The sequence below is a fragment of the Bacillus sp. 11C genome (genome assembly GCF_055486375.1).
Window position 1 is genome coordinate 1 of sequence record NZ_JBUPVZ010000006.1, and the last position, 115,343, is coordinate 115,343.

A 115,343-nucleotide genomic window follows, 5' to 3' on the forward strand; every position below is an offset into this window, starting at 1 on the left:
TCTAATGTCGGATAACAACGATCCGTTTTCAAACTTGAAGGTGTTTTTTATTTGTCTCATTTTATGGGGTCAGTCCCTCAATCTGGCGCTTTTTTTTTTTTTTTTGAAAAAACCCTTGAACATTGTTCTCACATGATGTAGGATAGCTTCATAGATCACTTTATCACTTAAAAGCGTTTGGGTAATAAAGAGGAATTTTTATAAAATTTTTTTTATTTCAGTATTTCCATTTGGAATTACTTATAGTAAGATGCATGATAACTACAAAATAAAAAATGAATGTGCAGGGAAAGGATGAAAAAAATGAGCAACACAGAGTTAGAGCTTTTAAGGCAGAAAGCAGACGAATTAAACCTACAAATTTTAAAATTAATCAACGAACGTGGAAATGTTGTAAAAGAGATCGGTAAAGCGAAGGAAGCACAGGGTGTAAATCGATTTGACCCTGTCAGAGAACGCACAATGTTAAACAATATCATTGAAAACAATGATGGTCCTTTCGAAAACTCCACCATCCAGCACATTTTTAAAGAGATATTCAAAGCCGGTTTAGAGCTCCAGGAAGAAGATCACAGCAAAGCGCTGCTTGTCTCGCGCAAGAAAAAACCTGAAGATACAATTGTAGATATCAAAGGTGAAAAAATCGGAGACGGCCAGCAAAGATTTATTGTCGGGCCATGTGCGGTAGAGAGCTACGAGCAGGTGGCTGAAGTGGCTGCAGCTGCGAAAAAACAAGGAATTAAAATTTTGCGCGGAGGAGCCTTTAAGCCTCGTACGAGCCCATACGATTTCCAAGGCCTTGGTGTTGAAGGCCTTCAAATTTTAAAACGTGTAGCGGACGAATTTGATCTGGCAGTGATCAGTGAAATCGTAACTCCGGCTCATATCGAAGAAGCGCTGGACTACATTGATGTGATTCAAATCGGAGCGCGCAACATGCAAAACTTTGAATTGCTGAAAGCGGCCGGAGCAGTGAAAAAGCCAGTGCTTCTGAAGCGCGGACTCGCTGCAACGATCTCTGAATTCATCAATGCCGCTGAATACATCATGTCACAAGGAAACGATCAAATCATTCTTTGTGAACGCGGTATCAGAACATATGAAACAGCAACGAGAAACACGCTGGATATTTCTGCTGTACCGATTTTGAAACAAGAAACGCATTTGCCTGTCTTTGTTGATGTGACGCATTCAACTGGCCGCCGCGACCTCTTGCTTCCGACAGCTAAAGCTGCTTTAGCGATCGGCGCAGACGGCGTAATGGCTGAGGTTCACCCTGATCCGTCAGTCGCACTTTCTGACTCTGCTCAGCAAATGGCGATTCCTGAATTCGAAAAATGGCTGAATGAACTGAAACCAATGGTGAAAGTCAACGCTTAGTAAACAATAAAAAGGCCGCGTCTGCGGCCTTTTTTTGTGTTTTCTCGTTTATTTAGTTATAAAATCCAAGTATACGTTTTCATCATCTATAAAAACGTGTATAATTTCATGAGAAGTATTTAAATTTGATGAATAATGAAAAATAATGTAAACTACTGACTTACGCTTACAAATCATAAACGACATAAATTTGGACATTATGACATTTCTCTACATAAAGTGTTTATGCTATAGATAAGGATAAGTGTATCCAGTAAAAGGAGTGGTTTTAGGATGAGCAATATTACGATCTACGACGTAGCAAGAGAAGCTAATGTAAGCATGGCAACTGTTTCCCGTGTCGTGAACGGCAACCCGAATGTAAAACCGACAACGCGGAAAAAAGTTTTGGAAGCCATTGACCGTCTCGGTTACCGTCCAAACGCGGTGGCAAGAGGACTGGCAAGCAAAAAAACAACAACAGTAGGAGTCATCATTCCCGATATCTCAAGCATTTTCTATTCAGAGCTTGCGCGCGGGATTGAAGATATCGCGACAATGTATAAGTACAACATCATTTTGAGCAACTCGGACCAAAACATGGAGAAAGAGCTGCACCTGTTAAACACAATGCTCGGCAAACAAGTGGACGGCATCGTGTTTATGGGCGGAAACATTACGGACGAGCATGTTGCGGAATTTAAGCGTTCCCCAGTGCCGATCGTACTTGCCGCTTCTGTAGAAGAGCAGGAGGAAACACCGTCAGTCGCGATCGATTACGAAGAGGCGATTTATGATGCAGTGAAGCTTTTGGTTGATAAAGGACATACAGACATCGCATTCGTTTCCGGACCAATGACAGAACCGATCAACCGCTCGAAAAAACTTCAAGGCTATAAACGTGCGCTTCAAGAAGCGAATCTTCCGTTTAATGAACAATTTGTTGCTGAAGGGGATTACACATACGATTCCGGACTTGAAGCGCTGCAGCATTTGATGAGCCTGGACAAAAAACCGACAGCCATTCTTTCTGCAACTGATGAAATGGCACTCGGCATTATCCATGCGGCTCAGGATCAAGGCTTATCCATTCCTGAGGATCTCGACATTATCGGCTTTGATAATACGAGATTAAGCCTAATGGTTCGTCCGCAGCTTTCAACAGTGGTTCAGCCGACATACGATATTGGCGCCGTTGCGATGAGACTGCTGACGAAGCTCATGAATAAAGAGCCGGTTGAAGAGCATATTGTCGAACTGCCGCACCGTATAGAGCTAAGGCAGTCAACCAAGTCATAAGAAAAACTAGAAAGCAAGCTTCACCTCTAAGGTGAATTCTTGCTTTTTTCATGGGGAGAAATGATGAAACGTTTTGATTATCTTACACCTGTTGGTTTTGTGTTAGGAACGATTATGATTGTGATCGGAATAATTTCGGGATCAGGAATAAGCGGTTTCCGCTCTTTTCTAGATCTGACCTCTTTCTTCATCGTTACAGGAGGGCTATGCGCCGCTGTTTTTATCAGTTTTCCGCCGAGAGAGCTGCGAAAAGCGCCCTCTGTGCTAAAGCAGGCATTTATCCGCCAGGAAGACAATGTGAAAGATCTCGTGAAAACCTTTGTCTCTCTTTCGGATCACGCGCGAAAACACGGGCTTTTATCATTGGATGATCAGGCCCGGGAAATCAAAGATCCATTCTTGAAAAAAGGGCTGCTTTTAGCAATTGATGGCTGGGATGAAGAAACGATTCGGCTCGTCATGGATTCAGAGATCGCGGCAATGGAGGAACGGCACCGCAAAGGACGGCGTGTTTTTGAAAAAGCGGGGGAATTCGCTCCGGCATGGGGAATGATCGGAACACTCGTCGGGCTCGTGCTGATGCTTAAAAACTTAAATGATCCGCACATGCTTGGACCGAATATGGCCGTTGCGCTTTTAACAACCTTATACGGTTCATTGCTGGCAAACATGGTGTTCAACCCGATTGCCGCCAAACTCGAAGAAAAAACAGAAAGTGAAATCTTCATCAAGCAAGTAATGGTGGAAGGCATTATCGGAATCCAATCCGGTAAAAACCCCCGTAATCTCGAAAGCCAGCTCGTCGTTTTCAGCTCCCGGGAAGAATGGCGGAAGCAGCCAAATCAAGTAAAAACAAAAAAGGGATCTATACATGAAGCTTAGAAGAGAACGGTTTGAAAGAAGGAAAGGAAGCGGGAAAAAAAGACAATCTTCATCCAGCTGGTTGGTCACCTTTTCGGATCTGATCACTTTGATCCTTGTGTTCTTTATTTTACTTTTTTCGATGTCCCAAATTGATCTGCAAAAATTTAAAGCGGCAGTCGAATCGATCCAAAAGGAAGGCGGCGGGATCCAGCCTGACCAAACGTCCATAGAAAAAAAGAACAGATCGCCAGCCAATGCAAAGAAGCAAAAGGATCAGCAGGATCAGCTTCTCAAGAAAGTAAATACATATATAAAAGACCATCACCTGAAGGCCCAAATGACAGCCAAACGGGATGAACGCGGTGTCGTGCTCGTTCTGCAGGAGTCTGTGCTGTTTGATTCAGGGGAGGCCAAGGTGCTGAAAAATGCTGAAACACTTCTTCACCAAATTGCCGTTCTTCTGAAAACCATTCCAAATGACATTCAGGTGGAGGGCCATACAGACAGCCGAAATATTGCGACATACCGATATCCGTCTAACTGGGAGCTGTCAGCAGCACGCGCAAGCGGAGTCATTCAATACTTCACATCAAAAGAGAAACTTCCCTCAACGCGCTTTATCGCTGTTGGTTATGCGGATACAAAACCTGTAAAGGATAACAAGACAAACGAACACATGAAGGAAAACCGGCGTGTGGAAATTGTTATCAAAAAATCAAAAACGACCTCTTCGTGAAGGTCGTTTTTTTACTTCGTTCTTTGCTGTTGCTCGGATCGTATTGCATATAATGCTTTGCTGACGGTTTGGGCATTTTTTTCTGTGATTTCAGGCTTGCGGGGAATCGGAGGATATAAATCGGCCGGATCGCTCCAACTGGACGGAAGGGTGACAGGGCAGTGTTTTTGCCATTTAGCGATCCATTCAGGAGGAATATCGTGTCCCGGATCAATGCCCTTCATTTCGAGCCATATTCTGGCCCAGGCGCGGGGCACTACACGCCATATATCATATCCTCCGCCTCCGACGGCAATCCATTTCCCTGCGCAATATTGATGCGCTAACGTGTGTGCAAGCCGCGGAATTTCTTCGTAGATGTTGATCGTTGCAGATAAATGCGTTAGCGGGTCATAGTAATGGGCATCGGCACCGTTTTGGCTGATAATCACATCCGGCTGAAAATAAGCGGCGACTTCGGAAGCTGCTGTCCGATAAGCTTCGAGAAAAGAATCATCCTCTGTGAAAGCGTCAAGCGGGATATTAAAGGAATAGCCATATCCCTTTCCGCTTCCTTTTTCCTGAATCTGGCCGGTTCCGGGGAATAAATACCTTCCTGTTTCATGGATAGACAGCGTGCATACGCCGGGGGTATCGTAAAACGTAAATTGCACACCGTCCCCGTGGTGGGCGTCCGTATCAATATAAAGCACTCTGGCTCTGTATTTTTTCTGGATATATTGAATCGCTACAGCACTGTCGTTGTAAATGCAAAATCCTGAAGCTCTTCCCCGAAATCCGTGATGAAGGCCTCCTCCAAGGTTGGCGGCATGCAGGGCTTGTCCTGACATCACCCAGTCTGCGGCCGTTAAGGTGCCGCCGACTAAGAGTGATGCCGCTTCGTGCATGCCGGCAAAGACAGGTGTATCTTCAGTGCCGAGCCCATAGCTTTCTCCTTCTTCAGCGGGAAGTTTACCGGCACCCGCAAGCTTTACCGCCTGAATGTAATCGTCCGTGTGGACAAGGGCAAGCTCCTCTTCTGTCGCGAGTCTTGGGCTGATAATGTCTCCATCATCAAAGGCATTGATCGTCTTGAGCAAATCATATGTTAACAGAACCCGCTGCTGATTAAATGGATGTTCCTGATGAAACATATAGGTTTGATAGGATGGAGAATAGATAAATACACTGTCTCTCATAGCAAATCCCTTTGCTCTGACGGCCAAACGACGTGGTGCCCATTTCTTTGTAATGCCTGCAAAAACGGCAGCGGATTCATCATTTTTACACGGAAGACAAGCACTTTCACACCGGAATCTTCATGCGGATAGACGAGCACACTCAATATTTTCACTTGGAGGTCTTGGCAAAGGCTGCTGATTTCCGCAAGACTTTTGGTGATGTCGTTTACTTTTATTTCAATTTGTGACCCCGGCTGGTCAGCGCCTGTCAATTTGACAAATGTCCGCAACAAATCGGTTTTTGTCAAAATGCCTATTAATTTTTGGTGCTGCACCACGGGCAGACAGCCGATGCCATGCTCGTAGAACACCGCAGAAATTTCTTCAACAAAATCAAGCGGGTGGGCGCACACGACATCTTTTTTCATAATTGAATCTACGCTTCGTGTGAGAAATCGGCTTCGTTTGCTTTCTTCAAAAATACTTGGGCTGGCCTGTTTCATGTCTCTGTCTGTAATCATGCCGATCACATGGCGGTCTTCATTTACAACAGGCAGATGCCTGATATGGAATTCCTTCAGTTTGCATATTGCTGTTTCAAGCGTATCCGTCTTCGTTAATGTAATGACATCCCTTTTCATGATCTGTTCAACAATCATTATTTTTTCCCCTTTGTCAGTGTCAGTTAATACATAAAGCGATGATAAAAACGGAGTCTGTCAAATTGTTCAATTGATTCTTGGCTGACGTTTTTTCCGATGCGTGCCATCAGACAATTTGCAGGGTGGGAGCTGATCTCTGGCTCATCCGTCGCAAACCAGGCCAATCCGCCTGCATTCATCATCTTCTCCATGAGCTTTCTGTATTCCCACACATCTTTTTTCATCCCTTTTAAATCCCAATGCCAGTAATATTCCGTCGTCATTACGATGTAGTTTTCCATTTGTTCATCCATCATACTGACGGTCAAAAGCGTCTTTCCGACAGAACATCCCCGATAGGCCGGCGCCACCTCGATGGCCCCGAGCTCAAGCAAATCCTCCATATTTCCTTCAGACCATCTTTCGAGAGGGTCAGGATATAAATACGTCACATAGCCGATAATGGTTCTGCCGTTTCTGGCAATGATAATACGCCCTTCGGGAAGGCCGGCAATGTCGACTAGCGCTTCATGCTGCTCGCGGGGCGGGCGAAATGCGGTTAAATCTGTATGAAACTCGTAACCTGCCAGATCCTCTGGAGAGACAGGCCCTTCTATCAGTAAGGAGCCGGTTGCTGTTTTGATGTTTGCTGAATGGTATGTTTTATGATGTTCCACTGATCCACCGTCCCATCAATTCTTATAAAAATACATGCTTCTTTAAGAATAACAAATTTTAAAGCGTTTTCAACATGGTTTATATTTTAAAAATTGAGAAGAATATGAATATATAATATAATAATTGTGACAACTTCAGCAAAGGGGGATGTTTGGGCATGAATTTGAAAGCGTTACCAGCAGTGGAAGGGGATTATCATTTAAAAAATTATGAAGAAACGTACCGGCATTTTGATTGGGCCGAGGCAGAGAAACATTTCTCCTGGCATGAGACAGGGAAACTGAATGCGGCGTATGAAGCGATTGACCGCCATGCCGAATCGTTTCGAAAAAACAAAGTAGCGCTTTATTATAAAGACGCAAACCGGGATGAAAAATACACATTTAAAGAAATGAAGGAAGAAACAAACAGGGCAGGGAATGTGCTGAAACGGCATGGAAATGTGGAAAAAGGGGACCGCGTTTTTATTTTTATGCCGAGATCACCCGAGCTATATTTTATTATGCTTGGCGCTATCAAAATTGGCGCCATCGCCGGGCCGCTGTTCGAAGCATTTATGGAGGGAGCGGTGAAAGACCGGCTTGAAAACAGCGAGGCGAAGGTAGTTGTCACGACGCCTGAGCTGCTGGAGAGAATACCGGCTGATACACTGCCTCACTTGCAGCATATATTCGTAGTCGGCGGAAAGGCTGAAAGCGGCGCAAACATCATCAATTACGATGAAGCAGCAAAACAGGAGGGCACAAGACTGGATATCGAATGGATGGACAAAAAAGACGGCTATCTGCTTCACTATACATCGGGTTCTACTGGAACGCCAAAGGGTGTGCTGCATGTCCATGAAGCGATGATTCAGCAATATCAGACAGGAAAGTGGGTCCTTGATTTAAAGGAGGAAGACATTTACTGGTGCACAGCAGATCCGGGCTGGGTGACAGGTACGGTATACGGCATTTTTGCACCATGGCTGAACGGAGCGACAAATGTCATCGTCGGCGGGCGTTTCAGCCCTGAAAGCTGGTATGGAACAATTGAACAGCTTGGCGTCAACGTCTGGTACAGCGCGCCGACCGCTTTTCGAATGCTGATGGGAGCGGGAGATGAGATGGCTGCGAAATATGATCTAACCTCACTCCGGCACGTGCTCAGTGTCGGTGAGCCGTTAAACCCGGAAGTCATCAGATGGGGGCATAAGGTTTTTAACAAACGAATCCATGATACATGGTGGATGACAGAAACGGGCAGCCAGCTCATCTGCAACTATCCTTGCATGGATATCAAACCGGGTTCAATGGGTAAGCCGATTCCCGGTGTGGAGGCGGCGATCGTTGACAATCAGGGCAATGAGCTTCCGCCGTACCGAATGGGCAATCTCGCCATTAAAAAGGGCTGGCCTTCCATGATGCATACCATTTGGAATAACCCTGAAAAGTACGAATCGTATTTCATGCCGGGCGGCTGGTATGTGTCCGGGGATTCTGCATACATGGATGATGAGGGATATTTCTGGTTCCAAGGAAGAGTCGATGACGTCATTATGACCTCTGGTGAGCGCGTCGGCCCATTTGAAGTGGAAAGCAAGCTTGTCGAACATCAGGCCATTGCAGAAGCAGGCGTGATCGGTAAGCCTGATCCGGTGCGGGGAGAAATCATTAAAGCCTTTATCGCACTCAGAGAAGGATATGAGCCGTCCGATAAACTGAAAGAAGAGATTCGCCTATTTGTAAAGCAGGGTCTTGCAGCCCATGCGGCTCCGCGTGAAATTGAATTTAAAGATAAGCTTCCGAAAACCCGAAGCGGAAAAATCATGAGACGGGTGCTGAAGGCATGGGAGCTTAACCTGCCGGCAGGAGATCTGTCAACGATGGAGGATTAAAAGGCGACGTTGACACGGGATTTTATTTATGTTAAAAATGATATAGCTTCATATGAAAAGGTAAAGATTGAGACAAGTAGACTATCCTTACGTTCCAGAGAGCTGATGGCCGGTGAAAATCAGCACAGACGGATATATCGAATACACTCATGAACCGCTTTTGCAAACAAAGCCGGCCAGGCTTTCAGTAGTGAAAGAACGGACCTGATCCGTTATCAGGCAAAGTGATAAGATGAATGTTTTGCGTTCTCTTATTAGTAGGGTGGTACCGCGATAATCAATCGTCCCTTCGTGTAAACGAAGGGGCGTTTTTTATTTTAATCAAAAAGGAGCTTTATCTTATGACAAACTTACTTGAAGACTTATCCTTCCGCGGATTGATTCAGCAAATGACGGATGAAGAAGGATTAAATAAACAGCTGAATGAAGAAAAAATCCGCCTGTACTCAGGCTTTGATCCGACAGCGGACAGCTTGCATATCGGACACTTGCTGCCTATTTTAACACTTCGCCGTTTTCAGCTTGAGGGCCATCATCCGATTGCACTTGTGGGCGGGGCGACGGGCCTCATCGGCGATCCGAGCGGAAAAAAAGCGGAGCGTACATTAAACACTGCTGACATCGTATCCGAATGGTCCCAAAGAATCAAAAACCAGCTGTCCAGATTTCTGGATTTTGATGCAGCAGAAAACCCTGCTGTCATCGCGAACAACTTTGACTGGATCGGCAAAATGAATGTGATCGACTTCCTTCGTGATGTCGGTAAAAACTTCGGTATCAATTACATGCTGGCAAAAGACACGGTCAGCTCAAGAATTGAATCCGGCATCTCATACACGGAATTCAGCTACATGATTCTTCAATCTTATGATTTCTTAAATCTGTACAGAGAGAAAAACTGTAAGCTGCAAATTGGCGGAAGCGATCAGTGGGGCAACATTACAGCGGGCCTTGAACTGATCAGAAAATCAGAAGAAGAAGGGGCAAAAGCGTTCGGCCTTACCATTCCGCTTGTCACAAAAGCAGACGGCACGAAGTTCGGAAAAACGGAAGGCGGCGCGATCTGGCTTGATAAGGAAAAGACATCGCCGTATGAATTTTATCAATTCTGGATCAACACAGATGACCGTGACGTTGTCAAATACTTAAAATACTTTACATTTCTATCAAAAGAAGAAATTGAAGCATACGCTGAGAAAACAGAAACAGCGCCAGAAAAGCGTGAAGCGCAAAAACGCCTCGCAGAAGAAGTGACAGCGCTCGTTCATGGACGTGAGGCGTTGGAGCAAGCCATCAACATATCCCAAGCGTTGTTCAGCGGCAATATTAAAGAGCTTTCTGCTCAGGACGTAAAAGTGGGCTTTAAGGATGTCCCGTCCATGGAAGCTGACAGCAGCCAAGAGCTTTCACTTGTAGATGTATTGGTGCAATCTACATTATCTCCTTCAAAACGCCAAGCCCGTGAAGACATTCAAAACGGAGCTGTTTACATTAACGGCGAACGCCAGACGGAAATCAATTATCTCTTATCTGCTGAAGACCGTATCGAAGGTCAATTTACTGTCCTGCGCCGTGGGAAGAAAAAATACTTTCTTGTGACGTATAAATAAAAAAAGGTCCTTTGCCGATATGGGCAAAGGATCTTTTTTTGGTTTATCGCATAGGAATGAAAGGAAAAGAGTATATTAGATAGGGCAAACACGACCAATCACCTCCCAAGCACCACCTTTTAAGAAAGGAGCGCTGACCATGAATCTCATGTGTACGATTGCAAAAGAAAGGCTCCAGCGGGATTATTGGGAGCATCAGACGCGAGATAGTGTTGGCCAGCAAGAGGCACCAGACGAAACAGACGATAAAAAAACCCCGACCGCATAGCGGCAGGGGTTTTTAAAACGATTAACGAGAGTAGAACTCAACGATAAGCGCTTCGTTAATTTCCGGAGCAAGTTCAGAACGCTCAGGAAGACGAGTGAATGTACCTTCAAGCTTTTCAGCGTCGAAAGTAAGGTATTCAGGAACGAAGTTGTTCACTTCTACAGATTCTTTGATGATAGAAAGGTTACTTGATTTTTCGCGAACACCGATTGTTTGACCAGGTTTTACTTGGTAAGACGGGATATCAACGCGGCTTCCGTCAACAAGAATATGACCATGGTTAACCAATTGGCGAGCTTGACGGCGAGTACGTGCTAAACCTAGCTTGTACACAACGTTATCAAGACGAGAATCTAAAAGAATCATGAAGTTTTCGCCGTGTTTACCAGTTAGTTTAGCAGCTTTGTCAAATAAAGTGCGGAATTGGCGTTCGTTTACACCGTACATGTGACGAAGCTTTTGCTTTTCTTGCAATTGCAAACCGTATTCTGATAATTTTTTACGTTGTCCTGGACCGTGTGGACCTGGAGCGTAAGGGCGTTTTTCTAATTCTTTTCCTGTACCGCTAAGAGAGATTCCTAGACGGCGGGACAGTTTCCAAGATGGACCTGTATAGCGAGCCATAATGTGACTCCTCCTTTGGTTTTATTTTTGTGGAAAATAAAAACCGTCTGCTCTATTCGACCATGTACATTTTGTTTTCATGTATCCTCGCTCCAGCAGCAGAGAGTTACACGATACACCTTATGAATAAGGAACAAAATGAAAACATAGAAGCTGAACAAAAAGGCTGCAATATTTCACACAAAGGTCATTATATAATTTATTTGATTTGAAGTCAACCATTCCTTCATTATTGCTTCGCCGTTTATGATATAATAAACAAAAATTAGTGGTAAACTTTCAGGTGATAAAAACATGGTAGAACAAACAAAAGAACAATTATCCGCCTTTCATTATCATATGCTCGATTTTTTATTAACCAAATCTGAAAAAGTCACTTTCACCGACTCTTTCATATGGCTGACTTCGGCTATTCAAACTTATTTTTCATCCCTATGTGTTTCGCTTACACCGACACCATCCGTCGGTTCTGCTTCAAAACAGGCGGATGATGAAGTTCGATTTTCCGCTTCGAAAATAAACGCCTCATCTTACCTGATTGAGGACACCGGCGGCAGGCGCTATCATCTGACATGCAGGCAGGATGTAGAGATACCTGAAGCGCTTCCCGACTTGGTTTCAACATTTTTAAACCAGTCAATGAAACAGGAAAAACTCTATATCAAAACGATCTATCAAAAAAAGATATACAAAATGACAGAGCTGTTCCATTCACTGCTTGATCAGACAGAAGTGCTGAAGCAGCTTTTAGAAAGCTTAACCGGCACGTTTTCTATGTTTGAGTTTTCTCTATATATATCGCACGATCAAGATCAATGTTTAGGTGTTCCTGCAAAAGAGCTGTATATGGAAGGGGAAAAATCCGATTCCTTTGCTCTCAAAGTGTATTTATCCGGGGATATTTTGCGGAAAAATGAATCTGCCGCTTATATTCCGATCAAAGGACAGCAGGGAACGTACGGGGTGTTGAAGGCTGAAGGAACGGGCGGCAGTTTTCTTAATGACGCCTATCTTGATGAAATGTCGCTGATAGCAAACGCGGCGGGAAAAGCGTTTGAAAACGCTCAGCTCTATGAGCAATCCAAAGCAAGCATCGCAAATTTGGAATTGATTAATGAAACGTCACGCCGCCTGAATCAGCGGCTGACACTGGCCGATACGATGAATGACCTGGCTGTGAGAATGGCAGAATCGTTTCAGGCGGAAGAAGTGGGTTTCTTTCATATAGACCATTTTGAAAACCTGACATTGCTCCCTGGCAGCACAGCGTTTTTTAAGGAAGCGAAGCCGTCTGAATTTTTTAATGAAATGAAAGAAAAGCTGTATGAAGGGGAAATAGGAGTTTTCATCGGAAATGGCCAGTCTGTTTTCGGAAAGGCCGGCTATGGCTCGCTGATGGCTGTTCCGATGATTGAGAATGACAGGCTTTTAGGTTTCGCGGTTTTATTGAAAGAGGAACTGTACGCTTTTACATTTGAAATGTACAAGCTGTTTCAGGCGCTGATTCGTCACGCAACTCTGGCTGTAACCAACTCAATGCTCCGCGACCGCCTTGAGCATCTCGTCAAAACAGATCAGCTGACTGAGCTGTATTCGAGGGTGTATTTAGATGAAAAAATTCAATACAGTATGAAGATCCACCAAAAGGGTGTTTTTATACTTGTTGATATTGATAATTTCAAGAATGTAAATGATACGTACGGCCATCAGACTGGGGACGAGATTTTAATTCAAGTCGCTTCGGTTATTAAAAACAACATCCGAAAGCATGATGTCGGCGCCCGCTGGGGAGGCGAGGAGCTGGCGATTTATTTGCCGAATGTGACGGTTGCGGCGGGAAAACGGATTACTGAGAGACTGGTTTATGCGGTCAGAAAAAACACGAAACCCGAGGTGACCATTTCATGCGGTATCTCCTGCTGGACGGCAAAAACAAGAAAGTCACTGAAAGAGCTTGTGCATGAGGCTGATGAAGCGCTCTACAGCGCGAAACGAAACGGAAAAAACCGTTTGATGATACATGAATCAATAAAATAACAAAAGCCCAAAACACTATTCGTTTTGGGCCTTTATATTACTGTGCTAACGCTTTTTCAAGCTTTTCGGCAAACTGTGATAAATACTTTTCGTCGATTTCGTCGAAACGGTTTTTCACTGGACTGTCGATGTCCAAGACGCCGACAACTTTTCCGCCTACATGAATCGGAAGCACAATTTCTGATTGAGACGCTGCATCGCAGGCGATATGTCCCGGAAACGCGTTTACATCCTCTATACGCTCCACTTTTCCGTTTGCATAGGCTGTGCCGCAAACGCCTCTGCCGAAAGGAATCCGAACACATGCCGGCAGACCTTGGAACGGTCCTAACACAAGCTGTCCATCCTCTTCTTTGGCAAAATAGAAACCCGCCCAGTTGACTTCAGGCAGCGAATGATACAGAAGCGCTGAGGCATTCGCATAGTTTGCGATTTGATCTGTTTCGTCTTCGGTCATGGCTTCGAGCTGTTTTAGCAGAAGCTGATAGTCTTTTTCTTTATCTCCAGATTGTTTTTCGACATGGAACATGGAAAACCCTCACTTTTTCTATAATATAAAACAAAGTTCCGGCTTTTCTGCCGGCATTTGTCGATAAGTTCTTACAGGAACAGCGGCCTTCTGCTTGAATTGTATCAAGAGGAAGGAGTGAGCCGAATGAAAGTAAGCACCAAAGACAAAATTATTGAATCTGCTGTCATGCTCTTTAACCAAAAAGGATTTTCTGGCACGTCTGTCCGAGAAATCGCAAAGTCAGCTGATGTAAATGTTGCGCACATCTCCTACTATTTTAAAGGCAAGGGAGGTTTGATGGAACACTTAGTTTCAGAGTTTTACGAAGGCTACAGTAAAACGCTTGAAACAGCGGCAGGCAATATCTCTTCTCAAAGCACGCAAGAACAGCTTCTTCAATTGGTTTTCGATATTTTATCCTATCAGCATAATCATCGTCAATTAACTCGTTTTGTCTACCGGGAAGTCACGATTGACTCCACGTTAATCAGAGAAATTATGTCGACATATTTAATGAAGGAAAAGTATATCTTCCAGCTGATCATTGAGGAAGGAGAAAAACAGCGTGAACATTTGACGCTGCCGCTGCCCCATTTTATTCTTCAATTAAAATCTCTCTTGATGATGCCCTATCTCCAGCCTCAATATATTTCAGAAGTGCTCTACATGCAGCCGCACGAGCCGTACTTTTATAAAATGTATTTTGAAGAAATCAAGATTTGGATCAGAAGCGTCTTCCGGACAGGGGACGTGGCGCTTATCAATTAGCCAGCTCCGCAAACGCTTCATATGCGTATCCGACATCTCCCGCTTGATGGGCATCAGACCCGAACACAAGCGGGATCTTCTTTTGCTTCGCTTCATTCATCATCCAATCCTCGAGATAAATGCCTCCTGCGTACGTTTTTCTTAAGCCGGAAGTATTGAAGTCGAGCTCCATTCCGTTTTCTGCAATGGCATCCAGACACTGAAAAACGATTCCGCGAATATGTTCAGACATGCTGTACGGAAACAGTTTGATGAATTTTTGGACGAGTGTGATGTGACCGACTCTTTTTGGCTTATAGCTGCCAAGAGATGATACAATGGAAGAATAGATGCTGCGGTAATACCGCTCGTATACAGCTTCGATGCTTCCGCAGGCTGAAATCAGCTCTTTAAAGGTATGCTCATCATAATCAAGGCACAGATAGGAAGAACCTGCGCGCAAAAAATGAACGGATATGATGCTGTCATCTAAATATGGCCCGTATGTGTCCAGTAATAATTTAATTTCATCTTCAAATTCAGCAATATAATCGACCTCAAGCCCTGTATGTATGGCAAGCTGCCCGCGATATTCTTTTTTTAATCCGGAAATGTCATCGATGTAGCGTTCCAAAGAGGCTTGCGCCATCGCGCTGTCTTTCTGGGGCGTCGGATCAGTAAAAGAGGGCGGCAATGGAGCGTGTTCGGTAAAAGTAATTGATTCAAAGCCTTTTTTTAAGGCTTCTTCTGCATATTGTCTGAGTGTGTCATTTGAGCCGTGAGGGCAAAATGGTGTGTGAATATGCCCGTCTCGCTTTTGCATTGGCGTCACCCCGTGAAAAAATAGTCAAATCCTGCCGATTTTGCACAAAAAGTTTTTGAATTCTGGTCAAAAAATGTTGGTTACATGGTATCATAATAACAATGAAAACGACAGTTTTTCTCAATACATATCCTGAAATCTTTCTGAATAAATAAAACACCCTGACAGATTAAGGTTAACAGCAAGGGGGCTCATTATGGAGTTTGTCATTGGATTATTAATTGTACTGCTTGCCCTGTTTGCGGCAGGCTACTTTTTCAGGAAAAAAATCTACGCTGATATTGACCGGCTGGAATCGTGGAAGATTGAAATTCTGAACCGGTCGATTGTGGAAGAAATGTCCAAAATTAAACATTTAAAAATGACGGGTCAGACAGAAGAGTTCTTTGAAAAGTGGCGTGAAGAATGGGATGAGATTGTCACAGCTCACATGCCGAAAGTTGAAGAGCTCCTTTATGATGCTGAGGAAAATGCAGACAAATACCGATTTAAAAAGGCCAATCAAGTGCTCGTTCATATCGACGACCTGCTGACCGCGGCGGAATCAAACATTGAAAAGATTCTGCGGGAAATCAGCGACCTTGTCACAAGTGAGGAAAAGAGCCGCGAAGAGATTGAACAGGTGAGAGAGCGCTACTCAAAATCGCGAAAAAACCTGCTGGCTTACAGCCACCTTTACGGGGAGCTTTATGACAGTCTTGAAAAGGATCTTGACGAAATTTGGAGCGGAATCAAACAATATGAAGAAGAAACAGAAGGCGGAAACTATATTACCGCACGAAAAGTGCTGCTTGAGCAGGACCGCAATCTTGAACGGCTTCAGTCATATATAGATGACGTGCCGAAGCTGCTGGCTGACTGCAAGCAGACGGTGCCCGGCCAGATTGCAAAGCTCAAGGACGGCTATCGCGAAATGAAAGAGAAAGGATATAAGCTTGAGCATATCCAGCTTGATAAGGAATTAGAAAATCTGTCAAATCAGTTGAAACGGGCGGAGCATGTCTTGATGACTGAGCTGGATATCGATGAAGCGTCCGCGATCCTGCAGCTCATAGACGAAAATATTCAATCTGTGTACCAGCAGCTGGAAGGTGAAGTCGAAGCCGGCCAATCTGTGCTAAGCAAAATGCCTGAATTGATCATTGCTTATGACAAGCTGAAAGAGGATGAAGAGCATACAAAGGCGGAAACTGAGCTGGTGAAGGAAAGCTACAGACTGACAGCCGGCGAGCTTGGCAAACAGCAGGCTTTTGAAAAGCGCCTTGATGAAATTGGCAAGCTGCTCTCCTCGGTTAAAGATAAGCTCGATGCAGAGCATGTCGCCTACTCACTCTTAGTAGAAGAAGTTGCTTCAATAGAGAAGCAGATTGAAGAAGTGAAAAAAGAGCATGCTGAATACCGTGAAAAGCTGCAAGCGCTGAGAAAAGAAGAGCTTCAAGCGAGAGAGACGCTCAGCAATTTGAAAAAAACAATTTCTGAGACAGCAAGACTGCTGAAGACAAGCAATATTCCAGGCATTCCGAGTCATATTCAAGAAATGCTGGAAAACGCGCATCATCACATTCAAGAAACAGTCAACCAACTAAACGATCTTCCATTAAATATGGAAGAAGCCGGAGCCCATTTGAAGCAAGCAGAAGAGATCGTCAACAGGGCAAGCCGGGATTCAGAGGAACTTGTCGAGCAGGTCATCCTCATTGAAAAAATCATTCAGTTTGGAAACCGGTTCAGGAGCCAGAATCATATTTTATCTGAACAGCTGAAAGAAGCGGAAAGACGTTTTTATGAATTTGATTACAGTGAAGCGTATGAAATTGCAGCATCCGCAGTTGAAAAAGCGGCTCCGGGTGCTGTTCAAAAAATAGAATCACAAAAGACTAAAGAGCATCAATATCAATAAAGTGTATACAAAAGGCCGAAGCATAAGTGCTTGGCCTTTTATATGTATTCAGAATATAAAAAAGCCTTTTTGGATTTAGATCCAAAAAGGCTTTTCGTTTTTACTAGTTGATATCAGCTGGTTTTTTATTCGAACTGATAAGAGAAATCAGATAACCGGCAATGCCTCCAATGATAGCAGGGATGACCCAGCCGAATCCTAAGCTGTAAAGCGGCAGCGTATTGCTGAGAACTTTATTTAAAGAACCGAGCGGAATGCTTGCGGCATTCAGGCCGTCGATAATACTGAAAATACCAGTGGCGATTAAACAAAGAGTATATACTTCACGTCTGCCTTTAAATAATTTTTCAATAAACGAAAGCAAAATGATAACAATTGCTAATGGATAAATAGCTGATAAAATAGGAACTGAGAATAAAATGATATTTGACAGCCCAAAGTTAGAAATAATAAAGCTGAACACAGTGACAATCGTTACAACGGTTTTATAAGATAATGAAGGAATCAGCTTTGAGAAATAATTTCCGCATGAAGAGACAAGGCCGATGCTTGTTGTCAAGCACGCGAATAGGATAGCGACACCTAAAATGATATTTCCCAAAGACCCGAACAGGTGCTGTGATGATGCTGATAAAATTTTGCTTCCCGCACCAAGCAGACCGATAGATTCTGTGCTTGTTGCCCCTAAATATGCGAGTGAAACGTAAACAAGACCGAGTCCTGCTGCTGCAACAAGTCCCGCTTTAATACATACGGAAGCAACTGATTTACGATTGGTGATGCCTCTGTCCTTAACGGCATTAACAACGACAATTCCGAACACGATAGAAGCAAGTGCATCCATTGTTTTATAGCCTTCTAAAAATCCTTTAAACAATGATCCGGAAACATACGCTTCATGCGGTGACTGAATGTCCCCCATCGGCGTCACGATGCTTTTGATGACTAAAATGGCGATAACAGCAAGTAAAATAGGTGTTAATACCTTGCCGATCCGGTCAACAAGCTTTGTAGGGTTTAAAGCTAGGTAGTACGTAATAGCAAAGAAAATGAGCGTAAACAGAAGAAGTGTGAGCCATGACGGCATGCCGTCTACAAAAGGTACAGCCGCAATTTCATAAGAAACAGTGCCCGTTCGCGGAATCGCAAAAAGCGGTCCGATTGTTAAATAAAGAACAACTGTAAAAATAGTTCCAAAGACCGGATGTGCTTTATCAGCAAGGCCTTTGGCATCCGTACCTGTTAATGCAACAGCGACAACACCTAAAAGCGGCAGGCCGACACCCGTCACGAGAAATCCTGCCATCGCTTTCCAAACATTTTCGCCGGCCGCTTGTCCAAGTTCCGGCGGAAATATCATATTTCCTGCGCCAAAGAACAAAGCAAAGAGCATAAGCCCGATGGCGATCGTTTCCTTGGCTGATAGTGTTGATTTCATAACGTATGAATCCTCCTAATTTCACTATGGTAGAATATTCTGTCAATTAATTGTCAGATAATATGACGAAAGTAACAAATTTAATTATAGGTGAATGTATGAAGAAGTCAATAGTAATTTTATTTACTTTTTCAGCACTAATTTGTTATGGTAACATATAAAATTAGTTTTGTATCGCTTTCATATTAAAGGAGTAAAAAGATGTTATATTTAGACAATAGTTCAACGACTAAACCTTACGATGAAGTCTTGAATACATATGAACAAACAAGCAGACGATATTTTGGAAATCCTTCATCTTTGCACCGGTATGGAGCTGAAACGGAACAGCTGCTTCAGGCAGCTAAACATCAGATAAAAAGGGCCTTAGGTCTAAAGAATTATGATATTGTATTTGCGTCAGGCGCTACAGAAGCTAATAATTTGGCTTTAAAAGGAGCCGCTTTGTCAAAAATAAAAGCAGGCAAACATATCATTGCCACTTCTATCGAGCATCCGTCTGTGGCGGAATCGTTAGAACAGCTGACAGAGTTATTCGGGTTTGACGTCACTTATCTTTCGGTGAATGAAGACGGATTTGTTTCAATTGAAGAACTGAAACAAGCCATCCGCCCGGATACCGTGCTTGTCAGCATGATGCATGTGAACAATGAAGTCGGTTCCGTGCAGCCGATTGAAGAAGCGGGGGAAGTGCTGAAAGAGCACCCGAACATTTTGTTCCACGTCGATTATGTGCAGGGCATCTATAAAGTACCTTTGGCCATTGAAAAGGCCGGCATTGATCTTTGTTCGATTTCCGGGCATAAATTTCACGGCCTGAAGGGGACAGGCGCGCTTATCGTAAAAGAAGGGACACGCCTTATTCCGCTGATAACGGGTGGCTCTCAGCAAAAAGGCATTCGGGCCGGGACGGAACATATTGCGGGTGCGGTTTCGCTTGCCAAAGCCATTAATCTTGCCGCTGCCGATTTTGAAACGCGGCTTGACACGATGACTGCCGCAAAAGAATGGTTTATGAAAAAGCTGAGTGAAACTGAAGGCGTCGTTGTCAACACGCCGCAAATAGATAGTGCGCCGCACATTATTAATTTCTCTGTTCCTGGGATTAAAGCAGAGGTGCTTTTACACATGCTCGAAGAACAGGATATATTCGTCTCAACAACATCGGCCTGCTCAGCAAAAGAACATAAGCCCAGCAAAGTTCTCTTACAGATGGGCAAGGGAGAGCAAATTGCCGGAAGCAGCATCAGAATCAGCTTAAACTACAGCCAGACAAGCGATGTGGCAGAACCGTTTATGAACGCGCTTCGTCCCGGCATCAAAAAATTAAAGAAAATGATGAGGTAGAACATGAATTACGATCATATATTAATTCGTTTTGGGGAAATATCAACCAAAGGCAAAAACAGAAAAAGCTTTATTGAGCGCTTAAAGCAAAACGTCAGACTCGTTCTGAAAGACTATCCGAACTTAAAATACTTTTCCAATCGTGACCGCATGACGATTACATTAAATGGAGAAGATCCGGAGGCTCTTTTTCCTCTTTTAAAGCAGGTGTTTGGCATTCAAAGCTTCAGCCTGGCGATTAAGTGTGACAGCCGCCTTGATGCTATTAAGGAAACTGCTCTCCATGCTATTAAGGATCAGTATCAGCCTGGTGATACGTTTAAAGTCGCAACGAAGAGAGCGTATAAACAATTTGAGTTAGATACAAACCAAATGAACGCTGAAATCGGCGGCCATATTTTGAGAAATACAGAAGGATTGACGGTCGATGTCCGCAACCCTGACATCCCGCTCAGAATCGAAATCAGGGAGGAAGCGACCTTTTTGACGATTCGCGATGAAAAAGGTGCAGGCGGCCTGCCAGTCGGTTCAGCAGGCAAAGCAATGCTGATGCTTTCCGGCGGTTTTGACAGCCCTGTGGCCGGTTTTTATGCGATGAAACGGGGACTGTCGGTAGAAGCTGTTCATTTCTTCAGCCCGCCATACACAAGCGAGCGCGCAAAACAAAAGGTAATGGATCTGGCAAAATGCCTGTCCCGTTTTGGAGGAAGCATGACGCTTCATATCGTTCCGTTTACAAAAACGCAAGAGCTCATCCAAAAACAAATTCCTGAGAACTACACAATGACGGCAACCCGCCGCCTCATGCTTCAAATTGCCGACAGAATTCGAGAAAAGAGAAACGGACTTGCCATCATTACAGGAGAAAGCCTCGGTCAGGTAGCGAGCCAAACGCTTGAAAGCATGTATGCGATAAACGCGGTGACGTCAACTCCGATTTTGCGTCCGTTGATCGGCATGGATAAAACAGACATCATCGAAAAGTCACGGGAAATCGGCACATATGAGACAAGCATTCAGCCGTTTGAAGACTGCTGCACGATCTTTACGCCGCCAAGCCCGAAAACACGTCCTAAAAAAGAAAAAATTGAACACTATGAAAGCTTTGTTGATTTTGAGCCGTATATCCAAGAAGCGGTTGAAAACATTGAGACAATGACGCTGTATAGCGAACAAGAAGCAAACGATAAATTCGCGGAACTCTTTTAAGCAGCCGCAGCTTCTGTCTGTAATTACCAAAGTTTTTCTGTATGAAGCCATGTGTTTTAACACATTCTATACTCACAAGGAGGTGAGACACATGGCACAAAACAGTCAAAACGGTAACAGCAGTAACCAACTCCTAGTACCAGGAGCTGCTCAAGCCATCGACCAAATGAAATTAGAAATCGCTTCTGAATTCGGTGTAAACCTTGGAGCAGACACAACTTCTCGCGCTAACGGTTCTGTTGGAGGAGAGATCACAAAACGTCTTGTTTCTTTTGCTCAACAAAACATGGGCGGAGGACAATTCTAATTTACAATTTCACATAATGGCTTAGGAGTGGGGTTTTCCCCCACTCTTTTTCGTTTTTATATATATAAAAGGACCAGCGACCTATAAAAACATATGTTTATCGAGCTGGTTTTTAGGCAAATCCTTACGGGAAGAGCCTGTATTTATGTATAATGGGAGGAGAAAGTGAGGAGTTGTTCGTGTTAAAACGAGAAGATTTAATTGCCCCTATGCAATATAATTTAGTGAATGAAATTGAAAAATTCAGTGCCGCTGGACAAAAAACCGCTCTTCTATGGGAGGATGAGTCTGGCAAGCAAGAATCTTGGTCATATGAAAAGCTGATGGAAGAAACAAATAAAATCGGAGCGGCTTTGGCTGACCTTGGATTTAAAAAAGGCGACAAGCTGATTGTAATGGTTCCGCGGGTGCTTGAAGCATATGCGGTTTATCTGGCTATCCTGAAATCAGGCATGGTTGTCATTCCGTGCTCCGAAATGCTTCGTGCGAAAGATCTTGAATACCGGATTGAACATGCAGAAGTGAAAGGCGCTATTGTCTATTCTGCGTTTATCGGCGCCTTCCGTGATGTCAGTACGGCTGACAAACTGATTAAGCTGTCTATTGGCGAAAACGAGGCCGGCTGGAAGAATCTCTTATCGATTGAAGCGGACGGAAGCCGATTCCAAACAGCTGACACAACAAGAGAAGATATGGCCTTCTTATCTTACACTTCCGGAACAACAGGTCAGCCTAAAGGTGTTGTACATACGCACGGTTGGGCATTTGCTCATTTAAAAACATCGGCCGGCGCTTGGCTTGATATTTCTGAAAAGGATACCGTCTGGGCAACTGCTGCACCAGGCTGGCAAAAGTGGGTATGGAGCCCGTTTTTAGCTGTGCTAGGCAGCGGAGCAACGGGTTTTGTGTACCAAGGCAGATTCAAAGCAGAAACATATCTAGAACTTTTAAGCCGCTACAAAATCAATGTCTTCTGCTGTACGCCGACGGAATACCGCTTAATGGCGAAGGTTGAAGGCTTGGACCGCTATGATCTTTCTGCCCTGCACAGTGCCGTTTCCGCAGGCGAACCGCTCAACCGTGAAGTCATTGATGTTTTTCAAAAGCACTTCGGCATTAAGGTGCGGGACGGATATGGCCAAACAGAAAGCACGCTTTTAGTCGGTGTCTTAAAAGACATGGATATTAAACCAGGAAGCATGGGAAAACCGACACCGGGAAATCAGGTGGAGATCATTAATGAAGCCGGTGAAATCTGTAAAACTGGTGAGGTTGGCGATATCGCTGTCCACCTCAGCACGCCGGCGCTCTTTAAAGAATATTACAAAGACCCGGAAAGAATGAAAACACAAATTCGCGGCGATTATTTCCTAACAGGAGACAGAGCAAAAAAAGATGAAGAAGGTTACTTTTGGTTTGAAAGCCGAAACGACGATATCATTATCAGCTCCGGCTACACGATCGGGCCCTTTGAAGTGGAAGACGCGCTCGTTAAGCACCCCGAAGTAAAAGAATGTGCTGTTGTGGCAAGCCCTGATGAAATCAGAGGTTCCATCGTTAAGGCGTATGTTGTCCTGCAGGATCACGAAAAACGCAGTGATGAGCTTGTCAAAATCCTGCAAAATCATGTGAAGACCATTACCGCTCCGTACAAATATCCTAGAGAAATTGAATTTGTGGAAAGCCTGCCGAAAACGGCTTCTGCAAAAATCAGACGAGTGGAATTAAGAAAACGTGAAGAACAGCTCAAAGCTAATAAAAAGGCGTAAAGAAAGAGAGTGGACGTGAAGTGAAGGCGATATGGCACGGCGGTTTCATTTATACGATGCTCGAAGAAGGCGACCGGACAGAGGCGGTTTATGTTGAGAATGGTGTCATAAAAGGCACCGGCAGCTTTGAGCGTCTGAAGAAAAAATACGGGTCCCCGGACACAGAAGAAATCAGCCTGAACGGGGCAGTGATGTTTCCCGGATTTGTCGACAGCCATTTACACTTGATCGGCCACGGCGAGAAACAGCTTCAGCTCGATCTGTCTGCGCTGACGTCGAAAGAAGCTGTTTTACAGGCTGTCAAGGAAAGAGAGCGGCAGTATCCTGAAGGCGATTGGCTCATTGGAGAAGGCTGGAATGAAAATCAATTTGAGACACCGGACTATATGACCAAGCATGATCTTGATCGTTTATTTCCGGACAGGCCCGTCTTGCTTAAGCGGGTATGCCGGCATGCGATAACTGTTAATTCTGCGGCTCTTCAAGCGGCGGGGATTTCAAGAAACACTTCTGACCCTGACGGCGGGGTCATCGTAAAAGATGCAAATGGAGAGCCGACCGGGCTTCTGTTTGATAAGGCGCAGGATCTGATTCTGAAGGCTGTCCCGCCAGTCTCCCAGCACTATGTTGATGAGGCGCTCACAGCTGCGATAGAGGATTGCTGGACAAAAGGCCTGACGGGCGGACATTCGGAAGACTTGTCCTATTATGGTGATGTTTCGGTGCCGATGAAAGCTTATGAGAAAACTGCCGCTAGCGGAAAGTATCCGTTTCGCTGTCATTTGCTCGTTCATCATGAAGCGGTCGATCGATGGGAGCAGCTGGAGAAGCCGTCGGGCCCGTATGTGGAATTCGGTGCCATGAAAATATTTGCTGACGGGGCGCTTGGCGGGAGAACGGCTTTATTAAAAGAACCATATCAGGACGATCCATCCACTAATGGTGTTCAGGTTCATGATGATGAAACCCTTGGCCGGCTTATTCGAAAAGCGAGAGAAAAAGGCATGGAGGTTGCCGTTCATGCGATCGGCGATCTTGCGTTTGAAAAAGTGTTGAACGCAATTGAAAAGCATCCGCCCCGAAACGGCCGGCATGATCGGCTGATTCATGCTCAAGTGCTCAATGACGAATTAATTGAAAAAGCGGCACGCATGCCGATCGCACTTGATATTCAGCCTCATTTCGTCACCAGTGATTTTCCTTGGGTCATTGACCGTCTCGGAAAAGGCAGGATGAAAAATGCCTTTGCATGGAAAACGCTGCTGTCCAAAGGCATTTTATGCGCGGGCGGCTCAGACGCCCCGATTGAGCCTGCTGACCCGCTTCTTGGCATCCAGTCCGCGGTGCTCCGAAAAAGCACCCATGAACAGAACGGGCCAAGCTATAATGAAAGCGAATGTTTGACGGTGTATGAAGCGATTGAGCTCTATACAGAAGGAAGCGCCGGGATCATTTATAAAGACAATTCACGCGGAAAAATTGCCGAGGGCTATGACGCGGATTTTACGGTTCTCAGCGATGATCCATTTGCAATTGACCCTGCACAGCTTCATCTTTTGGACATTAAAAAAACCGTGATCAACGGCCAGATTGTATATGAGAAGTCATAAAAGGACAGGCGGCAGCCTGTCCTTTTCATTTTCTATAAAAAAGTACGCTTCACTTTCTCCCAAAATGAATTGTCCTTTAGTTTGACTGTTTTGATTTTTTTGTCAGACAGTTTGATTTCGATCGTTTTCACGTTTCTCGTACTGAGTGCTTCATTGTCCAAACCGATGATCGGGTGCTCATTGCCGTCTTGCATTACACGAAGGGTCAGCTTTCGGTCAGAGCTGAGGACAAATGGCGAGCCGAGTGTCCGATAGGTGTTATTGTTAAGGGATGCAAGCTCAGATACCTGTATGCATGGAAGCAGCGGGTCAACAACTGCTCCTGCGACAGACTTGTTATATGCGGTGCTGCCTGTCGGCGTTGAGATGATCATTCCGTCTCCTCTAAACGTTTCAAAGTGCAGATCATCAATCAGCACGTCCATCACAAAGGTTTTAATAATGCTTGAACGGATGGAAACCTCGTTTAAGCAGTGAAAAGGCCTGGCGTTATCCACTGTCACTTCAATCAGCGGATATTTTCTGACTTCTATTTGTTCAAACGTCATTGCATCGACCATTTTCCCATGATCATCACTATGAAAGTCGCAATATAAATGAGCTTTCCCCTTTTTGGTAATGCCGACGTACAAGCAATCGTCACGGAAATTCGTTTTTCTGACTGCTTGCAAAAATGTGCCGTCCCCGCCAATGCTTGCGATAATATTGGCGTCTGAGGGCTGATTCACAACCGTAAATCCATGCTCTTCAGCCAATTGTGTTAACGTGCTGGCTTGTTCGTTTGTTTTCTGATCCTGTTTGTGAAAAAAATAAACATTACGGCGTTGATCGGTCATATCCCATTTCCCCTTTAGCTGTCATATTTAAGTTTTTCTGTCATTTAGTATTTGTGATAAAATACCTTTGGCCATAAGTGTACCATGTTTGGCGGCAGCCCGTTAAGCCAGAGCTTTCTCATTAATTGAAACATTTTTGATATTGAATCGTATTATGAGAGAGTTTGGGAAAAAGGAGGAGAAAAAAATGAATGCAAAAAGATGGATCGCATTAGTGATTGCCCTGGGGATTTTCGGCGTTTCCATCATCGTCAGTATCTCAATGAGTTTCTTTGAAAGCGTCAAAAGCGCTCAAACGGATCTCTCATCACTGACGGATGAATCGCAGGAAAAGACGCTGGAAAACGGCAGTCTCTCAAGTAAAATTGCCGTATTGGAGGTCAGCGGCACCATTCAGGATAATGGGGATTCAAGCAGTCTGCTCGGATCAGGTGGATATAACCACAGAACGTTCTTAAAAAACCTTGAGCGTGCAAAAGATGACCAGACAGTTAAAGGCATTGTTCTGAAAGTGAATTCTCCGGGCGGCGGAGTATATGAAAGTGCTGAAATACATAAGAAGCTGGAAGAGATCAAGAAAGAAACAAAAAAACCGATTTACGTGTCAATGGGATCGATGGCAGCATCCGGCGGCTATTACATCTCGACGGCGGCTGATAAGATTTTTGCGACCCCGGAAACCTTAACTGGGTCACTCGGCGTCATTATGGAAAGTGTTAATTATTCAAAGCTTGCTGATAAGCTCGGAATTTCTTTTGAAACGATTAAGAGCGGGGCCCATAAGGATATTATGTCTCCTTCCCGTGAGATGACGAAAGATGAAAAGAACATCATGCAATCTATGGTTGATAATTCTTATGAAGGATTTGTTGATGTCATTTCTGAAGGCCGCGGCATGTCGAAAGCGGAGGTAAAGAAAATTGCGGACGGACGTGTGTATGACGGACGGCAGGCGAAAAAACTGAAGCTCGTTGATGAACTTGGTTTTTATGACGATACCATTTCAGCGATGAAAAAGGAACATAAGGATTTAAAAAACGCCTCTGTCATTTCTTACGAGGAAAGCTTAGGATTAGGCTCGCTGTTTTCCATGGGCGCCAACAAAATGTTTAAGAGTGAAATCGATTTTCTTAATATGAGAGAAATTCTTTCACAATCCGGTTCGCCGAGAATGATGTATCTCTATGCGAAGTAGGAGGGATCAATAATGGATGTGACATATGAAGAGTTTGAGCGCAATGACATCAAAGGCCCGCAAGAAGCGGAGCAGCTGACACATGCTTATGCGGGCTTTTGGGTTCGTTTCTGGGCTTTCCTGCTTGATTGGCTCGTTGTATGGGGATTAAACCATTTACTTGTTTCTCCCCTCTTTACCGTATTGGATCTGCCGAAAACATCCGGCATGTTTACCTTTTCGGCCTACAGTGTGACTACGCTTGTAGTGTATCTTGCCTATTTTGCCCTGATGACAAAGTTCTTCAGGCAGACGCTTGGAAAAATGGTGTTCGGCCTCAAAGTGGTTTCTGTGAAGCCGGACCATAAGCTGACATGGAGTACAGTGATTTTTCGTGAAGTAGTCGGACGGTATATTGATAAGATTTGGATTTTATATATCGTCGTTGCTTTTTCACCTGCAAAACAGGGGATTCATGACTACATCGCGGACACGACTGTGGTGCATGAAAAACTATATCGCAAATAACCGATAAACCCGGACCTCGTCCGGGTTTATTTTTTTCTGAATTGGCGATAATGCTCCTAGAGGAAGTGAAGAATATGGTATATGTGCTGACAGCCATTCTTATTCTTATAGGTATCGTGCTGCTTCTCAGAATGAAAGTACATGTTGCGGTCGAGTATCTTCATGCCGAGGATAACGACAAACTGACCTTGAAGATTACAACGCTGTTTGGCCTGATCCGGGTCAAAAAATCAATCCCGTCCATTAAGGTGAACAAAGCTGACGGAACAGTTGATATCAAACAAAAATCAAAATCCAAAGTGAAAGAAAGCAGCAGCAAGCAAAAAATCACATTTGATGATGTGCAGCAAAGTATTCATAAAATCGAAATGCTTCTGCATCAGGTCAAAAATTTACGGAAAATCAACGCGACTTTTCTGGCTCATTTACATATCACAAAACTCGAATGGGTTACAATCGTCGGAATTCATGACGCAGCAGTAACAGGCGTGTTAACAGGCGCTGTATGGGGTGTGAAAGGCGGTATCGCTGCGATGCTGTATGAGCATCTGGATTTTGTGGAGAAACCCGTCTATGAAGTGATTCCGTCGTTTCAAGTCCCTGTCTCCAAGACCCATTTTCAGTGTATATTCTTTTTTCGCTTTGGACATGCTATGCTTGCAGCTTTCAAATTCGTCAAATACGGACGGGAGTTATCAGCATTAAAGAAGAATCCGTCGTCTCGAATGACTTCAAAGAATGATTCATCAGTTTAAGGAGGAAGCGTATATGGCAGACCATCCCATTCAAGGTTTAATGAAAACCGCAATGGAAAACTTGAAGGAAATGATTGATGTTAACACCATCATCGGAGACCCGGTGGAAACGCCGGATGGAAGCGTGATTTTAACGGTCTCTAAAGTTGGATTCGGATTCGCTGCAGGCGGAAGTGAGTTTGGCGGTAAGCCGGCAGAAAAGAAATCCGGAGACGATGAGACAAGAGAACAAAAACTCCCTTTCGGAGGCGGAAGCGGAGGCGGTGTGTCCATTACACCGATCGCGTTTTTAATTGTCGGATCGACCGGCATCAGAATGCTTCATTTAGATGAAAACACTCATTTGATCGAGAAAATTTTAGACGCAGCTCCTCAAACACTAGAGCGCATCCAGCAAATGTTTAAGAAAAACAACAAGAATCAAGGTCAAGGCCAAAATCAAAACCAAAACCAAAACCCAAATCAAATGAACAATATGAACTATTAAAGAAGGGTTAACTGCGGCCGCCGCAGTTAACTTTTTTTTTGGCATAAACTTTGCAGTTTGCAGGAAACTTTACTATGATAGAGACATACATACAAAAGGGAGGAATTATAATGGCTGAAATTACATTTAAAGGCGGTCCGGTTACACTTGTCGGACAAGAAGTGAAAGTAGGGGATCAAGCTCCTGATTTCACAGTGCTGACTAACAGCCTTGAAGAAAAATCGTTAGCTGATATGAAAGGAAAGGTAACGATTATTTCTGTTATCCCTTCAATTGACACAGGTGTTTGTGATGCGCAAACACGCCGTTTTAACGAAGAAGCAGCAAAGCTTGGAGATGTCAACGTCTACACAATTAGTGCAGACCTTCCATTTGCACAAGCTCGCTGGTGCGGCGCTAACGGAATTGACAAAGTAGAAACGCTGTCTGACCACAGAGACATGTCATTTGGCGAAGCGTTCGGTGTGTATATTAAAGAACTTCGTCTGCTTGCGCGTTCCGTATTTGTCCTTGATGAGAATGGAAAAGTCGTTTACGCAGAATATGTAAGTGAAGCAACAAACCACCCGAACTATGAAGAGCCAATCGAGGCTGCCAAGGCATTAGTGAAGTAAGCAGGGAAGAAGCTCCAGGCTGCCGCCGGAGCTTTTTTTATGGCAAGGAGGAACACATATGCAAAAAGACCATGTGGGCGCGGTGTACGAGCTGTTAGACGAAGCCGCGATCATCATAAAGAATGAATTGCAAATTTCATATATAGAGGCGCTGGCTGAAGCGGGGGAAATGTATTTTCTTGAAAAAACGGATCAGCTGAAACTGTCTGATGAGAAAACCGAACAGCTTCAGGTTCTGCTTGAAAAAGCGGAATTCGGCACATATGAGCACGAGTGGGTGCGCAAAGCTTTTCAGCTGTCTGTCCTGAAAGGCCTGAAAGATATCTCTCATCCGAACAGACAGATGACGCCGGACACGATCGGGCTTTTCATCAGTTATTTGGTGAATAAGTTTATGGCGGGTCAAAAGGAACTTACGGTCCTTGATCCGGCTGTCGGAACGGGAAACCTTCTGTTCACCGTGCTGAACCAGCTGTCTGAAAAAACGGCGAATAGCTTTGGCATTGAAATTGATGACGTACTGCTGAAGATCGCGTATGCCCAAGCGAACCTTTTGAAAAAAGAGCTTGAGCTGTTCCATCAGGACAGCCTTGAGCCGCTGTTTATCGATCCTGTTGACACGGTCATATGCGATCTGCCGGTCGGCTATTATCCGAATGACGAAGGAGCAGAAGCGTTTGAGCTCAAAGCGAACGAAGGCCATTCCTTCGCACATCATCTGTTTATAGAACAGAGCCTCAAACATACCAAACCGGGCGGCTATTTATTTTTTATGATCCCGAACCATTTGTTTGAGAGCTCCCAAAGCGACAAGCTGAAACAGTTTTTTAAAGAAAAGGTTCATATCAACGCCCTTTTGCAGCTGCCAAAGTCTATTTTTAAAGAAGAGGCTCATGCCAAAAGCATCCTTGTGCTCCAGAAAAAAGGAGAGGGGACGAAAACGCCGGGGCAAATTCTGCTTGCGAATCTTCCGTCTTTCTCCAATCAGAAGGCGATGCTTGATATGATGGCCCAAATAGATGCGTGGGTTGGAAAAGAAAAATAGATGTCGAATAGCAGCTTAGGCGGCCGTCATACGATGGATGCCTAAGCTGTTTTTATTGTGGCACTTGATGACCGGACGGGCGAATTGAATCAAGTTTTGAAACACAAAATATAGAAGGGAAAACCGCAATATGTAAGCGTTTGTCAATTCAAAACCTATAGGTGATATGTCTGAAAATAACGACTTCTCACTGTAAGCGTTATCAATATACAAGTTGACTTGAAATGCCGACATGACAATGTTTAAATGGAAAAGTCAGATATTTTTCGGAGAAGAAGATGATATTCACCGGGAAAAAAGTACGAAAAAAAGAAGTTGTTGATACAGAGTATAAAGGAGCGTCAATCATGTCCAAAATTATTGCAATTAACGCAGGAAGCTCGTCTTTGAAATTTCAGCTTTTCGAAATGCCTTCAGAAACGGTTTTAACGAAGGGTTTAGTTGAACGAATTGGTATCGCCGACAGCGTATTTACGATATCTGTAAACGGCGAAAAAAATACAGAAGTAACTGATATTCCGGATCATGCGGTAGCGGTTAAAATGCTGCTGAATAAGCTAACGGAATTCGGCATTATTAAAGATTTGAATGAAATTGACGGAATCGGCCACCGTGTCGTGCACGGCGGAGAAAAATTCAGCGATTCTGTCTTATTAAGTGATGAAACTATTCAGGAAATTGAAGATATTTCTGAATTGGCACCGCTTCACAACCCGGCGAATATCGTTGGAATTAAAGCGTTCAAAGAAGTGCTTCCAAATGTTCCTGCGGTTGCTGTTTTTGATACGGCATTCCACCAAACTATGCCTGAACAGTCTTACCTGTACAGCCTGCCTTATGAATACTATGAAAAATTCGGCATCCGTAAATACGGTTTCCATGGCACTTCACATAAATATGTGACTGAGCGTGCGGCAGAGCTTCTTGGCCGTCCGTTAAAAGACTTACGCCTGATTTCCTGCCACCTTGGAAACGGCGCTAGTATTGCTGCTGTTGAAGGCGGAAAATCAATTGATACATCTATGGGCTTTACGCCGCTTGCCGGTGTGGCAATGGGAACACGCTCTGGAAACATCGACCCTGCCCTGATCCCATACATCATGGAGAAAACAGGCCAGACAGCTGACGAAGTACTGAATACATTAAACAAAAAAAGCGGACTGCTCGGCATCTCCGGTTTCTCAAGCGATCTTCGTGACATCGTTGAAGCAACGAAAGAAGGAAATGAGCGTGCGGAAACGGCCCTTGAAGTCTTCGCGAGCAGAATCCACAAATACATCGGTTCTTACGCTGCAAGAATGAGCGGTGTGGATGCGATCATCTTTACTGCCGGTATCGGTGAAAACAGTGTGGAAGTCAGAGAGCGCGTTCTTCGCGGCTTAGAATTTATGGGCGTTTACTGGGATACTGCGCTTAATAACGTACGCGGCGAGGAAGCTTTCATTAGCTATCCGCATTCTCCAGTAAAAGTCATGATCATTCCGACTGATGAAGAAGTCATGATTGCGCGCGACGTTACTCGTTTAGCAAAATAAATCTTTTTTAAAGAGCACATTCACTTGAATGTGCTTTTTTGTTCATGCATGATAATGACAGAAAAAACAAAAGAGGTGAGCCGATGAGCGTTCAAGAGCATAAACAAGAAGCGCCTGATATTGTTCGGTGCAAAGTGATCACAGTCAGTGACACGAGGACGAAAGAAACGGATAAAAGCGGCAAGCTGATGATCTCATTTTTAGAAGAAGCCGGTCATCACATTGCTGCATATGAAATTGTAAAAGATGAAAAGGATGCTTTGCAGCGGGCTGTCCTTGCCAGCTGCATGGATGAACAGACAGACGCGGTACTCTTAAACGGAGGGACGGGCATAGCAAATCGGGACGTCACCATTGAAGCCATTTCGCCGCTGTTTTCAAAAGAACTGCCCGGCTTTGGAGAAATATTCAGAATGCTGAGCTATACAGAGGATATCGGCTCAGCCGCAATCCTGTCGAGAGCCACTGCCGGCGTTATCCAGCATACAGCTGTTTTCTCAACACCAGGCTCAAGCGGCGCGGTAAAGCTGGCAATGAATAAGCTGATTATTCCCGAACTTGCACATGTCGTCAGAGAAATCAGAAAAGACAAGTAAATGAATAAATAATAAGAAACTTCATCTGGAAATTCAGGTGAAGTTTTTTTAATAAAAGGCTTGAAAAAACGAAAAGTACTTGTTAAAGTGTATACATACAAAATGTATTTTTATTAAATATAATTTATTTTTATACAAAAACGAAACATGGCTGAGAGGGGATTTTTATCATGTCAGAACAGAAAAAAGTTGTATTAGCATACTCAGGAGGCCTTGATACCTCCGTTGCAATAAAATGGCTTCAGGAGCAAGGGTATAATGTGATCGCCTGCTGCCTGGACGTCGGTGAAGGCAAGGATTTGGCATTTGTTCAGCAGAAAGCGCTGGAAGTAGGCGCGACAAACTCCTACGTGATCGATGCAAAAGAAGAATTCGCACAGGACTACGCGCTTATCTCTTTGCAGGCTCATACGATGTATGAAGGAAAATATCCGCTCGTTTCCGCATTATCTCGACCGCTGATTGCGAAAAAACTGGTTGAGATCGCTGAAAAAGAAGATGCACAGGCAATTGCGCACGGATGCACAGGGAAAGGGAATGACCAGGTTCGTTTCGAGGTCTCTATTAAATCATTAAATCCTGATCTCGAAGTCATCGCGCCGGTTCGGGAATGGCAATGGTCACGTGAAGAAGAAATTGAATATGCGGCAAGCCGCGGCATTCCGATTCCGATCAATCTTGACAGCCCGTATTCTATCGACCAAAACCTATGGGGACGCGCAAACGAGTGCGGCATTTTAGAAGATCCATGGGCGGCTCCGCCTGAAGGTGCATACGATCTAACAGCTCCGCTGGAAAAAACGCCGGACACGCCGGAAGTGATTGAAATTGCGTTTGAGCAAGGCGTGCCTGTATCCATTGACGGCGTAGCCTACTCGCTTTCTGAACTGATTTTGAAGCTGAATGAAATGGCAGGCGCTCACGGTGTCGGACGTATCGACCACGTGGAAAACCGCCTTGTCGGCATTAAATCCCGTGAAGTATACGAATGCCCAGGTGCAATGACACTGATCAAAGCGCATAAAGAATTGGAAGATTTGACGCTGGTAAAAGAGGTAGCCCACTTTAAACCGATCATCGAGCAAAAAATGTCAGAAATCATTTACAACGGCTTATGGTTTTCTCCGTTAAAAGACGCGCTGCACGCTTTCTTAAAAGAAACGCAACAGCATGTCACAGGCATTGTCCGCGTCAAGCTGTTTAAAGGCCATGCGATTGTAGAAGGACGCAAATCAGAATACTCTCTATATGATGAAAAACTTGCAACATATACAAAAGACGATGCGTTTGATCACCATGCGGCAATCGGGTTTATCGAGCTTTGGGGACTTCCGACAAAAGTGAACAGCATCGTGAAAAAGAAGGAGCAGATGAAAGCATGAAAAAGCTTTGGGGAGGCCGATTCCAAAAAACACCGGAAAAATGGGTCGACGAGTTCGGCGCGTCCATATCATTTGACCAAAATTTAGTGACTGAAGACATTACTGGGTCTCTCGCACATGCTGCCATGCTGAAAAAATGCGGTATCCTTACAGCGGAAGAAGAGCTGAAAATCCGTGAGGGACTAAATACCCTTCTGCAAAAAGCAGAGGAGGGGGCATTGAAATTCTCAGTCGATTATGAGGACATTCATTTGAACATTGAGAAAATGCTTATTGACGAAATCGGCCCTCTCGGCGGCAAGCTGCATACCGGAAGAAGCCGGAATGATCAGGTGGCGACTGACATGCATTTATATTTGAAAAATCATGTCGATCACATCATTGAGCTGATTGAGGCGTTCCAAAACGCGCTGATCGAAAAGGCGGAAGCGAATGTCGAAACGATTCTGCCGGGCTACACACATTTGCAGCGCGCCCAGCCGATTTCATTCGCTCACCATTTGCTTGCGTATGTCTGGATGCTAGAGCGCGACAAGGAGCGCTTTCAGGATTCAATGAAGCGGATTAACAAATCTCCGCTTGGCTGCGGAGCGCTCGCGGGAACAACCTTCCCAATCGACCGTGACTATTCAGCAGAACTGCTCGGTTTTGATTCCATCTATGAAAACAGTCTGGACGGCGTCAGCGACAGAGATTTCATTTTGGAGTTTTTAAGCAACAGCAGTACGCTGATGATGCACCTATCCCGTTTCTCTGAAGAGATCATTCTCTGGTGCTCTCAGGAGTTTAAATTCATCGAGCTTGACGATACGTACGCAACGGGAAGCAGCATGATGCCGCAAAAGAAAAACCCTGATATGGCAGAGCTGATCCGCGGCAAAACGGGACGCGTATACGGCGATATGATGGGGCTGTTTACGATCATGAAAGGACTTCCGCTCGCTTACAACAAAGACCTACAGGAAGACAAAGAAGGCATGTTTGACACGGTGAAAACGGTCGAGGGCAGCCTGCAAATCTTCACTGGCATGATCGAAACAATGACTGTAAACAAAGAGAATATGAAGCAAGCGACAAAACAAGACTTTTCAAATGCGACAGAACTGGCCGATTATTTAGCGAAAAAAGGAATGCCGTTCAGAGAGGCGCATGAAGTGGTCGGGAAACTTGTGTACACATGCATCGAAAAAGGGATCTATTTAAGCAATATGCCGTTTTGCGATTTTCAGCAGGCGAGCCCGCTCTTTGAAGAAGATATTTACACTGTGTTAGACCCCTACCACGCAGTAGAAAAAAGAATGAGCGCCGGAGGCACCGGGTTCAAACAGGTAGAGCAGGCGCTTGAAAAAGCGAAAGCTTGCGTGGCAGCAGGCGTTTGTTAAAATTTCCTTCATAAAATCCCGTCATTATAGCCAACCTACTTCTATAATGATGGGAGGCAGGATGATGAAAAAAGAACCGGAACGCTATATTTATGATGATCAAGAAAGTCAGGAGACAACAAGGCTCATTTCAGAAGCATATCAAAGCGGTTATGTGGATATGTCTGATCAAGAACCTTCATCTTCTGAGGAATAAGCTGTCTGTACAGGCAGCTTTTTTTGTATGTCAAAGTGTAAAAAGTGATATTGAAGGCCTTTTATAGTAAAGTAGAAGAAGAAACACTTTATTGAAAGCGGCGACGTTGCTTTGGGAGGTATTCATGTGCGACATGCTTTAATTACTGCCGGTTCGAAGGGTTTAGGCCGCAAAGTGACTGAGACGTTGCTTGCAAAGGGGTATTCAGTAACAGTCAATTACAGGCGGGATGAGGAGGCTGTCAGCCGCCTGAAGGAAGCCTGTCCTGATTGTCTTGACCGGCTGCAATTTGTAAAAGGTGATGTCACCAAAAAAGAAGATCTGCGCCGTATTGCAGAGGCTGCCTTAAACCGCTTCGGAAGGATCGACTTTTTGATTAACAACGCGGGACCATACATATTTGAACGTAAAAAGTTAGCCGATTATACTGATAATGAATGGTACGGTATGCTGGAAGGGAATTTAAGCGCCGTCTTTCATTTATTCAAAGCGGTTATTCCGACCATGAGACAACAGCAGTTCGGACGCATCATCACGTACGGATTTCAAGGTGCGGCGCACGCGCCAGGCTGGCTTCACCGATCGGCATTTGGCGCTGCGAAAGTGGGTTTGGCTTCTTTAACGAAGACCATTGCCATTGAAGAAGCCGAATTCGGCATAACCGCCAACATGGTTTGCCCGGGAGATATTGTGGGCGATATGAAGGAAGCGTCAATAGAGGAAGCCAGAAAGCGAATTGGCAAAGAAAAAACGCCGATAGGAAGATCGGGCACAGGCGAGGATATCGCCCGGATTATCGCTTTCTTGTGTGAAGGGAACTCAGACCTTGTGACAGGGACTGTCATTGAAGCCACCGGAGGCCTCAATGTCATTAATAAGAATCAATCGACATAAGTTTTTCAGTTTCTTGAAAAGGGAAAATATAAAATCAACATAATGTGACGAGGTGAAAGAAATGAAAGTGACATATCACGGACATTCTGTTATCACAGTGGAAACGAAGGATCATCATATGATATTTGACCCGTTTTTGACAGGGAATTCGTTAACGGATCTAAAGCCGGAGGATGTAAAAGCAGACGTCATCTTATTGACGCACGGACACAATGATCATGTCGGCGACACAGAACAAATTGCCAAGCAAAACAACGCGCTGGTTGTAGCTCCGAACGAGCTCGCCGTGTACTTAGGCTGGAAAGGCTTGAATGTTCATCCAATGCACATCGGCGGATCCCGCCAGTTCGATTTTGGAAAAGTGAAGCTCACACAGGCTTTTCACGGATCAGCCATCACAGATGAAGAAAACAAAACGATCACTTACACAGGCATGCCAGCCGGTATTTTGCTGACTGTGGAAGATAAAACGATTTTCCACGCGGGCGATACGGCTCTTTTCTCTGATATGAAGCTGATTGGCGAATTGAATCATATTGACCTTGCCTTCCTTCCGATTGGCGATAACTTTACGATGGGGCCTGAAGACGCCAAGCTTGCCGCTGAATGGCTGCGGGCAAAACAGGTCGTGCCGGTTCATTACAATACATTCCCGGTCATCGAACAAGACCCTGAGGCATTCGCTGACAGCCTGCCGGGCGGAGTCGGTAAAGTCATGGCGGTCGGTGAGACGATCGAGCTTTAATCGGCTGAAAACATCTCCTGATTCATCAGGAGATGTTTTTTTATTTTTCCCGCTCATTGCGTACAAATCCTCCGAGCCCTTATAATAAAAGCAGAAGACTGTCCTTAGAGGTGAAAGGCTTGGCAACGAAGCATGAACAAATTTTAACGTATATTGATTCACTCCCTGTCGGTGAAAAAATTTCTGTGCGAAGAATTGCAAAGGAAATGAAAGTAAGCGAAGGGACCGCATACAGAGCGATCAAGGAAGCAGAGAATAAAGGGTTTGTCAGCACGATTGAACGTGTGGGCACAATCCGGATTGAGCAAAAGAAAAAAGAGAATATTGAAAAGCTTACCTATGCAGAGGTTGTAAATGTCATAGACGGACAGGTGCTCGGGGGCCGGGCCGGACTCCATAAGACATTAAATAAATTTGTCATCGGCGCGATGGAGCTGGACGCGATGATGCGATACACCGCAGCGGGGAATCTTCTGATTGTCGGAAACAGAATCAACGCGCACAGACAGGCGCTTGAAGCGGGCGCGGCTGTATTGGTGACAGGGGGCTTCAACACGGATGACAGTATTGTACAGCTGGCAGATGAGCTTGAGCTGCCGATTTTATCCACGAGCTATGACACCTTTACAGTAGCCGCAATGATTAACCGGGCGATTTATGACCAGCTGATCAAAAAAGAAATCGTTCTGGTGGAGGACATTCTAACGCCAGCTGACCGTACGGTATATCTTTCGCCTAAGGATAAACTTGAAAAATGGTATGAGAAAAACTTTGAAACGGGACACGGCCGGTTCCCAGTTGTCGACGATCAGATGAAAATCCACGGCATCTTGACATCGAAAGATATTGCCGGCCATGAGCGAAACGCATCCATCGAAAAGGTCATGACCAAAAATCCCGTCACGGTTATTGGAAAAACATCTGTCGCCTCGGCGGCGCAAATGATGGTATGGGAAGGGATTGAAGTGCTTCCCGTTACTGACGGCCACCAAAAACTGATCGGCATGATCAGCCGCCAAGACGTGTTAAAAGCCCTTCAAATGATTCAAAAGCAGCCGCAGGTCGGGGAAAAGCTTGATGATATCGTTTCAAGGGGATTTAAAGATGAGGATGATGATAAAGAGGGTCAAACGGTTTACGAGTATGAAGTCACGCCGCAGATGACAAACCAGCTCGGAACAATTTCTTATGGTGTGTTTACGACCATTTTGACGCAAGCGGCAAACCGGTTTTTGCGCTCGAAAAAACGCGGTGAACTCGTAATAGAAAGCATCACCATTTTCTTTTTGAAGCCTGTGCAGATGGAATCGGTCATCGAAGTCAAACCGCGCATTTTGGAGGCCGGCAGAAAGTTTGGAAAAATGGAAGTTGAAGTGCACAGCCAAGGCCATATCGTGTCTAAAGCGATGCTGATGGTTCAGCTGATGGAAAGAAGCTAAGGGACGTTCAGGCGCCCCTTACGCGTGATCTCTTTCAGCTTCTTTGGCGTGAAGGGGATTGTAATGCCTGTAGGCCTTATAACCTGCCCAAGCGCTTCCTGCTCCTATGACGATAAAGATACCGCCGATTACTAACGTTAATACTGAATGGAATAATATCATTTGGTTGAGCCCGTAGAACAGGACCAGTGACCCTAAGGCCATGCTTGATTTTGCCGAACAGATTTCTTTTTCCAAAGCTTGCTTTGTCCGTACGCCTTTTACTTTATAGTACACATAAAAGCAGGCTGAAAGCCCAATCAAAAAAACAAGAACCAGCATAAATGAAATCCTCCATCGTAAAAGTTTACAAACCCATTCTATACAAAAACGGGCTTGGTTTTGACGTTATTTTTCTTTTCCGTCGGCAGAGAATGTGATTTAATGAATAAAAACAATAAAGGAGTATCAAATGAAAACAGAATTAATCAGAACCATATCATTATATGACACGATTATCTTACATAGACATGTGCGTCCTGATCCGGATGCCTATGGATCTCAGTGCGGGCTTACGGAAATCCTGCGTGAAACGTATCCAGAAAAAAATATTTTCGCGGTCGGTACGCCTGAACCGTCCCTCTCTTTCCTATATTCCCTTGATGAGGTGGACAATGAAACATATGAAGGCGCACTGGTCATTGTCTGCGATACGGCAAATCAGGAAAGAGTCGACGATCAGCGTTATCCTTCAGGCGCCAAACTGATGAAAATCGACCATCATCCGAACGAAGATCCATACGGTGACCTTCTCTGGGTCGATACAAGCGCCAGCTCAGTAAGTGAAATGATTTACGAGCTGTATTTAGAAGGAAAAGAGCACGGCTGGAAGCTGAATACGAAAGCGGCAGAGCTGATCTATGCCGGCATAGTCGGAGATACCGGACGCTTCTTATTTCCGAATACAACGGAAAAAACATTAAAATATGCAGGCGAGCTCATTCAGTATCCATTCTCTTCCTCACAGTTGTTTAATCAATTGTATGAAACAAAACTGAATGTGGTGAAGCTTAACGGCTTTATCTTTCAAAATGTGTCATTGTCCGAAAACGGCGCCGCTTCTGTTTTCATCAAAAAGGATACGCTTGAAAAGTTCGGCACCACGGCTTCTGAAGCGTCACAGCTTGTCGGAACGCTCGGCAATATCTCAGGTATTCGCGCTTGGGTGTTTTTCGTAGAAGAAGATGATCAAATCAGAGTCAGATTCCGTTCGAAGGGTCCTGTCATTAACGGACTTGCCCGGAAGTATAACGGCGGAGGCCATCCGCTTGCTTCAGGCGCCTCTATTTACAGCTGGGATGAAGCTGATCGGATTTTAGCTGATCTGGAAACACTATGTAAAGAACACAAGTAGAGGGGAGACCCTCTCTCTTAGTGTTCATCTGTGACGGGGATGAACCAGCAGCCGAAATCAAAAGAACACAAGTAGAGGGGAGACCCTCTCTCTTAGTGTTCATCTGTGACGGGGATGAACCAGCAGCCGAAATCAGTAAGGTCCTCGTAGACTTGGAGATTGTGAAATTGAAGTTCTTTTTTTATGAGGGAAGCGAGTGAGTTTGTTTCGGCATATGCAGAAAAACCTTGTCTGAGCCGGGCTGCTTGATCTTTTGCTAACTGACGGTCACTGTAAACCTCCATTTCCCTTCCTCCTTCCTTTTGCCATTAAGCCTCTCACATATAGTTTATAAAAAAGAATGGGAAAAAGCGACAGAAGTTTAGAGAATTTAAAAAAAATCCATAATTACGCCGCAAATGATATTTCAAGTTCTACTGTCAGTCTCGTATAAATAATTAATTCTTTGACGGTTGCCTCGTATTTTTTTTCATTGATCATATAGACTTTATTTTCGATTGTCCGTTTTAAAAGATCCTTTGTTTGATAGACGCTCTCTATGTCTTTTGTAATCACCTCTGAAATATTATCCTTTACATGCTCCTCGAATTTCGTTTTATCCGGCTGTGATATTTTATATTTATCCCCATTCTGTAATTTAACGCTGACGCTTTGGATCAGCAGTTTTCTTTTATTATCTTCGTTCAGTTTATGGAGGTCTTCCTGATAGATTGAAATTTGATTGTTTAAGTCTTTGACATGCTCTTTTTGTTTTTCGATGAGGCTGACCTGCTCCTCTTGGAATGTACCGTAAGTAAACAGGAAAAAGAACCAGCTGATCACAGCTCCGCACATCATTCCCGCAAAAAAACGCTGCCACCCCGGTTTTTTGTAATGCTGTGGCACCCTCATGAAGAAATATGCTCCTGGGTCAGCCATGAAATAATAAGCCAGCCGCTTTGCGCCCCGCCCATGGCCGAGATAATGAGAAGAATCTGCTTGAATAAATCTCTCGTATTGCCTTCAAGAATGCCTCGTTCAAAGCTGTATACCGCATCGAATGTACCGCCGATAGCGGCGACCAGCGCCCATATTTTTAATCTGTTTGCAAGCTTTGTAATGACCGTAAGCGGGGCTTCGCCTGCCAAATATGCTCCGAGGCCTCCGATGAGTGCGCCTCCGATCAGCACCCCTAATGCGATAAAATAACTGTTGATGAAATTTACCATAAAACCAGCTTCCTGATCCATCTTGATCACCTCACCTTTTATATCATATTGAGCTTTCAGGACAAGTATGATGCCGACTCGAAAAAGAACATTTGTTTCTTTTGAAAACCCGACTTATAATGAAGAAAGAAACGGATCGTAATGGAGAAAGAGGTGATAGCATGTCTTTTGTTCACCTGCAAGTGCATAGCGGGTACAGCCTGCTAAACAGCGCCGCGGCTGTGGAAGAGCTCGTCAAGGAAGCTGACAGGCTCGGATATGCGTCTTTGGCGCTGACAGATGATCATGTCATGTACGGAGCTATTCAATTTTATAAAGCATGCAAGGCGAAAGGGATCAACCCGATAATCGGTTTGACGGCTTCTGTTTTTACAGATGATAACGAGCTTGAAGCCTACCCGCTTGTCCTGCTGGCCAAATCAAATACAGGCTATCAAAACCTGCTGAAAATCAGCAGTGTCCTGCAATCGAAATCAAAAGGCGGGCTAAAGCCGAAATGGCTTCACAGTTATCGGGAAGGCATTATCGCGATAACGCCCGGCGACAAAGGATATATTGAAACGCTGCTTGAAGGAGGGCTGTTTGAACAGGCCGCTCAAGCAGCACTTGAATTTCAGTCTATATTCGGAGAGGAGGCCTTTTATTTTTCCTATCAGCCTTTTAAAGAGAATCAGGTCTTATCTGAGCAGATTCTGCTGCTGTCTGAAGAAACAGGTATCCCTGTTACGGCGACAGGTGATGTGCATTACATAAGGAAAGAAGATAAGGCTGCCTACCGTTGTCTGAAAGCGATTAAAGCAGGTGAAAAACTGACGGATGTCCCCGCCGAAAATCTGCCTGATCTCGATTTGAAACCCATCGAAGAAATGCAAAGCATTTATCAAGAGCATCCCGAAGCACTGCAAGCTTCTGTTGAGATCGCGGAACAATGCCGGGTTGACGTCAGCCTCGGACAGACCCGTCTCCCGTCCTTCCCAACTCCAGACGGAACGTCCGCTGACGATTATTTAACGGACATCTGTATGGCAGGTCTTCGCAGCCGCTTTGGCACGCCTGATGAACGATACCTCCGCCGTCTTCAATATGAGCTTGATGTCATCAAACGGATGAAGTTCAGCGATTACTTTCTGATCGTATGGGATTTTATGAAGCACGCCCATGAAAAAGGGATCGTTACAGGACCGGGAAGAGGTTCTGCGGCAGGATCTCTTGTGGCTTATGTCCTGTATATCACAGATGTTGACCCGATTAAACATCACCTGCTGTTTGAACGCTTTTTAAACCCAGAACGTATCAGTATGCCGGATATTGATATTGACTTTCCGGATACAAGAAGGGATGAAGTTATTCAATACGTTCAGCAGAAATACGGTGCGATGCACGTCGCGCAGATTATTACCTTTGGAACACTTGCGGCAAAAGCGGCGCTTCGGGATGTCGGCAGAGTATTCGGTGTCAGCCCGAAGGAAGCAGATCAGGTTGCAAAACTCATTCCTTCAAGGCCGGGCTTGACGCTGGATGAAGCGAGACAGCAATCGCCGGAGCTGAATAAGCGGCTTCGGGAGTCAAGTCTGCTTCAGCAAGTCTTTACAATTGCCCGAAAAATAGAAGGGCTGCCAAGGCATACCTCGACCCATGCAGCCGGCGTTGTCCTGAGTGAAGAATCGTTAACAGATATTGTTCCGCTTCAGGAAGGGCATGAAGGGATATATTTGACGCAATACGCGATGGATCATCTTGAAGACTTGGGTCTATTAAAAATGGATTTCTTAGGCTTACGCAACCTGACGCTCATTGAGTCCATCACTTCAATGATTGAAAAAGAAGAAAACATCAAAATAGATCTTTCGAATATTTCCTACAGGGATGACAAAACGTTCTCCTTGCTGTCGAAAGGGGATACGACAGGGATTTTTCAGCTTGAATCTACAGGGATGAGAAGCGTCCTGAAGCGGCTTAAGCCTTCAGGCCTGGAGGATATTGTGGCGGTCAATGCGCTGTACCGGCCTGGTCCAATGGAAAATATTCCGTTATTTATCGACCGTAAACACGGCCAGGCGCCTGTTCACTATCCCCATGAAGATTTAAGGAGCATCTTGGAAGATACATATGGCGTCATTGTGTATCAGGAACAAATTATGATGATAGCTTCCCGTATGGCAGGGTTTTCTTTAGGAGAAGCGGACCTGCTGAGACGGGCGGTCAGCAAAAAGAAAAAAGAAATCCTGGATAGAGAGCGAAGCCATTTTGTTGAAGGGTGCTTAAAAAAGGAGTATTCTGTAGACACTGCAACTGAAGTCTACGATTTAATCGTCAAATTCGCAAACTATGGCTTTAACCGAAGCCACGCGGTGGCATACAGCATGATCGGCTGCCAGCTTGCGTATTTGAAAGCTCATTATCCGTTATATTTTATGTGCGGATTGCTGACAAGCGTCATTGGCAATGAGGATAAAATAGCTCAATATCTTCACGAAGCAAAGGGGAGCGGGATTCGTATCCTTCCTCCGTCAGTGAACAAAAGCAGTTTTCCGTTTAGAGTTGAAGACGGATCTGTCAGATACAGCCTTCGCGCGATAAAAAGTGTAGGCGTCTCAGCAGTCAAAGATATATATAAAGCGAGAAAAGAGAAACCATTTGAAGATCTTTTCGATTTCTGCTTTCGCGTGCCGTCAAAAAACGTAAATCGCAAAATGCTTGAAGCACTTATTTTTTCTGGTGCGATGGACGAATTCGGCCAAAACCGGGCGACGCTGCTCGCATCCATTGACGTTGCTTTGGAACATGCAGAGCTATTCGCCGCGGACGATGACCAAATGGGATTGTTTTTAGATGAATCGTTTTCGATTAAGCCGAAGTATGTGGAGACAGAGGAGCTTCCGCTTGTGGATTTACTTGCGTTCGAAAAAGAAACGCTCGGCATTTATTTTTCAAATCATCCGCTCTCTGCCTTTCGAAAACAGCTGGCTGTACACGGAGCAGCGACCATTCTGCAGGCCCAGCAGACGGTCAAAAGGCCGCTTTCTCTCGGAGTCCTGCTGTCGAAGATCAAAACGATTCGGACGAAAACAGGTCAAAACATGGCGTTTTTAACGCTCAGTGATGAAACCGGTGAAATAGAAGCCGTTGTTTTCCCTGAACAATTCAGACAGCTTTCTCCCGTTTTAAGAGAAGGCGCTCTTTTATTCACAGCAGGCAAATGTGAAGTAAGGCAGGATAAGGTCCAGTTCATCATGTCCCGGGCAGAATTATTAGAAAATATGGATGCGGAAAATGCGCCATCGGTGTATATAAAAATAGAAAGCAGTCAGCACAGCCAGGAGATCCTGGCAAAAATTAAGCGCATTTTGCTGGAGCATAAAGGGGAAACAGGTGTTTATCTTTATTATGAAAAGCAAAAACAGACGATTAAGCTTCCTGAGTCGTTTCATATCAATGCGGATTACCAGGTGTTATATCGCTTAAAAGAGCTGTTGGGTCAAAAAAACGTCGTTTTAAAACAGTGGTAACGATGCATTTTTTGTTATACAATTGGAGCAATTATGTCATCTTGTTTAAATATTCAGATAGATTAACTCCGCAGAATGCAGCAATCAACGCACCAGTATACGAATCAAAAATATCCATAAGGAGTGTTTAGGAGAATGTCATTAAGAGAAGAAGCATTACACCTGCATAAAGTCAATCAGGGGAAACTGGAGTCTAAATCGAAAGTAGAAGTCAGAAACGCGAAAGATTTAAGCCTTGCGTATTCTCCAGGTGTTGCAGAACCGTGTAAGGATATTCATGAAGACATTAACAAAGTATATGATTATACAATGAAGGGGAACATGGTAGCAGTTGTGACTGACGGTACAGCTGTTCTTGGCCTTGGAAATATCGGCCCTGAAGCCGCGCTTCCTGTTATGGAAGGGAAAGCTGTTCTATTCAAAAGCTTTGCAGGCGTAGACGCGTTCCCGATTGCTTTAAACACAAACGATGTTGATAAGATCGTGGAAACTGTTAAATTGCTTGAACCGACATTTGGCGGTGTCAACCTTGAAGATATCGCAGCGCCAAACTGCTTTATCATTGAAGAGCGCCTTAAAAAGGAAACAAACATCCCGGTTTTCCATGATGATCAGCACGGTACTGCCATTGTAACGGTAGCAGGTCTTGTAAACGCGCTGAAACTGTCTGGAAAATCAATGTCATCCATTAAAGTTGTCGCAAATGGCGCCGGTGCGGCTGGTATTGCGATTATCAAGCTCCTTCACCATTACGGCGTACGTGACATCGTGATGTGCGATTCAAAAGGAGCGATTTATGAAGGGCGTCCGGAAGGCATGAACGATGTCAAAAACGAAGTGGCGCAATTCACAAACCAAGACCGCAAAGACGGTTCTCTAAAAGATGTCATCGCTGATGCTGACGTATTTATCGGCGTATCTGTAGCAGGAGCGTTAACAAAAGAAATGGTGCAAAGCATGGCAAAAGATCCGATTATCTTTGCGATGGCAAATCCCAATCCGGAAATTATGCCGGAAGATGCGCGTGAAGCTGGCGCAAGCGTTATTGGAACGGGCCGTTCTGACTTCCCGAACCAAGTAAACAATGTTCTTGCATTCCCTGGTATTTTCCGCGGAGCGCTTGACGTTCGCGCCACTCACATTAACGAACAAATGAAAATCGCAGCTGTTGAAGCTATTGCATCATTGGTTTCAGAAGATGAGCTTAGCGCAGACTACGTTATCCCTGCCCCGTTTGATAAACGTGTTGCACCTGCTGTTGCGAAGGCTGTCGCTAAAGCGGCGATGGAAACAGGTGTCGCAAGAATCACTGTTGACCCTGAGGAAGTTGCTGAAAAAACGAGAAAACTTACGATTATTGGTGAATAATTTTAATTCATTCAAAAATGGCAGCGCGTTGGACGATACCGGCGCGCTGTTCTCAAGTTAAACTGGCGGCTGAAATTTTTTTAGGGGCTGGACTTAAAAAAATTTCATCCGGGTTTAACATTATTTTTGAATGCGTTACCAACCTTGTCAGTTCAACGTCTTATCTGATCTCATACGAGTCGTCCCGACTGCGTCATTGAATAAAAAGTTGTCGAATTGAGGATGACAGCGTTTGACAAAAAAAGTACAATAGTTTCGGTAAAGTTATTAGCAAGTCTATCTGTTTGATGACATGCGGTGAAGAGAACCCTTCACAAAAGGGAGGTAATCATGTGTTAAAGGATATATTCACGAAAAAGAAAAAGTATGCTTCTGTACCGTCTGAGCAAGCGAAGCACGACGTTCCGGAAGGCATTATGACAAAATGTCCTAAGTGTAAAAAAATCATGCTCACTAAAGAGTTGGATAAAAATAAGCGGGTATGCATGAACTGCGATTATCATTTCCCGATGAACGCAAAACAGCGTGTCGAAAGCTTGATGGATGAACAATCCTTTGAGGAATTTAACCAGGGAATGTTATCAGAAAACCCGCTAGGTTTCCCGGGATATCTGGAAAAGCTTGAAAAAGACCGCGAGAAAACATCCTTAAACGAGGCTGTTGTGACGGGCAAGGGCGCCATTGGCGGATACCCGGCTGTTGTCGCCGTCATGGATTCTTCATTCAGAATGGGCAGCATGGGTTCAGTCGTCGGTGAAAAAATCACGCTTGCGATTGAAAAAGCAAAAGCTGATAAAGTTCCGTTTATTATTTTTACGGCTTCAGGCGGTGCGAGAATGCAGGAAGGCGTATTAAGTTTGATGCAAATGGCTAAGACAAGCTCTGCCTTAAAACTGTTCAGTGAAGAACAGGGCCTCATTATTTCAATTATGACCCATCCGACTACCGGAGGCGTATCGGCTAGCTTTGCTTCACTCGGCGATTATAATTTCGCTGAGCCTGGCGCGCTGATCGGTTTTGCAGGAAGACGGATTATTGAACAGACAATAGGTGAAAAATTGCCTGAGGACTTCCAAACGGCAGAGTTTTTATTAAAACATGGACAGCTTGATGCGGTTATTCACCGCCAAGACATGAAACAAACGTTAGAAAATCTGCTGGATATGCATCAAGCGGGAGGTGACTTTGAGTGGCTGTAAGATTAGAATTTGAAAAACCGGTGATTGAACTGCAAACGAAAATCGCTGAATTGAAAAAATTCACCCAGGATTCAGATATGGATCTGAGTGCGGAAATTGAACGGCTCGAAGACCGTCTCGCTAAGCTTCAGGATGAAATCTACAAAAATCTGAAGCCTTGGGACCGTGTTCAAATCGCGCGTCTGCCGGACCGTCCGACAACGCTTGATTATATTGAACACCTGTTTACCGACTTTTTTGAATGTCACGGAGACAGAGCTTACGGAGACGATGAAGCCATTGTCGGCGGCATTGCGAAGTTCCATGGCCTTCCTGTAACGGTAATCGGGCATCAGCGCGGTAAAGACACGAAGGAAAACCTTGTCCGCAATTTTGGGATGCCGCATCCTGAAGGCTACCGAAAAGCGCTTCGTCTCATGAAGCAGGCTGACAAATTCAACAGACCGATTATTTGTTTTATTGATACGAAGGGAGCATACCCTGGACGAGCAGCTGAAGAAAGAGGACAAAGCGAAGCCATTGCCAAAAATCTCTTTGAGATGGCCGGCCTTCGAGTGCCTGTTATCTGCATCGTCATCGGTGAAGGCGGAAGCGGCGGAGCCCTTGGTCTCGGTGTTGGCAACCACTTGCATATGCTGGAAAACTCTACTTATTCTGTTATTTCTCCGGAAGGTGCCGCGGCACTTTTATGGAAGGACTCCAGTCTTGCTAAAAAAGCAGCAGAAACAATGAAAATCACTGCGCCGGATTTAAAAGAATTAGGTATTATAGATCATATGATAAAAGAAGTAAAAGGCGGAGCGCACCACGATGTTAAGCTGCAGGCAAGCTATATGGACGAAACCCTTAAGCAATCGCTAAAAACGTTGCTGAAGCTGGATGAAGAAGAATTAGTTCAGCAACGCTATGAAAAATATAAAGCAATTGGCAAAGTCTCGAATGAAGACCAATATATCGGGGTAAACTAAATAAACGTGAAGCCTTTGGCTCACGTTTATTTTTTGTGACATTCTTTAAATTTTATTTAAAAACAATTTATTTAATTGTATAATAGGTAAGGTTTCATAGGGAGGATGGAGATCCCTTTTCATTGTTTTTAGGGCAATGATCATGTTATGTTTAATCATATATGTTGCTGAGGTGAATGGAGAATGAAACGTATAGGGGTATTAACGAGCGGCGGGGATTCCCCGGGAATGAACGCAGCAGTTCGCGCAGTAGTCAGAAAAGCGATTTATCATGACGTTGAAGTTTACGGCATTTACAACGGATACTCAGGATTGATCGGCGGAAAGATTGAAAAGCTTGAACTCGGATCTGTAGGCGATATTATACATCGCGGAGGAACAAAGCTTTATACGGCAAGATGTCCTGAATTCAAAACGGTTGAAGGCCGTGAAAAAGGGATAGAGAACTTGAAGAAGCTTGGTATTGAAGGTCTTGTTGTCATCGGCGGAGACGGTTCCTATATGGGTGCGAAAAAATTAACGGAACATGGGTTTCCATGTGTAGGTGTACCGGGTACAATTGATAATGACATTCCGGGTACTGATTTTACAATCGGTTTCGATACAGCTTTAAATACAGTAATTGACGCAATTGATAAGATTCGCGATACAGCGACTTCTCATGAACGTACATATGTGATTGAAGTAATGGGCCGCCATGCCGGTGATATCGCATTGTGGGCCGGCCTTGCAGGGGGCGCGGAATCAATCCTAATCCCTGAGGCAGACTACGACATGCACGAAATCATTGGCCGCTTAAAACGCGGCCACGAACGCGGCAAGAAGCACAGTATTATTATTGTTGCCGAAGGTGTAGGCAGCGGTGTTGAATTCGGAAAACGCATTGAAGAAGAAACAAATCTTGAAACTAGGGTATCTGTATTGGGCCATATTCAGCGCGGAGGTTCTCCGAGCGCTGCTGACCGCGTGCTGGCAAGCCGTCTTGGCGCATATGCAGTTGAACTGCTGCTTGAAGGAAAAGGCGGACGCTGTGTGGGTATACAAAACAATAAGCTTGTAGACCATGATATTATAGAAATACTGAATACAAAACACACAGTAGAGCAAAACATGTATCAGCTTTCAAAAGAACTGTCTATTTAATGTGCAGCTGAAGGCTGAAGATTTCAGAAGGAAGTGAACCAAATGAGAAAAACTAAAATTGTTTGTACCATCGGTCCGGCAAGTGAAAGTATTGAAATGCTTACGAAATTAATGGAGTCAGGAATGAACGTGGCTCGTTTGAACTTTTCTCACGGAGATTTTGAGGAGCACGGCGCAAGAATTAAAAATATCCGTGAAGCAAGCAAAAAACTTGGTAAAAACGTTGGTATCCTGCTTGATACAAAAGGTCCGGAAATCCGCACACATACGATGGAAAACGGCGGCATTGAGCTTGAAACAGGCAAAGAGCTTATCGTTTCAATGGACGAGGTTGTAGGGACAACAGACAAAATTTCAGTGTCATATGAAGGTTTAGTCGATGACGTTGGACAAGGTTCAACGATTCTGTTAGATGACGGACTTATCGGCCTTGAAGTACTTGATGTTGATGCCGCTAAACGCGAAATCAAAACAAAAGTATTAAACAATGGAACACTCAAAAATAAAAAAGGTGTTAACGTACCGGGCGTAAGTGTCAACCTTCCTGGTATCACTGAAAAAGATGCGCGAGACATCGTTTTCGGTATTGAGCAAGGAGTAGACTTTATCGCAGCGTCTTTCGTACGCCGTTCTACGGACGTGCTTGAAATCCGTGAGCTTCTAGAAGAGCACAATGCTCAGGATATTCAAATCATCCCTAAAATCGAAAACCAAGAGGGCGTTGATAACATTGATTCTATTCTTGAAGTGTCTGACGGCTTAATGGTTGCACGCGGAGACTTAGGTGTGGAAATCCCAGCTGAAGAAGTGCCGCTTGTGCAAAAAGACCTGATTAAAAAGTGCAATGCGCTTGGCAAGCCTGTTATTACAGCGACACAAATGCTTGACAGCATGCAGCGCAACCCGCGTCCGACCCGTGCGGAAGCAAGTGACGTTGCAAACGCGATCTTCGACGGCTCAGATGCGATCATGCTTTCTGGTGAAACAGCTGCAGGAAGCTATCCGGTTGAGGCGGTTCAAACCATGCACAACATCGCGTCCCGTTCTGAAGAAGCTTTAAATTATAAAGAAATTCTTTCAAAACGCAGAGATCAAGTAGGCATGACGATAACAGACGCAATTGGACAATCTGTCGCGCACACAGCGATCAATCTGGAGGCAGCTGCGATTGTCACGCCGACTGAAAGCGGCCATACTGCGCGCATGATCGCGAAATACCGTCCGCAGGCGCCGGTTATTGCGGTTACTGTAAATGATTCTGTTTCCAGAAAACTTGCGCTCGTATCTGGCGTATTTGCGGAAAGCGGCCAAAATGCGAACACAACAGATGAGATGCTTGAGGATGCTGTCCAAAAATCATTGAACAGCGGACTTGTAAAAAATGGCGATCTGATCGTCATTACAGCAGGCACTGTCGGTGAGTCTGGCACGACGAACTTAATGAAAGTTTACACTGTCGGCGATATCATCGCTAAAGGCCAAGGCATCGGACGCAAATCAGCTTTCGGTCCGGTTGTCATTGCACAAAATGCAAAAGAAGCTGAGCAAAAAATGACTGACGGTGCGGTACTTGTTACAAAAAGCACTGACCGTGATATGATTGCATCTCTTGAAAAAGCGTCTGCTCTTATTACAGAAGAAGGCGGCTTGACAAGCCATGCTGCGGTAGTCGGATTAAGCCTCGGCATTCCGGTTATCGTTGGGCTGGAAAATGCGACATCTACTTTAGCAGACGGCCAGGATATTACAGTTGACGCATCCAGAGGCGCAGTCTACCAAGGCCGTGCGAGCGTTCTTTAGTCACAGGTGAAAACGGAAGGGGAATCCCTTCCTTTTCTCTTTATCTTGCCTTATGTTGAACAGAGGTGTGTTACACGTGTGGGGGGGCCCGGATATGAGATTTTTATTTTTGCTTTTTATTGTGTTTCCGGCATTAGAAATCGGGATATTCCTATTTTCAGGCAAGCTGATCGGCATTTTGCCGACGGTCTTTTTAATGATTCTGACGGGCATTATCGGCGCAGCAGCTGCAAAAAAACAAGGAACCGAAGTGTATTACAAGGTTCAGCGTGATCTTCAATATGGCCAGATGCCGGGGGAAGCGATTGCTGACGGCCTGTGCATTTTCATTGGCGGTCTTTTGCTGATGCTTCCGGGCTTTTTATCAGATTTGGCCGGCGCCTGTTTGCTTATCCCGTTTACCCGCAGCTGGTGTAAGCCGATTCTGTTCAAATGGCTGAGAGGAATGTCGAAGAACAAACGGATCATCATCAAATAAAAAACGGCAGCCATAAAAATGGGCTGCTGTTTTATTTTTGCTGAACGGTGATATAGGACCATATTTCCTTTAATGTGCCTGTTGTGATGAAAGCCTGGATCATGACGAGAAGAGCTGGCCCGGCAATGAGTCCTAAAAACCCGAATAATTTAAAACCGGCAAACAGGGCGATGAGCGTTGCCAGCGGATCGATCCCGATTGATTTACTAAGTATTTTAGGTTCTGTCAGCTGCCGCTGAATAAGAACAACAAGGTACAGTATGCCGATTCCGATTGCCTGAGGCAGCTGGCCTGTAATCGATAAATACAAAATCCACGGCACAAATACGGAGCCCGCCCCCAAATAAGGGAGAAGATCAACAAGCCCTATTAAAAAAGCAATTGTTGCGGCATGTTCAACTTTTAAGAGAGAAAGGCCGATAAATACAATGATCATCGTAATGAAAACGAGAACGGCCTGCGCTTTGATAAAACCGGTCATTGCTTTTTTTAATTCATTGCTGATCGCTCTGCTGTTGGCTGTAACCCGATCCGGCAGAATCGAAACGAACATGGCTTTCAGCTTGTGCCAATCCTTGGTCATAAAAAAAGTTGCCAAAAGAGAAAAAACGAGAACAGCCGCTGTATTTGGAAGAAGCGCGAAAAATCTCGGGATCATTTCTAATATGTGGGACAGCAGCAGTCCGGCATTTTTAGCCGCGGAATCACCGAGTGTCTGAATATGAGTGACGATGGAAGCCTGCTGATTGGTCTCCAATTCTTGAAACAAAAGGGTCAGTTCGTTATAGAGCGGCTGGATATGAGTCGTAAACAATTTTTCGCAATATGAGATAAACGTGCTGATATGCGGAGGCAGCGTTTTTGCAAGATAGGCTGTTCCCGTGACGATTTCGGCTACTAGAATGGTGAGTACACCAAAGGCTGCGAGCAGAAAAAAAGCAAGCACGCCCAGAACATTTATCGTTCGGGGGAATCCTGTCACTTTGTCCAAATAGTCGACAACAGGATGAATCGCTGATGAAAGAATAAGGGCGATCAGGAACGGATAAGTTAACGGAAACGAATAATAGGCCGCAGCTATCGATCCTGCGGTAATTGATATGACAAAGAGGGTTCTGAAGAAAATAGTGATATAAGATTGGTTCACGAAAACGGTCCTCCTCCCGTCAGCATGTCCTATTTATATATATATTCACGCTCTGGCTGAATATGAATACATACATCTTAAAGGAGGGATGGCATGTGTTTACACAAGCGAATTTATTTTTAATTTTACTCTTGGCTATCGCACTTATCGCAAAAAATCAATCATTGCTTTTTGCTGTATCCGTCCTTTTGATCATCAAAATCGTTGGACTTGATCAGAAATTATTACCAACCATCCAGTCAAAAGGCATTAACTGGGGTGTGACCGTTATTACCATCGCCGTTCTTGTTCCGATTGCAACGGGAGAAATCGGGTTCAAGCAGCTTGGAGAAGCAATGCGGTCTTCCTATGCATGGATCGCCTTGGGAGCGGGAATCGCAGTGGCGCTGATTGCCAAAAACGGCCTGACTCTGCTGGAAAATGACCCGCATATTACAACTGCTCTCGTGATCGGGACCATTCTCGCAGTCGCGCTTTTTGGCGGTGTGGCGGTGGGACCGCTGATCGGAGCGGGGATTGCTTATATTGCCATGCAGATTGTAAAACTGTTCTCTTCATGAAAAAAGCGGCCCGAAAGCCGCTTTTTTTTATATGCAAAAACCCGCAAATAAAGGCGTTTTTTCGGGGAAATCACAGAATGAAAAAAAAAAATTATAGGTAAACATTTAACAAATGTCTGATTATTGTTTATAATGAGAATAGGCATAAACTTAAATAAGCTTATAAGAATTTGTTATGGTCTTTCATAAGCAAGCGGTTTCAGTACCAGCAGGCATTAAAATGTAAGCATTTTCTTTTTTGGGGGGAGAAATACTTGCATCATGCTTTTTAAGTTAGCCTCATGTTTTTACAACACTCTTAAAGGGGAAATTTATTGAAAAGGGGATGTTATATATGACAGCGACACGCGGTCTTGAAGGGGTTGTAGCAACAACATCATCTGTGAGTTCTATTATTGATGATACCCTTACATATGTGGGGTATGATATCGATGATTTGACAGAGAATGCAAGCTTTGAAGAAATCATTTACTTACTTTGGCACTTAAGGCTGCCAAACAAAAAAGAGCTTGGTGAGTTAAAACAGCAGTTAGCAAAAGAAGCTGCCGTTCCGCAAGAAATTATTGAGCACTTCAAATCTTATTCCCTCGAAAATGTTCATCCCATGGCTGCTCTTCGGACAGCGATTTCTTTACTAGGCCTGTTTGACAGCGAGGCTGATACCATGAACCCGGAAGCCAACTACAGAAAGGCGATCCGCCTTCAGGCAAAGGTGCCTGGTTTGGTTGCAGCGTTTTCCAGAATCCGCAAGGGTCTTGAACCCGTTGAGCCAAGAGAAGATTACGGCATTGCCGAGAATTTTCTCTACACATTAAATGGAGAAGAGCCTTCGCCGATTGAGGTCGAAGCCTTCAACAAAGCACTGATTTTACATGCCGATCACGAGCTGAACGCGTCAACGTTTACAGCGAGGGTCTGCGTTGCAACACTTTCGGATATCTATTCAGGAATTACTGCAGCGATCGGCGCACTTAAGGGGCCGCTTCATGGCGGTGCAAACGAAGCTGTCATGAAAATGCTGACAGAGATCGGCGAAGTGGAGAATGCAGAACCTTACGTTCGCACCAAGATGGAAAAGAAAGAAAAAATAATGGGGTTCGGCCATCGCGTTTATAAGCATGGCGATCCGCGCGCCAAACATTTAAAAGAAATGAGCAAGCGACTGACCAACCTGACAGGCGAAAGCAAATGGTATGAGATGTCGATTCGTATAGAAGAGATCGTCACATCAGAGAAAAAGCTGCCGCCTAACGTTGATTTCTATTCGGCTTCTGTTTACCACAGCCTCGGCATTGACCATGATTTGTTTACACCCATTTTTGCTGTGAGCAGAATGTCCGGCTGGATCGCTCATATTCTTGAGCAGTATGACAACAACCGTCTAATCCGCCCGCGCGCAGATTACACAGGCCCTGACAAACAAACTTTCGTTCCGATTGACGAAAGAGCCTAAAGAACCATTGGAGGCTGGCTTGCGTTAATGAAGTTAGCCTCTTGTTCAGAACAGCAAAAGTGGTTTACAATTTAAATTGAATATTGGGAAAAATCATTTTGTTTTTTATAGAAGAAAAATAAAATGTTTTCTAAATATGAATTACATACTGGGAGGTTTTTATTGTGGCACAAGGTGAAAAAATTACAGTCTCTAACGGAGTATTAAACGTACCAAACAATCCGATTATCCCGTTTATCGAAGGAGACGGAATCGGTCCTGATATTTGGAACGCTGCTTCAAAGGTTTTGGAAGCAGCAGTTGAAAAAGCATACAAAGGCGAAAAGAAAATCACGTGGAAAGAAGTTTATGCCGGAGAAAAGGCTTATAATAAAACAGGTGAGTGGCTGCCAGCTGAAACATTAGATGTTATCCGTGAATATTTCATCGCGATTAAAGGGCCGTTAACGACACCTGTCGGCGGAGGTATCCGCTCTTTGAACGTAGCGCTCAGACAAGAGCTTGACCTATTCGTCTGCTTAAGACCTGTAAGATACTTTAACGGGGTGCCGTCACCGGTAAAACGCCCTGAAGATACTGATATGGTCATCTTCCGTGAAAATACAGAAGATATTTACGCAGGCATCGAGTACGCAAAAGGTTCTGAAGAAGTGCAAAAGCTCATCAGCTTCTTGCAAAATGAGTTAAACGTCAACAAAATCCGTTTCCCTGAGACATCAGGTATCGGCATTAAGCCTGTTTCTGAAGAAGGAACAAGCCGGTTAGTCAGAGCAGCAATTGATTATGCGATCGAGCGCGGCCGCAAGTCTGTAACGCTTGTTCACAAAGGAAACATCATGAAGTTCACAGAAGGCGCCTTCAAAAACTGGGGCTATGAACTTGCAGAGAGAGAGTATGGCGAAAAAGTCTTCACGTGGGCTGAATATGACCGCATTGCTGAAAAAGACGGAAAAGATGCCGCTAATAAAGCGCAAAGCGAAGCAGAAGCAGCAGGCAAAATCATTATCAAAGACAGCATCGCTGATATTTTCCTTCAGCAGATTCTAACACGTCCAAGCGAATTTGATGTTGTTGCGACAATGAACCTTAACGGAGACTATATTTCTGACGCTCTTGCTGCACAAGTCGGCGGAATCGGTATTGCACCTGGAGCGAACATTAACTATGAAACAGGACATGCGATTTTTGAGGCGACGCACGGAACGGCTCCTAAATATGCGGGCCTTGATAAAGTAAACCCATCTTCAGTTATTCTTTCAGGCGTTCTGCTTCTTGAGCATTTAGGATGGAATGAAGCGGCTGATTTGGTTATCAAATCTATGGAAAACACAATCGCTTCTAAAGTCGTAACTTACGATTTTGCCAGATTAATGGACGGCGCGACTGAAGTGAAATGTTCAGAGTTTGGTGAAGAACTGATTAAAAACATGGACTAAGCAAGGAAACAGCCTAAAATTAGCCATAAAGGAGAAGAGAGACATGGGAAATACTCGTAAAAAAGTTTCTGTTATCGGAGCAGGTTTTACCGGAGCGACAACCGCATTTTTAATCGCTCAAAAAGAATTGGCAGACGTTGTGCTTGTTGATATTCCGCAACTGGAGAACCCGACAAAGGGAAAAGCGCTTGATATGCTTGAAGCAAGCCCGGTTCAAGGCTTTGACGCGAAAGTTACTGGAACATCCAATTATGAGGATACAGCGGGTTCTGACATTGTTGTCATTACAGCCGGTATCGCAAGAAAACCTGGTATGAGCAGAGATGATCTAGTCTCTACAAACGAAAAAATTATGAGAAGCGTTACACGAGAAATCGTGAAATATTCTCCTGAATCTATCATTGTGGTGCTGACAAATCCTGTTGATGCAATGACATACGCGGTGTACAAAGAATCAGGTTTCCCTAAAGAGCGCGTCATCGGCCAGTCCGGTGTGCTTGATACGGCAAGATTCAGAACATTTGTGGCAGAAGAATTAAACCTATCAGTCAAAGACGTGACAGGTTTCGTTCTTGGCGGACACGGTGACGATATGGTGCCGCTTGTGCGTTATTCTTATGCCGGCGGTATCCCGCTTGAAACTCTTATCCCGAAAGAACGGATTGACGCCATTGTGGAGCGCACAAGAAAAGGCGGAGGCGAAATCGTGAATCTTCTTGGAAACGGAAGCGCGTACTATGCGCCTGCGGCTTCTCTGGCAGAAATGGTCGAAGCGATCTTGAAAGATCAGCGCCGCGTCCTTCCTACAATTGCTTATCTTGAAGGAGAATACGGCTATGAAGGCATCTACCTTGGCGTTCCTACAATTGTAGGCGGCAACGGTCTTGAGCAAATCATTGAACTTGAACTGACAGACTATGAAAGAGCACAGCTGAATCAATCAGTTGAATCTGTCAAAAATGTCATGAAAGTATTATCTTAGTAAAAAGAGAGAAAGGCTTGCTTGATAGAGCCTTTCTCTTTTTGTTATAAATGTAAGCGTTATCAAATGATTCTTTATTTCGTTTAAAAATGATATAAAAGGCGAATTGCCGGAATATCCTGCTTTCGCTAAAATAAAATCATGAAACATGTTAAGATGACATAAAATAGAGAAATAGGATGTCGGGGAATTTAATACTGGAGGCACAGCATGAACAAGAAAATTTTAGTTGTGGATGATGAAGAATCTATTGTTACTCTTTTGCAGTACAATTTGGAACGGTCAGGCTATGATGTCATTACCGCCTCGGACGGGGAAGAAGCACTCAAAAAAGCGGAAACAGAGAAGCCTGATTTGATTGTGCTGGATGTGATGCTTCCAAAACTGGACGGAATCGAAGTGTGCAAGCAGCTGAGACAGCAAAAACTGATGTTTCCGATTCTAATGCTGACAGCAAAGGATGAGGAATTCGACAAAGTATTAGGACTCGAGCTCGGTGCTGATGATTATATGACCAAGCCGTTCAGTCCAAGGGAAGTGAATGCAAGAGTCAAAGCGATTTTAAGGCGTTCCGAAATGGCTGCGCCCTCTAGTGAAATGAAGAATGATGAAATGGAAGGCCAGATCGTCATTGGCGAACTGAAAATTCTGCCTGATCATTATGAAGCGTACTTTAAAGAAAATCAGCTTGAGCTGACACCGAAAGAGTTCGAACTGCTGCTGTATTTGGGCAGACATAAAGGCAGAGTGCTGACGAGAGATTTGCTGCTGAGCGCTGTCTGGAATTATGATTTTGCCGGAGATACGAGAATTGTTGATGTGCATATCAGCCATCTCCGCGACAAAATTGAAAGCAATACAAAAAAACCGATCTATATCAAAACGATTAGGGGATTGGGCTATAAACTGGAGGAGCCAAAAATGAATGAATAAATACCGTGTGCGCCTTTTTTCTGTACTTGTAGTCTGTATGATTCTGGTGTTTAGTGTCCTCGGGCTGTTTTTGCAGCAGCTCTTTGAAACAACTGGTCAAAGGAAAGCAGAGGAACACATTGAAAAAGAAGCCAAATACATGGCTTCGCTTCTTGATGCCGGCAATCTGAATGATCAAGAAAATAAGAAAATCATTAAAGATGCAGGCGGCGCGCTCGATGTGAGCGCATCCGTTATCGATACAGACGGCAAGGTGCTGTACGGGTCAAACGGGGTAGCGGCAGATTCTCAAAAGGTGCAGGCGCTTGTTTCTGGCCATGAGGGTGTTCTTTCAAAAGCGGATAACAAGCTTTATTACGGACTTTCGCTTAGAAGCGAAGGTGAAAAAACAGGATATGTGCTGCTTTCTGCCTCTGAAAAAAGCTACGGCTTGAAAGGCGAAATGTGGGGGATGCTGACGGCCAGTCTTTGTACCGCATTTATCGTCATTATTTATTTTTATTCCAGCATGACCTCACGTTACAAAAGATCAATTGAAGCAGCGACAAACGTAGCAACAGAACTGTCCAAGGGAAACTATGATGCCAGAACGTACGGCGGCTATATCAGGCGCTCTGATAAGCTCGGCCGTGTGATGAATAGCCTTGCCGTTGATCTGATGGAAATGACGAGAACGCAAGAAATGCAGCGAGACCGGCTGTTAACAGTCATTGAAAATATCGGCTCCGGGCTGATTATGATTGATGGAAGAGGTTTTATCAATCTCGTGAACAGGTCTTACGCCAAGCAGTTCCATATCAATCCGAATCAGATGCTGCGCCGTCTTTATCATGATGCATTTGAACATGAAGAAGTGATCCAGCTTGTCGAAGACATTTTTATGACGGAGACAAAGAAATGCAAGCTGTTAAGGCTTACGATCAAGATTGAACGGCGTTATTTTGAGGTTGACGGCGTTCCGATTATGGGACCGGACGATGAATGGAAAGGAATTGTGCTCGTTTTCCATGACATGACGGAGACCAAGAAATTAGAGCAGATGAGAAAGGATTTTGTGGCCAATGTATCTCATGAGCTGAAAACGCCGATTACGTCTATTAAAGGGTTTACGGAGACGTTATTGGACGGGGCGATGGAGGACAAAGAGGCGCTTTCTGATTTTCTCTCTATTATTCTAAAGGAAAGCGAAAGGCTTCAGTCTTTGGTTCAGGATCTGCTCGATCTCTCAAAAATAGAGCAGCAAAATTTCATGCTCAGCATCGAAAAGTTTGAGTCAGCCAAAATGCTTAGTGAAATTGAAACGCTTCTAAAGCATAAGGCCGATGAGAAAGGAATCTCCTTACAACTGAATGTCCCGAAAGACCCGCTCTATGTATCGGGTGACCCGCACAGGCTGAAACAAGTATTTCTTAATCTCGTAAACAATGCGTTAACCTACACGCCTGAGGGGGGCTCTGTAGCTATCAATGTAAAGCCCGGAGAAAAAGACATTCAAATTGAAGTGGCCGATTCCGGAATCGGAATTCAGAAAGAAGAAATTCCGCGTATCTTCGAACGTTTTTACCGTGTAGATAAAGACAGAAGCAGGAATTCTGGCGGAACAGGCCTAGGCCTTGCGATCGTCAAGCATTTAATAGAGGCTCATGAAGGGAAAATCGATGTCACAAGCGAGCCTGGACGGGGAACCGTCTTTACCGTGACGCTGAAACGTGCTGCTGAAAAATCCGCCTAATGTTTACAAAGGTTTAACAATATCTTCATGCACTGTTAAACCTATGCTGGTAGGATGTAGTAGAACCCCTTCATCCAAGGAGCCAATTTTGACGGCGGGAACCTTTTTGTGTTCCCGTCCTTTTTTTGTGTCTTCTCTTTTAGTTCACGTCATTTTCCTTTCAAATTGAACTTTGTTAAAATAAGAGGAGCGAATGACTATGTAAGAGATGAACGGAAGCCTGAGGCTTCTTAGGAGGATATTGAATGACGGAACGAAAAAAATTAGTGCTTGTAGACGGAAACAGTTTGGCTTACCGAGCGTTTTTTGCCTTGCCGCTGTTAAGCAATGATAAAGGTGTTCATACGAATGCCGTATACGGCTTTGCGATGATTTTGATGAAGATGCTTGAGGATGAAAAACCGACGCACATGCTGGTTGCATTTGATGCCGGGAAAACAACATTTCGTCACGGCACATTTAAAGAATATAAAGGCGGCAGACAGAAAACCCCGCCTGAGCTTTCCGAACAAATGCCGTTTATCCGTGAGCTGCTGGATGCGTATCAGGTCAGCCGCTACGAACTGGAACAATACGAAGCCGATGATATTATCGGCACATTGGCCAAATCGGCTGAAAAAGACGGATTTGAAGTAAAGGTTTTCTCAGGAGATAAGGATTTAACTCAGCTGGCAACAGACAAAACGACAGTTGCCATTACGAGAAAAGGAATTACCGATGTTGAATTTTACACACCGGAGCACGTCAAAGAGAAATACGGGCTTACGCCTGAACAAATCATTGACATGAAGGGTCTGATGGGCGATTCCTCAGATAATATTCCGGGTGTGCCCGGCGTAGGAGAAAAGACAGCGATTAAGCTATTAAAACAGTTCGCCTCCGTTGAAAAGCTGCTGGAGTCCATTGACGAGGTGAGCGGAAAGAAATTGAAGGAAAAGCTTGAGGAATTTAAGGATCAGGCATTGATGAGCAAGGAGCTGGCGACGATCATGACGGACGCGCCGATTGAGGTATCCGTTCCCGGCTTGGAATATCAAGGCTTTAATCGTGAACAGGTCATTTCCATCTTTAAAGATCTTGGATTCAGCACGCTTCTTGAACGTCTTGGGGAAGACAGTGAAGAAGCGGAGCAGGATCAGGCGTTAGAAGAAATTAACGTCGAAACCGTCACAGACGTAACAAGCGGTATATTGGTTTCTCCATCCGCTTTTGTCGTTGAACAGATTGGCGACAATTATCACGAAGAGCCGATTCTCGGATTTTCGATCGCAAATGAAACGGGATCTTATTTTATTCCGAAAGACATTGCCGTGGAGTCTGAGGTGTTTAAAGAATGGGTGGAAAATGACGAGCAGAAGAAATGGGTTTTCGACAGTAAGCGGGCTGTTGTCGCTTTGCGCTGGCAGGGCATTGAACTGAAAGGGGCGGAGTTTGATACGCTTCTTGCGGCTTATATCATCAACCCCGGCAATTCATATGACGACGTCGCAAGCGTGGCTAAGGATTACGGCTTGCATATCGTTCAAAGCGATGAATCAGTTTACGGCAAAGGAGCAAAACGGGCAGTGCCGTCAGAAAATGAACTGTCTGAGCACCTTGTCAGAAAAGCGTTAGCCATTCAAAGCCTTCGGGAGAAACTCGTTCAGGAGCTGGAGAACAACGATCAGCTTAAACTGTTTGAAGAGCTTGAAATGCCTCTTGCGCTTATTCTGGGCGTAATGGAATCAACTGGCGTCAAGGTTGATGTTGACCGTTTAAAACGGATGGGTGAAGAACTGGGCGCGAAGCTGAAAGAATATGAAGAAAAAATCCATGAGATTGCGGGAGAACCGTTTAATATCAACTCTCCTAAACAGCTTGGTGTCATCTTGTTTGAAAAGATCGGCCTGCCTGCCGTGAAAAAAACGAAAACAGGCTATTCAACGTCTGCCGATGTGCTTGAAAAGCTGGCAGACAAGCATGATATTGTCGACTATATTTTGCAGTACAGACAAATTGGCAAGCTTCAATCGACGTATATTGAGGGGCTTTTAAAGGTGACGAGACCGGATTCACACAAGGTGCACACACGCTTTAACCAGGCGTTAACGCAAACAGGCCGCCTCAGCTCTACTGATCCGAATTTGCAAAACATTCCGATCAGACTTGAAGAAGGGCGCAAAATCCGCCAAGCTTTTGTTCCGTCTGAAAAAGACTGGCTCATTTTTGCAGCTGATTATTCGCAAATCGAGCTGCGGGTGCTAGCCCATATTTCAAAGGATGAAAATCTTATCGAAGCTTTCACAAATGATATGGATATTCATACGAAAACGGCAATGGATGTGTTTCATGTCTCTAAGGATGAAGTGACATCCGCCATGAGGCGCCAGGCGAAAGCGGTCAACTTTGGCATCGTTTACGGCATAAGCGATTACGGTCTGTCACAGAACCTTGGCATTACACGAAAGGAAGCTGGAGCATTCATCGACCGTTATTTGGAAAGCTTCCAAGGTGTAAAGGCGTACATGGAGGACTCGGTTCAGGACGCTAAGCAAAAAGGCTATGTAACAACCCTTATGCAACGCCGCCGTTACATTCCTGAGCTGACGAGCCGCAACTTTAATATCCGAAGTTTTGCGGAGCGGACGGCAATGAACACACCAATTCAGGGAAGCGCCGCTGATATTATAAAAAAAGCCATGATTGATATGGCTGCTAAGCTGAAAGAAAAGCAATTGCAGGCAAGACTGCTGCTTCAAGTACACGATGAATTGATTTTTGAAGCGCCTCAGGAAGAAATTGAAATTCTTGAAAAGCTTGTTCCTGAAGTGATGGAGCACGCGCTTGCATTAGATGTGCCGTTAAAGGTGGACTTTTCATCAGGCCCATCTTGGTACGATGCGAAATAAACAGAGATAGGAAGTGATGGATGTGCCGGAATTACCAGAGGTTGAAACGGTCCGGCGCACTCTGACCGGGCTTGTAAAGGGAAAAACAATCAAAGCGGTAGAGATCAGATGGCCGAATATCATCAAACGTCCTGCCGAACCGGAGGAATTTGCGCGAAATCTAGCAGGAGAAACGATACAGTCTATCGGAAGACGGGGAAAGTTTTTGCTGTTTCATTTAGAACATTATGTCATGGTTTCCCATCTGCGAATGGAAGGGAAATACGGGCTTCATCAAGCGACAGAGCCAGACGATAAACACGTGCATGTCATATTCACGATGACAGATGGAACCCAGCTTCGTTACAGGGATGTTCGGAAGTTTGGAACCATGCACTTATTTAAACCGGGAGAGGAAGCGGGCGAGCTCCCGCTTTCTCAGTTAGGGCCGGAGCCGGATGCAGAAGAATTTACGAGTGCATATTTAAAAGAACGGCTTGCCAAAACTAACCGCGCTGTCAAAATCGCTCTTCTGGATCAGAAAACGGTTGTCGGACTTGGGAACATTTATGTGGACGAGGCTCTTTTTAGAGCGGGGGTCCATCCTGAGACGAAAGCAAATGAATTAGAAGACAAAACAGTCAAAACACTTCACGCTGAAATCAAAAACACCCTGCAGGAGGCAATTGACGCGGGCGGCAGCACAGTCCGTTCGTATATCAACTCCCAAGGGGAAATCGGAATGTTCCAGCTGCAGCATTTTGTGTACGGAAAAAAAGACGAGCCGTGCAAAAATTGCGGAACGATGATTTCAAAAATTGTCGTCGGAGGCAGGGGCACGCATTTTTGCGCGGAGTGCCAGAAAAAATAGTAGCATAATGCTTCATCGTCCAAGCTGTCGGTGCATATATCAGTAACTCTGTAATAGAGGATGCCATTTTCGAAACACGGATTTTTCACTTTACCATATACATGATTGTGATGAATCCCGGGCATTTCACATCTGATACAAGAGCACCAACAGAAAGGAAGAAACGGATATGCAAATGGTTTCTATACTGCTGCTGGCGTTGGCTGTCAGCTTGGACAGTTTTTCAGTCGGATTTACGTACGGATTGAGAAAAATGAAAATACCGTTTAAAGCGATTTTGGTTATCGCCTGCTGTTCCGGTGCTGTCATGTTTATATCCATGCTGATCGGGAGCTTTCTTACAAAGTTTTTTCCTGTATATGTGACGGAGAAGCTTGGCGGTTTGATATTGGTCGGAATTGGTGTATGGATTCTGTATCAATTTTTCAAACCGGCAAAAGACAAAGAATACTTATTGCATGAAAAAACGCTGCTTAATTTAGAGGTTCGGTCATTAGGGATTGTGATTCATATTTTGAGAAAACCTATGAGTGCGGATATCGACAAATCGGGTGTGATTAATGGAATCGAGGCGGTCTTATTGGGATTTGCCTTATCGATTGATGCCTTCGGAGCAGGTATAGGCGCAGCCATTCTCGGTTTTTCACCGATTATGATGAGCATCGCCGTGGCCATTATGAGCTCGCTGTTTGTATCAATCGGAATTAACGCCGGCCATTTTCTGTCTAAGTGGAAATGGATTGATAAAATGGCGTTTTTGCCGGGGCTTCTGCTGATCACGATTGGGCTCTGGAAATTGTAAAAAGGAGTGGATCTCTTGACCTTAGTCATTGGTTTAACGGGAGGAATAGCCAGCGGCAAAAGCACGGTAGCCAATATGCTGATTGAAAAAGGAATAACAGTTATAGATGCAGATATCATCGCCAAACAAGCGGTAGAAAAAGGGACGCCTGCCCACCGGCAAATCATTGACGAATTCGGTGAAGACATTCTGCTCCCAAACGGTGATATAGATAGAAAAAAGCTTGGGGCACTGGTATTTACAAATGAACAAAAGCGCCTTGCTTTAAATGCAATTGTTCATCCCGCAGTCAGGCAGGAAATGCTTAAGCGCCGTGATGAAGCCATTGCAAATCAGGAAGCGTTTGTTGTATTAGATATCCCGTTATTGTTCGAAAGCAAATTGGAATCTTTAGTTGATAAAATTATTGTGGTTAGTGTCACAAAAGAGCTTCAGCTCGAGCGCCTGATGAATCGCAACCAGCTGACGAAGGAAGAAGCGATCAGCCGAATCCGCGCTCAAATGCCATTAGAGGAAAAAACAGCAAGAGCAGATCAAGTCATCGATAACAGCGGCACGCTCGAAGAGACTAAGCAGCAGCTTGATGACATTATCAGCAGCTGGGCATAATGCAAAACACCGTTCAATATGAACGGTGTTTTTTGTGATTAAAAATCAAAGTTGTTCGGATCAGGACCGACGCGCAGGTTTTCATTCAGCGCATCGATGCGATTCATGTCATCCTGTGTTAATTCAAAGTCAAATACGCTGGCGTTTTCTTTCATGCGTTGTTCCTTCGTTGATTTAGGAATCATAATGATGCCATGCTGCAGATTTGTTATATGTTTGAGCGATGTCAGCCAGTACAGGGTGGTCCAGCAGCTGCCCCTGCATGAAAGGTGACCGAGCTTCCATATGGATGCCTTGTTTTTTGCAGTATACCATCAGCTCTTTTTGTGTAAGGCGCGGGTGAAATTCCACTTGATTGATCATAGGTCAGAAGTGCAGGAATGCTGCTTTTATTGGCTGAAGTCATCATGTTCCTCCTTTGTGCTGTATGATTGAAATTCTGCCGAGCAAGCTAGATAAATAAAAAGAGCAGATTCAAATCAGCCGGCAAACGTGATTATGAAAGATATCGTCAAGAAAGAAAAGTACGTACTTTTAAGAACTATAAGTCACTTTTTGGTGCCTGTAAGGAGAATGAATTGTATGGAGAAGAAGAAGAAATATATATTTCTGTTGAAGCGACGCTTGAAGTGATCGGCGGGAAATGGAAATATGTCATATTATGCCACCTAACCGGCGGAAAAAAAGCACGAGTGAATGAAAGCGCCTGATGCTCAATAGCACGCAAAAAAACTGACTGCCCCCATTGTTTATGATTCCTGTTTAACTTATTGTTGAGCACAATTTCTTTTAACACTGAAAATGTATCCCCGTCCACTCTGTTGATATGGTTCGCCCCCCCAATCACACAGCATATCTAAAACCCTTTTGCGGAGCGCTGGCAGCTTTTTGATTCTTAGGACTGAAATTGTGTGCAAGAAAAGATATCATGCATCATAAATTAGCGTTATAATCGTTGATTTTTATTAAGATGTACTGGCGAATTCGTTTTAATGTGTTATACTAATTTCAGATAACAACAAATTAGGATGGCATAATTGATAAGGGGTGTCCAACATGAAGGTAAAAGTAGCGATAAACGGGTTTGGAAGAATCGGAAGAATGGTTTTTAGAAAAGCGATGTTAGACGATCAAATTCAAGTAGTGGCCATTAACGCCAGCTATTCCGCAGAAACGCTGGCTCATTTAATAAAGTATGACACAAATCACGGCAGGTACGACAAAGAGGTTGTGGCCGGTGAAGACAGCCTGATTGTAAATGGAAAGAAAGTGCTTTTGTTAAACAGCCGTGATCCAAAACAGCTGCCTTGGCGGGAATTTGATATTGACATAGTCGTCGAAGCAACAGGGAAGTTTAATTCAAAGGATAAAGCGATGGGCCATATAGAAGCGGGCGCAAAAAAAGTCATTTTGACTGCTCCGGGAAAAAATGAAGACGTTACCATTGTGATGGGAGTAAATGAGGACCAATTCGACGCTGACCGCCATGTCATTATTTCAAATGCGTCATGCACGACCAACTGCCTTGCGCCTGTTGTAAAAGTGCTGGATGAAGAGTTTGGCATTGAGAGCGGGCTGATGACTACAGTTCACGCGTATACGAATGACCAGAAAAATATTGATAATCCGCACAAAGATTTGCGACGGGCGCGGGCATGCGGTGAATCCATCATTCCGACGACAACAGGAGCGGCAAAGGCGCTTTCGCTTGTGCTGCCGCATCTGAAAGGAAAGCTTCACGGCCTCGCCTTGCGTGTCCCGGTTCCGAATGTCTCATTGGTTGATCTCGTTGTCGATCTGAAAATGGATGTGACGGCTGAAGAGGTAAACGAGGCATTTAAACGGGCTGCCAAAACTTCGATGTACGGCGTGCTTGATTATTCAGATGAACCGCTCGTCTCGACTGATTATAATACGAATCCGCATTCTGCGGTCATTGACGGGCTGACAACAATGGTAATGGAAGGGAGTAAAGTAAAGGTGCTCGCATGGTATGACAACGAATGGGGCTACTCGTGCAGAGTCGTTGATCTGATCCGCCATGTAGCGGCACGAATGAAACATCCGTCTGCTGTATAAAATAAGGTCGTGGACATATTTTGAAGAAAAAACCCTTAACAGCATATTTCTAAAAAAACGCACCTTGCAAATTAGACTTAAACACAGTATACTATTTTTCGTGAACTTCTTGCTTGAGACTGTTTCGGAATTACTTAAAGGGTTAGGACCTCTCCGGACTAACTTTCCCCCGTGGTAAATGGCCGACCCAGTTGTTGGAATTTCACTTTTTAATTCTTGTTAAGGGGGGTCCATGACTATGGAAACAATGGGGCGTCACGTTATCTCCGAGCTATGGGGATGCGATTTTGATAAGCTGAATGACATGGATTTTATTGAAAAAACGTTTGTAAATGCTGCTCTAAAATCAGGTGCTGAGGTGCGCGAGGTTGCATTTCACAAATTTGCACCGCAAGGCGTAAGCGGAGTTGTGATTATTTCTGAATCACACTTAACTATTCACAGTTTTCCTGAACACGGATATGCGAGCATTGATGTTTATACTTGTGGAGACTTAGATCCTAATGTCGCTGCTGACTATATCGCAGAGGCATTACATGCTGATACAAGAGAAAACATTGAAATACCGAGAGGAATGGGGCCTGTGCAAATTAAACAGGCGCAAGCGAAAGTACTATAAAGTAAACACGAACACAAAGGGAGCTGAAGCTAGAAAGCCGTTATGCGCTTTTTAGCTTATGCTCCTTTTATTTTTATAAACAAACAAGGGCGGTCAGCTTTTTCTTTTTGCATTTTTTTTGTAAAATAGAAAGAGATTTTCACAAACCACCTGATGCTGTAGATACAGCTTTACTCACAACGGCTCTCCTGACAGATGGCTGTCACATTTATTTTTAAAAGGCGGAGGCTGCCGAAAATACATTCCAGGGAACGAAATAGTTGGGAGCTGATTTTATTGAAATGTCCTTCATGCCAGCATAACGGAACGCGGGTCCTTGATTCACGGCCTGTGGATGATGGGAAATCCATTCGCCGAAGACGCGAGTGCGAATGCTGCCATTACAGGTTTACCACCTTTGAAAAAGTGGAGGAAACCCCGCTCATCGTCGTGAAAAAAGAAGGCGTGCGGGAGGAATTCAGCAGAGAAAAAATGCTGCGCGGCCTCATAAAAGCATGCGAAAAAAGACCCGTTCCACTCAAAACGCTTGAAGACATGTGCTTTGATATTGAAAAAGAACTTCGCAATCAAGGCTGCTCTGAGGTGAAAAGCGAATTCGTCGGAGAAATGGTCATGGATCGGCTGGCTAAGATTGATGAGGTCGCATATGTGCGGTTCGCGTCTGTCTATCGGCAGTTTAAAGATATAAACGTCTTTATCGACGAATTAAAAGACTTAATAAAGAAAGAGCGTTAAAAGAGCTAAGAGGATTCTTCTAGCTCTTTTCTCATGTGCAAAATTGGCATTTGATAGATATAAGAAACGGTGTAAAATGAAAGGTAGAAACAAATTCGGAAGGTTTGAGAATGTATGGCTGACTATTGGAAAGATGTACTGCCTGTAGATCCGTATGCGGTCAAAAGCAGATCGATGCTTCAGGATATAGACAGACAAATAATCACACAACTGTACCAGCCCTTAATCGGCCCTGTTGCATTCTCACTTTATATGACATTGTGGGGAGAGCTGGAACAAAACCGTCTGTGGGGCGGCGAGTCCACACATAGACAGCTGATGGGGATGACACAGTCTAATTTAAAAACGATCCATCAGGAACAAGGGAAGCTCGAGGGCATCGGATTGCTAAAAGTATATATGAAAGAATCCGAGCGGCAGGAGCGCCTCTTTATATATGAACTCCTTCCGCCGCTCAGGCCAAATGAGTTTTTTGAAGACGGGATGCTGAATGTTTTTCTGTACAATAGAGTCGGAAAAACAAAATACCAGCAATTAAAACAATTTTTCACGCATCCGGCCATTTCAGAGGATGCGAAGGACATTACGCGGCCGTTTAATCATGCGTTTGAATCGCTGCAGCCGAGTGAATGGAAGCTTACATCTGACATGGAGGAAACGGTGAGACTTGCGGAGGGCACAGAATATACTTCTGTCGGACATGCTCCGTCCTACACCATAACAGAGGATGTGTTTGATTTTGATTTGTTTTTAGCGGGACTTTCTGAGACGATGATTCCGAGAAAAGCGATGACCCAGCAGGTGCGGGACACAATCAAAAAGCTTTCTTATCTGTACGGTATAGACCCTTTGCAGATGCAAAATGTCGTGATGAGCGCAATTGATGAGCGTGACGTTATTACGTCGGAGGCTTTAAGAAAAGCGGCTAGCGACTGGTATCAAATCGAAAGAAACGGACAGCTGCCAGACGTCGTTGAAAAAACACAGCCGGTGCATCTGCGAGAAGGCGAAAAACCGGCGAAAGAGGATTCGCTGGACGGGAAGCTGATCGCATTGCTGGAGACGATTTCTCCGAAGAAGCTTCTGCAGGACATTGCCGACGGAACAGAGCCGTCAAAAGCTGACCTGAAAATCATAGAAGAAATTATGTTTGAACAGAAGCTCGAGCCAGGCGTTACAAATGTGTTAATTTATTATGTCATGCTGAAAACCGACATGAAGCTGTCGAAAAATTATATCCAAAAAATCGCTTCGCATTGGGCGCGCAAAAAGGTAAAAACGGTCAGAGAAGCGATGAAGCTCGCGATAGAAGAAAACCGCCAATACCTTGAATGGGCTGAAGGGAAAGCAAATCAGCCTTCGAAACGAAACCAAAAAGTGATTCGCGAAGAAAAACTTCCTGACTGGATGGGAGAAAAAGAGACAGCCTCCGAGTCAGAATCCGGACAGGAGAAGCTGCATCCGCAGGACTTGGAAGAACAGAAGAAAAAGATGATGGAAGAAATGAAGAAGCTGAAAAAATACTCTGCCTATTAAAGACAGAGATGCGGGGTGAAGAAATAGATGGAACCAATCGGCCGTTCCCTGCAGGGCGTAACCGGCAGGCCGGATTTCCAAAAACGTCTTGAACAAATGAAGGGAAAAGTCATGAAGGATCAAGATGTTCAGGCATTTTTGAAGGAAAATGAAGAAACCATTGATCAAAAAATGATCGAAAAGAGCTTAAACAAGCTTTATGAATATATCGGGCAAAGCAAGAAATGCTCCTATTGTTCGGAAGATAAAGATTGCAACAATTTATTGGAGGGCTACCATCCGAAGCTTGTTGTCAATGGCCAATCTATTGATATTGAGTATTATGAATGTCCGGTTAAACGGAAACTCGATAAGCAGAAAAAACAGAAGTCCCTTATGAAAAGCATGTATATCCAGCAGGATCTTCTCGGAGCGACTTTCCAGCAAGTTGATATCAGTGACCCGAGCAGGCTCGCGATGTTCCAGCATGTGACGGATTTTCTGAAAAGCTATAATGAGACGGGAAAAGGGAAAGGACTGTATCTATACGGGAAATTCGGAGTAGGAAAAACGTTTATGCTCGCTGCGATTGCCAATGAGCTGGCGGAAAAAGAGTATTCCTCGATGATCGTCTATGTGCCCGAATTTGTAAGAGAGCTTAAGAATTCGCTGCAAGACAAGTCATTGGAAGAGAAGCTCAATATGGTCAAAACAACACCCGTATTGATGCTTGATGACATCGGAGCGGAATCAATGACGAGCTGGGTTAGGGATGAAGTCATCGGAACAGTGCTTCAGCACAGAATGTCCCAGCAGCTGCCGACTTTCTTTTCGTCTAATTTCTCACCTGATGAGCTGAAGCATCATTTTACGTATTCGCAAAGGGGAGAAAAGGAAGAAGTAAAAGCGGCAAGACTTATGGAGCGAATTTTATATTTGGCTGCTCCAATCCGCCTGGACGGAGAAAACCGCCGACATCCGTAACTGCTGCGGTTCAAAGGGGAAGGAACTGAGGGTATGAAACGAAAAACAGCTGTTAAATGGCTGGCAGTGCTTGCAGGTGCAGGTGTAATCTTTTGGGGAAATAAAACGTATTTGAATCTATCGCCGAAAGAGATCAGGATATGGGTATTGTCGTTCGGGGCCTTTGCACCGCTGATGTTTATCGGGATATCCATCGTCAGGCCTCTTATTTTATTTCCCGTATCTGTTGTTTCTCTAGCGGGAGGACTCGCATTTGGCCCGCTTCTCGGCACGCTTTACACGTTATTCGGTTCAATGTGTGCTTCAGCTGTTTCGTTTTTTGCCGCCGGTTTGTTTGCGGCGAAAAAGAACGGCCATTACGAAAAGCTTGAAGCCATTCAGAAGCAGATGGAGGATAACGGATTTTTTTATATCTTTCTTTTAAGAATCATGCCGATCAATTTTGATTTCATCAGCTATGCGGCAGGCCTTTCCAATGTCAAAGCGCTGCCGTATTTTGCGGCGACGGCCGCCGGAATCATTCCGGGGACCATCGCGCTGAATGTGCTGGGAGCGAGCTTTTCAACTGGAAATCTGCCGGCTTTCTTTATGGTGCTCGCTTTGTATAGCGTGTTTATTTCGCTGCCGTTTATCTTCAGAAAGAAAATGCAAAACTTGTTCCAAGAATCAAATTAACATTTGCCAATGACCTTTACGTCTATTTTAAAAACATCCCCCATATACTTGTAACAGATGCCGTAAGGGGGGACAAACATGCTTGAAATAATCTTTGAAGATGACCATGATGCAGCCGCTTTTTTACATCTCATTCAGCATTCGGACGATCGGAACTATATCATTGTCCGGGAAGGCATACGAAAAATCGGGATTGAAAAAGCTAAGCCGGCTATCTCTATTCAGCGTTTTATGGAGCCGATTCTGGTCAAATTTTTTTTAGAGTGCAAAGAAGACGAACATATGCTGTCATTGATTGAGGAAACATACTGCTTCACGGATCAGGATGAACAGCAGCAAATCCTTCAGCTCGCACATAGTATTATTGAAGGAGAAGCGGACGATCTTCCGTTTGAGCCGCTAAAGCTTTCGCGGAAACAATCAATTTTGGATGAACTCCAAACGATTCGTTTAGAGGAAGGCTTATTTTCCATTCGTTCCTTTCAGACCTTCCGGCTCGGACAATACTACAAGCAGCTGAGAGACATTACGGAAGCGGCGATAGATGAATATAAGATGGAACAGGAATATCAAAACTTTATTCAAACACTCAGAGACTATGTAACGGCCAAACAGCCGCGAATCAAAAAGGTGCATATTGTCCATGACGGCTCATTTACAATTTGGGAGCTGCGTTATGTGCAGGAACGGGAAAAAATGAAATACATAGACAGGCGATTTGTCCGGGATCATCCTATGTACATTGATTCTCATTTGCTCGCGCCGCTGATCTCCATCGCGCCTGATGAAGTGGTGCTTTATACCGACCAGCCCGAGCATATGATGGCAAGGACCATTCAAAACGTATTTCAAGAGCGACTGGAAATGCTTCCGCTGCATGCTTTTTCAGACGCAGAAATACCGGTAGAGCACTCAGAAGGATAAGGGCCGGCAGCCTGTATATATAGGGCTGTCGGTTTGGAAAAAAGGTAATGCGATCGTGTTGATTTTTTGGAATGAACAATTTATAATACATAGGAGATTAAGATAGACACACGTATGGATAAGGACATGAAGGAATGATAACCGGCTCAAAGAGAGGGAAGCCATGGCTGCAAGCTTCCCAGCTAAGGACCATTCGCTTTACCGCCTTTGAACTTCAGCTGTGAACCCCTTGATAAGGAGCAGTAATGGCTGACGGGAACTCCCGTTACAGAGATTAGAGCCGCAAGTGCCGGAATATTGGCTTTGCGGAAAAAAGGGTGGAACCACGATTCCGTTTATTCAACCTCGTCCCTTTCATAGGGGGCGGGGTTTTTATATGCAAAAAAAGGAGTGACATAGATGTCAGATATGGTAAAAATCACATTTCCTGATGGAGCAGTCAAGGAGTTTGCGAAAGGAACAACAACAGAGGATATCGCGGCATCCATCAGTCCGGGATTAAAGAAGAAATCATTAGCCGGAAAACTGAACGGAGAAGAAATCGATTTGAAAATGCCGATCAATGAAGACGGTAAAGTGGAAATCATTACAGAAGGCTCCGAAGAAGGCCTTCAAATAATGCGCCACAGTACGGCTCACTTGCTGGCTCAAGCGATTAAACGCATTTATAAAGATGTCAAATTCGGTGTCGGTCCGGTCATCGAAAACGGTTTTTACTACGATGTAGAAATGGAAGAAGCGATTACGCCGGAGGATCTGCCGAAAATTGAAAAAGAAATGAAAAAAATCGTTAATGCGAACCTCCCGATCGTTCGAAAAGAGGTCAGCCGCGAAGAAGCGAAAGCCCGTTTTGCTGAAATCGGCGATGACCTGAAGCTTGAACTATTGGATGCGATTCCGGAAGGAGAAACCGTTTCGATCTATGAGCAAGGCGAATTCTTTGACCTGTGCCGCGGCGTACACGTTCCTTCAACAGGAAAAATCAAAGAGTTTAAACTGTTAAGCCTTGCAGGCGCATACTGGCGCGGTGACAGCAATAACCAAATGCTTCAGCGCGTATACGGCACAGCTTTCTTCAAAAAAGCTGATCTGGAAGAGCATCTTCGCATGCTTGAAGAAGCAAAAGAGCGTGACCACAGAAAGCTCGGCAAAGAGTTAAAGCTGTTTGCGAATTCTCAAAAAGTCGGACAAGGCTTGCCGCTTTGGCTGCCAAAAGGGGCGACAATCCGCCGCGTCATCGAGCGCTACATTGTCGATAAAGAAATCAGCCTCGGCTATGAGCACGTATACACACCAGTGCTTGGAAGCAAAGAACTGTATGAAACATCAGGGCACTGGGAGCATTATCAGGAAGGCATGTTCCCTCCGATGGAAATGGACAACGAAACACTAGTCCTGCGTCCAATGAACTGTCCGCACCATATGATGATTTACAAACAAGACATTCACAGCTACCGTGAACTTCCGATTCGGATTGCGGAGCTGGGAACGATGCACCGTTATGAAATGTCAGGTGCGCTGTCAGGCCTTCAGCGCGTGCGCGGCATGACATTAAACGATGCACATATCTTTGTGCGCCCGGATCAAATTAAGGACGAGTTTATCCGTACAGTCCGTTTAATTCAGGACGTATATGAAGACTTTGGCTTAAGTGATTACACATTCCGTCTGTCTTACCGTGATCCTGAAGACACGGAGAAATATTTTGATGACGATGAAATGTGGAACAAGGCGCAATCCATGCTGAAAGAGGCAATGGATGAAATCGGCCATGACTATTACGAAGCAGAAGGTGAAGCGGCATTCTATGGCCCTAAACTTGATGTTCAGGTAAAAACAGCGATCGGCAAAGAAGAAACATTGTCTACGGTTCAGCTTGATTTCTTATTGCCTGAACGTTTCGATCTGACTTATATCGGTGAAGACGGCAAGCAGCACCGTCCGGTTGTGATTCACAGAGGTGTCGTATCAACAATGGAACGCTTTGTTGCCTTCTTAATTGAAGAACACAAAGGCGCGCTGCCAACATGGCTTGCACCGGTTCAATTCCAAGTCATCCCGGTTTCTCCTGCTGTGCATTTAGACTACGCGAAAAAAGTGCAGGAACGCCTGCAACGTGAAGGCCTGCGTGTAGAAGTCGACAGCCGTGATGAAAAAATCGGCTACAAAATCCGTGAAGCGCAAATGCAAAAAATCCCGTACATGCTTGTGGTCGGTGATCAAGAAGCAGAAAACGGAGCGGTAAACGTCCGTAAGTACGGAGAGCAGAACTCTGAAACCATTTCGCTTGATGATTTTGTGAAAAAAGCAGTAGCTGAAGCGAAAAAATAAGCTAAAAAGCATGATCTCGTTGAAGAGATCATGCTTTTTTTATTTCTCTATTAAAGGAAACAAATCATGAAGGCTGCTGATGATGTAATCAGGTGCCACGTCCGTTTCGTTTTTCTTATCCGTCCGGTTGATCCAAACGGTTTTGATTCCGGCTCTTGAGGCGCCTAAAATATCAGTATTCAAATTATCGCCGACCATGATCGCATCGTCTGTTTCAATATTCATCAGCTCAAGGCAATGTTCAAAAATGGAAACATCCGGTTTCCCTTTGCCAAAAGCGCCTGAGATGACAATTTCATTGAAATAAGGGGCGAGCTCAGGGACGCCGGCGAGCTTCTCTTTTTGCAGGCTCGGATCGCCGTTTGTCAAAAGCAGCAGTTCATACTTGCCTTTTAATTGATCGAGCACTTCAAATGTTTCATCATATACAAATGGGCGTTTTCTGCGCTCTGCCGCGAAAAACTCTCCCAAGTATTCGCCATATGCGGGATCATCAATGCCAAGCGCCTTTAGTCCGTTTATCCATGCGTTTTTTCTGTACTCCGGCACAATCTTGTTCAGCTTCTGAAATCCTTCACTGATCGGTTCTGAGAAATTGGACCATAGTCCTTCAAACGGGTTAATGCCGATCATCACTGTATATGGATACGTCTCATATGACATGTACAATTCTCTCGCCGCTTCGCGAACAGCTGCTTCAAATGCCTGCGGGTCAAGGCCATATTTTTTCTCTGCCTGTAAACAAGTTTCTGCAAATGTTGTTCTGACGCTTTTTTCATCCCAAAGTAGTGTATCGTCTAAATCAAAAAATACGGCTTTCATGATCTTCTCCTCTGCTTCAGATTCAAATCTTTCAGCCAAAAGGCTCATGTTTTATTTTACAATAGATAAAAGCCTTGTGAAATATGTTTTCAGATGATTTTAAAAAAACAGTCAGTCATGAAGCTCATTGATCGAAAACATGCTAGAATGAAAACGGAAAGAATAGGTGACATGCATGATTCATTTAATGATTATGATGCTTGAAAGGGTAGGGATTATTGTGATTTTGGGGTTTATTCTCGCCCATACGAAGCTTTTCAGGCAAGCTCTTCAGAATCTGGACGGCTATAAAGGAAAAGCGGTTTTAATCTCTATTTTTTCTCTCTTCAGCATCATCAGCAATTATACAGGCATCGAAATTCAAAAAAATATGATTGTAAACAATGACTGGGTGTTTGCGATAGATCCGTCGGGCTCTATCGCGAATACCCGTATTTTGGGCGTGGAAATCGGAGGCCTTCTCGGAGGACCGTTTGTAGGGGCGGGAATCGGTGTACTGGCGGGCCTTCACCGTTTTTCGCTCGGCGGCAGCACGGCCTTAAGCTGTGCGGTATCATCGGTTTTAGCGGGTGTTCTAGCAGGTTTGATCGGACGGTATTTTACGAAGCGCTACCGAATGCCGACACCGCGAATCGCCGCTCTTGTGGGAATCGGAATGGAGTCACTGCAGATGGTGATTATTTTGCTGATGGCGAAGCCGTTTAGTGACGCTTGGGAGCTTGTCAGCATGATCGGGATTCCGATGATACTCATCAATGGAACAGGCAGTTTTATTTTCCTGTCGATTATTCAAGCGATCATTCGCAAGGAAGAGCAGGCAAGGGCGCTTGAAACGCACAGAGTGCTGACGATTGCTGACCAGACGCTTCCTTTTTTTCGCCAAGGATTAAATGAAAGCTCCTGTAAAAGTGTGGCGGCTATTATCCATAAGCTGACCGGAACAGATGCTGTTTCTCTCACTGATAATGAGAAGATCCTTGCGCATGTCGGCGCGGGAATAGATCATCACATTCCATCAAAAAGCTTGATCACCGGCCTGTCCAAAAAGGTGATCAAAACAGGAGAAATCATGAAGGCGGTTACTCAGGAAGAGATTGAATGCACGCATGCTGAATGTCCCTTGCACGCGGCGATTGTCCTGCCGCTGACATCAAACGGCAATACAATCGGCACCTTAAAAATGTACTTTAAAAGCCCGGCAGGCCTGAGCCAGGTAGAGGAGGAGCTTGCTGAGGGGCTGGCCATGCTGTTTTCGACACAGCTTGAGCTTGGGGAAGCAGAGCTGCAAAGCAAGCTTCTCAAAGATGCTGAAATCAAAGCGCTTCAAGCACAGGTGAATCCGCATTTTTTATTTAATGCGATCAACACGATTTCTGCATTATGCCGCACGGATGTTGAAAAAACCCGGAAGCTCTTATTGCAGCTCAGTGTTTATTTTCGTTCAAACCTTCAAGGAGCGAGGCAGCTGCTGATTCCGCTCTCAAAGGAGCTGAACCACCTTCACGCCTATTTGTCATTAGAACAGGCGCGTTTTCCCGGGAAATATAAGATTGAACTCAATATTGACAGCAGGCTGGAGCAGATTGAAATCCCTCCGTTTGTTTTACAGGTGCTTGTGGAGAACGCGCTTCGGCATGCGTTTCCGAAAAAACAAGACATGTGCAAAGTTACGGTCTGTGTCTTATCTGATGTTACATCCGTCTATATGAAGGTGACGGATAACGGACGGGGAATTCCGCCGGACGTCCTGCCGGATCTGGGAAAGAAACCGTTTCCGTCTAAGGAGGGAACCGGTACAGCGCTCTATAACCTGAACCAGCGGCTGATCGGTTTATTCGGTCAGCAGGCTGCACTGAATATCAAAAGTGAGGTTCAGAAAGGGACAGAGGTTTCCTTTCAAGTGCCAATGCAACAGATGAAAGAGGGAGAAGAACATGCTCAGGGTGTTAATAGTTGATGATGAGATGCTGGCAAGGGATGAATTGGCTTACTTGCTCAAGCGGACCAATGAAGAAATGGAGATCAATGAAGCGGAAAATATCGAATCTGCTTTTGACCAAATGATGGATCAAAAACCTGACTTGCTGTTTTTAGACGTTGATTTATCGGGAGAAAACGGTTTTGATATTGCTAAGCGATTGAAGAAAATGAAGCATCCTCCTGCTGTTGTGTTTGCGACGGCGTATGACCAATATGCGCTCAAAGCGTTTGAGGTGGACGCTTTAGATTATTTAACCAAGCCTTTCGATGAGGAAAGAATTCAGCAAACGTTAAAAAAATATAAAAAAGTCAATCGGGATATTGGTGAAACAGATCAGAGCAGCCATGCCGGCCAGCACAAACTGGCGCTATCTGTCGGAGAATCAATTGTGATCGCAGATACGAAGGACATTGTCTATGCCGGAACGGAAGATGGTCACGTCAATGTAAAAACCTTCGAAAATTCTTATACAGTCAGCGATACGCTCGTTGTCATTGAGAAAAAGCTGCCTGATGCTGATTTTATCCGCGTCCATCGGAGCTTTGTCGTCAATACCGAATATATTAAAGAAATTCAGCCGTGGTTTAATTCTACATATAATCTGATCATGAAAGACGGATCGAAAATACCGGTGAGCCGGACATACGCGAAGGAATTGAAAAAGCTGCTCCATATTTGATGGGCGGCTTTTTGCATTTCAGCCATTTCATTCTGCAACTCAGTCCCGTAATTCGGCATGTTACCTTGTAAGCGCTTTATAACGGGTGGTTCTTATTTATAATGGGGGTACCAAAGAGAAAGAGGTGAAGAAAATGAGTGCTAAAAAAGTGTACGGGTTTTTAACACAAGCATTTATTTTTGCCGTCATTATGCTGGTTTCGAATATGATTGCCGCTATTGTCCCAATTCCTATCCCGGCATCGGTTGTAGGGTTGGTCTTATTATTTCTCCTATTATGTTTAAAAGTGATTAAACTGGAACAAGTAGAAACGCTCGGAACGTCTTTAACCTCTTTGATCGGATTTTTATTTGTCCCATCAGGCATATCTGTTATGAATTCGCTTGGTGTGATGCAGCAATACGGTCTGCAAATTGTTCTTGTTATTCTGCTCGCGACGATCATATTGTTGGGGGCTACAGGATTGTTTTCTCAGCTGATTCTTTCGCTAAGCGGAAAACGCAAATCCGCAGCGGACATGAAAACAAAAACAGTGCAAAGCCCGCAGAACAATAACGAACTCGTTCACCATTAAGGAAACAGGAGGTTCAACAGATGGAAAGCACAATGAGTCCTTATTTCGGAATTGTCGTATCACTGGCTGCATTCGGCATCGGCACTTTTTTATTTAAGAAAACGAAAGGCTTCTTCCTTTTCACTCCTTTGTTTGTTGCCATGGTGCTTGGGATCGCATTTTTAAAAGTCGGCGGTTTTTCCTACGCGGACTATAATAACGGGGGAGAAATCATTAAGTTTTTCCTTGAACCGGCGACGATCGCTTTTGCCATTCCTTTGTACAAACAAAGAGATAAGCTGAAAAAATACTGGTGGCAAATCATGTCCTCTATTATCGTTGGCTCTATTTGCTCTGTCACAATTGTTTATTTGCTCGCAAAAGGCATTCACCTCGATGCGTCAGTGATGAAAAGCATGCTTCCGCAGGCGGCTACAACGGCAATTGCGCTTCCTTTATCAAAAGACATCGGAGGCATCAGCAACATCACAGCTTTTGCGGTTATCTTTAACGCTGTCATTGTATATGCGCTCGGAGCGTTGTTCTTGAAGGTGTTTAAAGTAAAGAATCCCATCTCTAAAGGGTTGGCTCTCGGAACGTCCGGGCATGCACTCGGTGTAGCTGTCGGGATCGAGATGGGAGAGGTCGAAGCGGCGATGGCAAGTATTGCTGTTGTCGTAGTAGGAGTGGTAACGGTTCTGGTCATCCCTGTATTCGTGCAGCTGATCGGAGGATAAGCCAAGGCTGATAGCCTTGGCTTTGTCTTTTATGATGTGTAGCTGACTGGTTCAGACACTTTACATTCTGGATGAGAATGCAAAGATTTTCTTTTTCTTTCTTGCACTCATAGAAAACCCATGTTACAATGAGAAAGTTGTTCCGGAGAAGTCATCCTTGACTAAAGATCCGGCATTGTGTAGAATAGTTATTGAATTGAATATAAATCACAAGCAGAAGCACCCGCTTCTCACCTGATTGACACATGCATGTAGTTGGCAGGTTGACCGTACATTTTTATTGATACAGATGTTCGTAGTGTGGGTGTTTTATAATGCCCGCACTTTTTGTTTGCCTGCAGAATGCAGTCAAAATGAGTTGTGAATCAATTCGAAGAAACTATGGAGGTGGCTCATTATTAGCAAAGATCAATTGGTTAATGAGGGTATCCGTGCACGTGAGGTCCGTCTAATCGGACAAAATGGCGACCAGCTTGGAATCAAGTCCCGTCAGGAAGCACTTGAAATCGCCGGCCGCGCAAATCTTGACCTTGTGTTAGTTGCAGCAAATGCAAAACCGCCTGTCTGCCGCATCATGGACTACGGAAAGTTCAGATTCGAGCAACAGAAAAAGGACAAAGAAGCACGCAAAAATCAAAAAATCATTAACTTAAAAGAAGTTAGATTAAGTCCGACAATCGATGAGCATGACTTTAACACGAAATTGCGCAATGCAATTAAATTCCTTGAAAAAGGCGATAAAGTGAAAGCTTCTATCCGCTTTAAAGGACGCGCGATCACTCATAAAGAAATCGGCCAGCGTGTGTTAGACCGTTTTTCTGAAGCATGTGCTGAGGTTGCGACTGTCGAAACAAAACCAAAAATGGACGGCCGCAGCATGTTCTTAATGCTCGCGCCGAAAAACGAAAAGCAATAAGGAGGAAATCCCATGCCAAAAATGAAAACTCACCGCGGATCTGCTAAACGTTTTAAAAAGACAGGTTCTGGGAAGTTAAAACGTTCTCACGCATACACAAGTCACTTATTCGCCAACAAATCTCAAAAGCAAAAGCGTAAGCTTCGCAAGAGTGCTGTTGTAAGCGCAGGAGACTTCAAACGCATCAAACAAATGCTTGCTAACATCAAGTAATCGGACAAGGAACAATTAGGAGGGAAATTTAATGCCAAGAGTAAAAGGCGGAACTGTTACACGTAAGCGTCGTAAAAAGGTTCTTAAATTAGCAAAAGGTTATTTCGGTTCAAAACATACATTATACAAAGTAGCTAACCAGCAGGTCATGAAATCTGGAAACTATGCTTTCCGTGACCGTCGTCAGAAAAAACGTGATTTCCGTAAGCTTTGGATCACTCGTATCAACGCAGCTGCTCGCATGAACGGTCTTTCTTACAGCCGTTTAATGCACGGTCTTAAACTTTCTGGTATCGAAGTAAACCGTAAAATGCTTGCTGATCTTGCTGTAAACGATCTTACTGCATTCAATCAGCTTGCTGATACTGCTAAATCTCAATTAAACAAGTAATCATATAGAGCCGCTCTCCAGCAGAGCGGCTTTTTTATATAAAGGATGGGGAAACATGGTTATTGCTGTTTATTTGGTGCTGATGAATCTGTGCGGTTTTTGGGTGATGGGGGCTGACAAACGAAAAGCGCAGCAGCACAAATGGAGAATTTCTGAAGACAGGCTGTGGCTGATAGCGATCGTGTTTGGAGCACTCGGTGTCTGGCTTGGCATGCAAACCTTCAGACATAAAACGAAGCACGCCTCTTTTAAGTATGGAGTGCCGCTTCTTCTGTTGATTGAAGCGGTCTTGATTGGCATTTATTACAGCCCGTTTGATTTATAAAAAGCAGAAAAGCGTTTTAGCGCTCTTCTGCTTTTTTTGCGACTTTAATGGGCTGGTCCCAGTCAATCTTACAATTCGGATAGCGTTCCAGCACTTTTTCTTCAATGTTCTCAAAATCTTTTGCAGACAAATGCTTCAGCTTCTCAGGAGATTCTGTCCAGACAAAAATGGTATGGATAAACAGCGGATGATCTTTGGAAGGAATATGCTTTTCTCCTTCGAAAAGCACGCCTTTATACGTCAGTTGAAAGTTCTTACGGGCATTGTTCTGTTCATCAATAATATAAAAATGTTCTTTTGATTGGGCCAGTTTGAGCCTTCTCTTTGGGCTGGCGACATATTTGACCGCGGCATAAATACAATAAGCAAAAAGTGCAAGTAATATAATCCTTAGAACCATGACAAACATTGTGTGAAGGCACCTCCCTTATTGTGATGATCTGATGTAATACGAAGAGCATAGAAAAAGGTTTCACTTTTTTAAAAGAAAAGTTCTAAAAACATATACCCGATTTTCAAGTGAAATAGTCGTATGGTTAGCGTCAGGTTTTGTATAATAAGAATGCAGGACTGATGAAGGAGGTTTTGGAACATGGCAAAATTAGATGAAACATTGACCATGCTGAAAGATTTAACAGATGCAAAAGGCATACCGGGCAATGAGAGAGAAGTAAGGCAAGTGATGAAATCATACATAGAACCATTTGCTGATGAAGTGACAACAGATCGTCTTGGCAGTTTAATCGCCAAAAAAACAGGTGCGGAAAACGGCCCGAAAATTATGATTGCCGGGCATTTGGACGAAGTTGGTTTTATGGTGACGCAAATCACTGATAAAGGCTTTATCCGTTTTCAAACCGTTGGCGGCTGGTGGGCTCAGGTGATGCTGGCTCAGCGTGTAACCATCGTGACGAAAAAAGGGGAAATCACAGGGGTTATCGGCTCAAAGCCGCCTCATATTTTATCTCCTGAAGCGAGAAAAAAATCAGTGGAAATAAAAGAGATGTTTATTGATATTGGAGCTTCAAGCCGAGAAGAAGCCTTGGAATGGGGTGTGCTTCCGGGAGATATGATCGTTCCTCATTTTGAATTTACAGTCATGAACAATGAAAAATTCCTCTTGGCGAAGGCGTGGGACAACCGCATCGGCTGTGCGATTGCCATTGATGTGTTAAGAAATTTACAAAACACAGCTCATCCAAACATTGTGTATGGCGTGGGAACTGTGCAGGAGGAAGTCGGCCTGAGAGGAGCGAAAACAGCAGCATACACCATTCAGCCTGATATTGCGTTTGGTGTTGATGTAGGGATAGCAGGAGACACGCCTGGGATTTCTGAGAAAGAAGCGCAAAGTAAAATGGGCGAAGGGCCCCAGATTATCGTGTACGATGCATCCATGGTTTCTCACAAAGGTTTGCGAGATGTCGTTGTCGCTACGGCGGAGGAAGTGGGTATTCCGTACCAATTTGATGCCATTGCCGGCGGCGGAACTGATTCGGGAGCCATCCATTTGACGGCAAATGGTGTTCCCGCGCTGTCCATTACCATTGCAACCCGCTACATTCATACACACGCGGCTATGCTGCATCGTGACGATTATGAAAATGCGGTCAAATTAATTACAGAAGTGATTAAGAAATTAGACCGAAAGACAGTTGACCAAATCACATATGAATAAAAATCATCAGAATCCGCTATAAAAGGCGGATTCTATTTATTTGTCTGTACAAATTCAATAAGTAACTCTACAATAAGGATATATATAGAAAATATGTGCTAGTCTGGTTGATAAGCAAGTTTTCTATATCTCAAAAAAGGAGGATTTAATGAATATGAAAAAGAAAGCGTTTTCTGGATTATTGCGTTTTTCTTGCGCAGCTTTAACAGCTGGTGCTGTGATGTTGTCCGCTTTACCGGCATCAGCCGCTTTTTGGGGAGCATCGAACGAGCTTCTGCATGATCCGACGATGGCAAAGGAAGGAAATACTTGGTATGCTTTCGGGACAGGGCTTGCAGAGGAAAACGGACTTCGTGTACTGAAAGCGGACAGCAACGGGGTATGGAGAGTTCAAAAATCAATTTTTACCAGTCCTTTATCGTGGTGGCGTCAATATGTGCCTAGTTTCGAACGAAACCAATGGGCGCCGGATGTGACATACTACAACGGAAAATATTGGCTTTACTATTCGGTTTCTTCGTTTAGAAGCAATACCTCTTTAATTGGTCTTGCTTCAGCAACTAATCTCAGTTCGGGCAGCTGGAAAGATGAAGGGCTAGTTACTCGGACAACAAGCGCAAATAATTATAATGCCATTGATCCTGAATTAACCATTGACAAAGATGGAAACCCTTGGCTTGCATTCGGTTCATTTTGGGGCGGAATTAAATTAACGAAATTAAACAAAGATACGATGAAACCAACCGGTTCATTATATTCGATAGCGGCCAGACCAAATAACGGCGGCGCTCTGGAAGCCCCTACATTAACATACAATAATGGCTACTATTATTTAATGGTGTCATTCGATAAATGCTGTCAAGGGGTAAATAGTACGTACAAAATTGCTTACGGCAGATCGAAAAATATTATAGGTCCTTATGTAGACAGAAACGGTAAAAGCATGATGGACGGAGGAGGTACGATTCTTGATTCCGGCAATGAACAGTGGAAAGGGCCGGGCGGACAGGATATCGTAAACGGAAACATACTCGTGCGTCATGCTTATGATGCAAAAGACAACGGCATACCAAAGATGTTAATCAATGATTTGAATTGGAGCTCAGGCTGGCCGTCTTATTAAGATAAAGCCAATCGTTCACATCTTATTCTCTTTGTTTAGCCCTGATACATCAGGGCTTTTTTTAATGGAAAGCGGAATCGGAAGATGAATTGACAGAAAAATCATAGTTTTAAGAACACGTTTTTTCACCTAAAAACCTAGTAACCAATCATTTCTTTTTGTAAAAGAATACAAAAATGATTGACAGTCAATAAACCTACTAATATAATAAAGTTGTTCGTACAAATTAATTGTTAATAGTTTATTTTTTGTTATTAGTCCGTATCTGTTTGGGTAATTGAAAGCGTTTTACTATAGGAAGAAAGGGGCAGATTACATGCTTCAGACAAAGGATTATGAATTCTGGTTTGTAACAGGAAGCCAGCACCTATACGGGGAAGAGACACTGGAACTGGTGGATCAGCATGCGAAAAGCATTTGCGAGGGGCTCAGCGGGGTTTCTACCAGATATAAAATCACTCACAAGCCTGTCGTCACTTCATCGGAAACCATCAGACAGCTGTTAAGAGAAGCGGAGTACAGTGAGACATGCGCTGGCATCATTACATGGATGCATACATTTTCTCCCGCAAAAATGTGGATAGAAGGTCTTTCTTCTTATCAAAAACCGCTTATGCATCTGCATACTCAATATAATCGCGATATCCCTTGGGGTACGATTGACATGGATTTTATGAACAGCAACCAATCCGCACATGGCGATCGTGAGTACGGTTACATCAACTCGCGAATGGGTCTGAGCCGGAAAGTCGTTGCAGGCTACTGGGATGATGAAGAAGTGAAGAAAGAGATTTCCCAGTGGATGGATACGGCGGCTGCATTAAATGAAAGCAGATATATTAAGGTTGCCAGATTCGGAGATAACATGCGTCACGTCGCGGTAACGGACGGAGACAAGGTGGGGGCGCATATTCAATTTGGCTGGCAGGTTGACGGGTATGGCATCGGAGACCTTGTAGAGGTGATGAACCGCATCACCGACGACGAGGTTGACACGCTCTATGCGGAGTATGACCGGCTCTATGTGATCAGCGAGGAAACAAAACGTGACGAAGCAAAGGTAGCGTCCATTAAAGAACAGGCGAAAATTGAACTTGGATTAACCGCTTTTCTTGAACAAGGCGGATACACGGCATTTACGACATCGTTTGAAGTGCTGCACGGAATGAAACAGCTGCCAGGACTTGCCGTACAGCGCCTGATGGAGAAGGGCTACGGATTCGCCGGTGAGGGAGATTGGAAGACGGCGGCCCTTGTACGAATGATGAAAATCATGGCTGAAGGAAAAAGAACGTCCTTCATGGAAGATTATACGTACCATTTTGAACCGGGAAATGAAATGATTCTAGGTTCACATATGCTGGAAGTGTGTCCGACTGTCGCTTTGGATCAACCGAAAATTGAAGTTCATCCGCTTTCTATCGGGGGAAAAGAGGACCCTGCACGTTTTGTATTTAACGGCATCAGCGGTTCAGCTATTCAAGCAAGCCTTGTTGATATCGGCGGGCGTTTCCGCCTTGTTTTGAATGAAGTTAACGGACAAGAAATAGAAAAAGATATGCCGCATCTGCCAGTGGCCCGTGTTCTCTGGAAGCCGGAGCCATCATTGAAAACAGCGGCGGAGGCATGGATTTTAGCCGGCGGCGCACACCATACCTGCTTGTCTTATGAACTGACAGTGGAGCAAATGCTCGATTGGGCAGAAATGGCGGGAATCGAAAGTGTTCTCATTTCCCGTGATACGACAATTCACAAGCTGAAACACGAATTAAAATGGAACGAGGCGCTTTACCGGCTTCAAAAGTAGAAAGGGGGATGCCACTTGGCTTACACAGTAGGAGTTGATTTTGGAACTTTATCAGGAAGAGCGGTGCTCGTTCATGTCGAAACAGGGGAGGAACTGGCGGCTGCTGTAAAAGAATACAGGCATGCTGTCATCGATACCGTCCTTCCAAAAACGGGTCATAAGCTGCCGCGGGACTGGGCGCTGCAGGATCCGGCTGATTACCTCGAAGTCTTGGAAACAACCATTCCGTCTTTACTCGAACAGACGGGTGTTGAACCGAAAGACATTATCGGGATTGGTATTGATTTTACGGCATGTACAATCCTGCCTGTTGACAGTACAGGGCAGCCGTTATGCATGCTGCCGGAATATGAAGAGGAGCCGCACAGCTATGTGAAGCTCTGGAAGCATCATGCGGCTCAAAAACATGCTGATCGGCTCAATCAAATCGCGGAAGAAGAAGGAGAAGCTTTTTTACAGCGGTACGGAGGAAAAATTTCATCAGAATGGATGATTCCTAAGGTCATGCAGGTTGCTGAAGAAGCGCCTCACATTTATGAAGCGGCTGACCGGATCATCGAGGCTGCAGACTGGATCGTGTACCAGCTGTGCGGCTCGCTCAAGCGAAGTAATTGTACAGCAGGATATAAAGCGATTTGGAGTGAAAAAGCGGGCTATCCGTCAGATGATTTCTTTAACAAATTAAATCCTTTAATGAAAACGATTACAAAGGACAAATTAGCAGGTTCTATTCATTCAGTAGGGGAAAGAGCCGGAGGACTTACTGAAAAAATGGCACAGCTGACAGGCCTTCTTCCAGGGACAGCTGTCGCGGTTGCCAATGTGGACGCCCATGTTTCCGTACCAGCAGTCGGCATCACAGAGCCGGGGAAAATGCTGATGATTATGGGAACCTCGACGTGCCATGTACTTCTAGGCGAAGAGGTGCATATCGTGCCCGGTATGTGCGGTGTCGTGGACAATGGAATTCTTCCGGGTTATGCGGGCTATGAAGCCGGGCAGTCCTGTGTCGGTGATCATTTTGACTGGTTTGTGAAGACATGTGTCCCGCAAGCGTATCAAAAGGAAGCAGAGGAAAAAAACATTGGCATTCATGAGCTGCTGAGTGAGAAGGCAAACCTTCATGCGCCGGGTGAAAGCGGATTGCTTGCTTTGGATTGGTGGAATGGAAACCGTTCAACCCTTGTTGATGCTGATTTAACAGGAATGCTGCTCGGCATGACGCTGCTGACAAAGCCTGAAGAGATGTATAGAGCTTTAGTTGAAGCGACAGCTTACGGAACCCGGATGATTATCGAAACGTTCAAAGAAAGCGGGGTTCCGATTGAGGAGCTGTACGCAGCCGGCGGAATTGCTGAGAAAAACCCGTTTGTCATGCAGATTTATGCGGATGTGACAAATATGGACATTAAAATCTCCGGTTCCCCGCAAGCGCCTGCCCTAGGATCTGCCATTTTCGGCGCGCTTGCCGCAGGTAAAGAAAACGGCGGATACAATGACATCAAAGAGGCAGCGGCGCACATGGGAAAACTGAAAGATATATCTTATACGCCAAACGCCGAAAACGCCGCGGTGTATGAAAAATTGTACGCTGAATATAAAGAACTGGTTCACTACTTCGGAAAAGAAAACCATGTGATGAAGCGTCTGAAAACAATCAAAAATCTTCAATTTTCATCTGCCGCCAAAAAGAATTCATAAAGGGTGATGGAGCATGCTTGAAACATTAAAAAAAGAAGTGCTGGCTGCCAACCTGAAGCTTCAAGAGCATCAGCTGGTAACCTTTACGTGGGGAAACGTCAGCGGCATTGACCGTGAGAAAGAAAGAATTGTCATCAAACCTAGCGGAGTCGAATACAGCGACCTGACAACTGATGACTTGGTTGTTTTGAACCTTGAAGGAGAGGTCGTCGAAGGCTCGCTCAAGCCTTCTTCAGATACACCTACTCATGTTTATTTGTACAAAGCCTTTCCGAACATTGGAGGAATTGTCCATACCCATTCTCAATGGGCGACAAGCTGGGCGCAATCGGGAAGAGACATACCGCCTTTAGGCACGACACATGCTGATTATTTTGACAGTGCGATTCCGTGTACAAGAGAGATGTACGATGAAGAAATCATTCATGATTACGAACTGAATACAGGAAAAGTCATAGCGGAAACCTTTCAGCATCATAACTACGAACAGGTGCCGGGCGTACTCGTGAATAACCACGGCCCGTTCTGCTGGGGCACGGACGCTTTAAATGCCATCCATAACGCAGTTGTATTAGAAACAGTTGCGGAAATGGCCTATCACTCCGTGATGCTGAACAAGGATGTAAACCCAATCAATACAGTCCTTCACGAAAAGCATTTTTATCGAAAACACGGAGCAAACGCGTATTATGGCCAGTCATGATTCCGCTGTGTCACCGGCCGGCATTCTGATTGACTTGGACGGTACTGTATTCAGAGGAAATGAATTGATTGAAGGGGCAAGAGAAGCAATCAGTACGCTTCGGGGAATTGGGAAGAAAATCGTCTTTTTGAGCAATCGGGGGAATATCTCCCGTGCCATGTGCAGAAAAAAACTTCTCGGCGCGGGGATTGAAGCTGATGTAAACGACATTGTTCTGTCGTCAAGTGTCACAGCAGATTTTCTGAAGAAACATTATCGTTTTTCAAAAGTGTGGGTGCTTGGAGAACAAGGCTTGGCAGACGAGCTGAGACTGGCCGGTGTAGAGCACGCGAACGAACCGAAGGAAGCGGATTGGCTTGTGATCTCCCTTCATGAAACACTCACGTACGAAGATTTAAATCAAGCCTTTCAAGCTGCCGCCGGCGGCGCTCGTATCATGGCTACGAACAAAGACCGCTCCTTTCCGAATGAAGACGGCAATGCGATCGATGTGGCCGGTATGATCGGAGCGATAGAGGCTTCCGCTCAAGCAAAAACAGAGCTTGTTGTCGGAAAGCCGTCATGGCTGATGGCGGAGGCTGCCTGTACAGCAATGGGGCTGTCCGCACAGGAATGCCTGATTATCGGAGACAGTATTGAATCTGACATTGCGATGGGAAAGCTTTATGGCATGAAAAGCGCCTTAGTGCTTACTGGTTCTGCGAAACCGGGTGAGCAGCGTTTGTACACGCCGGATTATGTGCTGGAATCCATTAAGGATATAACCAAATTGGCTGAGGAGGGGATTCTGTTATGAATCGTATCGCAGCTGACGTTGAGCAAGCTTTTGAACTCGCCGGAGAAAAGACACTTCCTATAGAAGTTGAAGAAATTGTTATCGGCAAACAAGCAGCTGATTCGCTATTGGATTATGTAAAAAGAAAAAACAACAAACAGATTGTCCTTGTCTGCGACTCGAATACACATCGCATTGCGGGAAGCGATTTGGAAAACCGCCTGCATCAAGAAGGGTTTCAGGCTGAGTGCCTGATCATTCCGGAAAATGAAGCCGGAGATGTGACAGCTGATGAACGCTCGCTCATTCATACGCTGATCCATACGAAAAAAACAACGGATGCTATGATCGCTGTCGGTTCGGGCACGATTCATGATATCGTGCGCTTCGCAGCGTTTCAGAGGGATTTGCCGTTTATTTCCTATCCGACTGCTCCATCTGTAGACGGATTTACGTCAGCCGGGGCGCCGCTTATTTTATACGGTACGAAAACAACCATCCAAACGAAGGCACCGTCCGCGCTGTTCGCTGATCTGGATCTATTAAAAGCGGCACCCCAGTCAATGGTTGCGGCTGGATTTGGCGACATGCTCGGGAAAATCACGTCTTTAGCTGATTGGGAAATATCCCGCCACCTTGCCGGCGAGCCTTATTCTCCAGCGGGGGCTAAGATCGTTCAGGAGGCGCTGGAAGCCTGTATCGCACACACAGAAGACATTGCGATGAAAACGGAAACAGGCATACAGGTTTTAATGGAATCTTTAATTGTATCAGGTCTTGTCATGCTGGCTTTAGATCATTCCCGCCCGGCATCAGGCGGAGAGCATCATATTTCCCATTGGATTGAGATGGAATTAATGGAGAAAAACCGGCCTCAGATTCTCCATGGGGCAAAGGTGGGCTGTGCCGCTGTGTTATTAACTGACACATACAGAAAGCTCGCCCAGGATGACGGGCTGAACGAATTTTCTCCGCACCGGCGGCAAGCCATTCAATCGGCTTATGAAACGCTCCCGGAAGGAGAAGTGCTGGCCGGTTGGCTGAGATCAGCCGGAGGCCCTGCGTTTTTTGACGAAATCGGTGTCGGGCAGGGTTCCGTCAAGAATGCCTTCAGACACGCGCACACCTTAAGAGACCGCTGCACCGGATTAAGAATCATCAATGAAAACAAAACGCTGATCAATCATGGTCTATATGAATAGCCCGCACCTCGAATGGAAGGGGTAACGCAAATGAAAAAAATGACTGCCTGTTTTCTTGTTCTCATGATGCTGCTGACATTATTCATTGCTGGGTGTTCAGCAGAACGATCATCCGGGAAATCGGGTGAAACCGAGCTGACCTTTTGGACTTTTAATGGACTTCATGAGCAGTTTTATGTAGAAATGGTAAAGGAATGGAACAAAAAATATCCTGACCGCAAAATTAAACTGAATACGGTCGTTTATCCATATGGGCAAATGCACGATAATTTGTCTATCTCTTTAATTGCGGGAGAAGGCGTCCCTGATATTGCCGATGTCGAATTGGCCCGTTTTTCAAACTTTTTAAAGGGCTCTGACATACCGCTTGCCGATCTGACTCCGCTGATTGAAAAGGACCGCGATAAATTCGTTGAGGCGCGGCTTACCTTGTACAGCAAAAACGGCAAGCTTTACGGGCTGGATACGCATGTAGGAACGACAGTGATGTTTTATAACATGGATGTGATGAAAAAAGCCGATGTCAATCCTGATGATATCAAAACATGGGATGATTACCATAAAGCCGGGCAGAAAGTGCGCAAAGTGACCGGAAAGCCGATGGGAACGGTGGAAACGAATGATTCCGCAACGTTCTTATCCATGATTTCACAGCAAAAATCAGGTTATTTTGATAAAAACGGCAAGCTGATCCTTAATAATGACACCAATGTAAAAACAATTCAATTTTTAAAGGACATGATTAATGATAAAACGATGATTGCCGCACCGGGCGGCGGGCATCACAGTGAAGAATATTACGGCTTTATGAACCAAGACGGAGCAGCGTCGGTTCTGATGCCGATTTGGTATATGGGAAGATTCATAGATTATATGCCTGATCTGAAAGGGAAGATTGCCATCCGGCCGCTTCCGGCGTGGAAAGAGGGGGGCGACCGTTCGGCAGGTTTGGGCGGTACGGCAACTGTTGTGCCGAAGCAATCCAAGCATGTTGAGTTAGCAAAAGAGTTTTTGGCCTTTGCGAAGGGCTCTAAAGAAGGAAACAAAAAGCTTTGGAGCGTACTCGGGTTTGACCCGCTTCGCTGGGATGTCTGGAGCTCTCAGGAATTGAAGGAGAAAAACAAATACACGGATTACTTCCAAAACGGAACAGGCATTTTTTCTATGCTGCTCGATATCAAGGACGAAATCAATCCGATTTATTTACACGAGGATTTTGCCAAGGCTTCAGACCTTGTCAACAGAAGCGTATTGTTCGACGCACTTAAATCTCAGCAAAAAACGCCTAAGCAAGCCTTGGACAGAGCGGCAGGTGAACTGAAACAGAAATAGAATCCCATTCAAAAAGTGAAAGCGGGGAGGTTCTCATGAAACCTGTGAAAACGGGAACGGTTCATCCCGTTCCCTCAGCTGCGAAACAATCAGGCTGGCGAGATCTATTTTATTCGAAAAAAGCGGCGCCCTATCTGTTTACAGCGCCATTCGTTTTATCCTTTCTCGTATTTTTTTTATACCCCATCATTAGCGTCTTCATCATGAGCTTTCAAAGAATATTGCCGGGAGAGGTAACGTTTGTCGGATTGTCCAATTACACTGCGCTAAACAATCCGACGTTCTATACCGCCCTTTGGAATACGCTGGAATACACCTTTTGGACGCTGATTGTGCTGATTCCTGTCCCATTGTTTCTGGCCATATTCCTGAATTCAAAGCTGGTCAAATTCAGAAATATATTCAAATCAGCGCTATTCATTCCGGCATTGACTTCCACCATTGTGGCGGGGATCATTTTTCGGCTGATCTTCGGGGAAATGGAAACGTCGCTGGCCAATTCTATCTTACTCAAACTCGGCTTTTCACCTCAGAACTGGATGAACAATGAACATACCGGCATGTTTTTAATGGTGCTGCTTGCTTCGTGGAGATGGATGGGAATCAACATCCTTTACTTTTTGGCCGGTTTGCAAAATGTGCCGAAAGAGCTGTACGAAGCCGCCGATATTGACGGCGCGAATACGATGAAAAAATTCCGGCACATTACGCTGCCGTTTCTCAAGCCTGTATCTGTATATGTGCTAACCATCAGCATCATCGGCGGATTCAGGATGTTTGAGGAAAGCTACGTCCTTTGGCAAAATAATTCCCCGGGTAATATCGGCTTGACGCTTGTCGGGTATTTGTACCAGCAGGGGCTTGCCTACAATGAAATGGGATACGGAGCGGCCATCGGTATTGTGCTTTTGATTGTGATACTTGTTGTCAGCCTGATTTCGTTAAAGCTGTCAGGCTCGTTTAAGGGGGAGGGATAAATGTTGCGGCACAGTCCTCAGTACAGCGTTTACAAAATCGCGCTTACCCTGTTTTTTATTATGCTGAGCCTATTGTATATTTTTCCGATTTTCTGTTTGCTTTTAGGATCATTAAAGCCGTCATCTGAGCTTTTGCGTGTGGGGCTGAATGTTGATATTGATCCAAAAGTGATGAGTTTTGATAACTACACATTTCTGTTTAATGGGGGCAGTATTTATTTCAAATGGTTTTTTAACAGTCTTGTGCTTGGGATTTTCACGACCGTGCTCACTCTGTTTTTTTCTTCGATGATTGGGTACGGGCTTGGGGTTTACGAATTTAAGGGCAGGAATATCATCTTTGTTCTTGTGCTGATTATTATGATGGTTCCGCTTGAAGTAATGATGCTTCCGTTGTTTAAGCTGACCGTCGGATTGCACTTGATCGATTCGTATACGGGTGTCATCCTGCCATTCATCGTTTCACCGGTAGCTGTTTTCTTTTTCAGGCAGTATGCCCTCGGTCTTCCAAGAGATCTGCTGGACTCTGCAAGAATGGACGGCTGTACGGAATTCGGGATCTTTTTCCGGATTATGGCGCCGCTGATGAAACCGGCCTTCGGCGCGATGATTATCCTCCAGTCCTTAAACAGCTGGAACAACTTCTTATGGCCGTTGATTGTGCTTCGTTCGAAAGAAATGTTTACGCTTCCAATTGGGCTGTCCAGCTTGCTGAGCCCTTACGGAAACAACTATGACATGCTCATATCCGGCTCAGTATTTGCGATTTTGCCGGTCATTATCATTTTCTTGTTTTTCCAAAAATACTTTATCTCCGGCCTGACGGTAGGGGGAGTCAAAGGTTAATGAAGGAGGAAACGTGTGATGAAAAAAGCGCGAGTGATTGTAGACAAAGAATATAAAATCGGTGAAGTAGACAAGCGGATTTACGGCTCGTTTATTGAACATATGGGGCGGGCGGTATATGAAGGCATATATGAGCCTGGCCACCCTGAAGCGGATAAAGACGGATTTAGAAAGGATGTCCAGTCGCTGATCAAAGAATTGCAGGTTCCGCTCATCCGTTATCCGGGCGGAAACTTTTTATCCGGATACAACTGGGAGGACGGTGTCGGACCTGTTGAAAACCGCCCAAGACGGCTTGACTTGGCATGGCAAACGACAGAAACGAATGAAGTGGGGACAAATGAATTTTTATCTTGGGCAAAAAAGGTGAACACTGAGGTCAACATGGCCGTCAATCTTGGCACAAGAGGCATAGATGCCGCCCGCAATCTCGTTGAATACTGTAACCACCCGAAAGGCTCTTACTGGAGTGATTTAAGAAGATCGCATGGCTATGAACAGCCGTACGGCATCAAGACATGGTGCTTAGGAAACGAAATGGATGGCCCGTGGCAGATCGGCCATAAAACAGCTGACGAATACGGACGGCTTGCCGCAGAGACTGCAAAGGTCATGAAGTGGGTTGATCCAACAATTGAACTTGTTGCCTGCGGCAGTTCAAACAGCGGCATGCCGACTTTTATCGATTGGGAAGCGAAGGTGCTGGAGCATACGTACGAGCATGTCGACTATATCTCTCTCCATACGTATTACGGAAATCGGGATAACAATCTGCCAAACTACTTGGCCCGTTCCATGGATCTGGATCATTTTATTAAATCGGTCGCTGCAACCTGTGACTATGTAAAAGCAAAAACCCGCAGCAAGAAAACAATCAATCTCTCTCTGGATGAATGGAACGTCTGGTATCACTCAAATGAGGCGGATAAAAAAGTCGAGCCTTGGATTACTGCGCGTCCGATTTTAGAGGATATTTATAATTTTGAAGATGCCTTATTGGTCGGCTCTCTGCTTATTACGATGCTGCAGCACGCAGACCGTGTGAAAATCGCGTGCCTTGCACAGCTTGTAAATGTCATCGCGCCGATCATGACGGAAAAAGGCGGGGAAGCATGGAGACAGCCAATCTTCTATCCATACATGCATGCTTCTGTTTACGGAAGAGGCGAGTCACTGAAGCCGCTTATTTCTTCTCCGAAGTACGACTGCTCAGATTTTACTGATGTGCCATATGTTGATGCCGCTGTTGTGTATGCCGAAGAGGAAGAAACACTCACGATTTTTGCGGTAAACAAAGCTGAAGATCAGATGGAGACGGAGATTTCGCTCAGAGGCTTTGAATCCTTCCAAATCGCAGAGCACATTGTACTCGAGCATCAGGATATCAAAGCGACAAACCAGCAAAACAGAAAAAATGTCGTCCCGCATTCCAACGGAACATCATCTGTCAGCGAAAACGGCTTAACCGCGCATTTCACGCCGCTTTCCTGGAATGTGATCCGCTTGAAAAAACAGTCATAAAGTGAAACATTAGCCGGAGATCGCTCTCCGGTTTTTCTTTTTTTTTGGAGGTAGATATGATTCAGTACCTTGTAAAGTTCAGTAGTGAATGTTACTATATGCATAAATGGTGGAAAATATAAACAAAATTAACGAGCTTCGGGGAGGATTTTATGATGAATGCTCAATTCAAAAAGGGAGCATTAGAGCTATGTGTGCTTGTATTAATATCTGAAAAAGACCAATACGGATATGAGCTTTCTCAAAACATTTCCAGGCACATGGCGATTGCTGAAGGCACCTTATATCCTCTTCTAAGAAGACTGACGAAAGAAGAGTATTTAGAAACATATATGGCGCCGTCTTCCGAAGGTCCTGCCAGAAAATACTATACGATGTCAAAGCTTGGTTCCATGCGAATGAAACTGCTGCTGGCAGAATGGGATCAGTTCACAGCATCTGTCAATCAAATCATCGACGTGGCAAGGGGAGGAGAACAATGAATCAAGAACTGTTTTTGCAGGAGTTAAGTAAAGCGTTAATGCCGCTTTCAGAAGAAGAGCGGAATGAGATCTTATTTGATTTTGAAGAACATATGACCGAAGGGATGAAAGAAGGCCGGCTGGAAGCGGACATCATCAGGGAACTCGGCTCTCCAAAACAAATTGCAAAGGAATTGATGCAAGATGTCACGGAAACTGCTCCAGCAGAGCAACGCCCTAAAAAGAATCTTTTTCACATGGCATGTTCAGCAGCAGCGATAAGCTTCTTAAATATGATTTTCGTTCTGGGACCGGCTATTGGCATTTTAGGAGTGTACGTGGGGTTATGCGGGGCGGCGCTTGCACTTTCTGTGTCACCGATCATTTTTATCGGCATGTTGATGTTTCAAACGAATACGCACATGATGCTGGAGTTCTTTTTATCACTCGTGTTTGGCAGTCTGGGGCTGCTATCTTGTATAGGGCTGTCGCATTTAGGAAAGCTGCTGTATGGCATGGGTTTACGATATATCAAATATAATCTAAAGCTGGTGACGGGGGCGCGGACATGAAAAAGATCATAATAGGATTAATCGCAGTATTTGCAGTCGGGGTCATCGGAGCTGTCATCACTGCAGCTGCTTCTGATTTTACAAGAGACGAGGTGACAGCTGCTGAAACATATTCTGCCACAGATATTAAAAAAATTGAGGTAACAACGAGCTCGATGAATGCAGAGGTCAAAATTGGGCAAACGGATGATATTCAGGTAGCGGCTGAAGGGAAAGTCAGTGATAAAAGCAAAAAGCTGTTCGATGTGAGCCAAGATGGCAAGTCATTAAAAATCAATCAAATAGCACGCGAGAATATCATCTCTTTTATACCGTGGGACAGCGAAAAGGATATGAAAATCACAATCATTATTCCTGAAAAGAAGTATGGTGAGTTAACGGTAACGACAACCTCTGGGGATATTCTCATTGAAAATGTGCACGCGGATCAAACTGCTGTTGACTCTACATCAGGAAATATTGAGCTGAAGCATGCACGCATCGAAAACGAGTTGACGCTAAAAACAACGAGCGGAGATATTCAAGAAAACCAAAATTCATTCGGCCAAGGTGTGGTAAACACAACAAGTGGATTAATAGAAAGCAGCCGCACAACAGCTGGAAAGGTGAATTATAAGACAACCTCCGGAGATATTGACCTTCTACAGGAGAGTCAGAACAAAGAAATTGACATCGTCACAACGAGCGGAAGTGTGTCCGTAGAATATCAGAAAGAACCTGAAACCTTAGCAATGGATTGTCAGACTGACTCAGGTGAGACGTCAGTCAACCTAGATCAAATGATGTATCAAGAAAAATCAGAGAAGCGCATTACAGGATATATTGGTGATAGCGAAACCTCTAATCATTTAAACATTCGCACAACCTCTGGAGACATTGAACTAAACTAACTGCGACGAGCCGGCCCATTCCAGCCGGCTTTTTTCTATAGGAAAAAATGACCGCTTATCACCATGAAATTATGATATATTTATGAAAAACAGCAAAGGGGATGAGAGAAAATGAATGCGGTTACAATTGTGATAGCGTCAATGTGCATTTTGGCTATTGCCTATCGTTTATACGGAACATTTATGATGGTGAAGGTTCTCAAAGTGAATGATGACAAGCCGACGCCTGCCCACGCGTTTGAGGATGGAAAAGATTATGTGCCTACAAATAAATGGGTCTCTTTCGGCCACCATTTTGCAGCGATCGCAGCGGCCGGGCCGCTGGTCGGACCGATTTTGGCGGCGCAGTTCGGCTATTTGCCGGGGTTATTATGGCTGTTAATCGGGGCGGTAATAGGGGGAGCCGTCCATGATCTTGTTGTGCTATTTGCATCAATGCGCAAAAATGGAAAATCGTTGTCAGAAGTGGCGAAGGATGAGCTTGGCCCTGTTGCCGGATTTTGCACGGGACTGTCCATGCTGTTTATTATCACGATTACGATGGCGGGGCTGTCGATGGTTGTGCTGCACGCGCTTGAACGCAATCCGTGGGGCACATTTGCGGTAGGAATTACAATTCCGATTGCGATGGGCGTGGGCTTATTTTATAAGAAAACGGGAAATTTAAAGCTTGCGTCAACGATCGGCTTTCTTTTTTTAATGGCGGGAGTCTTTATCGGCCCATGGGTGCAGACTACCGCGCTCGGTGACTTTTTATCGCTAGATACGAAAACGCTTGCAATCGCACTTCCTATTTATGCGTTTTTTGCAGCGGCGCTTCCCGTTTGGCTGCTTCTCGCACCGCGTGATTATTTAAGCAGCTTTATGAAAATCGGTGTTTTTATCGCTTTGATTGCCGGGGTATTTGTCGTCAATCCGTCCATCCCATTTCCTGCGTTTACAGAATTCGTAAAAGGGGGCGGGCCGGTGTTGGCAGGACCCGTCTGGCCGTTCATTTCAATTACTATCGCCTGCGGTGCGATCTCGGGATTTCACGCCTTTGTCGGTTCAGGTACGACCCCGAAAATGCTGAATAAATGGAGTGATATGAAGCCGGTTGCGTTTGGCGCAATGCTTGTCGAGTGTCTTGTCGGCATTATGGCGCTGATTGCAGCGACCGCCTTGCAGCCTGCTGATTACTTTGCGATTAACAGCACGCCTGAGGTTTTCCGTACGCTCGGCATGAATGTCGTCCATTTGCCTGAATTGAGCAGGGAAATCGGTTTGGACTTAGAAGGAAGAACAGGGGGAGCTGTTACGCTTGCGGTGGGAATGACTTATATTTTTACCGGAATGCCGTTTTTCAGCCATTTGGCCTCATACTTTTTCCAATTTGTCATTATGTTTGAAGCCGTATTTATTTTAACAGCGATTGACGCCGGCACACGTGTTGCCCGTTATCTGATTCAGGATTTCTTCGGAGAGGTGTATAAACCGCTGAAAAAAACAGACTGGATTCCGGGATCTGTATTTGCCAGCGCGCTCGCCTGCCTGATGTGGGGCTATCTGCTGTATTCAGGGGATATCGGTTCCATTTGGGCGCTGTTTGGCGTGTCCAATCAGCTGATGGCTTCAGTGGGGCTGATTATCGGAGCGACCATCGTGCTGAAAATCGCCGATAAACGCCGTTACATTCTGACCTGCCTTATCCCGCTTGCCTATTTATATGTCACTGTCAATTATGCGGGCTATTGGATGGTGCGCAATGTGTATCTCAATCCTGAAGCAGCAGGCTACAGTGTATTGAATGGCGTACTATCGATCATCATGCTGCTGTTAGGCTTCATCATTATCGTGGCGGCTGTGAAAAAATGGGCGCAGATGTGGAGAGATCCGGGCTTAAGGATGGAAGCATCTATACCGGGATAGAAGGACTAATGAAATGTTGAGGAGGATTGGCGATGAAATTATCAATGAAATATCTTATTCTATACGTAGCGGACAGCAAGCGGGCTATTCATTTTTATCAGGATATTTTAGGACTGCCGATTCGTGCTGAGCACGGCACGTATATCGAATTTGAAACAGGCTCTGCGATATTGGCGCTTAATACGCGAGAAAGCGCCAGAGAAATCACGCCGCTAGACATTCCAGATACATCTGCTTCGAACACATTTGAAATTGGTTTTGTCACTGAAAACGTAGAAGCGGTTATCAAAAGGGTAAGAGAACAGGGTGTCACAATTATTGGGGAGCCGAAAGTGAAGCCATGGGGGCAGATGGTTGCCTATATCTCCGACCCGGATGGACATTATATTGAAATTTGCAGTCCGGTGGAATAATGCTCAAAAGCCCAAAACAATTTCTGTTTTGGGCTTTCTTATGATGTTTGGTGTCCAGCTGCTTCTAGCAGCAAATCAGCCAGGTGAACGGCTTTGACTTTACCGTTTAGTCCTTCACGTTCAATGCCCAGCTTCATCTGCAGCAGGCAGCCGGGATTTGCTGTCACAATGACGATCGCTTCGCTCGCTTTGACAGCAGCCATTTTACTGTCTAGTATTTTCATAGACATCTCAGCTTCCACGATGTTATAAATTCCCGCTGATCCGCAGCAGCTATCCGCTTTATCCATTTCTCTGAATTCGGTCCCCTTGATGCTTTGAAGAAGCTGGCGGGGCTCAAGCGATGTATGCATCACATTTTTTAGATGGCATGAATCTTGATAGGTAATGACCTGCGGCATCTCGAGCGCTAAGTCCATTTGATGAAAATCTAGTTCAACCAAAACGGACGAAAAATCTTTTAGTTTCTGAACAAATGCAGCGGACCGCTCCGACCAATCGGGGTCATCCTTCAGCAAATGATCATATTCAGTAAGAAAGGCTCCGCATCCCCCTGCGTTTGTAATGACAGCATCGACGTCTAACGCTTCGAAAGCAGCGATATTTTGTTTCGCGAGCTCTTTCCCTGCGTTTTTTTCCCCGCTGTGCCCATGCAGCGCGCCGCAGCAAGCCTGATCAGGCGGGATGACAATGTCGCAGCCCGCCAGCTGCAGCAGCTTCAGTGTGGCATTGTTGGTCGGTAAAAACATTGTATCCATTAAGCAGCCCGAAAAAAAGGCGACCCGTTTTTTCATGTGGCCAATTGACGGCAGCAAACGCGGCCGATGCTTCATTTCTTTGTTTTTAGGAATATCAGGAAGAACGGCTTCCATCGTCCGCAAATGCTCAGGCAGGACGCGAAGCATACCGGTTTTGCGAACAGCGGTTTGCAGTCCAGACCGCTGATACAAACCGATAAGGCTTACAGCTGAGCGCAAGCGGTTTTGATGCGGAAACAGCTCATGAAAAGCGGCTTTTCGCATGACACGAGCGCCGAGCGAGTGTTTTTTATTTTGGTGGATAATATCTCTGGCTTCCTCAAGCAGCTGTCCGTATTTCACGCCTGACGGGCATACAGGTTCACAGGCGCGGCAGCCGAGGCAAAGTGACAGCGAACGCTCGACATCTTCATCCGGTTCAATCATACCGTCAGCTACAGCTTTCATTAAGGCGATGCGCCCGCGCGGAGAGTGAGTTTCCTGAAATCCCGATTCGATATAGGTTGGGCAAGAAGGAAGGCAGAAGCCGCAGCGCATACAATTCAAAAGCTCGCCTTCATCCATGCGCTCTTTGAATTCATCTTGGATCTGGTTCATTTCTTTTTCTGTTGTCATCTTTTCGTCACCACACGTTTTCTGGCGTCTTTCGCGAACACTTTGCCCGGGTTTAATATGTTCCGGGGATCAAATGCCGCTTTCATCGCTTTCATCGCGGCAATGCCTTCTTTTTTCAGCTTCATCTCCAAGTAAGGCGCTTTCATGGCCCCGACCCCGTGCTCTCCGGTTATCGTGCCGCCAAGTTCAATCGCTTTCTCAAAAATCTCGGCAAAAGCCTGTTCGACACGCTCCATCTCATCCTCATTTCTTATATCAGTCGTGCATGTCGGGTGAAGGTTTCCATCTCCCGCGTGGCCGAAAGTGCAAATAGAAAGCCCGTATTTAGCGGCAATATCATTAATGGCTTTTACCATATTGGCGATTTCTGAGCGAGGAACGGTTGCGTCCTCTAAAATCGTCGTCGGCTTGAGGCGGGCAAGGGCAGAAAGTGCAGAACGCCGGGCTTCAGTCAGGGCAAATGCTTCCTCCTCGGTTTGGGCGGTCTGAACGGAAACGGCGTCGCCTTTTTTGCAGATCGCCTCAATCTTTTCCATATCCCGTGCAACGGTTTCAAGCGGCCCGTCTTGCTCAATTAACAGAACCGCCTTTGCATTTGTCGGAAGTCCGATTTTAGCATAATCCTCAATGACTAAAAGTGTGGGCTGGTCGAGAAATTCAAGCGTGGCGGGTATGATTTTTGCGGCAATGATATCTGATACCGTTTGAGCAGCGGCATCGATATTTTCATAAAGGGCAAGCAGCGTCTTCTTCGTTTCCGGCTTTGGAACGAGTTTGACGATTGCCTCTGTCACAATGCCAAGTGTTCCTTCTGAACCGACAAAAAGACGTGTGAGATCGTATCCGGCCACATCCTTTGCGAGCTTTCCGCCGGTGCGGATGATGTCTCCATTTGCGAGCACCGCCTCCAGTCCAATGACATAGTCGCGGGTGACGCCGTATTTTAATCCGCGGAGCCCGCCGGAATTTTCATTGATGTTTCCGCCCATTGTTGATATTTTCATAGAACTCGGATCAGGCGGATAAAACAAACCTTTGCTTTCAACCGCGCGGGTCATATCTAATGTAATGACGCCCGGCTGGACTGTGGCGGTCAAATTTTCTTCATCAACCTCAAGAATCCGGTTCATATGCTTAAAGAGAAGAACAAGTCCGCCTTCAGTCGGGCACGTGCCGCCGCATAGGTTTGTTCCTGATCCTCTTGGAACGATCGGCACTCGATGGTCGCTGCAAATCATTAAAATTCGTGATACTTCATTTGTACTCCTCGGAGCAATCACGGCATCAGGCATAGACTGAAACTGCGGCGTCGCATCATACGAATAGACGAGACGCCCGGCATTCGAGTCATCATAGTTTTCCTTGCCGACGATTTGGACCAGCTGTTCTTTTACATCTTTGGTGATCATTTCACCCATCCCCCTGTCAACACGCTTTCAATCTATTGTAAAAGAAAAAAAGCAACGTTTTCTATGGAGAAACATACAAAAAATGAAACTGAAACACTCTCTATTTTATATCTTGATCTAAAAAATAGAGTGCAACATACATCGTGACGATATCCTCTGTGCAGTCAAAACGCAAACCCGTCAGCTGTTCAGCCTTAGACAAACGATAGCGCAATGTATTAATGTGAATATGCATGTCTTCAGCGGTTTGTTTTAAAGACAAATCGTGATGAAAGAAAGTCCGTATCGTATTCATAAGCTCATGATGCTGAAGCGCCTCCCGGAATACTCTTTGCGGAAATTCATTTCGGGTACCCGAGCTGATCTCCGTCAGGCACATATCAAGCTTCAGATCCTCTTCGAAGATGGGCGTTTTCCGCTTAAGGCTGACATCCAGCGCTTTTTCAGCCTGCGCGTATGAGTCTGTCAGGCTGGAGCTTGCGACAGCCCTTCCGGCGCCAGCTGCAACACGGCTGTTTGCAGTATGAACAAATGAACAAATGTGAAGGAGCTGCCGCAAAAGCCGATCCCTTTGTTCATGCTTTGGCACTTCGTGATTAATCAGAATCCGTTCATTTCCCCACCTGATGAACAAATCAGAAGAGTACGAGGATTTCCAGATATGTGCCATTTGCTCAATGTCATAAGATGACCACTCATATCCTTGAATGAGTATCATTTGGCGCCGGGAGGACAGATCAACACCGAGAAGCTGGGCTTTCTCAAGAAAACCGGGAGACCACTCTTTTAATTGCAGCCAATCGACCGTAAAGGACTCCAGCATTCTCTCCCGCCACTGGGATTGCTCTAAATGCCGCGATTCCTTAATGAACAGCTCTGTCATTTTTCGAAGCAGCTCCCCGTAAGGCTGAATCTCAGCAGGCTCACCTGTAAGCCCGAAGACGGCGATTACATCTCGGTCGGAAAATACAGGAAGATTCAGGCCTGCCTTTACTCCTTTTAATTTTTTTTCATCTTCTACTGTAATAATGACATTCCGTTTCTCTTTTGCGCAGATGAGCGCTCCTTCATGAAATCGTCCCACACGCTCATCATTTGTGCTTGCCATAATGAGTCCGTCTGTATTCACAATAATGACTTCACGTTCATACATCTTTTTGACTTCAGCAATAATTTTTTTCGCTAATAACGGCTGTAAAAACATGGCGATCCCCCTCATCATGTTTTTATTATATAAGAAAAAAACCGGGCGCTGTCACCCGGTTTTATCTCTTATTGCGCGGGTTTTAATCCGCCTTCAAGCGTTTTTAGCATTTCGTTTTTCTCACTTTCGGATGCATGCTGCCAAATGACTTCGAATAAAACGCCGAGCCCCGGAAGCATTTTTTCTTCACCGCTTTGAATCGCATCCACAATTGTATGCTCAAGCTGATCCTGATTATTGCCGGTAACATTGGCAATGACGGCATGACGCAAATTAAGATCCATGTGAAACGCTCCTTTTCCTAAAATGTAATACGCATATTCTAACCCTGCACCTGGTTTATTATGTGCTGTTCTTGCGATATAATAACATCATGTTAAAAAAAGGAGAGCCACACAGACAGTGAAACAAATAGAATCGGCAAAAAACCAAAAAGTGAAGGATTGGAAAAAGCTTCACACGAAAAAAGAACGAACAAAAACGAATACATTCCTCATAGAGGGAGAACATCTTGTTGAAGAGGCGCTGAAGAGCGAGGGCACGGTGAAAGAAATCCTTGTAAAGGATGAAACGAAAATTCCGTCAGCTCTTGATGTGAGCATCCAGTGCTATGTGCTGAGTGAAGATGCGTTTGCAGCTGTTACTGAAACAGAAACGCCGCAGCAGATTGCCGCTGTGTGCCATATGCCTGAAGAAAAACTGGCGTTGCCTCAGCGTGTGCTGCTGATTGATGCTGTTCAAGATCCGGGAAACCTCGGAACAATGATTCGGACGGCTGATGCGGCCGGTTTAGATGCGGTTGTGCTTGGTGACGGCACGGCTGACGCATTTAACGGAAAAACGCTTCGATCCGCGCAAGGGTCTCATTTTCATATTCCTGTTATAAGAAGAAATCTGCATACATACGTGGATGAGTTGAAGGTAAAGGGCGTAAAAGTGTACGGCACGGCGCTGCAAAACGGGGCGCCTTACCGGGAAATACATCAGTCTGAATCCTTCGCGCTTCTTGTAGGAAATGAAGGGGCAGGGGTCGATGCCGCCCTGCTGGAAAAAACGGATTTGAACCTGTACGTGCCGCTTTATGGACAAGCTGAATCACTGAACGTTGCGATTGCGACTGCCATCCTTGTGTACCACTTGCGAGGATAGTGTTGCGCCAAGCGATGGATTTATCTATAATAGAACATAATATTTTAAAAACCGTGACAGAGGACCTCAATTTCTGATCAACTGCTTTCCAGGGAGAAAATGCCGCTGACTGAGAGCATTTTTAAACGCAGCCGGAAATGGGCTTCACCTCTTGAGTTGTCGCCGGGACCGCGTACACTGCGCGTAAAGGTGAACCGGAATCTGATTCCGTTATGTCAATGAAGCTGACGACAGCATCAGTCTGTCTGAAATAAGGGTGGTACCGCGGCCACAACTCGTCCCTTGTATAAGGGGCGGGTTTTTTTGTTTTCCAAAGACATATGACGGTTTGTTTACATAAAAGGAGGATGCAAAATGGAAGAAAAGCTGAAACAGCTGGAACAAGAAGCTTTAGAACAAGTAGAAGCGGCAAGCTCATTAAAGGTTGTCAATGATATTCGGGTGCAATATCTCGGAAAAAAAGGGCCGATCACAGAAGTGCTACGCGGAATGGGCAAACTTTCTGCTGAGGAACGTCCGAAAATGGGCGCGCTCGCGAACGAAGTAAGAGAGCGCATCGCCAATGCGATTGCTGTCAAAAACGAGAAGCTTGAAGAAGAGGAAATGAAGCAGAAGCTCGCAGGACAGACAATCGACGTCACGCTGCCGGGCAACCCTGTCGCAGTCGGCGGCCGCCATCCGCTCACTATTGTCATTGAAGAAATTGAAGATTTATTTATCGGTATGGGCTACACAGTCGAGGAAGGACCTGAAGTTGAAACAGATTATTACAACTTCGAATCGCTCAACCTGCCGAAAGAACACCCTGCGCGCGATATGCAGGACAGCTTTTACATCACAGAGGAAATGCTGATGAGAACGCAAACGTCTCCCGTTCAAACACGGACGATGGAAAAGCATGAAGGCAAAGGGCCCGTTAAAATCATTTGCCCAGGTAAAGTTTACCGCCGTGATAATGATGATGCGACGCACTCCCACCAATTTATGCAAATTGAAGGGCTTGTCGTTGACAAAAACATCAGCATGAGTGATTTAAAAGGAACGCTTGAACTCGTTGCGAAAAAAATGTTCGGGCAAGACCGTGAAATCAGACTTCGCCCAAGCTTCTTCCCATTTACTGAGCCTTCAGTAGAAGTGGACGTGACTTGCTTTAAATGCGGAGGAAACGGCTGCTCAGTCTGTAAAGGAACAGGCTGGATCGAAATCCTCGGCGCCGGCATGGTTCACCCGAACGTGCTGAGAATGGCTGGCTTTGATCCGAAGGAATATCAGGGCTTCGCATTCGGAATGGGGGTTGAGCGCATCGCGATGCTGAAATACGGCATTGATGATATCCGCCACTTCTATACAAACGATGTCAGATTTATTTCGCAGTTTAAACAGGCGTAAGAGGAGGATGCTAGGATGTTTGTTTCTTATAAATGGTTAGAGGATTATGTTGATATAAAAGGCATGGACCCGGCTGTTCTTGCTGAGAAAATTACAAGAGCCGGTATTGAGGTTGAAGGAATTGAATACAAAGGAGAAGGCGTCAAAGGTGTTGTCATCGGCCATGTGCTGGAGCGCGAGCAGCATCCGAATGCTGATAAGCTGAATAAGTGCCTTGTGGATATCGGAGCGGAAGCACCTGTACAGATCATTTGCGGCGCGCCGAATGTGGATAAAGGACAAAAAGTCGCAGTTGCAACAGTCGGAGCGGTGCTGCCGGGCAATTTCAAAATCAAAAAAGCAAAGCTTCGCGGTGAAGAATCTAACGGCATGATCTGTTCTTTGCAGGAGCTTGGTATTGAAAGCAAACTTGTGGCACAGGAGTATGCGGAAGGCATTTTCGTATTCCCGAATGACGCACAAACAGGAAGCGATGCCTTAGCGGCGTTACAGCTTGATGATGCGATTCTTGAGCTTGGTTTAACGCCAAACCGCGCGGATGCAATGAACATGCTTGGTGTTGCTTACGAGGTTGCGGCAATTTTAGACACAGAGGTAAAACTTCCGCAAACGGATTATCCGGCTGCTTCAGAACAAGCGTCTGATTACATCGCTGTCAAAGTCGAAGATCAAGAAGCGAACCCGCTGTACACTGCAAAAATCATTAAAAACGTCACAATTGCTCCGTCACCGCTTTGGATGCAGACGAAGCTGATGAACGCAGGCATTCGCCCGCACAACAACGTCGTTGACATCACAAACTTTGTCCTGCTTGAATACGGCCAGCCGCTTCACGCGTTTGATTATGACAAATTCGGTTCCAAGGAAGTCGTAGTAAGAAAAGCAGCTGAAAATGAAACAATCGTAACCCTTGATGATCAAGAACGTAAGCTGTCTGCTGATCACCTTGTCATTACAAACGGAACGAAAGCGCAGGCCGTTGCCGGTGTGATGGGAGGAGCAGAGTCAGAGGTTCAGGAAGATACAAAAACGATTTTGCTTGAGGCTGCTTATTTCAACGGACAGACGGTTCGCAAGGCTTCCAAAGACCTTGGATTGAGAAGTGAATCAAGCGTAAGATTTGAAAAAGGCATTGATCCTGCGCGCGTACGTCTTGCGGCAGAACGGGCTGCACAGCTGATCCATTTATATGCCGGCGGTGAAGTGCTCGCTGGAACGGTTGAGGAAAATCATCTGACAATCGAAGCAAATAACATTCACATATCAGCCGACAAAGTGAGCAGCGTTCTCGGCATGACAATCAGCAAAGAAGAGCTGATCAGCATTTACAACCGTCTGGGCTTTACTGTCGGTGAAGCGAATGAACTTCTCGTTGTGACAGTTCCATCACGTCGCGGCGATATTAAAATCGAAGAGGATTTAATCGAAGAAGCGGCAAGACTGTACGGCTACGATAACATTCCTTCTGCGCTTCCTGAGACAGCGGGAACAACAGGCGGGTTAACGCCATATCAAGTAAAACGCCGTAAAGTCAGACGTTTCCTTGAAGGAGCGGGCTTATCACAAGCCATCACTTACTCACTGACAAATGAGAAGAAAGCGGCAGCGTTTGCGATTGAAAAATCATTGAACACTGTGCTTGCGCTTCCGATGAGTGAAGAAAGAAGCATTCTCAGACACAGCCTTGTTCCGAATCTGCTTGACTCTGTTTCTTATAACTTGGCGAGACAGACTGACTCAGTCGCGCTGTACGAAGTCGGCTCTGTTTTCCTGACAAAAGAAGAGGACACAAAACCTGTTGAAACAGAACGTGTGGCGGGAACTGTTACCGGATTATGGCGCAAGCATCTGTGGCAAGGCGAGAAAAAACCGGTTGATTTCTTCGTCGTCAAAGGAATTGTGGAAGGACTGTTAGACAAACTGAACGTCCTTGACTGCATTGAATTTGTTCAATCTGAACGCAAACAGCTGCACCCGGGCAGAACAGCGAACATTCTATTGAATGGTTCTCTTATCGGCTTCATCGGCCAAGTCCATCCTTCATTGGAAAAAGAACTGGATATCAAAGAGACATACGTCTTTGAGCTTGATCTACATGCGCTGCTTGCAGCGGAAACAGCGCCGCTTATCTACACAGCGATTCCAAAATATCCGTCTGTGACACGTGATATCGCGCTTGTCACAGAAAAATCCGTCACAAGCGGCCAGCTCGAGAGCGTCATTAAAGAAGCTGGCGGCAAGCTTCTGAAAGACATATCCGTCTTTGATGTATACGAAGGCGAGCATATGGAGGAAGGGAAAAAGTCAGTCGCTTTCTCACTCCAATATGTAAATCCTGAACAAACGCTGACAGAAGAAGAAGTGACAAAGGCGCACAGCAAAGTGCTGAAAGCGTTGGAAGACACGTATCAGGCTGTTTTGAGAGGCTAATAAAAAGCTTGCAGATTTCTCTGCAAGCTTTTTTCTATGAACGTTTTTTATCAGCAAGGCGCTGCGCTTTCTGCGTATTAGCAAAATGGAATTTTGTAAAGGTTCTGAGAGCGGAGACCCCTTTTTTAAGGATCAGCTTGGCAGCTGCTTCATCGACATGCGGACCGGCCCCTTTTGGAAGTGTCATTCCTGCCTCGCGTGACAGTTTATCCATTTCCATTAAAAACGAATATCTCGCAATGATGGAAGCGGCTGCAACTGACAAGTGAATGCCTTCAGCCTTCGTGCTGAAATAGGTCCGCTCCTTCACAATGTCTCTGCCCTTTAAATGATTGAAGTAGACACCGGGCTCAGCAAATTGGTCAATCAAAATGGCTTCAGGCTTTACCCCGTCCATTTTTCTTAACAAATGGGTGATGGCTTGATTGTGCAGCAAAGCTTTCATTTTCCCTTGGCTCATGCCTTTTTCCTGCATGCTGTTGTACTTTTCATTCTTTAACACCAGCAGGCTGTACGGAATGGTTTTGATTAGATTTCGGGCGATCTCAATGATTTGTGGATCCTTTAAGTCTTTTGAATCCTTAACACCGAGTTCCTTCATTAAAGGGAGCATTGTTTTGTCAATGTACGCGCAAACAACCGTCATCGGGCCAAAGTAATCTCCGGTTCCCACCTCGTCAGAGCCGATAACAGACATCCCGGCGATATTTGCCGGAGGGGCATAACGGGGATCGGCCGGCTTTTTGGCCGTTTTCTTCTTTTCCTGCGGCTCCGCCGTTCCCCAGCGCGCGGATTCTGCCGCTGCGTTTTTGCCTTGAAACAAGACCTTGCCGGATTGATATGCTGTAATGGTACAGCCTGGCGGTTTCGCCTGAAAAACGGCTCCCTGCGGAACAGAGGCAGTAAGCGAACCGCTGTACGTCATTTTCATTTGATTAATCGCAGACAACGATACTTTTATCACAGAATGGGACACGTAATAATCTCCTTTTTTTACACTTTTCGCTGTATCTACCAGTGTATCATAACAGCGGGAGGCTCGTCTTTCCATTCATTTAATAAACGTGTTATGATAAGTACTAGGATTCTCACGGAATGGAGGAGAAACGTTGTCTGACGGCAAAAAAACAAAAACAACCGTTGACATTTACGGCCAGCACTTCACGATGATCGGTGAAGAAAGCAAAGCCCATATGAGGTATGTCGCCGGAATTGTTGATGATAAAATGAGAGAAATCAATAAACAAAATCCATACCTTGATATAAATAAACTTGCAGTGCTGACAGCGGTAAATGTGGTGCACGATTATGTTAAATTACAAGAGAAATATGAGGAACTGGAGCGTCAGCTTAAAGAAAAGGATTGAACAACCATGCTGGATATCATCATCTTAATCTTGCTCCTGATGGGGACTTTACTGGGATTAAAACGCGGTTTTATTTTGCAGTTTATCCGCCTGACGAGCTTTATTTTATCGATCGCCTTTGCGGCTTTATTCTATAAAAATGTGGCGCCGCATTTAAAGTGGATTCCTGCACCCGACTTCTCAGCAGGACAGCCGGCACTTTCTTTTTTTACGGGAAATTTAGAAGCGGCCTACTATAATGCGATTGCGTTTATCGTTTTATTTATCATCGCTAAAATCTTACTGAGAACCCTCGGGTCATTTCTGAGTATTGTCGCCGGCATTCCGGTGATCAAACAAATTAACCAGGTGCTGGGCGCCGTTCTCGGTTTTCTAGAAGTCTATTTATTTACATTTGTGCTGCTGTATGTCGCATCCGTGCTTCCGGTAGATGCTTTACAGCAAATGATGGGGCAATCGTCTCTCGCAAATGTGATCATTAACCATACACCGTATTTGTCAGGGCTCCTGCAAGAGCTGTGGACACAGTACGGGGCATAAAAAACTTCTCTTGTCCGGAGAAGTTTTTTTCGAGTATGATGGAAACATATGTGAACGTCTGGGGGTTATTGTATGCATAAAAAAGATATTATCAGGCTGCTTGAAACCATTGCAGTCTACATGGAACTCAAAGGGGACAATCCGTTTAAAATATCTGCCTTCCGAAAAGCAGCGGCAGCCCTGGAACAGGACGACCGCAGTTTATCAGAAATGGACGATATGATGTCGCTGTCCGGCATCGGAAAAGGAACGTACAGCGTCATTAAAGAGTATATAGATGAAGGAAAGTCAAGCACGCTCGAATCGCTGCAGAAAGAAGTGCCGGAAGGGCTCGTGCCTTTATTGAAACTGCCGGGGCTCGGCGGCAAAAAAATCGCAAAGCTGTATAAAGAGCTCGGCGTACATGATGCAGAATCTCTGAAGGAAGCCTGTGAACAGCAAAAAGTACAAGGCCTTGCGGGCTTTGGCAAAAAATCAGAAGAAAAAATATTACAGGCGCTCGGAGAAGCCGGAAAACAGCCTGAACGGTTCCCGATTGGCTACGCCCTCCGGATTGCCCGGGATATTGAAGAGCATCTTGGTCAATTTACGGATATCATCAAATTTTCTCGTGCCGGAAGTCTCCGCAGAGCCCGGGAAACAGTGAAGGATCTGGATTATATTATTGCCACAGATCATCCGGCTGAAATAAGGGAGCAGCTTCTTGCACTGCCAAACATCAAAAGCGTCATTGCGAGCGGAGATACGAAGGTATCTGTCATCCTTTCTTTTGAATATGAGACAAGCGTCGATTTCCGCCTTGTGACGGAAGAGCAGTTTCCGACAACACTCCATCATTTTACGGGATCAAAGGATCACAATATTAAGATGCGCCAGATCGCGAAAGAACGAGGCGAGCGGATCAGTGAATACGGCGTCGAGACAGTTGAAACCGGAGCCATTAAAACATTCCCTAGTGAACGTGAATTTTATGCGCATTTCGGCCTGCCGCTGATTCCGCCGGAGCTCCGTGAAAGCGGGCAAGAAGTGGAAACATACAGCGACAGCATTGAACTGATAGAGCTCGAGCAAATCAAAGGAGATCTCCACATGCACTCAACGTGGAGCGATGGCGCGTTTTCGATCAGAGAGATGGCTGAAGCATGCATGAAAAAAGGCTATCAATATATGGCGATCACCGATCACTCGCAATATTTAAAGGTCGCCAACGGGCTGACTGCAGAAAGGCTCAAGCAGCAGGCAAAAGAAATTGACGCGCTTAATGCAGAATTCGAGAATTTCCGGATCTTGAAGGGTGTCGAGATGGATATCCTGCCTGACGGTACACTCGATTATGATGACGACGTACTGGCGGAAATGGATATTGTCATTGCATCGATTCATTCCAGCTTTAATCAGCCGGAACACGTCATTATGAAACGTCTTGAGACGGCACTGGCCAACAAGCATGTTGACATTATCGCACATCCGACCGGACGCCTGATCGGCAGACGGGCCGGTTACGAAATCGATATTGACAAGCTGATTGAGCTAGCGAAGAAAACAAATACGGCGCTTGAGCTTAACGCCAACCCTGCGCGCCTCGATCTGCGCACAGAGCATTTAATCAAAGCAAACGAACAAGGGGTTACATTGGTGATTAATACCGATGCCCATAATAGTGAGATGTTAGACGATATGAAAACCGGCGTTACTGCCGCGCGCAAAGGATGGACGGAAACGAAAAACGTTCTGAATGCCCGGTCGCTTGAAGACGTAGAGGGATTCCTGAAGCGCAACGATTAAGTAAGGAGGCTCACACAATCGTGCAGCAAAAAGTATTATCATCACTTGAATTTCATAAAGTGAAAGAACAGGTTATTGAGCACGCCGCATCATCGCTCGGAAAAGAAATGCTTCTCCAGCTTAAGCCTTCTGCTTCTATAGACAAAATCAAAAAACAGCTGGATGAAGTAGATGAAGCTTCTGCCATTATCCGGCTGAGAGGCCGGGCGCCATTTGGCGGCCTTGTTGATATCAGAGGAGCGTTAAGACGGGCGGAAATCGGCAGCGTACTCAGTCCCTCAGAATTCACTGAAATCTCAGGCCTGCTTTACGCAGTTAAACAAATGAAACATTTTATCAGCCAAATGGCTGAAGACGGCGTCGACATCCCGCTGATTCATCAGCATGCTGAACAGCTTATTACGCTGTCTGATTTAGAGCGGGACATTAATTCCTGCATCGATGATCACGGAGAAGTGCTTGATCACGCGTCAGAAACATTAAGAGGAATCCGGACACAGCTCAGAACACTCGAATCGAGAATCAGAGACCGATTAGAGTCAATGCTGCGCTCCTCTTCCGCTTCAAAAATGCTGTCTGATACGATCGTTACGATCCGGAATGACCGTTTTGTTATTCCGGTCAAACAAGAGTACAGATCGAGCTACGGAGGAATCGTGCACGACACCTCTTCCTCAGGCGCGACGTTGTTCATTGAACCGCAGGCGATTGTAGATATGAACAACTCGCTTCAGCAGGCGAAAGTGAAAGAAAAGCAAGAAATTGAACGGATCTTACGCGTGCTGACAGAGCAAACGGCGGAACACACAGAAGAACTCTTTCAAGATTTGCAAGTGCTGCAGACGCTTGATTTTATCTTTGCAAAAGCAAGATACTCAAAAGCGGTCAAAGCGACAAAACCGATCATGAACGACAGCGGCTTTGTCCGTTTGAAAAAAGCCCGCCACCCATTGCTTCCGCCTGATCAGGTTGTTGCCAATGACATCGAGCTTGGCGGCGATTTTTCAACCATTGTCATCACAGGGCCAAACACCGGGGGTAAAACAGTAACCCTCAAAACGTTAGGTCTGTTAACCTTGATGGCGCAATCCGGTCTTCATATTCCGGCAGATGAAGGATCAGAAGCCGCTGTGTTTGAGCATGTGTTCGCTGATATCGGCGATGAACAATCGATTGAACAGAGCTTGAGTACGTTCTCATCCCATATGGTGAACATTGTCGGCATTTTAGAACATGTCAATGAAAATAGCCTGGTGCTCTTCGATGAACTGGGCGCAGGGACAGACCCTCAAGAAGGGGCGGCCCTCGCCATGAGCATACTGGATGACGTGCATCGCACCAATGCTAGAGTGTTAGCCACGACGCATTATCCGGAATTGAAGGCGTACGGCTATAACAGAGAAGGGGTCATGAACGCCAGTGTCGAATTTGACATCGAAACGCTATCACCGACTTATAAACTTTTAATTGGTGTGCCGGGACGAAGCAACGCCTTCGAAATTTCAAAACGCCTTGGACTTCCAGCTCATATTATCGGGCAGGCGAAGTCAGAAATGACAGCCGAGCATAACGAAGTCGATACGATGATTGCGTCGCTCGAACATAGCAAAAAACGCGCGGAAGAAGAGCTATCTGAGACAGAATCAATCAGAAAAGAAGCAGAAAAGCTGCATAAAGAGCTCCAGCAGCAAATCATTGAGCTCAACAGCAAAAAAGACAAAATGCTCGAGGAGGCTGAACAGCAAGCGGCTGAAAAAGTAAAAGCTGCAACGGAAGAAGCCGAAGACATTATTCATGAATTGCGCTCAATCAAAGAAGAACACAAATCCTTCAAGGATCACGAGCTGATCAACGCGAAGAAAAGGTTAGAAGGCGCAGTTCCTACTTTTGAAAAGTCCAAAAAACCAGAAAAACCGAAACCGCAAAAACGTGATTTCAAGCCTGGTGATGAGGTGAAAGTCCTCACCTTCGGGCAAAAAGGAACACTGCTCGAAAAAACCGGCGGCAATGAATGGAATGTTCAAATCGGCATATTAAAAATGAAAGTAAAAGAAAAAGATTTGGAGTTTATCAAATCAGCTCCGGAACCAAAAAAAGAAAAAATCATTACGGCGGTCAAGGGGAAGGATTACCACGTATCGCTTGAACTTGATCTTCGGGGTGAACGCTATGAAAATGCCCTCAGCCGTGTAGAAAAATACTTGGATGATGCAGTGTTAGCCGGATATCCAAGAGTGTCAATCATCCACGGAAAAGGAACCGGCGCTTTGAGAAAAGGCGTGCAGGATCTTCTGAAAAACCACCGCAGCGTCAAAAGCTCCCGTTTCGGTGAAGCAGGTGAGGGAGGATCAGGCGTTACGGTTGTTGAACTAAAATAAAAGGGAGTATGGCCATGAGTGATTTTTGGGAAAACGAGCTTGTGGAAATCGCGGCGTATTACAGTGTCGCGGTTCTCTGCCTCGTCCTCTTTTTGACTGTGTTTGAACTGGTGACGGCTTATAAAAACTGGGAAGAGATTCAAAAAGGAAATCTTGCGGTAGCAATGGCGACCGGTGGGAAAATTTTGGGGATCGCAAACGTATTTCAGCATTCCATCTCCCAGCACAATTCTCTGCTGCAAATGATCGGCTGGGGCGTGTACGGGTTTGTTATGCTTCTGCTCAGCTATTTTATTTTTGAGTTTTTGACTCCGCGGTTTAAAATTGATAAAGAAATTGAAAATGATAATCGGGCTGTCGGTTTTATTTCATTTGTCATTTCTGTCGGGCTTTCATTTGTGGTGGCAGCCGGAATATAAGGGGACGGAGAATCGATGGAAAAGCTTGCAAAGGTACTGCTCGCCGCGGCGGGAATCTTTTTGTTAATCGGTCTTATATATCTGTTCGTATATTGAGAAAAAGAAAGATTTACCTTTCTTTTTCTTTTTTTTGCCGTCCATCTGCTATAATGATAGGGTGGAACTCTAAAACCGAAAGGGGAGGTTTTATGCAGTCTCAAAAGCCGTGGCTTGCCGAGTATCCTGACAATATCCCGCATGAGCTTCCGTTGCCGAACCAAACCCTGCAATCCATCCTGACAGACTCCGCCGCACGATTCCCTGACAAAACCGCCGTATCTTTTTATGGAAAAAAACTCACCTTTCATGACATTCTGACGGATGCGCTTAAACTCGCAGCTTTTTTACAGTCCAATGGCCTGCAAAAAGGAGACAGAGTGGCTGTCATGCTGCCCAATTGCCCGCAATCAGTCATTTCTTATTATGGCGTCTTGTTTGCCGGCGGTATCGTGGTCCAGACGAATCCGCTCTATACCGAGCGCGAGCTTGAATACCAGCTGAGAGATGCTGAGGCAAGCGTGATCATCACCTTAGATTTGCTTTTTCCGAAGGCGATAAAAATGAAAACGTTATCGATAGTGGATCAGATTTTAG

Annotated in this window: 107 protein-coding genes, 6 pseudogenes and 2 other annotated features (1 of these 115 running past the window's edge); of the genes and pseudogenes, 90 read left to right on the forward strand and 23 right to left on the reverse strand. The window is 45.0% G+C overall.

The features are described 5' to 3' along the window. Positions 1-303 precede the first annotated feature (303 nt). From ACY3LV_RS10145 to motS, 4 genes are all read left to right on the forward strand, one after another. On the forward strand, positions 304-1,380 hold the full coding sequence (locus tag ACY3LV_RS10145) for a bifunctional 3-deoxy-7-phosphoheptulonate synthase/chorismate mutase (protein ID WP_003223454.1): 1,077 nt from the start codon (positions 304-306) through the stop codon (positions 1,378-1,380). 273 nt (positions 1,381-1,653) lie between these two features. Beyond that, positions 1,654-2,658 (forward strand): catabolite control protein A, encoded by a 1,005-nt coding sequence (ccpA, locus tag ACY3LV_RS10150; protein ID WP_087992830.1) that lies wholly within the window; start codon positions 1,654-1,656, stop codon positions 2,656-2,658. Positions 2,659-2,721: 63 nt separating this feature from the next. After that, complete coding sequence (gene motP, locus ACY3LV_RS10155) at positions 2,722-3,540, forward strand: flagellar motor protein MotP (RefSeq protein ID WP_148962354.1); 819 nt, start codon at positions 2,722-2,724, stop codon at positions 3,538-3,540. Further along, positions 3,530-4,258, forward strand: a complete 729-nt coding sequence (gene motS / locus ACY3LV_RS10160) for a flagellar motor protein MotS (RefSeq protein ID WP_464863730.1) — start codon at positions 3,530-3,532, stop codon at positions 4,256-4,258. Before motP ends, motS begins: the two co-directional genes overlap by 11 nt. Positions 4,259-4,269: 11 nt before the next feature. On the opposite strand, the gene ACY3LV_RS10165 is transcribed toward motS, so the two are convergent. Genes ACY3LV_RS10165 through acuA form a run of 3 tightly spaced genes read right to left on the reverse strand, consistent with a single transcriptional unit; the run spans position 4,270 to position 6,736 of the window. Then, complete coding sequence (locus ACY3LV_RS10165; RefSeq protein ID WP_148962352.1) at positions 4,270-5,436, reverse strand: acetoin utilization protein AcuC; 1,167 nt, start codon at positions 5,434-5,436, stop codon at positions 4,270-4,272. Beyond that, on the reverse strand, positions 5,433-6,077 hold the full coding sequence (locus ACY3LV_RS10170) for an acetoin utilization AcuB family protein (RefSeq protein WP_148962351.1): 645 nt from the start codon (positions 6,075-6,077) through the stop codon (positions 5,433-5,435). Before ACY3LV_RS10170 ends, ACY3LV_RS10165 begins: the two co-directional genes overlap by 4 nt. 26 nt (positions 6,078-6,103) lie before the next feature. Beyond that, positions 6,104-6,736, reverse strand: coding sequence for an acetoin utilization protein acetyltransferase AcuA (gene acuA / locus ACY3LV_RS10175; protein WP_148962350.1), 633 nt, complete (start codon positions 6,734-6,736; stop codon positions 6,104-6,106). 158 nt (positions 6,737-6,894) lie between these two features. Between acuA and acsA the strand changes: the two genes are divergently transcribed. From acsA to sr7p, 3 genes are all read left to right on the forward strand, one after another. Continuing rightward, positions 6,895-8,613, forward strand: a complete 1,719-nt coding sequence (gene acsA / locus ACY3LV_RS10180; RefSeq protein WP_148962349.1) for an acetate--CoA ligase — start codon at positions 6,895-6,897, stop codon at positions 8,611-8,613. A 54-nt stretch (positions 8,614-8,667) separates the two neighbouring features. Then, positions 8,668-8,905 (forward strand) — a binding site (T-box leader). A 49-nt stretch (positions 8,906-8,954) separates the two neighbouring features. After that, on the forward strand, positions 8,955-10,223 hold the full coding sequence (tyrS, locus tag ACY3LV_RS10185; RefSeq protein ID WP_087992822.1) for a tyrosine--tRNA ligase: 1,269 nt from the start codon (positions 8,955-8,957) through the stop codon (positions 10,221-10,223). A 139-nt stretch (positions 10,224-10,362) separates the two neighbouring features. Further along, on the forward strand, positions 10,363-10,491 hold the full coding sequence (sr7p, locus tag ACY3LV_RS10190) for a small protein SR7P (protein ID WP_277986961.1): 129 nt from the start codon (positions 10,363-10,365) through the stop codon (positions 10,489-10,491). Positions 10,492-10,512: 21 nt separating this feature from the next. Here sr7p and rpsD read toward each other — a convergent pair whose 3' ends face one another. Beyond that, positions 10,513-11,115: a 30S ribosomal protein S4 gene (rpsD, locus tag ACY3LV_RS10195; RefSeq protein ID WP_087992458.1), complete on the reverse strand. Its 603-nt coding sequence runs from the start codon at positions 11,113-11,115 to the stop codon at positions 10,513-10,515. Positions 11,116-11,409: 294 nt separating this feature from the next. On the opposite strand from rpsD, the gene ACY3LV_RS10200 reads away from it, so the two are divergent. Continuing rightward, on the forward strand, positions 11,410-13,152 hold the full coding sequence (locus tag ACY3LV_RS10200) for a diguanylate cyclase domain-containing protein (protein WP_148962348.1): 1,743 nt from the start codon (positions 11,410-11,412) through the stop codon (positions 13,150-13,152). A 37-nt stretch (positions 13,153-13,189) separates the two neighbouring features. On the opposite strand, the gene ACY3LV_RS10205 is transcribed toward ACY3LV_RS10200, so the two are convergent. Next, the gene (locus tag ACY3LV_RS10205) at positions 13,190-13,681 is read right to left on the reverse strand and encodes a GAF domain-containing protein (protein WP_087992455.1); all 492 of its coding nucleotides are present in this window, start codon (positions 13,679-13,681) and stop codon (positions 13,190-13,192) included. 126 nt (positions 13,682-13,807) lie between these two features. On the opposite strand from ACY3LV_RS10205, the gene refZ reads away from it, so the two are divergent. After that, positions 13,808-14,431: a transcriptional regulator RefZ gene (gene refZ, locus ACY3LV_RS10210; RefSeq protein WP_003223478.1), complete on the forward strand. Its 624-nt coding sequence runs from the start codon at positions 13,808-13,810 to the stop codon at positions 14,429-14,431. On the opposite strand, the gene hisJ is transcribed toward refZ, so the two are convergent. Beyond that, positions 14,424-15,233 carry a histidinol-phosphatase HisJ gene (gene hisJ / locus ACY3LV_RS10215; RefSeq protein ID WP_464863731.1) on the reverse strand — a complete coding sequence of 270 codons (810 nt, stop codon included), beginning with the start codon at positions 15,231-15,233 and terminating at the stop codon, positions 14,424-14,426. The genes refZ and hisJ overlap by 8 nt on opposite strands. Positions 15,234-15,429: 196 nt before the next feature. On the opposite strand from hisJ, the gene ezrA reads away from it, so the two are divergent. After that, entirely contained in the window at positions 15,430-17,133 is a 1,704-nt protein-coding gene (gene ezrA, locus ACY3LV_RS10220) for a septation ring formation regulator EzrA (RefSeq protein WP_333561489.1), read from the forward strand. 103 nt (positions 17,134-17,236) lie between these two features. Here the strand turns inward: ezrA and brnQ are convergent, their stop codons facing one another. Further along, positions 17,237-18,571: a branched-chain amino acid transport system II carrier protein gene (gene brnQ / locus ACY3LV_RS10225; RefSeq protein ID WP_148962345.1), complete on the reverse strand. Its 1,335-nt coding sequence runs from the start codon at positions 18,569-18,571 to the stop codon at positions 17,237-17,239. A 201-nt stretch (positions 18,572-18,772) separates the two neighbouring features. Between brnQ and ACY3LV_RS10230 the strand changes: the two genes are divergently transcribed. From ACY3LV_RS10230 to ACY3LV_RS10250, 5 genes are all read left to right on the forward strand, one after another. Beyond that, a complete protein-coding gene (locus ACY3LV_RS10230; RefSeq protein ID WP_333517324.1) occupies positions 18,773-19,918 on the forward strand; it encodes a cysteine desulfurase family protein in 1,146 nt (381 codons plus the stop codon). A gap of 3 nt (positions 19,919-19,921) precedes the next feature. After that, on the forward strand, positions 19,922-21,127 hold the full coding sequence (thiI, locus tag ACY3LV_RS10235) for a tRNA uracil 4-sulfurtransferase ThiI (protein ID WP_148962343.1): 1,206 nt from the start codon (positions 19,922-19,924) through the stop codon (positions 21,125-21,127). A 91-nt stretch (positions 21,128-21,218) separates the two neighbouring features. Further along, entirely contained in the window at positions 21,219-21,434 is a 216-nt protein-coding gene (locus tag ACY3LV_RS10240) for an alpha/beta-type small acid-soluble spore protein (RefSeq protein WP_010329658.1), read from the forward strand. Between the two features lie 179 nt (positions 21,435-21,613). Continuing rightward, entirely contained in the window at positions 21,614-23,203 is a 1,590-nt protein-coding gene (mbcS, locus tag ACY3LV_RS10245) for an acyl-CoA synthetase MbcS (protein ID WP_464863732.1), read from the forward strand. Positions 23,204-23,223: 20 nt separating this feature from the next. Next, positions 23,224-24,813, forward strand: coding sequence for an amidohydrolase (locus ACY3LV_RS10250; RefSeq protein ID WP_464863733.1), 1,590 nt, complete (start codon positions 23,224-23,226; stop codon positions 24,811-24,813). 32 nt (positions 24,814-24,845) lie between these two features. On the opposite strand, the gene ACY3LV_RS10255 is transcribed toward ACY3LV_RS10250, so the two are convergent. Further along, positions 24,846-25,649 (reverse strand): NAD kinase, encoded by an 804-nt coding sequence (locus ACY3LV_RS10255; protein WP_464863734.1) that lies wholly within the window; start codon positions 25,647-25,649, stop codon positions 24,846-24,848. Between the two features lie 187 nt (positions 25,650-25,836). Here ACY3LV_RS10255 and sppA point away from each other — a divergent pair, with 187 nt between their 5' ends. The 14 genes from sppA (at position 25,837) to ACY3LV_RS10325 (ending at position 38,421) form a co-directional block, all read left to right on the forward strand. Then, positions 25,837-26,844: a signal peptide peptidase SppA gene (gene sppA / locus ACY3LV_RS10260; RefSeq protein ID WP_464863735.1), complete on the forward strand. Its 1,008-nt coding sequence runs from the start codon at positions 25,837-25,839 to the stop codon at positions 26,842-26,844. Positions 26,845-26,856: 12 nt separating this feature from the next. Beyond that, positions 26,857-27,351 (forward strand): RDD family protein, encoded by a 495-nt coding sequence (locus ACY3LV_RS10265; protein WP_148962338.1) that lies wholly within the window; start codon positions 26,857-26,859, stop codon positions 27,349-27,351. Positions 27,352-27,425: 74 nt separating this feature from the next. Further along, positions 27,426-28,106, forward strand: a complete 681-nt coding sequence (locus ACY3LV_RS10270) for a DUF2953 domain-containing protein (RefSeq protein WP_148962337.1) — start codon at positions 27,426-27,428, stop codon at positions 28,104-28,106. 13 nt (positions 28,107-28,119) lie between these two features. After that, complete coding sequence (gene ytfJ / locus ACY3LV_RS10275) at positions 28,120-28,593, forward strand: GerW family sporulation protein (protein WP_464863736.1); 474 nt, start codon at positions 28,120-28,122, stop codon at positions 28,591-28,593. 110 nt (positions 28,594-28,703) lie between these two features. Beyond that, the gene (tpx, locus tag ACY3LV_RS10280) at positions 28,704-29,207 is read left to right on the forward strand and encodes a thiol peroxidase (RefSeq protein WP_087992442.1); all 504 of its coding nucleotides are present in this window, start codon (positions 28,704-28,706) and stop codon (positions 29,205-29,207) included. Positions 29,208-29,265: 58 nt separating this feature from the next. Next, positions 29,266-30,252 (forward strand): class I SAM-dependent methyltransferase, encoded by a 987-nt coding sequence (locus tag ACY3LV_RS10285; protein WP_148962335.1) that lies wholly within the window; start codon positions 29,266-29,268, stop codon positions 30,250-30,252. 347 nt (positions 30,253-30,599) lie between these two features. After that, a complete protein-coding gene (locus ACY3LV_RS10290; protein WP_087992440.1) occupies positions 30,600-31,787 on the forward strand; it encodes an acetate kinase in 1,188 nt (395 codons plus the stop codon). Between the two features lie 83 nt (positions 31,788-31,870). Next, positions 31,871-32,383, forward strand: a complete 513-nt coding sequence (locus ACY3LV_RS10295; RefSeq protein ID WP_464863737.1) for a MogA/MoaB family molybdenum cofactor biosynthesis protein — start codon at positions 31,871-31,873, stop codon at positions 32,381-32,383. A 170-nt stretch (positions 32,384-32,553) separates the two neighbouring features. After that, entirely contained in the window at positions 32,554-33,765 is a 1,212-nt protein-coding gene (locus ACY3LV_RS10300; protein ID WP_148962333.1) for an argininosuccinate synthase, read from the forward strand. Beyond that, the gene (gene argH / locus ACY3LV_RS10305) at positions 33,762-35,147 is read left to right on the forward strand and encodes an argininosuccinate lyase (RefSeq protein ID WP_464863738.1); all 1,386 of its coding nucleotides are present in this window, start codon (positions 33,762-33,764) and stop codon (positions 35,145-35,147) included. The genes ACY3LV_RS10300 and argH overlap by 4 nt, the downstream gene beginning before the upstream one ends. A gap of 61 nt (positions 35,148-35,208) precedes the next feature. After that, positions 35,209-35,343 (forward strand): hypothetical protein, encoded by a 135-nt coding sequence (locus ACY3LV_RS10310; protein WP_289349201.1) that lies wholly within the window; start codon positions 35,209-35,211, stop codon positions 35,341-35,343. Positions 35,344-35,469: 126 nt separating this feature from the next. Next, positions 35,470-36,237, forward strand: a complete 768-nt coding sequence (locus ACY3LV_RS10315; protein ID WP_148962330.1) for an SDR family oxidoreductase — start codon at positions 35,470-35,472, stop codon at positions 36,235-36,237. Positions 36,238-36,298: 61 nt separating this feature from the next. Further along, positions 36,299-36,982 carry a metal-dependent hydrolase gene (locus tag ACY3LV_RS10320; protein WP_333517310.1) on the forward strand — a complete coding sequence of 228 codons (684 nt, stop codon included), beginning with the start codon at positions 36,299-36,301 and terminating at the stop codon, positions 36,980-36,982. Between the two features lie 119 nt (positions 36,983-37,101). Beyond that, positions 37,102-38,421, forward strand: a complete 1,320-nt coding sequence (locus ACY3LV_RS10325; RefSeq protein ID WP_148962328.1) for a CBS domain-containing protein — start codon at positions 37,102-37,104, stop codon at positions 38,419-38,421. An 18-nt stretch (positions 38,422-38,439) separates the two neighbouring features. On the opposite strand, the gene ACY3LV_RS10330 is transcribed toward ACY3LV_RS10325, so the two are convergent. Next, on the reverse strand, positions 38,440-38,742 hold the full coding sequence (locus ACY3LV_RS10330; protein ID WP_087992433.1) for a YtpI family protein: 303 nt from the start codon (positions 38,740-38,742) through the stop codon (positions 38,440-38,442). 130 nt (positions 38,743-38,872) lie between these two features. On the opposite strand from ACY3LV_RS10330, the gene nrnA reads away from it, so the two are divergent. Then, a complete protein-coding gene (gene nrnA, locus ACY3LV_RS10335; protein ID WP_148962327.1) occupies positions 38,873-39,814 on the forward strand; it encodes a bifunctional oligoribonuclease/PAP phosphatase NrnA in 942 nt (313 codons plus the stop codon). 92 nt (positions 39,815-39,906) lie between these two features. Here nrnA and ACY3LV_RS10340 read toward each other — a convergent pair whose 3' ends face one another. From ACY3LV_RS10340 to ytrH, 3 genes are all read right to left on the reverse strand, one after another. After that, complete coding sequence (locus tag ACY3LV_RS10340; RefSeq protein ID WP_087992431.1) at positions 39,907-40,098, reverse strand: hypothetical protein; 192 nt, start codon at positions 40,096-40,098, stop codon at positions 39,907-39,909. A gap of 103 nt (positions 40,099-40,201) precedes the next feature. Continuing rightward, entirely contained in the window at positions 40,202-40,705 is a 504-nt protein-coding gene (gene ytrI / locus ACY3LV_RS10345) for a sporulation membrane protein YtrI (protein ID WP_141113413.1), read from the reverse strand. Beyond that, positions 40,702-41,043, reverse strand: a complete 342-nt coding sequence (ytrH, locus tag ACY3LV_RS10350; RefSeq protein WP_024122464.1) for a sporulation membrane protein YtrH — start codon at positions 41,041-41,043, stop codon at positions 40,702-40,704. Before ytrH ends, ytrI begins: the two co-directional genes overlap by 4 nt. A gap of 140 nt (positions 41,044-41,183) precedes the next feature. Here ytrH and dnaE point away from each other — a divergent pair, with 140 nt between their 5' ends. From dnaE to ACY3LV_RS10385, 7 genes are all read left to right on the forward strand, one after another. Then, positions 41,184-44,531, forward strand: coding sequence for a DNA polymerase III subunit alpha (dnaE, locus tag ACY3LV_RS10355; RefSeq protein ID WP_333561481.1), 3,348 nt, complete (start codon positions 41,184-41,186; stop codon positions 44,529-44,531). 135 nt (positions 44,532-44,666) lie between these two features. Then, positions 44,667-45,899: an NADP-dependent malic enzyme gene (ystJ, locus tag ACY3LV_RS10360; protein WP_333561480.1), complete on the forward strand. Its 1,233-nt coding sequence runs from the start codon at positions 44,667-44,669 to the stop codon at positions 45,897-45,899. Positions 45,900-46,231: 332 nt separating this feature from the next. Next, positions 46,232-47,098 carry an acetyl-CoA carboxylase, carboxyltransferase subunit beta gene (accD, locus tag ACY3LV_RS10365; RefSeq protein WP_333561479.1) on the forward strand — a complete coding sequence of 289 codons (867 nt, stop codon included), beginning with the start codon at positions 46,232-46,234 and terminating at the stop codon, positions 47,096-47,098. Continuing rightward, positions 47,089-48,066, forward strand: coding sequence for an acetyl-CoA carboxylase carboxyl transferase subunit alpha (gene accA / locus ACY3LV_RS10370; protein ID WP_148962324.1), 978 nt, complete (start codon positions 47,089-47,091; stop codon positions 48,064-48,066). Before accD ends, accA begins: the two co-directional genes overlap by 10 nt. A gap of 183 nt (positions 48,067-48,249) precedes the next feature. Next, positions 48,250-49,209, forward strand: coding sequence for a 6-phosphofructokinase (gene pfkA, locus ACY3LV_RS10375; RefSeq protein ID WP_087992425.1), 960 nt, complete (start codon positions 48,250-48,252; stop codon positions 49,207-49,209). A 42-nt stretch (positions 49,210-49,251) separates the two neighbouring features. After that, on the forward strand, positions 49,252-51,009 hold the full coding sequence (gene pyk / locus ACY3LV_RS10380) for a pyruvate kinase (RefSeq protein WP_333561478.1): 1,758 nt from the start codon (positions 49,252-49,254) through the stop codon (positions 51,007-51,009). A 94-nt stretch (positions 51,010-51,103) separates the two neighbouring features. After that, on the forward strand, positions 51,104-51,487 hold the full coding sequence (locus ACY3LV_RS10385) for an FxsA family protein (RefSeq protein ID WP_333561477.1): 384 nt from the start codon (positions 51,104-51,106) through the stop codon (positions 51,485-51,487). 31 nt (positions 51,488-51,518) lie between these two features. Here ACY3LV_RS10385 and ytvI read toward each other — a convergent pair whose 3' ends face one another. Beyond that, entirely contained in the window at positions 51,519-52,634 is a 1,116-nt protein-coding gene (gene ytvI / locus ACY3LV_RS10390; protein ID WP_333517304.1) for a sporulation integral membrane protein YtvI, read from the reverse strand. 95 nt (positions 52,635-52,729) lie between these two features. On the opposite strand from ytvI, the gene ACY3LV_RS10395 reads away from it, so the two are divergent. The 10 genes and pseudogenes from ACY3LV_RS10395 to coaE all read left to right on the forward strand — a co-directional run bounded on the left by ACY3LV_RS10395 (position 52,730) and on the right by coaE (position 64,879). Beyond that, a complete protein-coding gene (locus tag ACY3LV_RS10395) occupies positions 52,730-53,194 on the forward strand; it encodes a DUF441 domain-containing protein (RefSeq protein WP_087992421.1) in 465 nt (154 codons plus the stop codon). 334 nt (positions 53,195-53,528) lie between these two features. Further along, positions 53,529-54,647 carry a citrate synthase gene (citZ, locus tag ACY3LV_RS10400; protein ID WP_333561476.1) on the forward strand — a complete coding sequence of 373 codons (1,119 nt, stop codon included), beginning with the start codon at positions 53,529-53,531 and terminating at the stop codon, positions 54,645-54,647. Positions 54,648-54,811: 164 nt separating this feature from the next. Beyond that, entirely contained in the window at positions 54,812-56,083 is a 1,272-nt protein-coding gene (gene icd / locus ACY3LV_RS10405) for an NADP-dependent isocitrate dehydrogenase (RefSeq protein WP_148962320.1), read from the forward strand. Between the two features lie 43 nt (positions 56,084-56,126). Next, positions 56,127-57,065 (forward strand): malate dehydrogenase, encoded by a 939-nt coding sequence (gene mdh, locus ACY3LV_RS10410; RefSeq protein ID WP_087992418.1) that lies wholly within the window; start codon positions 56,127-56,129, stop codon positions 57,063-57,065. Positions 57,066-57,275: 210 nt separating this feature from the next. Then, entirely contained in the window at positions 57,276-57,998 is a 723-nt protein-coding gene (gene phoP, locus ACY3LV_RS10415; RefSeq protein ID WP_148962319.1) for a two-component system response regulator PhoP, read from the forward strand. After that, on the forward strand, positions 57,991-59,730 hold the full coding sequence (gene phoR / locus ACY3LV_RS10420; protein ID WP_464863739.1) for a sensory box histidine kinase PhoR: 1,740 nt from the start codon (positions 57,991-57,993) through the stop codon (positions 59,728-59,730). Before phoP ends, phoR begins: the two co-directional genes overlap by 8 nt. Before the next feature lie 245 nt (positions 59,731-59,975). Then, complete coding sequence (polA, locus tag ACY3LV_RS10425; protein ID WP_464863740.1) at positions 59,976-62,618, forward strand: DNA polymerase I; 2,643 nt, start codon at positions 59,976-59,978, stop codon at positions 62,616-62,618. A gap of 22 nt (positions 62,619-62,640) precedes the next feature. Then, positions 62,641-63,468, forward strand: coding sequence for a DNA-formamidopyrimidine glycosylase (mutM, locus tag ACY3LV_RS10430; protein ID WP_464863741.1), 828 nt, complete (start codon positions 62,641-62,643; stop codon positions 63,466-63,468). Between the two features lie 151 nt (positions 63,469-63,619). Continuing rightward, positions 63,620-64,270, forward strand: a pseudogene (gene ytaF, locus ACY3LV_RS10435) (sporulation membrane protein YtaF); the annotation flags it as partial. A 15-nt stretch (positions 64,271-64,285) separates the two neighbouring features. Next, positions 64,286-64,879 (forward strand): dephospho-CoA kinase, encoded by a 594-nt coding sequence (coaE, locus tag ACY3LV_RS10440; RefSeq protein ID WP_464863742.1) that lies wholly within the window; start codon positions 64,286-64,288, stop codon positions 64,877-64,879. A gap of 38 nt (positions 64,880-64,917) precedes the next feature. Here coaE and ACY3LV_RS10445 read toward each other — a convergent pair. Then, positions 64,918-65,245, reverse strand: a pseudogene (locus ACY3LV_RS10445) (aldo/keto reductase); the annotation flags it as partial. 233 nt (positions 65,246-65,478) lie between these two features. On the opposite strand from ACY3LV_RS10445, the pseudogene ACY3LV_RS10450 reads away from it, so the two are divergent. Continuing rightward, positions 65,479-65,609 (forward strand): annotated as a pseudogene (locus tag ACY3LV_RS10450) (winged helix-turn-helix transcriptional regulator); the annotation flags it as partial. 27 nt (positions 65,610-65,636) lie between these two features. On the opposite strand, the pseudogene ACY3LV_RS10455 reads toward ACY3LV_RS10450, so the two are convergent. Beyond that, a pseudogene (locus ACY3LV_RS10455) lies at positions 65,637-65,742 on the reverse strand (winged helix-turn-helix transcriptional regulator); the annotation flags it as partial. A 193-nt stretch (positions 65,743-65,935) separates the two neighbouring features. Between ACY3LV_RS10455 and ACY3LV_RS10460 the strand changes: the two are divergent. The 8 genes from ACY3LV_RS10460 to thrS all read left to right on the forward strand — a co-directional run bounded on the left by ACY3LV_RS10460 (position 65,936) and on the right by thrS (position 74,741). Beyond that, positions 65,936-66,958: a glyceraldehyde-3-phosphate dehydrogenase gene (locus ACY3LV_RS10460; protein ID WP_333561472.1), complete on the forward strand. Its 1,023-nt coding sequence runs from the start codon at positions 65,936-65,938 to the stop codon at positions 66,956-66,958. A 238-nt stretch (positions 66,959-67,196) separates the two neighbouring features. Then, positions 67,197-67,577, forward strand: a complete 381-nt coding sequence (speD, locus tag ACY3LV_RS10465; RefSeq protein ID WP_003223584.1) for an adenosylmethionine decarboxylase — start codon at positions 67,197-67,199, stop codon at positions 67,575-67,577. A gap of 276 nt (positions 67,578-67,853) precedes the next feature. Continuing rightward, positions 67,854-68,312: a transcriptional regulator NrdR gene (nrdR, locus tag ACY3LV_RS10470; protein WP_087992410.1), complete on the forward strand. Its 459-nt coding sequence runs from the start codon at positions 67,854-67,856 to the stop codon at positions 68,310-68,312. 114 nt (positions 68,313-68,426) lie between these two features. Next, positions 68,427-69,848, forward strand: a complete 1,422-nt coding sequence (gene dnaB, locus ACY3LV_RS10475; protein ID WP_464863743.1) for a replicative helicase loading/DNA remodeling protein DnaB — start codon at positions 68,427-68,429, stop codon at positions 69,846-69,848. 27 nt (positions 69,849-69,875) lie between these two features. Beyond that, positions 69,876-70,811, forward strand: coding sequence for a primosomal protein DnaI (gene dnaI, locus ACY3LV_RS10480; RefSeq protein WP_464863744.1), 936 nt, complete (start codon positions 69,876-69,878; stop codon positions 70,809-70,811). Positions 70,812-70,844: 33 nt separating this feature from the next. After that, positions 70,845-71,486, forward strand: coding sequence for a TVP38/TMEM64 family protein (locus tag ACY3LV_RS10485; protein WP_333561470.1), 642 nt, complete (start codon positions 70,845-70,847; stop codon positions 71,484-71,486). Between the two features lie 78 nt (positions 71,487-71,564). After that, entirely contained in the window at positions 71,565-72,410 is an 846-nt protein-coding gene (ytxC, locus tag ACY3LV_RS10490) for a putative sporulation protein YtxC (RefSeq protein ID WP_148962310.1), read from the forward strand. Positions 72,411-72,809: 399 nt separating this feature from the next. Next, complete coding sequence (gene thrS / locus ACY3LV_RS10495) at positions 72,810-74,741, forward strand: threonine--tRNA ligase (RefSeq protein WP_087992405.1); 1,932 nt, start codon at positions 72,810-72,812, stop codon at positions 74,739-74,741. A 39-nt stretch (positions 74,742-74,780) separates the two neighbouring features. Here the strand turns inward: thrS and ACY3LV_RS10500 are convergent, their stop codons facing one another. Next, a complete protein-coding gene (locus tag ACY3LV_RS10500) occupies positions 74,781-75,563 on the reverse strand; it encodes an HAD family hydrolase (protein WP_464863745.1) in 783 nt (260 codons plus the stop codon). Positions 75,564-75,738: 175 nt separating this feature from the next. Between ACY3LV_RS10500 and lytS the strand changes: the two genes are divergently transcribed. The 8 genes from lytS to ACY3LV_RS10540 all read left to right on the forward strand — a co-directional run bounded on the left by lytS (position 75,739) and on the right by ACY3LV_RS10540 (position 81,358). Then, positions 75,739-77,520 (forward strand): two-component system sensor histidine kinase LytS, encoded by a 1,782-nt coding sequence (lytS, locus tag ACY3LV_RS10505; RefSeq protein WP_464863746.1) that lies wholly within the window; start codon positions 75,739-75,741, stop codon positions 77,518-77,520. Then, positions 77,498-78,223 (forward strand): two-component system response regulator LytT, encoded by a 726-nt coding sequence (lytT, locus tag ACY3LV_RS10510; RefSeq protein ID WP_333517292.1) that lies wholly within the window; start codon positions 77,498-77,500, stop codon positions 78,221-78,223. The genes lytS and lytT overlap by 23 nt, the downstream gene beginning before the upstream one ends. Positions 78,224-78,356: 133 nt before the next feature. Beyond that, positions 78,357-78,797: an antiholin-like murein hydrolase modulator LrgA gene (lrgA, locus tag ACY3LV_RS10515; RefSeq protein ID WP_087992402.1), complete on the forward strand. Its 441-nt coding sequence runs from the start codon at positions 78,357-78,359 to the stop codon at positions 78,795-78,797. 20 nt (positions 78,798-78,817) lie between these two features. Next, the gene (gene lrgB / locus ACY3LV_RS10520) at positions 78,818-79,513 is read left to right on the forward strand and encodes an antiholin-like protein LrgB (protein WP_148962304.1); all 696 of its coding nucleotides are present in this window, start codon (positions 78,818-78,820) and stop codon (positions 79,511-79,513) included. A gap of 205 nt (positions 79,514-79,718) precedes the next feature. Then, positions 79,719-79,849: a sequence feature (ribosomal protein L20 leader region), on the forward strand. A 58-nt stretch (positions 79,850-79,907) separates the two neighbouring features. Further along, positions 79,908-80,429 (forward strand): translation initiation factor IF-3, encoded by a 522-nt coding sequence (gene infC, locus ACY3LV_RS10525; RefSeq protein WP_071543361.1) that lies wholly within the window; start codon positions 79,908-79,910, stop codon positions 80,427-80,429. Between the two features lie 12 nt (positions 80,430-80,441). Beyond that, the gene (rpmI, locus tag ACY3LV_RS10530; protein ID WP_003222418.1) at positions 80,442-80,642 is read left to right on the forward strand and encodes a 50S ribosomal protein L35; all 201 of its coding nucleotides are present in this window, start codon (positions 80,442-80,444) and stop codon (positions 80,640-80,642) included. Positions 80,643-80,673: 31 nt separating this feature from the next. Beyond that, entirely contained in the window at positions 80,674-81,033 is a 360-nt protein-coding gene (gene rplT, locus ACY3LV_RS10535; RefSeq protein WP_087992399.1) for a 50S ribosomal protein L20, read from the forward strand. Between the two features lie 55 nt (positions 81,034-81,088). Further along, positions 81,089-81,358 (forward strand): DUF1294 domain-containing protein, encoded by a 270-nt coding sequence (locus ACY3LV_RS10540; RefSeq protein WP_087992398.1) that lies wholly within the window; start codon positions 81,089-81,091, stop codon positions 81,356-81,358. Positions 81,359-81,374: 16 nt separating this feature from the next. Here ACY3LV_RS10540 and ysdB read toward each other — a convergent pair whose 3' ends face one another. After that, positions 81,375-81,767, reverse strand: coding sequence for a sigma W pathway protein YsdB (gene ysdB / locus ACY3LV_RS10545; protein ID WP_148962303.1), 393 nt, complete (start codon positions 81,765-81,767; stop codon positions 81,375-81,377). A 183-nt stretch (positions 81,768-81,950) separates the two neighbouring features. On the opposite strand from ysdB, the gene ACY3LV_RS10550 reads away from it, so the two are divergent. The 17 genes and pseudogenes from ACY3LV_RS10550 (at position 81,951) to ACY3LV_RS10630 (ending at position 99,267) form a co-directional block, all read left to right on the forward strand. Beyond that, entirely contained in the window at positions 81,951-83,036 is a 1,086-nt protein-coding gene (locus ACY3LV_RS10550; RefSeq protein WP_464863747.1) for a M42 family metallopeptidase, read from the forward strand. 154 nt (positions 83,037-83,190) lie between these two features. Next, positions 83,191-84,159: a glycoside hydrolase family 43 protein gene (locus tag ACY3LV_RS10555; protein WP_464863799.1), complete on the forward strand. Its 969-nt coding sequence runs from the start codon at positions 83,191-83,193 to the stop codon at positions 84,157-84,159. A gap of 316 nt (positions 84,160-84,475) precedes the next feature. Beyond that, positions 84,476-85,966 carry an L-arabinose isomerase gene (gene araA / locus ACY3LV_RS10560; protein WP_333517287.1) on the forward strand — a complete coding sequence of 497 codons (1,491 nt, stop codon included), beginning with the start codon at positions 84,476-84,478 and terminating at the stop codon, positions 85,964-85,966. 15 nt (positions 85,967-85,981) lie between these two features. Next, a complete protein-coding gene (araB, locus tag ACY3LV_RS10565; RefSeq protein WP_464863748.1) occupies positions 85,982-87,667 on the forward strand; it encodes a ribulokinase in 1,686 nt (561 codons plus the stop codon). A gap of 13 nt (positions 87,668-87,680) precedes the next feature. Next, on the forward strand, positions 87,681-88,370 hold the full coding sequence (gene araD, locus ACY3LV_RS10570; protein ID WP_464863749.1) for an L-ribulose-5-phosphate 4-epimerase: 690 nt from the start codon (positions 87,681-87,683) through the stop codon (positions 88,368-88,370). Next, positions 88,357-89,166 carry an HAD-IIA family hydrolase gene (locus tag ACY3LV_RS10575; protein ID WP_464863750.1) on the forward strand — a complete coding sequence of 270 codons (810 nt, stop codon included), beginning with the start codon at positions 88,357-88,359 and terminating at the stop codon, positions 89,164-89,166. Before araD ends, ACY3LV_RS10575 begins: the two co-directional genes overlap by 14 nt. After that, positions 89,163-90,347: a sn-glycerol-1-phosphate dehydrogenase gene (gene egsA, locus ACY3LV_RS10580; protein WP_464863751.1), complete on the forward strand. Its 1,185-nt coding sequence runs from the start codon at positions 89,163-89,165 to the stop codon at positions 90,345-90,347. The genes ACY3LV_RS10575 and egsA overlap by 4 nt, the downstream gene beginning before the upstream one ends. Before the next feature lie 30 nt (positions 90,348-90,377). After that, positions 90,378-91,679, forward strand: a complete 1,302-nt coding sequence (locus ACY3LV_RS10585; protein WP_333561463.1) for an ABC transporter substrate-binding protein — start codon at positions 90,378-90,380, stop codon at positions 91,677-91,679. A 35-nt stretch (positions 91,680-91,714) separates the two neighbouring features. Continuing rightward, on the forward strand, positions 91,715-92,656 hold the full coding sequence (locus ACY3LV_RS10590) for a carbohydrate ABC transporter permease (protein WP_464863752.1): 942 nt from the start codon (positions 91,715-91,717) through the stop codon (positions 92,654-92,656). Further along, a complete protein-coding gene (araQ, locus tag ACY3LV_RS10595; protein WP_148962294.1) occupies positions 92,657-93,502 on the forward strand; it encodes an arabinose ABC transporter permease AraQ in 846 nt (281 codons plus the stop codon). It begins immediately after the preceding gene. A gap of 18 nt (positions 93,503-93,520) precedes the next feature. Continuing rightward, positions 93,521-95,023: an alpha-L-arabinofuranosidase AbfA gene (gene abfA, locus ACY3LV_RS10600; protein WP_148962293.1), complete on the forward strand. Its 1,503-nt coding sequence runs from the start codon at positions 93,521-93,523 to the stop codon at positions 95,021-95,023. A gap of 155 nt (positions 95,024-95,178) precedes the next feature. Then, positions 95,179-95,505 carry a PadR family transcriptional regulator gene (locus ACY3LV_RS10605; protein WP_333517281.1) on the forward strand — a complete coding sequence of 109 codons (327 nt, stop codon included), beginning with the start codon at positions 95,179-95,181 and terminating at the stop codon, positions 95,503-95,505. Then, positions 95,502-96,056: an HAAS signaling domain-containing protein gene (locus ACY3LV_RS10610; protein ID WP_148962291.1), complete on the forward strand. Its 555-nt coding sequence runs from the start codon at positions 95,502-95,504 to the stop codon at positions 96,054-96,056. The genes ACY3LV_RS10605 and ACY3LV_RS10610 overlap by 4 nt, the downstream gene beginning before the upstream one ends. Then, positions 96,053-96,946 (forward strand): DUF4097 family beta strand repeat-containing protein, encoded by an 894-nt coding sequence (locus ACY3LV_RS10615; RefSeq protein ID WP_464863753.1) that lies wholly within the window; start codon positions 96,053-96,055, stop codon positions 96,944-96,946. Before ACY3LV_RS10610 ends, ACY3LV_RS10615 begins: the two co-directional genes overlap by 4 nt. Before the next feature lie 111 nt (positions 96,947-97,057). Then, positions 97,058-98,854 (forward strand): carbon starvation protein CstA, encoded by a 1,797-nt coding sequence (gene cstA / locus ACY3LV_RS10620; protein ID WP_333561461.1) that lies wholly within the window; start codon positions 97,058-97,060, stop codon positions 98,852-98,854. Beyond that, positions 98,797-98,984 (forward strand): annotated as a pseudogene (locus ACY3LV_RS10625) (hypothetical protein). Before cstA ends, ACY3LV_RS10625 begins: the two are co-directional and overlap by 58 nt. Further along, on the forward strand, positions 98,899-99,267 hold the full coding sequence (locus tag ACY3LV_RS10630; RefSeq protein WP_464863800.1) for a VOC family protein: 369 nt from the start codon (positions 98,899-98,901) through the stop codon (positions 99,265-99,267). Before ACY3LV_RS10625 ends, ACY3LV_RS10630 begins: the two are co-directional and overlap by 86 nt. Before the next feature lie 38 nt (positions 99,268-99,305). Here ACY3LV_RS10630 and ACY3LV_RS10635 read toward each other — a convergent pair whose 3' ends face one another. From ACY3LV_RS10635 to sspI, 4 genes are all read right to left on the reverse strand, one after another. Next, complete coding sequence (locus tag ACY3LV_RS10635; RefSeq protein ID WP_464863754.1) at positions 99,306-100,640, reverse strand: (Fe-S)-binding protein; 1,335 nt, start codon at positions 100,638-100,640, stop codon at positions 99,306-99,308. Then, positions 100,637-102,049 (reverse strand): glycolate oxidase subunit GlcD, encoded by a 1,413-nt coding sequence (glcD, locus tag ACY3LV_RS10640; RefSeq protein WP_464863755.1) that lies wholly within the window; start codon positions 102,047-102,049, stop codon positions 100,637-100,639. The genes ACY3LV_RS10635 and glcD overlap by 4 nt, the downstream gene beginning before the upstream one ends. 100 nt (positions 102,050-102,149) lie before the next feature. Beyond that, positions 102,150-103,253, reverse strand: a complete 1,104-nt coding sequence (locus tag ACY3LV_RS10645) for a CdaR family transcriptional regulator (RefSeq protein ID WP_464863756.1) — start codon at positions 103,251-103,253, stop codon at positions 102,150-102,152. 68 nt (positions 103,254-103,321) lie between these two features. After that, entirely contained in the window at positions 103,322-103,537 is a 216-nt protein-coding gene (gene sspI, locus ACY3LV_RS10650) for a small acid-soluble spore protein SspI (RefSeq protein ID WP_148962284.1), read from the reverse strand. A gap of 118 nt (positions 103,538-103,655) precedes the next feature. Between sspI and ACY3LV_RS10655 the strand changes: the two genes are divergently transcribed. Then, a complete protein-coding gene (locus ACY3LV_RS10655; RefSeq protein ID WP_464863757.1) occupies positions 103,656-104,402 on the forward strand; it encodes a TrmH family RNA methyltransferase in 747 nt (248 codons plus the stop codon). A gap of 66 nt (positions 104,403-104,468) precedes the next feature. On the opposite strand, the pseudogene ACY3LV_RS10660 reads toward ACY3LV_RS10655, so the two are convergent. Then, positions 104,469-104,676 (reverse strand): annotated as a pseudogene (locus tag ACY3LV_RS10660) (hypothetical protein). Between the two features lie 80 nt (positions 104,677-104,756). Here ACY3LV_RS10660 and pheS point away from each other — a divergent pair. Both pheS and pheT read left to right on the forward strand, forming a co-directional pair. After that, entirely contained in the window at positions 104,757-105,791 is a 1,035-nt protein-coding gene (pheS, locus tag ACY3LV_RS10665) for a phenylalanine--tRNA ligase subunit alpha (protein ID WP_148962282.1), read from the forward strand. 15 nt (positions 105,792-105,806) lie between these two features. Beyond that, positions 105,807-108,221, forward strand: coding sequence for a phenylalanine--tRNA ligase subunit beta (pheT, locus tag ACY3LV_RS10670; protein ID WP_464863758.1), 2,415 nt, complete (start codon positions 105,807-105,809; stop codon positions 108,219-108,221). A 34-nt stretch (positions 108,222-108,255) separates the two neighbouring features. Here pheT and rnhC read toward each other — a convergent pair whose 3' ends face one another. Further along, positions 108,256-109,197, reverse strand: coding sequence for a ribonuclease HIII (rnhC, locus tag ACY3LV_RS10675; protein WP_148962280.1), 942 nt, complete (start codon positions 109,195-109,197; stop codon positions 108,256-108,258). A gap of 133 nt (positions 109,198-109,330) precedes the next feature. Here rnhC and zapA point away from each other — a divergent pair, with 133 nt between their 5' ends. The 6 genes from zapA to ACY3LV_RS10705 all read left to right on the forward strand — a co-directional run. After that, the gene (gene zapA / locus ACY3LV_RS10680; RefSeq protein WP_087992374.1) at positions 109,331-109,588 is read left to right on the forward strand and encodes a cell division protein ZapA; all 258 of its coding nucleotides are present in this window, start codon (positions 109,331-109,333) and stop codon (positions 109,586-109,588) included. A 6-nt stretch (positions 109,589-109,594) separates the two neighbouring features. Further along, the gene (locus tag ACY3LV_RS10685) at positions 109,595-110,128 is read left to right on the forward strand and encodes a CvpA family protein (RefSeq protein WP_087992373.1); all 534 of its coding nucleotides are present in this window, start codon (positions 109,595-109,597) and stop codon (positions 110,126-110,128) included. 72 nt (positions 110,129-110,200) lie between these two features. Beyond that, positions 110,201-111,913: a DNA polymerase/3'-5' exonuclease PolX gene (gene polX, locus ACY3LV_RS10690; protein WP_464863759.1), complete on the forward strand. Its 1,713-nt coding sequence runs from the start codon at positions 110,201-110,203 to the stop codon at positions 111,911-111,913. Between the two features lie 20 nt (positions 111,914-111,933). Next, positions 111,934-114,291 carry an endonuclease MutS2 gene (locus tag ACY3LV_RS10695; protein ID WP_464863760.1) on the forward strand — a complete coding sequence of 786 codons (2,358 nt, stop codon included), beginning with the start codon at positions 111,934-111,936 and terminating at the stop codon, positions 114,289-114,291. A gap of 14 nt (positions 114,292-114,305) precedes the next feature. After that, on the forward strand, positions 114,306-114,710 hold the full coding sequence (locus ACY3LV_RS10700) for a DUF350 domain-containing protein (RefSeq protein WP_003222485.1): 405 nt from the start codon (positions 114,306-114,308) through the stop codon (positions 114,708-114,710). Positions 114,711-114,898: 188 nt separating this feature from the next. Next, positions 114,899-115,343: the 5' end (the start) of an AMP-binding protein gene (locus ACY3LV_RS10705; protein WP_464863761.1), read on the forward strand. 1,244 nt of this gene lie beyond the right edge of the window; 445 of the gene's 1,689 nt are visible here — the first part of the coding sequence; its start codon is at positions 114,899-114,901; its stop codon lies beyond the right edge, outside the window.

Coding starts and splice junctions, on each gene's coding strand:
- ACY3LV_RS10300 (WP_148962333.1), top strand. CDS start 32,554: ATGTCAGAACAGAAAAAAGTTGTATTAGCATACTCAGGAGGCCTTGAT.
- lytT (WP_333517292.1), top strand. CDS start 77,498: ATGCTCAGGGTGTTAATAGTTGATGATGAGATGCTGGCAAGGGATGAA.
- ACY3LV_RS10635 (WP_464863754.1), bottom strand. CDS start 100,640: ATGACAACAGAAAAAGAAATGAACCAGATCCAAGATGAATTCAAAGAG.
- thrS (WP_087992405.1), top strand. CDS start 72,810: ATGTCAGATATGGTAAAAATCACATTTCCTGATGGAGCAGTCAAGGAG.
- ACY3LV_RS10590 (WP_464863752.1), top strand. CDS start 91,715: ATGAAACCTGTGAAAACGGGAACGGTTCATCCCGTTCCCTCAGCTGCG.
- mdh (WP_087992418.1), top strand. CDS start 56,127: ATGGGAAATACTCGTAAAAAAGTTTCTGTTATCGGAGCAGGTTTTACC.
- ACY3LV_RS10320 (WP_333517310.1), top strand. CDS start 36,299: ATGAAAGTGACATATCACGGACATTCTGTTATCACAGTGGAAACGAAG.
- sppA (WP_464863735.1), top strand. CDS start 25,837: ATGAATGCAAAAAGATGGATCGCATTAGTGATTGCCCTGGGGATTTTC.
- rpmI (WP_003222418.1), top strand. CDS start 80,442: ATGCCAAAAATGAAAACTCACCGCGGATCTGCTAAACGTTTTAAAAAG.
- ytrI (WP_141113413.1), bottom strand. CDS start 40,705: ATGAGGGTGCCACAGCATTACAAAAAACCGGGGTGGCAGCGTTTTTTT.
- ACY3LV_RS10610 (WP_148962291.1), top strand. CDS start 95,502: ATGAATCAAGAACTGTTTTTGCAGGAGTTAAGTAAAGCGTTAATGCCG.
- dnaB (WP_464863743.1), top strand. CDS start 68,427: ATGGCTGACTATTGGAAAGATGTACTGCCTGTAGATCCGTATGCGGTC.
- lrgB (WP_148962304.1), top strand. CDS start 78,818: ATGGAAAGCACAATGAGTCCTTATTTCGGAATTGTCGTATCACTGGCT.
- argH (WP_464863738.1), top strand. CDS start 33,762: ATGAAAAAGCTTTGGGGAGGCCGATTCCAAAAAACACCGGAAAAATGG.
- brnQ (WP_148962345.1), bottom strand. CDS start 18,571: ATGAAATCAACACTATCAGCCAAGGAAACGATCGCCATCGGGCTTATG.
- ACY3LV_RS10460 (WP_333561472.1), top strand. CDS start 65,936: ATGAAGGTAAAAGTAGCGATAAACGGGTTTGGAAGAATCGGAAGAATG.
- dnaI (WP_464863744.1), top strand. CDS start 69,876: ATGGAACCAATCGGCCGTTCCCTGCAGGGCGTAACCGGCAGGCCGGAT.
- pheT (WP_464863758.1), top strand. CDS start 105,807: ATGTTTGTTTCTTATAAATGGTTAGAGGATTATGTTGATATAAAAGGC.
- ytrH (WP_024122464.1), bottom strand. CDS start 41,043: ATGGATCAGGAAGCTGGTTTTATGGTAAATTTCATCAACAGTTATTTT.
- ACY3LV_RS10240 (WP_010329658.1), top strand. CDS start 21,219: ATGGCACAAAACAGTCAAAACGGTAACAGCAGTAACCAACTCCTAGTA.
- ACY3LV_RS10205 (WP_087992455.1), bottom strand. CDS start 13,681: ATGTTCCATGTCGAAAAACAATCTGGAGATAAAGAAAAAGACTATCAG.
- araA (WP_333517287.1), top strand. CDS start 84,476: ATGCTTCAGACAAAGGATTATGAATTCTGGTTTGTAACAGGAAGCCAG.
- citZ (WP_333561476.1), top strand. CDS start 53,529: ATGACAGCGACACGCGGTCTTGAAGGGGTTGTAGCAACAACATCATCT.
- ACY3LV_RS10575 (WP_464863750.1), top strand. CDS start 88,357: ATGGCCAGTCATGATTCCGCTGTGTCACCGGCCGGCATTCTGATTGAC.
- ACY3LV_RS10485 (WP_333561470.1), top strand. CDS start 70,845: ATGAAACGAAAAACAGCTGTTAAATGGCTGGCAGTGCTTGCAGGTGCA.
- ytxC (WP_148962310.1), top strand. CDS start 71,565: ATGCTTGAAATAATCTTTGAAGATGACCATGATGCAGCCGCTTTTTTA.
- ACY3LV_RS10615 (WP_464863753.1), top strand. CDS start 96,053: ATGAAAAAGATCATAATAGGATTAATCGCAGTATTTGCAGTCGGGGTC.
- sspI (WP_148962284.1), bottom strand. CDS start 103,537: ATGGATCTTAATTTGCGTCATGCCGTCATTGCCAATGTTACCGGCAAT.
- ystJ (WP_333561480.1), top strand. CDS start 44,667: ATGTCATTAAGAGAAGAAGCATTACACCTGCATAAAGTCAATCAGGGG.
- lrgA (WP_087992402.1), top strand. CDS start 78,357: ATGAGTGCTAAAAAAGTGTACGGGTTTTTAACACAAGCATTTATTTTT.
- abfA (WP_148962293.1), top strand. CDS start 93,521: ATGAAAAAAGCGCGAGTGATTGTAGACAAAGAATATAAAATCGGTGAA.
- ACY3LV_RS10200 (WP_148962348.1), top strand. CDS start 11,410: ATGGTAGAACAAACAAAAGAACAATTATCCGCCTTTCATTATCATATG.
- ACY3LV_RS10540 (WP_087992398.1), top strand. CDS start 81,089: ATGGTTATTGCTGTTTATTTGGTGCTGATGAATCTGTGCGGTTTTTGG.
- ytfJ (WP_464863736.1), top strand. CDS start 28,120: ATGGCAGACCATCCCATTCAAGGTTTAATGAAAACCGCAATGGAAAAC.
- pheS (WP_148962282.1), top strand. CDS start 104,757: ATGGAAGAAAAGCTGAAACAGCTGGAACAAGAAGCTTTAGAACAAGTA.
- polX (WP_464863759.1), top strand. CDS start 110,201: ATGCATAAAAAAGATATTATCAGGCTGCTTGAAACCATTGCAGTCTAC.
- ccpA (WP_087992830.1), top strand. CDS start 1,654: ATGAGCAATATTACGATCTACGACGTAGCAAGAGAAGCTAATGTAAGC.
- ACY3LV_RS10585 (WP_333561463.1), top strand. CDS start 90,378: ATGAAAAAAATGACTGCCTGTTTTCTTGTTCTCATGATGCTGCTGACA.
- sr7p (WP_277986961.1), top strand. CDS start 10,363: ATGAATCTCATGTGTACGATTGCAAAAGAAAGGCTCCAGCGGGATTAT.
- ACY3LV_RS10290 (WP_087992440.1), top strand. CDS start 30,600: ATGTCCAAAATTATTGCAATTAACGCAGGAAGCTCGTCTTTGAAATTT.
- ACY3LV_RS10340 (WP_087992431.1), bottom strand. CDS start 40,098: ATGGAGGTTTACAGTGACCGTCAGTTAGCAAAAGATCAAGCAGCCCGG.
- ACY3LV_RS10310 (WP_289349201.1), top strand. CDS start 35,209: ATGATGAAAAAAGAACCGGAACGCTATATTTATGATGATCAAGAAAGT.
- pyk (WP_333561478.1), top strand. CDS start 49,252: ATGAGAAAAACTAAAATTGTTTGTACCATCGGTCCGGCAAGTGAAAGT.
- pfkA (WP_087992425.1), top strand. CDS start 48,250: ATGAAACGTATAGGGGTATTAACGAGCGGCGGGGATTCCCCGGGAATG.
- rplT (WP_087992399.1), top strand. CDS start 80,674: ATGCCAAGAGTAAAAGGCGGAACTGTTACACGTAAGCGTCGTAAAAAG.
- ACY3LV_RS10605 (WP_333517281.1), top strand. CDS start 95,179: ATGAATGCTCAATTCAAAAAGGGAGCATTAGAGCTATGTGTGCTTGTA.
- ACY3LV_RS10230 (WP_333517324.1), top strand. CDS start 18,773: ATGTTATATTTAGACAATAGTTCAACGACTAAACCTTACGATGAAGTC.
- ACY3LV_RS10500 (WP_464863745.1), bottom strand. CDS start 75,563: ATGAAAGCCGTATTTTTTGATTTAGACGATACACTACTTTGGGATGAA.
- phoR (WP_464863739.1), top strand. CDS start 57,991: ATGAATAAATACCGTGTGCGCCTTTTTTCTGTACTTGTAGTCTGTATG.
- araD (WP_464863749.1), top strand. CDS start 87,681: ATGCTTGAAACATTAAAAAAAGAAGTGCTGGCTGCCAACCTGAAGCTT.
- thiI (WP_148962343.1), top strand. CDS start 19,922: ATGAATTACGATCATATATTAATTCGTTTTGGGGAAATATCAACCAAA.
- ACY3LV_RS10270 (WP_148962337.1), top strand. CDS start 27,426: ATGGTATATGTGCTGACAGCCATTCTTATTCTTATAGGTATCGTGCTG.
- egsA (WP_464863751.1), top strand. CDS start 89,163: ATGAATCGTATCGCAGCTGACGTTGAGCAAGCTTTTGAACTCGCCGGA.
- ACY3LV_RS10295 (WP_464863737.1), top strand. CDS start 31,871: ATGAGCGTTCAAGAGCATAAACAAGAAGCGCCTGATATTGTTCGGTGC.
- ACY3LV_RS10685 (WP_087992373.1), top strand. CDS start 109,595: ATGCTGGATATCATCATCTTAATCTTGCTCCTGATGGGGACTTTACTG.
- ACY3LV_RS10255 (WP_464863734.1), bottom strand. CDS start 25,649: ATGACCGATCAACGCCGTAATGTTTATTTTTTTCACAAACAGGATCAG.
- nrnA (WP_148962327.1), top strand. CDS start 38,873: ATGAAAACAGAATTAATCAGAACCATATCATTATATGACACGATTATC.
- hisJ (WP_464863731.1), bottom strand. CDS start 15,233: ATGCAAAAGCGAGACGGGCATATTCACACACCATTTTGCCCTCACGGC.
- speD (WP_003223584.1), top strand. CDS start 67,197: ATGGAAACAATGGGGCGTCACGTTATCTCCGAGCTATGGGGATGCGAT.
- rpsD (WP_087992458.1), bottom strand. CDS start 11,115: ATGGCTCGCTATACAGGTCCATCTTGGAAACTGTCCCGCCGTCTAGGA.
- ACY3LV_RS10145 (WP_003223454.1), top strand. CDS start 304: ATGAGCAACACAGAGTTAGAGCTTTTAAGGCAGAAAGCAGACGAATTA.
- lytS (WP_464863746.1), top strand. CDS start 75,739: ATGATTCATTTAATGATTATGATGCTTGAAAGGGTAGGGATTATTGTG.
- ACY3LV_RS10700 (WP_003222485.1), top strand. CDS start 114,306: ATGAGTGATTTTTGGGAAAACGAGCTTGTGGAAATCGCGGCGTATTAC.
- dnaE (WP_333561481.1), top strand. CDS start 41,184: ATGTCTTTTGTTCACCTGCAAGTGCATAGCGGGTACAGCCTGCTAAAC.
- tpx (WP_087992442.1), top strand. CDS start 28,704: ATGGCTGAAATTACATTTAAAGGCGGTCCGGTTACACTTGTCGGACAA.
- glcD (WP_464863755.1), bottom strand. CDS start 102,049: ATGATCACCAAAGATGTAAAAGAACAGCTGGTCCAAATCGTCGGCAAG.
- cstA (WP_333561461.1), top strand. CDS start 97,058: ATGAATGCGGTTACAATTGTGATAGCGTCAATGTGCATTTTGGCTATT.
- ACY3LV_RS10555 (WP_464863799.1), top strand. CDS start 83,191: ATGAAAAAGAAAGCGTTTTCTGGATTATTGCGTTTTTCTTGCGCAGCT.
- refZ (WP_003223478.1), top strand. CDS start 13,808: ATGAAAGTAAGCACCAAAGACAAAATTATTGAATCTGCTGTCATGCTC.
- motS (WP_464863730.1), top strand. CDS start 3,530: ATGAAGCTTAGAAGAGAACGGTTTGAAAGAAGGAAAGGAAGCGGGAAA.
- ACY3LV_RS10645 (WP_464863756.1), bottom strand. CDS start 103,253: ATGTTTTTACAGCCGTTATTAGCGAAAAAAATTATTGCTGAAGTCAAA.
- polA (WP_464863740.1), top strand. CDS start 59,976: ATGACGGAACGAAAAAAATTAGTGCTTGTAGACGGAAACAGTTTGGCT.
- phoP (WP_148962319.1), top strand. CDS start 57,276: ATGAACAAGAAAATTTTAGTTGTGGATGATGAAGAATCTATTGTTACT.
- ACY3LV_RS10285 (WP_148962335.1), top strand. CDS start 29,266: ATGCAAAAAGACCATGTGGGCGCGGTGTACGAGCTGTTAGACGAAGCC.
- araQ (WP_148962294.1), top strand. CDS start 92,657: ATGTTGCGGCACAGTCCTCAGTACAGCGTTTACAAAATCGCGCTTACC.
- ACY3LV_RS10170 (WP_148962351.1), bottom strand. CDS start 6,077: ATGATTGTTGAACAGATCATGAAAAGGGATGTCATTACATTAACGAAG.
- motP (WP_148962354.1), top strand. CDS start 2,722: ATGAAACGTTTTGATTATCTTACACCTGTTGGTTTTGTGTTAGGAACG.
- ACY3LV_RS10165 (WP_148962352.1), bottom strand. CDS start 5,436: ATGAGAGACAGTGTATTTATCTATTCTCCATCCTATCAAACCTATATG.
- acsA (WP_148962349.1), top strand. CDS start 6,895: ATGAATTTGAAAGCGTTACCAGCAGTGGAAGGGGATTATCATTTAAAA.
- ACY3LV_RS10330 (WP_087992433.1), bottom strand. CDS start 38,742: ATGCTGGTTCTTGTTTTTTTGATTGGGCTTTCAGCCTGCTTTTATGTG.
- ezrA (WP_333561489.1), top strand. CDS start 15,430: ATGGAGTTTGTCATTGGATTATTAATTGTACTGCTTGCCCTGTTTGCG.
- tyrS (WP_087992822.1), top strand. CDS start 8,955: ATGACAAACTTACTTGAAGACTTATCCTTCCGCGGATTGATTCAGCAA.
- ACY3LV_RS10550 (WP_464863747.1), top strand. CDS start 81,951: ATGGCAAAATTAGATGAAACATTGACCATGCTGAAAGATTTAACAGAT.
- ACY3LV_RS10630 (WP_464863800.1), top strand. CDS start 98,899: ATGAAATATCTTATTCTATACGTAGCGGACAGCAAGCGGGCTATTCAT.
- ACY3LV_RS10385 (WP_333561477.1), top strand. CDS start 51,104: ATGAGATTTTTATTTTTGCTTTTTATTGTGTTTCCGGCATTAGAAATC.
- ACY3LV_RS10265 (WP_148962338.1), top strand. CDS start 26,857: ATGGATGTGACATATGAAGAGTTTGAGCGCAATGACATCAAAGGCCCG.
- ysdB (WP_148962303.1), bottom strand. CDS start 81,767: ATGTTTGTCATGGTTCTAAGGATTATATTACTTGCACTTTTTGCTTAT.